This window comes from Variovorax sp. GW821-FHT09B01, from assembly GCF_059418345.1.
Window position 1 is genome coordinate 1 of record NZ_JBWKPQ010000014.1, and the last position, 112,502, is coordinate 112,502.

The following is a 112,502-nucleotide window of genomic DNA, read 5'->3' on the forward strand; positions in this document are numbered from 1 at the left end:
AGGGGGACGGTGAGTGCGAGGCGCTCGAGGATGAGGTCGAGCACGGGGGAGCTGTAGGCGTAGGAGTCGCCGAGGTCACCGGTGAGCAGGCCCGCGATCCAGTGCCAGTAGCGGGTCCAGGCGGGCTGGTCGAGGCCGAGCTTGGTGGCCAGGGCTGCGACGGCTTCGGGGGCGGCGTCCGGGCCCATGAGCATCTGCGCGGCGTTGCCGGGCAGGATCTCCAGGACCAGGAAGACGATGATGGAGGCGCCGATCAGCGTGCCGATCAGCGTGGCAAGGCGCTTGATTAGGAAGAGGCTCATCTCTGGGGGTTCATCGCTTTGCGTGGTGGTTCTTGTCCGGGGCGCGTGCACAGGACAGCGGGTGCTTCCCTCCGCGAATGTCCCCCGCCTTCGGCTCCTCCTTTATTTCGCTGCGGGAAGCACCCACTGCCCTGTGCACGGGAGGCGCAGCGGTGGTGCCGGCCGATCAACCGCTGCGCGTCTGGCGCACGTCGGCGGGGTACTCCCCGCAGCGAAATAAAGGAGGAGGCCGCAGGCCGGGGGACATTCGCGGAGGGGAGTACCCCGTCGGCGCGAGCCCGCCCCGATCCACGCACCCCATCCAAGGCACGATGAATCGGACAGCGGAAGCACAAGCTCATGCCGAGATGCACTCGGCGATCGCACGCCCCACGTCGACGGTGTTGGCGGTGCCACCCATGTCGCGGGTACGCGGACCCTCGCTGAGCACGGTCTCGATGGCCGAGAGCACGGCGGCCGAGGCTTCGGCGTAGACCGGGTTGTCGCCGCCGAGGTGGTCGAGCATCAGCGCGGCCGACCAGATCTGGCCGATGGGGTTGGCGATGCCCTTGCCCGCGATGTCGGGGGCCGAGCCGTGCACGGGTTCGAACAGCGAGGGGAACTTGCGCTCGGGGTTGAGGTTGCCCGAGGGCGCGATGCCGATGGTGCCGGTGCAGGCCGGGCCCAGGTCCGACAGGATGTCGCCGAACAGGTTGGAGGCCACCACCACGTCGAACCAGTCCGGGTGCTGCACGAAGTGCGCGCACAGGATGTCGATGTGGTACTTGCTCGTCGCCACGTCGGGGTAGCGCTTCGCGATCTCGGCCAGGCGCTCGTCCCAGTAGGGCATCGTGATCGAGATCCCGTTCGACTTGGTCGCGGCCACCAGGTTCTTGCGCTTGCGGCGGCTCGCCAGCTGGAATGCGTAGTCGATGATCCGGTCCACGCCCGTGCGCGTGAACACCGCTTCCTGGATCGCCATCTCGCGCGGCGTGCCCTCGAACAGGCGGCCGCCGACCGAGGTGTATTCGCCCTCGGTGTTCTCGCGCACCACCAGGAAGTCGATGTCGCCGGGCTGGCGGTGCGCCAGCGGGCCGGGCACGCCGGGCATCAGGCGCACCGGGCGCAGGTTCACGTACTGGTCGAACTCGCGGCGGATCTTGATCAACAGGCCCCACACCGCGATGTGGTCGGGCACCTTGTCGGGCGCGCCCACCGCGCCGAAGTAGATCGCGTCGTGGCCCTGGATCTTGTCGTCCCAGTCGGCCGGCATCATCAGGCCGGTGCGCACGTAGTGGTCCGAGCCCCAGTCGAAGTGGTCGAACGAGAAATCGATGCCGAAGCGGCGGCCCACGGCGTCCAGCACGCGAAGGCCCTCGGGCATCACCTCGACGCCGATGCCGTCGCCGGGAATGACGGCGATCCTGTGTTTTGCTTGCATTTGATCCAGTACCCGGTTGATGAGGGACGGCGCGGGGCGCCCGTCATGCGGGGCGTGCGCCTGCCGCGTCGGAGTCTAGGACTGGATCGGTGGGGCGGGATCGGGAATGGCACGTACGCCGGCTTGCCAATATTGGAAGGGGCTGCGGCGGGTCTTTCCAGGGTAATCGGCAAGGGATCGGGTGCGTTGCAGCGCTTGGCCTTCCAAAAATTAGAAGGATGGAGGCCGCATCGGCGCTCTCGGGACACGGGCGCGACACGCGCGCGTGCCAGCGCCACGCGCCCGTGCTCCCGCCGCGTGCCCACGCAAAAGCAGGCGCGTCGCGCGGCGCGGGTTCGGGAGGCGAGAGGGAAGCGGATCAGCCGGCTGCGACGGTGCAGCGGTCGCGTCGAACGCGAGGGGAACTGGGAGAAAGAGAGAGGCGGGGAGCGGGAGGGAGGGAAACGGAAAACGAAAAGGCGCGGAACCGTCGAATCTCAGTTGCTGCTGCTGCTGCTCTTGTCGAGCTCGGTGACTTGCAGCGACAGATCGAACAGCTTGGACTTGCTGGCGTAGTAGCGATCGAGGCGCCATTCCTTGAGGATGTCCATCGCCAGCTGGAAGCTCTTGTAGTCGAGGCTGTAGAGCGTGACGAGTTCGAAGCTGTGTTCGGATTCGAGGGCCAGCACGAGCTGGGCGAGGATCTTGGCCGATTCGTTGGCCGGGTCCGTTTCGATGAATCGGCGAGCGACCTTGATGGCATTCATGGGTGAAAAGTTTCTCGGTAAGGCAGGAGCCGAGAACTATAGCTAGCAGCCCCCAAGGCTTTTATGACAATTCCGTGACATTGCGGGGCATCGAATTGCAGGCCTGCAGAGCCTCGCCAAGAGGGAAAACACCCGGATTTCGGGGCTTCGGGGCGGTTTTTCGCATGAAAAAGGCGCCCCGAAGGGCGCCTCGTGGCGGATGCCGATGGCGATCAGCGGATCGGCTGCGGTGCCGGGTAGGGCATCGGCGCGGCCGGATAGGCGGCCGGCGGCACCATCACGGGCTCGGGCGCGCGCATCGCCGGGGCCACCGGGTACGGCGCGGGGGCCGGCATCACGACCGTGGTGACCGACTCGCGGATCACGCCGCCGCCCATCACGCTGCCGTCGACCGCGGCGCGGGTGTTGCCTTCGCCGCCGAGCACGCGGGCTTCGCAGTCGGCGCGGTCGCCCGGCGGTTGCAAGGCACAGCGCTGCAGCGCATTGCGGCGGTAGTCGGGCGCGGCGGTGAGGCCGCCGCGCGCCGCTTCCTGGCGCGCCGCGCCGGCTTCGCGGATACAGGCCGCGCGGTCCTGCTGGTTGTGGCCGCAGACGGCCAGTTCGCGTTCGTAGGTGGCTTCGCCGCGGCGCGATTGCGCGCTGGCGCTGCCGGCGCTGGCCAGGGCGCCGAGTGCCACGAGGGCGGCGATGGCGCCGCGGGTGAGGAGAAGACGCTGGTTCATGGTGGGCTCCTTGAGATCAGCCGATGAAGAGGACGAGGGATCAGCGCGCCGGTGCCGGCTGCGCGGGCAGCGGTGTCACGGTCTCGCGGATCACGCCGCCGCCCATCACGCTGCCTTCGGTGGTGGTGCGGCCGGCGCCCGCGCTGCCGCGGATGCGCGCTTCGCAGTCGGCGCGATCGGCGGCCGGTTGTTCGCGGCAGCGCGCGAGCGCATTGGCGTCGTAGCCGCCGGGGCCGGCGCTCGTGAGGCCGTTGCGGCCGGCTTCCTGGCGTGCCGCGCCGGCTTCTCGCAGGCAGGCCGCGCGGTCCTGCTGCACGCCGTCGCAGGTGGCGCGCTCCTTCTGCATGCGCGCCTCGGAACCGGGGGCCTGGGCCTGCGCGCCGAGCGCGACCAGGCCGGCCGCGAGCGCGAGGATGCGAAGGGAACGCAGTGGCCGCATCGGGCGGCGGGTCGGGATCGTTCCCGGGTGGACTGTTGGGGTCATCGTGCCTCCTGAAAGGACGCGACTTCCTCGAGAGCGAGGCAGTGCGCGACTGGAGGGCCAGTGTCCGGCCGCGCATGGCGCGCGGCCTGTGGGACGGCACAGACAGCGGACCCGGCGGGACGCGCCCCTGCGTGTGGGACGAATCCCGCAGCTGCGGGACCCGGCCCGTGGGCTCAGCCTTCGGCGATGCGCTTCGCGAGGTGAGCGAGCGCTTCGTCGACCTGGTCGACCAGGATCAGCGAGAGGTCGCCGGGCTGCAGCCGGGCCAGCGCGGCGTCGATGGCGATGAACTCGCCGCGGATCTCGTCGATCTGGCGCGTGCGGGTCGCGCCCTGCAGGCCCTGGCGCAGCAGGCCCATCACCTCGCCGTCGGCGCGGCCGCGCTGGGCCGCGTCCTGATAGAGGATCACGTCGTCGAAGGCCTGGCCCAGGATCGCGGTCTGGTCGCGGATGTCGGAATCGCGCCGGTCGCCCGCGCCGCTGATGACCACCGAGCGCTTCTTCGCGGGCATGGTGTCCACGGCCGAGACCAGCGCGCGCATGGCGTCGGTGTTGTGGCCGTAGTCGGCGATCACGGTGGCGCCGCGGTAGTCCATCACGTTGAAGCGGCCGGGCACGCCGGCGGCGTCGTTGAGGAAGCTCGCGAGGCCGCTGCGGATGGTGTCCCAGTCCAGGCCCACGGCCCAGGCCGCGGCCACGGCGGCCATCACGTTGTCGACCTGGAAGCCGATGCTGCCGCCGCGCGTGATCGGCACGTCGCGCAGCGAGATGCGTTCGCGCCACGAGCCCTCGGCCGCCACGACCGTGTCCTGGTCAACGTAGACGGTGCGCTTGCCCTGCGCGCGGTGCGTGGCCATCACCGGATGCTGGCGGTCGGCCGCGAAGAAGATCACCTCGCCCGGGCAGTTGGTGGCCATCGCGGCGACGTTGGGGTCGGCCGCGTTGAGCACGGCGTAGCCGCCGGGCGCCACGTTGCGCACCACCACGCGCTTGAGCACCGCGAGGTCCTCGACAGTGGTGATGTAGTTCAGGCCCAGGTGGTCGCCGCTGCCGATGTTGGTGACCACGGCCACCGAGCAGCGGTCGAAGCCCAGGCCCTCGCGCAGCACGCCGCCGCGCGCGACCTCGAACACGGCCGCGTCCACGTCGGGATGCAGCAGCACGTTGCGCGCGCTCTTCGGGCCGCTGCAGTCGCCGCTGTCGGTCTGGCGGCCGTCGACGTACACGCCGTCGGTGTTGGTCATGCCGGTGCGCAGGCCGCTGGAGGCGACGATGTGGTTGATCAGCCGCGTGGTGGTGGTCTTGCCATTGGTGCCGGTGACCGCGATCACCGGGATGCGGCCGTCGTCGCCATGGGCGAACAGCGCGTCGACCACCGCCTCGCCGACCGCGCGGCCGCGGCCGAACGAGGGCGAGATGTGCATGCGCAGGCCGGGCGCGGCATTGACCTCGACGATGCCGCCGTGCTGCTCCTCGAGCGGGCGCAGCACGCTCTCGCAGACCACGTCGACGCCGCAGATGTGCAGGCCGACCATCTGCGCCGCGTCGACCGCGCGCGCCGCCACCTCGGGATGCACGGTGTCGGTCACGTCGGTGGCGGTGCCGCCGGTCGAGAGGTTGGCGTTGTTGCGCAGCACCACGCGCTGGCCCAGCGCGGGCACGCTGTCGGGCGTGAGGCCTTGCGCCTCGAGCCGGCCGACGGCGATGTCGTCGAGGCGGATCTTGGTCAGCGAGGTGGCATGGCCCTCGCCGCGGCGCGGATCGAGGTTGACCGTGTCGACCAGCTGGCGCACGGTGGCGCTGCCGTCGCCGATCACGTGCGGCGGATCGCGCCGCGAGGCGGCCACCAGGCGGTCGCCCACCACCAGCAGGCGGAAGTCGAAGCCCGGCAGGAATTTCTCGACCATCACCTCGCCGTGGGCATCGGCGGCCGTGTAGGCCGCATCGAGCTGTTCGCGCGTCGTGATGTTGACGGTCACGCCCTTGCCCTGGTTGCCGTCCTGCGGCTTCACCACCACGGGCAGGCCGATCTCCTGCGCGGCGGCCCAGGCATCGTCCATGTCGGCCACCGGGCGGCCCAGCGGCACCGGCACGCCGGCGGCGTTGAGCAGCTGCTTGGTGAGTTCCTTGTCCTGCGCGATCGATTCGGCCACGCCGCTGGTGCTGTCGACCTCGGCGGCCTGGATGCGGCGCTGCTTCGAGCCCCAGCCGAACTGCACCAGGCTGCCGCTGGTGAGGCGGCGGTAGGGGATGCCGCGCGCCACGGCGGCGTCGACGATGGAGCCGGTGCTCGGGCCCAGGCGTTCTGACTCGTCGAGGTCGCGCAGCTCGGTGATGGCGGCGGTGGCGTCGAAGGCGGTGCCGTTCTGCGCCGCGGCGATCAGCGCCTCGGCCAGCTCGAGCGCGCGGCGGCCGACGGCCTCCTCGGTGTATTGCACGACCACCTGGTAGACGCCTTCTTCCAGCGTGGGCGAGGTGTGGCCGAAGTTGACCGCGCAGCCGGCCTGGGCCTGCAGCGCCACGGCCGCGTTCTCCAGCACGTGGGCCAGCGCCAGCGGCTGGCCCAGCACCATCGGGTGCAGCTCGCCGATGGTCGGGAAGGCCGCGCGCAGGCGGTCCTCGAAGCCGGCCAGCCGGCCGATGGCGTTCTCGTCGCCTTCGCAGGCAACGACCGCCTCGATGGCGGTGTGGCGGCTCCAGAGGTTGGGGCCGCGAAGGGCGCGGGTGCGGGTGACTTTCATGGGGCGGCGCGGTTCTTCTGGGGTATCGGCGGGTGCCCCGCGAGAACGCGGGGGACCGGATGGATCAAGCGAGCTGGAGTTGGGGCGAGGGCTGGCTCTGCGAGAGCTGCAGCGAGGCCAGTGCCGCCTGCAGGTCGGCTTCGAAGGCTTCGATGCCCGCGCCGATGAGGTTGAGCGGAATGCCCAGCGCCCAGGCCGCGGCCACGGCGGCCAGCAGGCTCTCGAGGCTGACGCCGGCATGGGTGGCGCGCCACACGGTGAGGCGGCCCAGGCCCGGCAGGAACGATTCGCTGGTGCCGTTGGCCAGCACCACGCGGTCCTGGCGGATCAGCACCGCCTTGCCGCCGGCGGCCTGGTGGGCCGTCAGCGACGCGGCCTGCGCGTCCACGCTGTAGAGGATCACGGCGCCGTCGCACAGCGGCGCCAGGCCGGCCACGCGTTCGTCGTCGGCGTTGAGCACCGCGGTGCCCTCGGGCAGCACCACGTCGACCTGGGTGCGCAGCACCTTGACCATGTGGTCGCTCTCGCGGATGTCGAAGTCGCCGAGCTGCTCGAAGCCGCCGAGGTCGGTCACGATGCCGACCTCGCAGCGGTCGTAGGGCAGGCCGTCCTGCAGGATGGTGCGCGCGCCGTTCTCGATCACCACGGCCTGCACCTGGCGGTTCATCAGCAGGCGGTGGCCGGCTTCCCAGTTGGCGCTGTCGCGCGCATCGACGCGGCGGCGCTCGAGGAACAGGCCGTCGCGGCAGGCCAGGCCGGTGTGGCGGCCGCCAAGGCCGACCAGCCAGGCCACCAGGCGGGCGATCACCGCGTTGTCGCGCGAACCGGCCACGCCCACCACGGGGATGCGGCCTTGCGAGTCGTCGGGGAACAGGTGGTCGCAGATCGCGCGGCCCACCGGGCGCGGCGAGCCGACGGCCGGCTTCAGGTGCATCAGCAGGCCGGGGCCGGCGTTCACCTCGACGATGGCGCCGCCCTGCGGGCCGAGCGGCTTGGAGATGTCCTCGCAGACCAGGTCGATGCCGGCGATGTCCAGGCCGACCACGCGCGCGGCCAGCTCGACCATGTGCGCGACCTCGGGATGGACGCTGTCGGTGCAGTCGATCGCGACGTTGCCGTTGCGCTGGATCAGCACGCGGCGGCCGGCTTCGGGCACCGATTCGGGCACCAGACCCTGGCGGCGCAGGTCCGACAGGATCGCGCCGTCGCGCGCGCCGAGGAACGACAGCGGGAAGTCCTCGGTGTCGCCGCGGCGCGGATCGCTGTTGATCTGCAGGTCGATGAGTTCGCTGCAGTCGGACTTGCCGTCGCCCGTGACCCAGACGGTCTCGCCGCGCGCGGCCGCCACCATGCGGCCGCCGACCACCAGCACGCGGTGTTCCTCGCCGCGGATGTAGCGCTCGACCAGCACTTCGCTGCCGTGGCGCTCGGCCACGGAGAAGGCGGCCTCGATGTCCTCGCGCTTGGTCAGGTCGAGGATCACGCCGCGGCCGTGGTTGCCGTCGGAGGGCTTGACCACCACCGGCACGCCCATCTCCTCGGCCACTTCCCAGGCCTCGGCCGGGCTGGCGACGGCATGGCCGCCGGGCACCGGGATGCCGCAGCCCGCGAGCAGCGACTTGGTCAGCACCTTGTCGCTGGCGATCGATTCGCCGATGGCGCTGGTGTAGTCGGTCTCGGCGGTCCAGATGCGCTGCTGGTTGGCGCCGTAGCCCATCTGGACCAGGTTGCCGCTGTTCAGGCGCATGTAGGGGATGTCGCGGTCGATCGCGGCATTCACGATCGCCTCGGTGCTCGGGCCGAGGTAGCAGTCGTCGACCTTCGACTTGATCGCCTCGATCGCGGCCTGCACGTCGGCCGGGCCGATGGGGTCGTCGTTGATCGCGGCCATCATGATGCGGTGGCCCTCGGCCAGCGCCACCCGCGCCACCTGCTCGTCACGCGAGCGGAACACCATGCGGTAGGTGCCCGAGACCGAGGTCTCGCGGGTCTGGCCGAAACCGGTGGCCATGCCGGCCAGGTTCAAGAGCTCGATCACCACGTGCTCGAGCACGTGGCCAGACCAGGTGCCTTCGCGCAGCCGCTGGATGAAGCCGCCGCGCTCGCCGACGCCGCAGTGGTGCTCGATCAGCGCCGGCAGCAGGGTCGTCAGCCGGTCGCCGAAGCCTTCGATCTTGTTGGAGGGGAATTCCTCGAGCCGGCCGAGGTCCAGCCAGACTTCGAGCACCGGGCGGTAGGTCCAGATGCTCGGGCCGCGCAAATAGTTGATGCGCAGCAGGCGAATGTCGTCGAAACGGGTCATGCAAACGTTCGATGTGCTTTGGCCGAGCACCGCGGCGCCTTCAAGCGCGCCCATGGCGATCGGTCAGAATCGGCGCCCCGCGAAGGGCGTCATGGCGCGGTCCCAGCGGGCCGCGACGGGCAAGAGTCAAAGAAACACAATGCAACATCACGATCCAGTCGGCACCCAGGAGGGCGAAAACGAAGCGGTTTCAGAGGCTCTGAAAAGCCGGCTCGCAGTCGCGGAAAACGTTCTGGCAACACTGTCGGTTGACCTCGATGAAGAACTTCGTTTCAGTTTTGGCCTGGTGGCGCTCACCGACCAGCGGCTGCTGGCGCTGGAGCCCGGCGGCAAAGGCGTCTGGCGTGAGTGGTCGCTCGCCGACCCGGCGCTGGCGCTGCAGCTGAGCGACCAGTCGGGGGTCGGCCTGCTCGACCTGGTGGGCGGCGAGGGCCGGCTGGCGCGCTGGCGCTACACCCTGGCCAGCCAGGTCGCCGCGTTGCGCCTGCTGCGGCTGTTCGGCCAGCGTGCCAGCCATGCCGGGGGTGTCGCGCGCGCGACACCCGAGGCCGAGGCCGACGAGGTCGACATCGAGCTCCAGACCCCGCCCTCGACCTGGGTGCTGCTGCGGCTGGGCCGCTTCGCCCGGCCCTACCGCAAGCAGCTGATCGCCGGCTTCTTCCTCACCGTGCTGTCCACGGCCGCCACCCTGGTGCCGCCGTACCTCACGATCCCGCTGATGGACGACATCCTGATCCCGTTCCAGAACGGGCAGAAGATCGATCCGATGCGCGTGGGCCTCTACCTGAGCGGCCTGCTCGGCGCGGCGCTGGTCGGCTGGGGCCTGGGCTGGGCGCGCACCTACCTGCTGGCGCTGGTGTCCGAGCGCATCGGCGCCGACCTGCGCACCACCACCTACGAGCACCTGCTGACCCTGCCGCTCGACTACTTCGGCGGCAAGCGCACCGGCGACCTGATGGCACGCATCGGCTCCGAAACCGACCGCATCAACGTCTTCCTGTCGCTGCATGCGCTCGATTTCGCCAACGACGTGCTGATGATCGTCATGACGGCGGCGATCCTGATCTCGATCAATCCGCTGCTGGCCGTGGTCACGCTGGTGCCGCTGCCCTTCATCGCCTGGATGATCCACGTGGTGCGCGACCGCCTGCGCACCGGCTTCGAGAAGATTGACCGCGTCTGGTCCGAGGTCACCAACGTGCTGGCCGACACCATTCCCGGCATCCGCGTGGTCAAGGCCTTCGCGCAGGAGCGCCGCGAGGCCGAGCGCTTCCGCGCCGCCAATGCCTACAACCTGCAGGTCAACGACAAGCTCAACCGCACCTGGTCGGTGTTCACGCCCACCGTGTCGCTGCTGACCGAGATCGGCCTGCTGGTGGTCTGGGGCTTCGGCATCTGGCAGGTGGCGCGCGGCAGCATCACGGTGGGCGTGCTGACCGCCTTCATCGCCTACATCGGCCGCTTCTACACGCGCATGGACTCGATGAGCCGCATCGTCTCGGTGACGCAGAAGGCCGCGGCCGGCGCCAAGCGCATCTTCGACATCCTCGACCACGTGAGCAACGTGCCCGAACCCGCGAACCCGGTGAAGGTGGAGCGGGTGCAGGGCGCGATCGCCATGCGCGGGCTGGGCTTCCGCTACGGCTCGCGCGCCGTCATCCACGACCTCGACCTGCGCATCGAGCCCGGCGAGATGATCGGCCTGGTGGGCCACAGCGGCTCGGGCAAGAGTACGCTGGTCAACCTGATCTGCCGCTTCTACGACGCCACCGAAGGCGCGATCGAGGTCGACGGCACCGACATCCGCCGCTTCGCCGTGGCCGACTACCGGCGCCACGTCGGGCTGGTGCTGCAGGAGCCCTTCCTGTTCTTCGGCACCATCGCGCAGAACATCGCCTACGGCAAGCCCGACGCCACGCGCGAGGAGATCGTGGCCGCGGCCCGCGCCGCCCATGCGCACGACTTCATCCTGCGCCTGCCGCACGGCTACGACTCGCTGGTGGGCGAGCGCGGCCAGGGCCTGTCGGGCGGCGAGCGCCAGCGCATCAGCATCGCGCGCGCGCTGCTGATCGACCCGCGCATCCTGATCCTCGACGAGGCCACCTCGGCGGTCGACACCGAGACCGAGAAGGAGATCCAGAAGGCGCTCGACAACCTCGTGCAGGGCCGCACCACGATCGCGATCGCGCACCGGCTCTCGACCCTGCGCAAGGCCGACCGCCTGGTGGTGATGGACCGCGGCGAGATCGTCGAGGTCGGCCCGCACGACGCACTCATGGCCAAGCAGGGCGCCTACTGGCGCCTCTACCAGGCGCAGCTGCGCCAGGGCGACGACGACGCCAGCGAAGGCGCGGCCAACGAGCGCGTGGGCGCGCAGGGCATCCCGGTGAGCCATGCGGCGCATCCGGCGGGAGACGCATGATGGAAACGACGACGATCACCCCGCCCGGCTTCGGGCTCGAGCGCGATGCCTTCGGCCGGCTGGTGCTGACCGATGCCCAGGGCCAGCGGCACGTGGGCGTCGCGCCGGTGCGGGCCTTTCCGCTCAGCGCGCCGGGCGAGGGCATCTCGCTGGTCGGCGGCGAGGGCCGCGAGCTGGTCTGGATCGACCGCGTCGATCAGCTGCCGCCCGCGGCGCGCGCGCTGCTCGAGGAAGAACTCGCGGTGCGCGACTTCGCGCCCACGCTGCTCAAGCTGCATGCCGTGTCGAGCTTCGGCGTGCCCAGCACCTGGACCGTGAGCACCGACCGCGGCGACACCCGCTTCGTGCTCAAGGCCGAGGAGGACATCCGCCGGCTCGAGCACGGCGCGCTGCTGATCGCGAGCGCGCACGGGGTGCAGTTCCGCATCGCCGACCTGAAGGCGCTCGACCGCGCGTCGCGCAAGTTGCTCGAGCGTTTTCTCTAGGTCAGCGAGAGCCCATCCAGCGCAGCGCCGCCCCGCCCGCCGTCGCCGCCACGCCGCTCGCGAAGGTGCCCCAGGCCATGTCGAGCAGCGACAGGCCCAGCGGCCAGCCCTTCATGATCGAGAGGTTGGTGAGGTCGTAGGTGGCGTAGGCGAACAGGCCGAGCAGGGCGCCCAGCAGCGCGGTGCGCGCGAGGCTCGCGGCCTCGGCGCCGGGCAGCACCGCGAAGAACACCAGGCCCACCGGGTACAGCAGGTAGAACAGCGCCGCGAAGCCCAGCTTCGGCTCGGAGGCCATCAGGTGGCCCAGCCCCTGCTGGTAGAGGTTCTTGGCGATCACGCCGAGCCAGAGCGAATCGATCAGCGCCATCACCAGGAAGGTGGCGGCCCAGGCGGCGAGGTGTTTGGTGGTCATGGCGGCGGTGCGGATGGGTGGGGTGTCGCGGCCATCGTAGCGAGGCCCGGGGGCCGCGGGTAGCGCCGGCGGCGCGGGCTGCGAAAATCGCGCGTTCGGACTACAGCTCCGTCGTTCCCGCGCACCGATGCGCCTTGCCATCCATTCCTCGAGCCCACCATGCCCCTGCACACCACCGCCCTCGTCCTGTTCTCCGGCGGGCAGGACTCCACCACCTGCCTGGCCGACGCCCTCTCGAAGTACCAGCGCGTCGAGACCCTGGGCTTCGACTACGGCCAGCGCCACCGCGTCGAGCTCGACGTGCGCGCCGGCATCCTGGCCTCGCTGCGCGCGCGCTTTCCCGACTGGGCGCCGCGCCTGGGCCAGGACCACGTGCTCACGCTGGCGGCACTGGCGCAGCTCGGCGGCTCCTCGCTGACCGAGGAGGTCGCCTTCGAGATGCAGGCCGACGGCCTGCCCAACACCTTCGTGCCGGGACGCAACCTGCTGTTCCTCACGCTGGCCGGCGCGCTGGCCTACCGGCGCGGGCTGCAGGTGATCGTCACCGGCGTCTGCGAGACCGACTTCTCGGGCTACCCCGACTGCCGCGACGACACCATGAAGGCGATGCAGCTCGCGCTGTCGCTGGGGCTGGAGCGCCGGCTGGTGATCGACACGCCGCTGATGTGGATCGACAAGGCCGAGACCTGGCAGCTCGCGCACCGCCTCGGCGGCCAGCCGCTGGTCGACCTGATCGTGGAGGAGACCCACACCTGCTACCTGGGCGATCGCACGCACCGGCAGGCCTGGGGGTACGGATGCGGCGAGTGCCCGGCCTGCGAGCTGCGCGCCCGGGGCTGGGCGCGCTATGCCGAGCCGGCCGAACCCGGCACCACCTCCACGCGGTAGCGCGCGGGCGCGCCCTCGGCCTCGGGGACCAGCGTCCAGCGCTGGGTGTGGAACTCGCCGACCGCGGCGCGGTGCGCGATCGAGACCATCGCGCCGCCTTTCTCGCGCACCATCCCGGCCAGCCGCTGGTAGAGCGTGCGCTCGGCCGGCGCGTCGAGCGCGCTGCTGATCTCGTCGGCGAAGATCCAGCGCGGCTTCTTGAGCAGCACGCGCGCGATCGCGAGCCGCTGCTGCTCGCCGCCCGAGAGCTTCTGGCCCCAGGCGTCGCTGTCGTCGAGGCGCGCCACGAGGTCGGGCAGCAGCGCATCGGCCAGGGCCTGGCGCAACTGGTCGTCGCTGAAATCCGTCGATGGGTTGGGATAGGTCAGGGCATCGCGCAGCTTGCCGTCGGGCACGTAGGGACGCTGGGGCATGAAGGCCACGTCCTCGGGCACCTCGAGCCGGCCCTTCGAGAACGGCCAGATGCCCGCGAAGGCGCGGAACAGCGTCGACTTGCCGCTGCCCGAGGGGCCTTGCACCAGCACGCTGTCGCCGGGCTGCACCGACAGGGCGGCGCCGCTGAGCAGCGGCGTGCCGTTGGGCAGCGCGACCGACAGGTCCTGCGTGCTCAGCGCCGCGGCCGGCGCGCGCTCCAGCGTTTCGGGGCGCGCGGCATGCGCGGTCATGCCCTCGTCGAAGCTCGAGAGGCGGTCCGCGGTGGCGCGCCAGACGGCCAGGCTGTCGTAGTTGTCGACGAACCAGCTCAGCGACTCCTGCACCTTGCCGAAGGCCGAGCCGATCTGCATCAGGTGGCCGAGCTGGAAGGCGCCGCCGAAGTACTGCTGCCCCGCGACCAGGAACGGGAAGATCACGGCCGCCTGGCCGAAGAAGGAGGTGAAGGTGACGAGGTTCTTCTGCTGCTTGATCAGCAGCAGATAGTTGCGCAGCACGTTGCCGAAGCGCGTGTCGAGCTGGGCGCGCTCGACCTTCTCGCCGTGGTCCAGCGCCACCGCTTCGCTGTATTCGCGCACGCGCATCAGGTGGTGCCGGAAGTCGGCCTCGTAGCGCTGCTGGCGGAAGTTGATCCCGATCAGCGGGCGGCCGATGAAGTGGGTGATCGCGGTGCCGACGATGGAATAGGCGAGCGCGATCCAGACCATCGCGCCCACCACCTGGTAGGTGGTGCCGCTGAAGGTGAACGAGAAGTTGCCCGACAGGCCCCAGAGCAGGCCGATGAAGCTCATCAGCGTGACGACCGCGTTCAGCAGGCCCATCGACAGCGACATGGTGGCGCTGGTGAACATCTGCACGTCTTCCTGGATCCGCTGGTCAGGGTTGTCGGGCGCCTGGCCTTCCTTGCCGGCGTAGCGCGCCAGCTCGAGGTGGTAGAAGGTCCGGTCGGCCATCCAGCGCGACATGTATTCGCGCGTCATCCAGGTGCGCCAGCGCAGCTGCAGCAGCTGCGTCACGTAGAACTTGAGCACCTGCACCGCGATGTTGAAGAAGGCGATCCAGCCGAACACGCCGACCTCGCGCCAGAAGCTCGCCGCATCCTTGTTCTGCAGCGCATCGTAGAAGCGCCCATACCACTGGTTGCCGAGCACCGCCACGTACACGTAGCCCAGGTTGAGCGCGACGATGGTCGCGAACATGAGCCGCGCCTTCCATTTCTCGTCGGACCGGAAGTAGGGCGCCGCGAGCTTGAAGACGCGGCGCAGCACCTGCAGGAAGGTCTGGGCGCGTTCGTTGACGGTGGGGGACATGCTGGCTTTCCTCGCTGGCGCGGGCGCGCCGGTCATCGTGAGGAGGCCATAGTAGACAAATGTTTCTTAAACCGGGCTGAAACATGCCGGTACGGCATGCGACCGGCCTGCGCCGCCCTCAGTAGGTATCCAGCATCACGCGCGCCGCGGTCGCCAGGAAATGCGAGAGCGGCGGCGTCTTCAGGTCTTCGACCTTCGCTTCCTCGTCCCACAGCCGCAGCCGGATCGCATCGCCTGACCACGGATGGTCGGCGAAGCGCCGCGCGGCCGCGTCGTTCATCGGCCCGCCCTGCAGTTGCAGGCTGCGCACCGAATCGGGCGAGAGCCGCGCGAAGTAGTCGGGCCGGGTCGCGCAGAGGTAGCGCTTGGCATCCACGTGCAGCCGGATCGGTTCGCGCACCTCGAGGCCGAAGGCGCCGCGCAGCAGCGGCAGCGCGATGTACTGGTGGCGGTCGTCGATGCCGAGCTCGGTCGGCGAGCGCTCGAGCGTCTGGTGCTCGGTGATCAGCATGTGGCCCAGGTCGTGCAGCAGCGCGGCCGTGACCAGTGCGTCGCCGGCCCCGGCCTGCTCGGCCAGCCAGGCGCATTGCAGCGCATGCTCGGCCTGCGACACCGGCTCGCCCGCATAGGCGACGCCGCCGCGTTCGGAAAAAAGGCGGGCGATCTCGGCGAGGTCGAGTGTCATTGTTCTGAAACGAAGCGCGGGCGACAGCACACCGAAGTTCGCGGATCTCGATGACAAGGCCGTGACCGCCCGTGCGAGCCCGGTCGCGGGAAGGGTTTTGGCATGCCTCAACGCATGCGTTTGACAAATCCCTGTCACACGCCGCTGCCAGCATCGCCGCGTCCACGGCAGGCCTGCGCCACCGTGTTGCGTTTTCGTTTTTCTCCCGTTTTTCGCTCCAATTCTTTCCCGAGGGATCTCACCATGCTGCGTCGTTGTCTTCGCTGGGCCGCCGTGCCCGCCCTGCTTTCGCTGGCCTTCGCCGCCACCGCCCAGGGCCGCACCGAGCTGCTGGTCTACACCGCGCTCGAAGCCGACCAGGTGCAGGCCTACAAGGCCGCGTTCGAGAAGGAGAACCCGAGCATCGAGCTGAAGTTCGTGCGCGACTCCACCGGCATCGTCACCGCCAAGCTGCTGGCCGAGAAGGCCAACCCGCAGGCCGACGTGGTGTGGGGCCTGGCCGCCACCTCGCTGATGCTGCTCGACAAGGAAGGCATGCTGCAGCCCTACGCGCCCAAGGGCCTCGACGCGGTGAAGCCCACCATGCGCGATCCGGCCAATCCGCCCAAGTGGGTGGGCATGGACGTGTGGTCCTCGGCCATCTGCTTCAACACCGCCGAAGCGACCAAGAAGAACCTGCCCAAGCCCACGAGCTGGGCCGATCTGACGAACCCGGTCTACAAGGGCCAGATCACGATGCCCAACCCGGCCGCCTCGGGCACCGGCTACCTGATGGTCTCGGGATGGATCCAGATGATGGGCGAGGACAAGGCCTGGAAGTACATGGACGCGCTGCACCAGAACATCGGCATCTACAGCCAGTCGGGCAGCAAGCCCTGCCGCCAGGCCGGCGCTGGCGAGTTCGCGCTCGGCATGTCCTTCGAATACCGCGCCAACAAGACCAAGCGCGACGGCGCGCCGATCGACATCGTGCTGCCCAAGGAAGGCCTGGGCTGGGACATGGAAGCCACCGGCATCATCAAGACCAGCAAGAAGCAGGACGCCGCCAAGGCACTGGCCGACTGGGCCGTGACGAAGCAGGCCAACGAGCTCTATGCGAAGAACTTCGCGGTGCTGGCGCTGCCGGGCATCCAGGAAAAACTGGAATTCGTGCCGGGCGACGTGGAGAAGCTGCTGGCCAAGAACGACTTCACCTGGGCCGCCGCGAACCGCGACCGCATCCTGGCCGAGTGGTCCAAGCGCTACGAATCGAAGTCCGAGAAGAAGCCGATGTGAGGGGCTGACGGCTCTTCGCATTCCTCTTTCCTTTTTTCTTCTTCTCTTCCAGCAGGCAGCCGCGCATGACGACGAGCTTTCTTTCCCTCCGCGGCATCGGCAAGTCCTTCGGCGCGACGCGCGTGCTCGACGGCATCGACCTCGACATCGAACCGGGCGAGTTCGTTTGCCTGCTCGGCCCCTCGGGCTGCGGCAAGACGACCTTGCTGCGCATCGTCTGCGGCATCGAGCGCGCGGACCACGGGCAGATCCTGCTCGGCGGCCAGGACATCGCGGGCCTGCCGCCGGCGGCGCGCGGCTTCGGGGTGGTGTTCCAGTCGTATGCGCTGTTCCCCAACCTGACGGCGGCGCAGAACATCGCCTACGGCCTGCATCCGACGGGCGCGCTGGCGCGCGAGATGGCCAAGCGTTCGCGCGAGATGCTCGACCTGGTGGGCCTGGCGGCGCATGCCGACAAGTACCCGGTACAACTCTCGGGCGGCCAGCAGCAGCGCGTGGCGCTGGCCCGCGCGCTCGCGCCCAATCCGCGCCTGCTGCTGCTCGACGAGCCGCTGTCGGCGCTCGACGCGCAGGTGCGCGCCAGCCTGCGCACCGAGATCCGCGCGCTGCAGAAGCGCCTGGGCATCGTCACCATCATGGTCACGCACGACCAGGAAGAGGCACTCTCGATGGCCGACCGCGTGGTGCTGATGCACGACGGCCGCATCGAGCAGGCCGGCACGCCCGACGAGCTCTACCGCCAGCCGCGCACGCGTTTCGTGGCGGGCTTCGTCGGCCGCATGAACATGCTGCCGGCCACGGTGCTGGCCGACGGCAAGGTGCGCGTGCGCGACGCCGAGCTGTTCTGCGCCCCCGGCAACCTCAGCGTGGGTTCGCAGGCCACCGTGGGCATCCGTCCCGAGCACGTGGTGGTGAAGCGCTTCGGTGCCGAGCTCGGCGCCAACAGCTTCGCGGCGCGCCTGCTCGACACCGAGTTCTTCGGCAACCGCACCGCCGCGCGCCTGGCCTGCGAGCCGCTGGGCATCGAGATCGAGGCCGAGCTGCCGGCCGATGCGCAAGGCCATGGCGGCGAGCCGCTGGTGCCTAGCAGCATGGTGCATATCCAGTTGCCCTTGCATGCGTTGTCGGTGCTGGCGCATTGAATGACGCCTTGCGCTCTGGCTCTCGATAGGGTCCGCTCGGGGCGGACTCACGCCGACGGGGTACTCCCCTCCGCGAATGTCCCCCGCCCTTCGGGCTCCTCCTTTATTTCGCTGCGGGGAGTACCCCATCGACGTGAGCCTGGGACGCGGCGGCTGAATCGGCCGGCACCACTGCAGCGCCTCCGTGCACAGGGCAGTGGGTGCTTCCCGCAGCGAAATAAAGGAGGAGCCGAAGGCGGGGGACATTCGCGGAGGGAAGTACCCGCTGTCCTGTGCACGCGCCCCGGACAATCAAAATGAGCAGCACCCAAGAAGCCATTGCAGTAATCCCCGCAGCGCCGATACGCGCCAACGCCGTAGACCGCGAACGCTGGCTCACCGGCGCCGCAGTACTGCTCGTCGTCGCATTGCTGCTGGTCATCGTCGCCTTCCCGGTCAGCGCACTCGTGGGCCAGAGCTTCTTCGACCGCGAGGGCGGCTTCGTGGGCCTGGCCAACTTCGCGCGCTACCTCGACAACCCCGCCCTGGTCCAGTCCGCCTTCAACAGCCTCTGGCTGGCCGCGATCAGCGCCGTGATCTGCACCGCCATCGCCTACGTCTACGCGTATGGCCTCACGCTCTCGTGCATGCCGGCCAAGGGCGTGCTGCGCGCCGTTGCGCTGATACCGTTGCTCGCGCCCTCGCTGCTGCCCGCCATCAGCCTGGTCTACCTGTTCGGCAACCAGGGCCTGTTCAAGGGCCTGCTCGGTGGGGCGTCCATCTACGGTCCGCTGGGCATCGTGCTGGGCTCGGTGTTCTGGACCCTGCCGCATGCGCTGCTGATCCTCACCACCGCGATGGCGACCTCCGACGGCCGCCTCTACGAAGCCGCGCAGACGCTCGGTGCTTCGCGCTGGCGCATGTTCCGCACCGTCACCTTGCCGTCCACGCGCTACGGGCTGATCGTGGCCGCGATGGTGGTGTTCGTGCTGGTGATCACCGACTTCGGCGTGCCCAAGGTGGTGGGCGGCCAGACCGGCGTGCTCGCGACCGACATCTACAAGCAGGTGGTCGGGCAGCAGAACTTCCAGATGGGCGCGGTGGTGGGCTTCGTGCTGCTGATCCCGGCCGTGCTGTCCTTCCTGGTCGAACGCCATGTGCGTCGCAAGCAGGCCGCGGCGCTGTCGGCGCGCGCCACGCCCTACCAGCCCGAGCCCGTGCGCACGCGCGACCGCGCGCTGCTCGTGTTCTGCGCGCTCACGGCTTGCGCCATCCTCGTGATGATCGGCATGGCCGTGTTCGCCTCGCTCGCCACCTACTGGCCCTACCAGCTCGCGCCCTCGCTGAAGAACTACGACTTCAGCAACATGGACGGCGGCGGCTGGGGCAGCTACTTCAACTCGCTGCGGCTCGCGGTCTGCGCCGCCGTGGCGGGCGCGCTCCTCACCTTCGTGTCGGCCTACCTGGTCGAGAAGCCGCGCCACTTCGGCCTGCTGCGCGAACTGCTGAACCTGCTGGCCAACCTGCCGCTCGCGGTGCCGGGCCTGGTGCTCGGCGTGGGCTACATCTTCTTCTTCATCTCGCCCTCGAACCCGCTGCGCGCCATCTACGGCAGCATGACCATCCTCGTGGTCTGCACCGTGGCCCACTTCTTCTCGGTCGCGCACCTCACCTCGCTGACCGCGTTGCGCCAGCTCGACCGCGAGTACGAGCTGGTCTCCGAATCGATGGGCATCCCGTTCTGGCGCACCCTGTGGCGCGTGCACCTGCCGGTCGCGCTGCCCACGGTGCTCAACGTCGGCGGCTATTTCTTCGTCAACGCGATGACCACCGTCTCGGCCGTCGTGTTCCTCTATTCGCCGCAGACCACGCTGGCCGCCATCGCCGTGCTCAACATGGACGATGCCGGCGACGTGGCGCCCGCCGCGGCCATGGCCTCGCTGATCATGCTCACGGCCGCCGCCGGCCGCGGCCTGTTCGCGCTGGCCGGCCACTGGGCGCTCGCGCGCACCCAAGCCTGGAGACACCGTTGACCGCCGCTCCCAACTCTTCCTCCTTCGACGTCATCGTCGTCGGCGCCGGCATCGTCGGCCTCGCGCACGCCTACACCGCCGCCAGGCGCGGCCTGCGGGTCTGCGTGGTCGAACGCGACGCCGCCTGCATCGGCGCCTCGATCCGCAACTTCGGCTTCATCACCGTGACCGGCCAGGCGCCGGGCGACAGCTGGCGCCGCGCCATGCATTCGCGCGACGTGTGGCAGGAGATCGCGCCGCAGGCCGACATCGACATCGTGCATCGCCACCTGTGGCTCGCGGCCTACCGGCCCGAGGCGCATGCGGTGCTCGAGGCCTTCATGCGCACGCCCATGGGCGAGGCCTGCCAGCTCATCGACGCCGCCGAGGCCCAGGCCAAGGCGCCCGCGCTGCACCTGGCCGAGGCGCGTTCGGTGCTGTTCAGCCCGCACGAGCTGCGCGTGGAATCGCGCACCGCGATCGCCCGGCTCGCCACCTGGCTGGCGCGCGCGCACGGCGTGAGCTTCCGCTTCGGCGAGGCGGTGCTCGAAGTGCAGACGCCGCGCGTGCGCACCTCGCGCGGCGAGCTGCATGCCGAGCGCGTGGTGGTCTGCACCAACAGCGAACTGCATGGCCTGTTCGCCGATCGCATCGCGGCCCACGACCTCACCCTGTGCCGGCTGCAGATGCTGCGCGTGCAGCCCGAGGCCGGCTTCCGGCTGCCGGGCGCGGTGATGATGGACCTGAGCCTGGTGCGCTACGAGGGCTACAGCACGCTGCCCGAGGCGGCCGCGCTGCGCGAGCGCCTGCAGCAGGAAGAGGCCGCTTCGCTCGCGCACGGCATCCACCTGATCGTGGTGCAGAGCGCCGACGGCTCGCTGGTGGTCGGCGATTCGCACCACTACGCCGCCGCGCCCGAGCCCTTCGCGCTGGAGGAGGTCGACCGCCTGATCCTGCGCCACCTGCGCAGCACGCTCGACCTCGAGAGCGCGCAGATCATCGAGCGCTGGAACGGCGTCTATCCCTCCTCGAAGACCACGCCCTGCGTGATCGACGCGCCCGACGACGCGACCCGCGTGGTGCTGGTCACCAGCGGCACCGGCGCCAGCACCGGCTTCGGCATCGCGCACGACGTGTTCGCCGGCTGGTGACATCCCATTTCTCCTGAACCAAACTTCGCCATGTCCGATCTGCATTCCCCGAAACTCCAGGCCGTCGTCTTCGACTGGGCCGGCACCATCCTCGACTTCGGCTCCTGCGCGCCCATGGGCGCCTTCGTGAAGCTGTTCGAGCAGTTCGGCATCGAGATCACCATCGCCGAGGCGCGCGGCCCGATGGGCATGGCCAAGTGGGACCACATCAAGGCGCTGGGCTCGCAGCCGCGCATCGCCGCGCAGTGGGAGGCGAAGCATGGCCATGCCTTCAACGATGCCGACGTCGACCGGCTCTACGAGGTGTTCACGCCGATGAATGCCGCGAGCGCGCGCGACCATGCCGACTTCATCCCGGGCGCGCTCGACGCCGTGGCCGCCGCGCGTGCGCGCGGCCTGAAGATCGGCTCGACCACCGGCTACAACCGCCCGATCATGGAGGTGGTCACGGCCATCGCCGCGCAGGGCGGCTATGTGCCCGACAACCTCGTGTGCGCGGGCGACCTCGCGGCCGGCCGGCCTTCGCCGTTGATGATGTACCGCTGCTTCGCCGACCTCGGCGTGTGGCCGGCCCACGCCGTGGTGAAGGTCGACGACACCGGCGTGGGCCTCGAGGAAGGCCTGAACGCCGGCACCTGGGCCGTGGGCCTCGCGGTCAGCGGCAACGTGATGGGGCTGACCCTGGCCGAATGGCAGGCGCTCGGCGCCGACGAGCAGCAGGCACGCCGCGAGCAGGCCACCGAGCAGCTGAAGGCGGCCGGCGCCCACTATGTGATCGACAGCGTGGCCGAGCTCATGCCGGTGCTCGACGACATCGAGCGCCGCCTCGCGGCCGGCGAGCGGCCCGCGCGCTGAGTTTTTTTTTTCTCCCTCCCCCGCTGGGGGAGGGCCGGGGTGGGGGGCACGCAGCCTCCGCACGATGCGCCGCTTGCCCCCATCCCCACCTTCCCCCAGAGGGGGAAGGAGCAAGACGACATCCCAATCGGCGCAGCGTCCGACTTGACCGCACCCCCAGCGGTCCTAGCATGCCTCGCATGCGACACCTCCTCCTCGCACTCTGCTGCTGCCTCGGCCTGATGGCCGCCGGCTGCGACGACAAGCCCAGGCCGGGCGGTCCGATGCCCAAGGCCTCGGCCGCGCAGCCGCTCGTCGCGCCGTCGCTGACCTGACGCGCACCGGCGCATGGCGGCGCCGCCGACGCGCGGCGCGGGGCGCTCGTGCGCCGGCGCGGCTTGCCTTGTATGCTCGACCTCGCCGTCTTCCCGACGGACGCATGCAAGACAAGAAAGAGAACGATGACGGAGACGCTCGCCGCACGCCACCCCTCCCACCAGCCCGATTCGCGCTACGCCATGGTGCGGCTCGGCCTCACGCTGCTGATCATGACCGTCGGCAGCAGCGGCATGTACGTGGTGTCGGTGATGCTGCCCTCGGTGCAGGCCGAGTTCGGCATCGACCGCGCGCAGGCCTCGCTGCCCTACACGCTGCTGATGCTGGGCTTCGGCATCGGCGGCGTTCTCATGGGCAAGCTGGCCGACCGCTTCGGCATGATGTGGCCGCTGCTCGGCGGCGCGGTCTGCCTCGGGCTCGGCTACGTCGCCTCGGGCCTCGCGGGCGGCATCGTCTCCTTCACCATCGCCCAGACCCTGCTGGTCGGCCTGCTCGGCAGCTCGGTGGCCTTCGCGCCGCTGGTGGCCGACACCTCGCTGTGGTTCGTCAAGCGGCGCGGCATCGCGGTGGCGATCTGCGCCAGCGGCAACTACGTGGCGGGCGCGGTGTGGCCGCCGATCGTGCAGCACTTCATCGAGACCGTGGGCTGGCGCCAGACCTACATCGGCATGGGCCTGTTCTGCAGCGTCACGATGGTGGCGCTGGCCTTCTTCTTCCGCGCGCGTGCGCCGGCCGCGGTGGCCACGCCGCCCGTGGCGGGCCCCGGTGGCGCCGCGGTGCGCAACCTCGCGCGGCCCTTCGGCTTCAGCGCCGGCACGGCGCAGGGCCTGCTGTGCGTGGCGGGCGTGGCCTGCTGCGTGGCGATGGCGATGCCGCAGGTGCACATCGTGGCCTACTGCAGCGACCTCGGCTTCGGCGCCGCGCGCGGCGCGCAGATGCTCTCGCTGATGCTGGCCTTCGGCGTGGTGAGTCGGCTGGTGTCGGGCGCCATCTGCGACCGCATCGGCGGGCTGCGCACGCTGCTGCTCGGCGGCGCGCTGCAGTGCGTGGCGCTGCTGCTGTTCCTGCCCTTCGACGGGCTGGTGCCGCTGTACGTGGTGTCGGCGCTGTTCGGCCTGTTCCAGGGCGGCATCGTGCCCTCGTACGCGATCATCGTGCGCGAGCACTTCCCGGCCTCCGAGGCGGGCGCGCGCGTGGGCACGGTGCTGATGTTCACGCTGTTCGGCATGGCGCTCGGCGGCTGGATGTCGGGCAAGGTGTTCGACCTCACGGGCAGCTACCACGCGGCCTTCCTCAACGGGATCGCCTGGAACCTCGTCAACGTCTCGATCGCGGCCTTCCTGCTCTACCGCGTCATGGGGCGCGGCCGCCGCGTCGCGCCGGCCTGAGCCAGCGCCCGGGCGGCTGGAGGCGGCAGAGTATATTCAAGCCACAATCCCACCGAGCCGACCCCCGATGCCCGCCTCCAAGCCCACCGCCCGCCGACCCGAGGTCCGTCCGCGCGCGCGCCGTGCCGCCCATGCGGAACCGGCGTTGCGCGACGAGGGGCAGGGCACGCGCGCCGACACGCTGACCGACCAGGTCTACCAGCGGCTGCGCCAATCGCTGATGACCGGCGCGCTGCTGCCCGAGCAGGTGCTGACCGTGCGCGGCGTGGCCGAGAGCCAGGGCGTGAGCCTGACGCCGGTGCGCGAGGCGGTGCAGCGGCTGGTGGTGGAGCACGGGCTCGAGGTGGTCAACGGCCGCACCATCCGCGTGCCGCGCCTCGACGTCGAGACCTACCGCGAGATCCTCAAGATCCGCATGGAGCTCGAATGCCTGGCCGCCAAGGAGGCCGCGCCGCGCATCTCGAACGACGAGATCGAGCGCCTCGACGGCGTGGTGCAGGCGCACCTGGCGGCCATCCAGGCCGGCGACGCCCATCGCACCTTGCTCGAGAACACCGAATTCCATCTCTCGATATATCGAGCCTCGGGCCAGGCCATCCTGATCCGCATCATCGAGAGCCTGTGGTTGCGCGTCGGCCCCACGCTCAACCTGCTGTTCCCGCAGTACTGCGGCAGTCTCACGGGCCACGAGACGCATCTGACCGCGATGGACGCGCTGCGCCGGCGCGACGGCGACGCGCTCGGGCAGGCGATGCGCGACGACCTGACGCACGGCTCGCGCTACCTGATCCGCCTGCTCAAGCCCTGAAAAAGCGGCTGGCGCGGGTTTTTGCGTAGACAGAATATATTCTGATCGCCTAAAGTGCGGCCCAAGGCCTCGTTGCCGGGGCTCCAGTTCCTTCGTCTGTTCGAAGAAAGGCCGTCGCATGAAGTTGAATCTCTCCCGCCGCGAGTTCCACCTGGCCAGCGCCCACATGCTGCTGGCCTCTTCCGCCGGCTCGCTGCTGCTCGGGGCCTCGGGCCCGGCCGCCGCGCAGGCGCGCTCGGTCAAGCTCGGCACCTTCGGCGCCATCGATGCGCAGAACTACATCCGCGCGAAGAACATGGCGGCCAAGACCTTCGGCGCCGGCACCAGCGCCGACTTCGTGACCGTGCGCGCGGGCTCCGAGGTGATCGCGGCCATGGCCGGCGGCAGCCTCGACATGTGCAACATCGGCTCCAGCCCGATGATGGTCGGCTATGCCAACGGGCTGAAGGCCTCGATGGTCTACGTCTACAAGAACATCGTCGACAGCGAATGCCTGGTGGTGCAGGGCAACTCGGGCATCACCACGGTGGCGGGGCTCAAGGGCAAGAAGATCGGCCTGCCGTTCAACACCTCGGTGCACTTCGCGGCGGTGGCGGCGCTCAAGACCGCGGGCATCGGCCTGGCGGACGTGCAGCTCATCAACATGCGCGCCGACCAGATCGCCTCGGCCTGGCAGCGCCGCGAGATCGATGCCAGCTACATCTGGGTGCCGGTGCTGCCGCGCCTGACCGACGACGGCGGCAAGATCATCTTCAAGACCGGCGACCTCAACAAGAACAACCTGCTGATCTTCGACGGCCTGCTGGTGCGCGACGAGTTCAAGCAGAAGTCGCCCGACCTGGTGCTGGCCTTCCTCAAGGACTACGAGCAGATCGCGCGCACCTTCAAGCAGGAACCGAAGGAAGTGGTCGAGACCATGACCAAGTTCCTCAACGTCGACGAGGCCGCGGTGATGCGCTCGCTCAACACCTTCTACCCGGTGCCCGCGCGCGAGCAGCTGCAGAGCCACTGGATGGGCAAGCCCGGCGAGAAGGACACGGGCGTGCTCAAGACCTTGCAGACGCAGGCGCAGTTCCTCCTGGAGTCGGCGCAGATCTCGGCCATGCCGAAGGACCTGAGCGGGCTCGTCGATTCGAGCTTCGTCGCCAAGATGGCCGCCTGAGGCCATGGGACTGCCACCGCAGCAGGCGGGCACGCCCAAGGTCCGTTTCGAGGAAGTCTCCAAGCGCTTCGGCGATGGCCCCGACGCGGTGCAGGCGCTGGAGCCGATCACGCTCGACATCGCCGAGGGCGCCTTCACCTGCCTGCTCGGCCCCTCGGGCTGCGGCAAGAGCACGCTGCTGAACATCCTCGCGGGCTTCGAGCAGCCCACGGCCGGTCGCGTGCTGATGGACGGCCAGCCGGTGCGCGGCCCCGATCCGCGCCGCGGCGTGGTGTTCCAGCAGGGCGCGCTGTTCACCTGGATGCGCGTGATCGACAACGTGGCCTTCGGGCCGCTGGCCACGGGCAAGTCGGCCGCCGAAGCCACGCGCATCGCTTCGCAGTACCTCGAGATGGTCGGCCTCTCGAGCTTTGCCAGGCGCTATCCCTACGAGCTCTCGGGCGGCATGCAGCAGCGCGTGGGCATTGCGCGCGCGCTCGCCAATTCGCCCGAGATCCTGCTGATGGACGAGCCCTTCGCCGCGCTCGACGCGCAGACGCGCGAGCTGCTGCAGGAGGAGATCAAGCGCATCTGGCACGAGACGCGCAAGACCGTGCTGTGGATCACCCACAGCATCGACGAGGCGCTGTTCCTCGCGACCGAGATCGTCGTGATGTCGGCACGCCCGGGCCGCATCAAGGCGAAGTTTCATCCCGGCTTCGCGCAGAGCGACGATCCGGCCGTGGTCGCGAGCGCCGAGTTCGCGCGCATGAAGGCCGAGATCTTCGGCCTGCTGCGCGAGGAGGCGCTGGCCGCGCAGCACCAGGAGGCGCAGCGATGAGCGCCGCACCGAACCGGCCGAACGGCGCCCGCGGCCGCGCGCGCTGGATCAACCTCGGCTCCTTCGCCGCGCTGTTCGTGCTGTGGCTGCTGATCACCGTGCCGATCGTGGGCGACCAGCCGCTGGTCGCGCCGCTGTTCCTGCCTTCGCCGATGTCGGTATGGAACACCTTCCTCCAGCTCATGCAGAACGGCTACCAGGGCAAGACGCTCGCGCACCACCTGGGCATCAGCCTGTTCCGCTTCGGCGTGGCCTTCGGGCTCACGGTGCTGGTGGCGGTGCCGCTGGGGCTGTGGATGGGCATGAACGAGACCGTGAAGGCGCTGCTCGATCCGCCGATCGAGATCACGCGGCCGATGCCCAAGCTCGCGCTGCTGCCGCTCTTGATCATCTGGTTCGGCATCGGCGAGGTCTCGAAGATCGTGATCATCGTGCTCGCGCTGTTCCCGATCCTCTCGATCAGCGCCATGCAGGCGGTGCGCGCGGTGGGCCGGCGCAAGGTGCAGGCCGCGATGGCGCTCGGCGCCTCGCGCACCATGATCTTCCGGCGCGTGATCTTCCCGGCCAGCCTGCCGGGCATCTTCACCGGCATCCGCGTGAGCATCGGCCTGGGCGTGACCATGCTGGTGGGCGCCGAGATGATCGCCACCAACGCGGGCATCGCCTACATGGCGATGTCGGCCTCCGACTTCCTGCTCACCAACGTCGTGATCGTCGGCGCGCTGATCATGGCGATCCTCGGCTACCTGCTCGACCTGCTGGCGCGGGCGCTCGAAAACAAGGTCGTCCACTGGGGCGGCAAGGAAGGATGAAGCGACCATGGCACTGACACTCCCCGAGCAAGGCGCGTCCTGGCCCGAGCTGCAGCGGCGGCTCGAGGAAGCCGGCCGCGGCGACGCCGACTGGCGCAACGGCCGCGTGCCGATGTTCATCCACTATGCGGGCGAGGACGTGCTCGAGGTGGCCAAGAAGGCCTACCTGATGTACTTCTCCGAGAACGGCCTGGGCCCGCGCGCCTTCGCGAGCCTCGCGACCTTCGAGCGCGAGGTGGTGGAGATGGGCCTTTCGCTGCTGCATGGCGGTGCCGAGTCGCGCGGCGCCATGACCACCGGCGGCACCGAGAGCATCTTCCTCGCGGTCAAGTGCGCGCGCGACCGCGCGCTGGCGCGGCGCCCCGGCATGGCCAAGCCCGAGATCCTGATGCCGCGGAGCGCGCACCCGGCCTTCGACAAGGCCGCGCACTTCCTCGGCCTGGTGCCGGTGCGCACGCCGCTGGCGGCCGACTTCCGCGCCGACCCGGCGGCGATGCGCGCCGCCTTCACGCCCGACACCGCGATGGTGGTGGGCTCGGCGCCGGCCTTTCCGCACGGCGTGGTCGATCCCATTCCCGAGATCGCGGCACTGGCGCGCGAGCACGGCTGCTGGATGCATGTCGATGCCTGCGTGGGCGGCTACTTCGCGCCGTTCGCGCGCGAGCTCGGCGCCGACATTCCCGACTTCGATTTCGCGGTCGAGGGCGTGACCTCGATCTCGGCCGACCTGCACAAGTACGGCTACACCGCCAAGGGCGCCTCGACCCTGTTCTTCGCCGATCCCGAGGCCTTCGCGCTGATGGGCTACTACTTCGACGACTGGCCGCGCGGCCAGTACTTCACCCACACGCTGGTGGGCACGCGCGCGGGCGGCGCCATCGCCGCGGCCTGGGCGGTGATGAACTACCTGGGCCATGCGGGCTATCTGCGCGTGACCGAGCGCGTGCTCGCGACGCGGCGCGCGATGCAGCAAGGCCTCGATGCGCTGGGCCTGCCCACGCTGGGCCGGCCCGAGTTGTCGATCTTCGCCTTCGGCTCGCCCGAACGCGACATGGGCGCCATCGGTCGCGGCCTCGGCGCACGCGGCTGGACCGTGGGCTACGTGAAGAACCCCGACGGCATCCACCACATGCTGAACCTCACGCACGAGCCGGTGGTGGGGCAGTACCTGAGCGACGTGGCGGCGGTGCTGGAGGATCCGGCGACCTTGGCGAGCGGCGCGGCGAGCGCGGTGAAGGCGGAGTACTGAGCCGCCCCCGATTCAGATGTTCGTGCTCGAGGGAATCCGGCTCGGCAGCAGGTGCTCGTAAGGCCGCGAGCGCGTGGTGTTGCGCTGCCTGATCGTCGCCTCGATGTTCGCCAGTGCCGCGCGGAAGCGCTCGAGCGGCCCGCCCTGGCCCGCGATCGCGGGATCGATCAGCACCGGCAGGTGCGGAAAGGCGTTGTCCTTGTACTCGCCGAGCGGCCGGTAGTAGACGCCGCCGAGGATGTGGAACAGCAGGATCTGCTCCTGCGCCGCGAGCCGCGCGGGCAGCATCTGCGACCAGGTGGCCTCCGACTGGCCGGCCGTCGAGGCGGGCGCCGGCGTGCCGGACATGCCCGCGCTGAAGGGCGCATAGGTCATCACCGAGAGCTGCGGGAAGTTCACGGCCGCATGCTGCGCGCTGGTGTTGAAGACGATGGCCGTGATCACGTCGGCCAGCCTGGCGCGCGTGGAAATGACGGGCAGCCCCTTCACCTTGCCGTGGGTCGAGAGGTCGATGGCCCAGGCCTGCAGCTCGTGGTCGCCGCTCACGTCGGTGTCGCTGAGGTAGTAGGTCGCGACGTAGTCGCCTACCCATTGCGCGATCGCGTTCCACAGCAGCAGCGCGTCGTCGCGGTACGGGTATTCGGGCAGCTCGTTCGGGTTGTCGACGCCGCGCGCGCGCAGTTCGTCGGGCAGCATCAGGTTGGCCTGGAAGTCGTAGGCCAGGCGGTCGCGGCCGCACTCGCGCTGCAGGGTCTCGATCGGCGCCGCGAGGATGCCGTCGCCCGTGGTCAGCGGCGCCATGATGATCAGCGTGGCCGCCTCGTTGATGAACATCGCGCCTTCGAGGTGCGGCGACAGCAGGCGGCTCAGCGGATGCGCGGTCGCGAGCTGGCGCTGCGTGGCCATCGCGAAGGCCTCCGACATCAGGTGCGTGCGGCCCAGGTGCACGAACATCTCGTGGTAGTTGAAGTCGGCCACCTGCACCGTGGTCTTGGCCGACTGCCAGGCCCAGTAGGCCTCGGCGTTCGAGGCGTCGTCCACGCGCAGGAAGATCGGATGCTGCGCCGGGTTCTGGCCGCACTGGATGGCCACGGGCACCAACGAACGGCCCGCCTTGGGCCGCGCGAACAGCGCGATCGGCATGAAGACATAGGCGGTGCCGGTCAGCGGCTTGGTCACCGGGCCCGTGGGCGCCATGTCGCCCAGGCCCTCGTAGTCGAGCAGGTAGAGGCGGCCCTCGGCGGCCGCGTCGGCGAGGCTGTCGGCGTTGCCCATGGCCTGCCGGTACTGCGCGTCGGTCAGCGGGAACTTCGAGGGCAGCACGCTGGCCTTGCGGATCAGCATCGGGTTCGGGCCAGCCACGCGCATCCAGGCGAACAGCGCGTTGTCGCGGAAGACCTGCGCGATCGACGGCTTCTCGATGGTCGCGAACAGCGCGTCGTACTGCGCCACGGTGCGCGGCCCGCCGAGCAGGCCCTGGGTCATCAGGTCGTGGTGCACCTGTCGCAACTGCGTGGCGATGTCGCCCGCGGTGCCGGTCAGCGTGCCCAGCAAGGCGAGTGCCGCGGCCGGCAGCGTGAGCAGGCCGGCGTTCTGCGACAGCAGCTGCGCGAAGCTGGCCTGAAGGCTCGAAAGCCGCGTGCGCAGGTTGTCGAGCGTCTGCAGGCTGCCGCTGGCGAGCGGGCTGGTGGCGAAGGAGGCCGCGAAGTTCACGGCCGCCTCGAGTGCGCGCGACAAGGTCAGCAACTGGTGCTCGAGCGCCGGCAGTTCGGCGGGCGGCACGACCGTGCCCATCGGCACTCCCGCGAGGTTGAGGTGCGATTCGGTCCAGAGGTAGGTGGCCTGCCGGCTCACCAGTTCGAGCCGGCGCAAGGTGGCGCTGATCGGATCGATCTTCTGCGGCAAGGTGGGCCTGGGCACCGGCAGCGCGGCCGAGGCGGTGGATGGCGCGCCGGCCAGCAGGCTGCCGAATCCGGCCGCGGTGCCGGCCGCGGCCGCGCCCTTGAGGAGTTCTCTGCGTTTCATCGCTGGTGTTCCCTGTTGTTGTCGTGCATCTGGAACATCGGCCGATGGTTCTCGCCCTGGCCGACAAAATCGAACGCTCGTTCTATTCGAGCCAGCGGATTCTGCGGACGAGGCATGACGCCCGCAATGCGGGTAGCTGCCTAGGGCGAAGGTTCGCATCCGGCGTTGCGAAAGCGCACGCCGGTCAGGTGGGAATCAGCGTCGTCAGGCCGTGTGCGGATGCCGCGCGCGCTCGTACAGCGTGCGCGCGAGCTCGCGGTGCCGCGCGAGCAGCGGCGGCAGCTCGAGATCGACGAAGCGGCCCTCGCGGATGCGCACCTGGCCGTCGATGATGCTGAGCGCGGCCGAGGCCGGCGTGCAGAACACCAGCGCCGCCACCGGGTCGTGCCACGCGCCCGCGTGCGACACGCCGCGCAGGTCGAAGCCCACGACGTCGGCCGACATGCCGGGCGCGAGCGCGCCGATGTCGTCGCGGCCCAGCACGCGCGCGCCGCCCAGGGTCGCGATCTCGAGCGCCTCGCGCGCCGTCATCGCGGCCGGGCCATGGCCCACGCGCTGCAGCAGCATGGCCTGGCGCGCCTCGCCGAGCAGGTGGGCGCCGTCGTTCGAGGCGCTGCCGTCCACGCCCAGGCCCACCGGCACGCCGGCGCGGCGCATGGCGCCGATGGGCGCGATGCCCGAGGCCAGCCGCATGTTCGAGCACGGGCAGTGGGCCACGCCGGTGCCTGTGCGACCGAAGAGGGCGATGCCCGCTTCGTCGAGCTTCACGCAGTGCGCATGCCAGACGTCGTGGCCGACCCAGCCCAGGTCCTCGGCGTACTCGGCCGGCGTCATGCCGAACTTCTCGCGCGAGTAGGCGACGTCGTTGTCGTTCTCGGCCAGGTGCGTGTGCAGCGACACGCCGCGCTCGCGCGCGAGCAGCGCCGAGTCGCGCATGAGCTCGCGCGAGACCGAGAACGGCGAGCAGGGTGCGAGCACGATGCGCCGCATCGAATGGCGCGAGGCGTCGTGCCAGCGATCGATCAGCCGCTCGCTGTCGCGCAGGATCGCGGCCTCGCTCTCCACCACCTCGTCGGGCGGCAGGCCGCCGGCGCTGCGGCCCACGCTCATGCTGCCGCGCGCGGCATGGAAGCGCATGCCCATCGTGGCGGCAGCCTCGATCGAATCGTCGAGCCGCGCGCCGTTGGGGAACAGGTAGAGATGGTCGCTGGTGGTGGTGCAGCCCGAGAGCATCAGCTCGGCCATCGCGGTCTGGGTCGACACGCGGATCATCTCGGGCGTGAGCCGCGCCCACAGCAGGTAGAGGTTGGTGAGCCAGCCGAACAGCTCGGCGTCCTGCGCCTCGGGCACCGCGCGCGTGAGGCTCTGGTACATGTGGTGGTGGGTGTTCACCAGGCCCGGCATCAGCACGTGGCCGTGCAGGTCGATGGCCTCGGCGGCGCCGCTGCGCAGCGCCTCGAGGTAGACCGGCGGCAGCTCGGCCGTGGCACCGACCCAGGCGATGGCCGGCCCGTCGATCACCAGCGCGCCGTCGGCGATCTCGCGCCGCGCGGCGTCCATGGTGACGAGCACGTCGGCGTGGCGCAGCACGCGCAACGGCCGGGGCGAGGAAGCGGTGGAGGCGGTGGAGGGGCTCATGTCATTCGGTTCCGTGCGAGGTGCGTGCCGCCAGTGTGAAGGAACGCTCCCTCGACTGCACGCCGTTGTAGAAGAGATTGAGCAGCACCGCGGCGACGGTGCCGAGCACGATGCCGCTGTGCGTCAGCGGATGGGTCCAGGCCGGGAAGTGCTGGAAGAAGTTCGGCGACAGCGTGGGAATCAGGCCGAGGCCGACGGAGATCGCGATCACGTAGAGCGCGTGGCGCTCGCGCGCGTAGTCGATGCTGCCGAGGATGCGGATGCCGGTGGCCGCGACCATGCCGAACATCACGATGCCCGCGCCGCCGAGCACGAAGGAGGGTACGGAGGCCACCACGTGCGCGACCTTGGGGAACAGCGCGAGCGCGATCAGCAGCACGCCGCCGCCGGCCGCCACGTAGCGCGAGCGCACGCCCGTGACCGTGACCAGCCCCACGTTCTGCGAGAACGAGGTGTAGGGGAAGGTGTTGAACACGCCGCCGATCACCGTGCCCAGGCCGTCGGCGCGCAGGCCGCGCGAGAGCGCGTCGGTGTCGACCTTGCGGCCCGTGATCTCGCCGAGCGCGAGGAACATGCCGGTCGATTCGACCAGGGTGATCAGCATCACGATGCACATCGAGGCGATGGCCGTGAGCTCGAAGCGCGGCAGGCCGAAGTGGAAGGGCGTGGTCAGGGCCATCCAACTCGCTTCCTCGAGGCCGTCGAACTGCATGCGGCCGAGCGCCAGCGACAGCAGCACGCCGAAGACGATGCCCAGCAGCACCGCGATGTTGGCGATGAGGCCCTTGCCGAAGCGCGTGATCGCGATGATCGCCGCCAGCACCGCCGCGGCGATGGCGAGGTTCACCGGCTCGCCGTAGGCCGGGTTGGCCACCGCATGCGCCACGCCCTCGATGCTGCGCGTCGAGGTGGGCTGCCCGCCCGCGGCCCAGTGGATCGCCACCACCATCAGCGAGACGCCGATCAGCGTGATGACCGTGCCCGTCACCAGCGGCGGGAACACGCCGAGCACGCGCCCCATCAGCGGCGCGAGCACGATGCCGAACAGCCCCGCCACGATGGTGGCGCCGTAGATCGCGGGCAGGCCCAGCGAGGGATCGATGCCGATGGCGATCATCGGGCCGACGGCCGCGAAGGTCACGCCCATCATCACGGGCATGCGGATGCCGAAGCGCCAGAAGCCGATGGCCTGCACCAGCGTGGCGATGCCGGCCGCCAGCAGGTCGGCATTGATGAGGAAGGCGATGTCGGCCTTTGAGAGGCCGAGCGCGCCGCCCACGATCAGGGGCACCGCCACCGTGCCCGCGTACATCACGAGCACGTGCTGCAGGCTCAGCGCGCCGCAGCGCATGAGGGGAAGCTTCTGGTCGACCCCTTCGCCGTCTCCTGCGGGGGTCTTTTTGTCGTTCGAAAACATGGGACTTTTCCTTCCGGCCGATGACCGGCGCGGCAGTCTAGGAGCCGGGCCTTCGAACGCGCAAAGTCAATAAATGGCGCGCCCCGTGCACAAAAAGTGGACGGCCCCCGGCGCCCTGTTCAGGGCGCGAGCAGCTCGTCGAGGCAGGCCGTCACATGGTTCGCGAACAGCTCGGCCGCGGGGCTCGGTGCCTGCGCGGCGCGGGTCTCGAGCGTGAGCGTCTGGGCCGGCAGGGTGGCGTCGCGCAGCGGCACGAAGACCAGCGAGCCGTCGTGCATCTCCTCGGCCACGTCGAGCCGGTTGAGCAGCGTGATGCCCTCGCCCTCGCGCACCAGGCGGCGCATCAGCGCGGTGGAGGTGGTCTCGATGACCGGCGAGGCGCGCAGGCCCGAACGCTCGAAGGCGGCGTCGATGATCGGCCGGATCGACAGCGAGGGCGCGGGCAGCAGCAGCGGATGGCCCACGCACTCGGCCAGCACGGTGCTCGCATGGGCCGTGAGCGCATGGCCGGGCGGCACCACCGCGCCGATCGGCCATTCGCTCGCGAACAGCGTGCGAAAACCCGCCGTGGCTGGCACGTCGTAGGCCAGCGCGAGGTCGGCGTCGCCTTCGCGCACGCCGTGCAGCACGGCCGCGATCGGCAGGCCCAGCAGCTTGAGCTGGATGCCGGGATGGGCCGCGCGAAAGCGCCGCACCACGCCCGGCAGGAAGGCGTCGGCGAGCCCGGCGGTGGTGGCCAGCGTGACCTCGCCCTGGCGCAGCCCGCGCATGGCCTCGATGCGCTGGCGCACGCCGTCGAACTCGCGCAGCGTGCCGCGCGCATGCGCCAGCACCAGCTCGCCCACCGGCGTGAGCTTGAGCGTGTTGTGGATGCGCTCGAACAGCGGCGCGCCCAGCTCCTCCTCGAGGTTGAGGATCTGCCGGTTGATCGCGGTCGGCACCACGTGCAGCTGCGCGGCCGCCTTGCGGATCGAACCCGCGCGAACCACCTCGACGAAGTACCGGACCACCTTGGCGTGCATGACATCTCCCGCGCCACCGTGGGCGCGGGGGGATCATGCATGCGGGGTCAGAGGTCGGGCAAGCCCAGCGCGGGATCGCTGACCGAATGCTTGCCGGTCTCGACGCGGCCGGCGAAGCGGCGGTAGTAGGCCGGATCGGCATCGCAGGTGACAGCGAAGTCGTACCACTGGCCGCTGGCCGCGAGCTCCCAGTGCAGCTCGGCCTTGGCGCCGCCCGCGACGGTCGCGGTCCACGGGCCGTCGTCGCGGTAGGCCTTGGCGCGCACGCTGAACTTCGCCGCGGCCTGGCCGCCGTTCATCATCTCGAGGTAGACGTTGCCGTTGGCGATGTCGTAGCACACGCGCAGCTCGGGCACGGCCGCGCCGCCGGCGCGCAATGCGCTGAGGTCGCCCTGGAAATGGCGGTGGTAGCCGTTGGGGCCGAGCACCCAGAGGTCGTAGCGGCCGGCGTTGTCGGCGGTCGCGTTCCAGCGGTCGTCGAGCGACTTGCCGGCTTCGACCATGTAGCGGCGCGGCAGGCGGTCGAGGTTGAGGCGGTCGTAGACATGGAACACGGCGGCCGCGTTGCCGGTGTTGGCGAACAGCAGCTGCAGCGTGCCGCCGGCCGCGTCGGCCCTGGCGCTGGTGTGCAGCTCGTAGGGCAGCGCGCGCGAGGGCCGCGTGCCCGTGGCCTGGCGCGGCAGCAGGCCGTTGGCCGGCGGCGTGACCTGCGGCAGCGCCTGCTGCGCGGCGCGCAGCTGGTCGGCCTCGGCCTTGGTGCGGCGGCCCGCGAGCGTGGGCAGCGCCTCGCCGTTGGGATTGGCGAAGTTGAAGGCGCTCGTGAGGTCGCCGTTGACCGCGCGGCGGAACGGGCCGATGTTGCTTTCCTTCACGCCGAAGCGGGCCTCGACGAAGCGCAGCACCGAGGTGTGGTCGAAGGTCTGCGAGTTGACCCAGCCGCCTCGGCTCCAGGGCGAGATCACGTACATCGGCACGCGCATGCCGGGGCCGTAGACGTTGCCGTCGGGCGTGGGCTGCGACTGCGTCATGCCCGGCGGCTTGGGATGGTTGAAGTACTCGAAGCTCAGGTCCGCGTCGGACATCGTGGTCTTGCCCGCGAAGGCCTTCACCGAGGGATCGGCCGATGCGATGGGCGAGGGCGCCGAGGCCGAGGGCACGTGGTCGAAGTAGCCGTCGTTCTCGTCGAAGTTCACGAACAGCACGGTCTTGCTCCAGACCTCGGGCACGGCGGTGAGCGCCTCCAGCACCTGCTGGATGTACCACGCGCCCTGCACCGGGCTCGAGGGACCGGGGTGCTCGGAGTAGACGTCGGGCGGGATCACCCACGACACCGCCGGCAGCCGGCCGGCCTTCACGTCGGCGCGGAAGGCATCCATGATCGCGCCCGCGTCGAAGGCCGCCTGGTGGGCCACCGGCAGCGTGTTGGCCGTGCCCTTGTAGAGCGGGTTGCCGGCGTCGTCGCCGGGCGCGTAGGCCGGCGATGCGCCCTGCGGCAGCGAGGTGCTGACCGGCTTGGACGAGGCCTCGTTGGCCTTGCGGAAGTTCTTGAAGCCCAGCAGCGGATTGCAGCCGTAGTTGTTCGGGATGTTCTGGTAGACCATCCAGCTCACGCCCGCGTCCTGCAGGCGCTCGGCATAGGTCTTCCATTCGTAGCCCTCGGTCGAGGGACCGGTCGAGCTCCAGGCATTGACGTTGTTCACGTAGGCCACGTTGCCGCCCGTGGGGCCGTTGGTGCCGGTCCAGTGGAACGAGCGGTTGGCGTGCGTGCCGGTGTGCATCGCGCAGTGGTAGTCGTCGCAGATCGTGAAGGCGTTGGCCAGCGCGAACTGGAACGGCAGCTCGGCCTCGGCGAGGTAGCCCATCGACTGCACGTAGGGCGCGGTGCTGCTGACCTTCTTGTAGCGCGGCCACTGGTAGAGGCGGCCGCCGTCCCAGGCGTTGTGCGAGTCGACCCAGGTGTGCGGCGTGCTGCTCACGCGCTGCGCATTGCCTTTGCTGCCGTCGAGGTGATAGGGCAGCACCACCTTGCCGTTCTCGTCGAGCTGCTGCCACACGTTGAGCCCGTTGGGCAGCGGGATCGGGAAGCGGTCGCCGAAGCCGCGCACGCCCTGCAGCGTGCCGAAGTAGTGGTCGAACGAACGGTTCTCCTGCATCAGGATCACGATGTGCTCGACGTCCTGGATGGTGCCGGTCTTGTTGTTGGCGGGAATCGCGAGCGCGCGGCGGATGGCCGGCGGAAAGGCCGAGAGCGCGAGCGCGGCGGCGCCGGTGGTGGCGGTGCCGGTGAGGAATTTGCGGCGTGAGGTCATGGTCTTGTCGTGTTGTTTTTCGGGCCGTTGTATCAGGGCGCGCAGCGCATCACAGGCTGCGTGATGGCGGGCGGGTTCTGCGTGCCGCCGTCGCCCGGGTTGCCCGTGCCGGGCAGTCCGCCGAAGCCGCCGCCGCTGCCGCCACCGCAGGCGGCGAGGGTGCAGGCCAGGATCAGCGCCGGCAGCAGCCGTGCGCGCGAGAAGAAGAGATGCATGGGAAATCCTCGCAGGTGTGTTTTCTTGTGAAGAGGCGACGAGGAGCGCGCCGCCACTGCCACGGTAGGAAGCGGCAATGACAGTCGAGTGAAGAACGAGGCCCAGGTGTAAGCGCGCGTTGCGCCTGCGCGCACGATGAATACCAAAGCCGGACAGGCAGCGCGCGAAGGGCTCGCGCGTACCGTGTCCGGCTTGGTGGGAAGGCTGCGGGAGTGAAGCTGGAGCGTGTCGCGTGTCGACTACCCGGAGGTGCGTTGCCTCAAGTCACCGTGAACGTCACCGGTCCCGCGAGAGCCTCGTACCCATCGTTGGCCAACAGCCATGCCTTGTAGGTGCCCGCGGCAAGAGCGGCCGTCTTCAGCGTCACCTGGCCACTGGATCGGGGCGCGTACTCGTAGATGCTGTACGTGCGATAGCCGGCCTGGGTCGGCACCGTGCTCGAAGAGGGAAAGAGACCGATCCAGTTGGTGGCGCTCAGGCTTGCATCCGGCACGCTGTAGCTGAAGTCGATCGTGCTTCCCGCGGGGATGCTGGGCTTCAAGGCCGCCAGTGTCGCGGGCACGACGGGCGGTGGCGGATCGGCGGGAATGACCGGCGGCGGTGGCAGGTCGAGCTTCGGATCGGACTTGCTCGGCTGGCCGGTCTCGACATGCCCCGCGAAGCGCCGCAGGAAGCCGTCGCCGGTGTCGGCCGTGATGGACAGGTCGTACCAGCCGTCGCTCGTGGCCAAGTCCCAGGTGTCCTCGACGCTGGCACCGGCGCTCAGGCTGAAGTCGCGAGCCGCGGCGCTGCCATAGCCGTTGGTCACGCTGAGCCGGCATGGCGTATCGCCCGTGTTCCGGAGCGTCAGCACGATGTTGCGACGGGTCAGTTCGTAGCAGGCGGCAACTTCCGGATTGGCATGCCCCACGCTGGTGGCCGTCGATACATTGCCCTTGAACTGGCGCAGGAAGCCATTGGCGCCGTGGACGCTGAAGTCGTAGTTGCCCTGCGTGAGCGCCACGGCGCTCCAGTAGTCGGAGAGCTTCTTGCCCGCTTCGACGGTGTAGACCCACGGGCCGTCGGTGCGATTGCCGGCATAGACATGGAACACCGCGGCCACGCCACCGGTGTTGCCGAAGTCGAGCCAGTACCTGCCGGCCGCGCTGTCGGTCCTGCCATGCACGAACAGTTCGTAGGGGATGGCGCGGGCGGGTCGCTGGCCGGGTTCTTGCCTCGGCAGCGTCTGCACGGTGGGCACCTGCGACTGATAGCTGCCGGGGTTCGTCGTGGGCGGTATGTAGCCCGCGGTGGAGGTCAGCGCGGGAATGACCGGATCGGGATGGGCGAAATCGAAAGCCGTGTTCAGGTCGCCGCAGACCGCGCGGCGCCAGGGCGAGATGTTCGGTTCCTGCACGCCGAACCGGGCTTCGATGAAGCGCACGATCGACGTGTGGTCGAACACCTGCGAATTGACCCAGCCGCCCTTGGACCAGGGAGAGATCACGAGCATCGGGACACGCACGCCCAGGCCGAAAGGCTGGCCGTCGGTGTGGTACTCGTTCTTGGTGCTGACCGTGGATTGGCCCTGATCCGCCGAGGACGGCGCGAAGGGCGGCGGCATGTGGTCGAACGAACCGTCGTTCTCGTCGTAGGTCACGAGCAGCACGGTCTTGCTCCAGACCTCCGCGTTCGAGGTCAGCGTCTGCAGCACTTGGTCGATGTACCAGGCGCCGCCGTTCGACGGCCAGTCGGGGTGCTCGGTATAGGCTTCGGGCGCGGCGATCCACGACACCTTCGGCAGCGTGTTGTTGGCGACGTCGCTCTTGAGCTGGTCGAAGAGCGTTCCGCTGACCGCGATGTTGGTGCCGGTCCGGGCTTTCTCGTAGAGCGCATCACCGGGCCTGGCGGCGCGGTACTGCTTGAAGTACAGCAGCGAGTTGTCGCCGTAGTTGCCGATGAAGCCGTCGTCGCCCACCCAGCCCCAGTTGCCCTGTGCGTTCAGTCCCTTGCCGATGTCCTGGTAGATCTTCCAGGAGATGCCTGCGGCCTCGAGCCGCTCGGGATAGGTCGTCCAGCTGTAGTTGCCGGTTTCGCCGTTCGAGATGTCGGGCCCGCCGGTGGCGCCGTTGGTGCCGTCGTTGCCGCAGCAGCCGCTGAACATGTAGTAGCGATTGGGATCGGTGGGACCCAGCAGCGAGCAGTGGTAGCCGTCGCAGATCGTGAAGGCGTCGGCCAGCGCGAAATGGAAGGGGATGTCCTCACGCGTCATGTAGGCCATCGTGCGGCTGCCCTTGGCCGTCACCCAGCCGTCGTTGCGGCCCTTGTTCCAGGCGTTGTGCCCGTCGGTCCAGCCGTGGGGCAGGCCCGAGACGTATTTCGAGCCGAGGTTGCCGGCATCCGGGTGGTAAGGCAGCACGTAGCCGCTGCCCCGGGGCTGGTACCAGACGGGCTTGCCGTTGGGCAGCGCGATCGGCCTCGGGTCGCCGAAACCGCGCACGCCCTGGAGCGTGCCGAAGTACTGGTCGAACGAGCGGTTCTCCTGCATCAGGATCACGATGTGCTCGACGTCCTGGATCGTGCCCGTCTTGTTGTTGGCGGGAATGGCGAGAGCGCGGCGAATGCTTGGCGGAAAGGCCGAGAGCGCGAGCGCGGCGGCGCCGGTGGTGGCGGCACCGGTGAGGAAGTTGCGGCGGGAGTTCATCGCGTGCGTTGTCCTCAGAGATCGGCCATGCCCAGGGCGGGATCGCTCACGCCATGCTTGCCGGTTTCGACGCGGCCCGCGAAGCGGCGCTGCCAACTCGCATCGGCATCGCAGCTCACGACGAAGTCGTACCAGGCGCCGCTGGCGGCGAGGTCCCAGTGCAGCTCGGCCTTGGCGCCGCCCGCGACGCTCGCGCTCCACGGACCGTCGTCGCGGTAGGCCTTGGCGCGCACCGTGAACTTCGCGGCGGCCTGTCCGGCGTTGAGCATCTCGAGGTAGACGTTGCCGTTGGCGATGTCGTAGCACACGCGCACCTCGGGGATGGCGGCGCCGCCCGCGCGCAGCCGGTTGAGGTCGCCCTTGAAGTGGCGGTGATAGCCGTTCGGTCCGAGCACCCAGAGGTCGTAGGCGCCGCTGTCGTCGCTCATCGCGTTCCAGGCATCGTCGAGCTGCTTGCCCGGCTCCACCATGAAGCGGCGCGGCAGGCGATCGAGGTGCAGCCGGTCGTAGACATGGAAGACGGCGGCGGCCTTGCCGGTGTTGGCGAAGACGAGCTGGATCGTCCCGCCGACGGCATTGGCGCGTGCGCTGGTGTGCAGCTCGTAGGGCAAGGCACGCGAGGGTCGCGTGCCGGTGGCCTGGCGTGGCAGTTGAGGATTGAGCGGCAGGGGAACCTTCGGGCGCTTGGTCGTGCCATCAGCCTCGAACTCCTGCGACTTGCTCAGCTGGTTGGCCTCGTCCAGGCTCTTGCGTCCCGCGAGCGTGGGCAAGGTCTCGCCGTTCGGGTTGGCGAAGTTGAACGCGCTCGTGAGGTCGCCGCACACCGCGCGCCGGAACGGGCTGATGTTGGGCTCCTGCACGCCGAAGCGCGTCTCGATGAAGCGCAGCACCGAGGTATGGTCGAAGGCTTGCGAATTGACCCAGCCGCCGCGGCTCCAGGGCGAGACCACGTACATGGGAACGCGCTTGCCCGGTCCGAAGACCCGGCCATCCGGGGGGTACTTGGCCTGTTTGGCGGTGCCGGGAGGCGCCGGGTAGTTGTGATATTCGAATGCGAGCTGTGCGTCGCTCAGCGTGGTCTTGCCGGCGGGCTTCTTGTTCGCGTCGATCGACGGCGCGGCTGGCGACGGATAGTGGTCGAAGAAGCCGTCGTTCTCGTCGAAGTTGATGAACAGCACGGTCTTGCTCCACACCTCGGGCACGGCGGTGAGCGCATCCAGCACCTCCTGGATGTACCAGGCGCCCTGCACGGGGCTGGAGGGGCCGGGGTGCTCGGAGTAGGTGGCAGGCGCGACGATCCACGACACCTGCGGCAGCCTGCCGCTCTTCACGTCGTTGCGGAAGGTGTTCAGGTACTCGTTCACGCCGGTGCCGGGCATGGTGTTGGCGATGCCCTTGTACAGCGGGTTGCCGACGTCGTCGCTGGCCGGGTCGTAGGCGGGCACGGTGCCGCTGCTGTTGATCGGCTTGCCCGATGCCTCGCTGGCCTGGCGGTACTGCTTGAAGCCGGTGAGCGGGTTGTCGCCGAAGTTGTCGCGCATGTTTTCGTACACGATCCAGCGCACGCCCGCCGCCTGCAGGCGCTCGGGGTAGGTCTTCCACTGGTAGCCGCTGGTCGAGGGTGGCGTGTAGCTGTCATCCCATTCGTTGGTGACCGTGGCCACGCCGGCGCCGGTGGGGCCGTTGGTGCCGCTCCAGACGAACATGCGGTTCGAATTGGTGCCCGCGTGCATGCTGCAGTGGTAGCCGTCGCACAGGGTGAAGGCATTGGCCAGCGCCATCTGGTAGGGCACTTCCGCTTCCTTGTAGTAGCCCATGGAGAGCGAGCCCTTGTAGCGCGGCCACTGGTCGTTGCGGCCGCCGTCCCAGGCGTTCTGGCCGTCGGACCAGTCGTGCGGGGTCTGGCCCGAGCGCAGCGCGTTGCCCTTGGTCTGGTCGAGGTGGTAGGGCAGCACGAGGTTGCCCTTGTCGTCGGCTTGCTGCCAGACGTTCTTGCCGTCCGGCAGCGGAATCGTGAAGCGATCGCCGAAGCCGCGCACGCCCATCAGCGTGCCGAAGTAGTGGTCGAACGAGCGGTTCTCCTGCATCAGGATCACGACGTGCTCGACATCCTGGATCGTGCCGGTCTTGTTGTTGGCGGGAATCGCGAGGGCGCGGCGGATGCTCGGCGGAAAGGCCGAGAGCGCGAGCGCGGCGGCGCCGGTGGTGGCGGCGCCGGTGAGGAAATGGCGGCGGGAGTTGGTGGTCATCGCGTGGGCGTCCTGGGGTGCTTCGACAAGGCCGCGTTCACGGTGCACAGCGCTTCACGGGCTCGGTGACGGGCGGCGTGCCACCGCCGGGATTGCCCGCGCCCGGAAGGCCGCCGAAGAAGCCGCCGCCATCGCTTCCGCCACCGCAGGCGGAAAGCAGGCAGGCCAGCAGGGCGGCTGGCACGAGACGCAGCAGGTGATGGGAAAGCGTGGGGTTCATGGTCGATCCTCTCTGGGGTGGTGGTGTGCGTGGCGACGCCTTGAGCCGGCCCGTCCGGAGCGCTCGCGGTGTCGATGAAAAAAGCGATCTCGCCGCGCCGACATCGCGCGGAAGTTTGGCGTTCTTGAACTTACGTATTCAGTTGTAGCCAGGCGCCGCGTGCGAGGCGCAACAGGCCCTGTGCCAAGTGGCGAGGGCCTTGAAAGCAGGCGTTGAGACAGCGACGAAGATTAGGGAGAGCCCGTGACTTTGCGGTGAATCGGGCGTGACAACGGCGAGGCATGCGCATGACATCGCGCTCGCCATGGCTGCGAAAGAACGGAGAGGGAGGCGGTCGATGCGTTCGACCGCGAGGTGGGCGCCGGGGCGGCGCCGGTGGTCAGCGCGAACGCGGCTTCGGGGGCTTGGCCGCGGCCTTGGCGGCGCGCTTTTTCGCCGGCGCCTTCACGGCCTTCTTCACGGCTTCGACCGCGGGCACCGAGACCTCGTTGCTGATCCCGCTCGACACATGCCCCGCCGGCACATGCCGTGCCGCCGCATCGACATGGCCGGTCTGGTCGTCGAAGAAGAAGTCGGGCTCGAATTCGCGCAGGAACTCGCCCTTGGGCAGGCCGCCGAGGAACATGGCCTCGTCGACCCGGATGTTCCAGTTCATCAGCGTGCGGATGGCGCGCTCGTGCGCGGGCGCGCTGCGCGCCGTGACCAGCGCGGTGCGGATGCGCATCTGCGCATTGCCCGCCATCTGCAGCCGGTGCAGCGCGGCCAGCAGCGGCTTGAACGGGCCGCCGGGCAGCGGCAGGTCGACCTTGCTCGCCTCGTGCGCCTGGAAGGCATCGAGGCCCTCGGCCTGGAACACGCGCTCGGCCTCGTCGCTGAACAGCACGGCGTCGCCGTCGAAGGCGATGCGCACCTCGTTGGGCCAGGCATCGCCGGCCTTCACCGATTCGACCAGCACGCGCGCGGCCGGGAAGCCGGCGCCCAGCGCCTCGCGCACGTCCTGCGCGTTGACCGACAGGAACAGGTGCGCGCGCAGCGCGCGCAAATAGCCGAAGGGCGGGCGGCCCTGGGTGAACACGCCGCGCTGCAGCTTGATGTCGGCCGCGGCGCTGGAGCGGAAGATGCGCATGCCCGAGACCGGGTCGTTGCGCGAGAGGATCACGACCTCGACACGCTGCACGCCGTCGTCGTTGAAGCGCAGCAGCTTGCGGATCAGCGAATAGGCGATGCCGGGCGCGGCCGGCACGTCGAGCCGGTCGAGCTGCAGCTTCATGTAGCCCGTGTCGTCGCCCGACTCGAAGATCTTGTTCTCTTCTTCGAGGTTGAACAGGGCGCGCGAGGAGATCGCGACCACGAGCTTGTCTTCGAGGGTGACGGGCATGGCGTGCGGTTGTGCGGTCAGGAGTCGGCGCGGCCGTCGTCGGCTGCGTCGAACGAGAAGTAGAGCGTATCCGACCAGTGGCCCAGGCCGAGCTCGCGGATCGGTGTCTCGACCACCTGCTGCGCGGGCGGCAGCAGGCGCTGCCAGAAACTTTTCGGGCGCGGCGCGAGCGCGGCGAGCGTGCGCTCGATCTCGGCATCGAGGTCGGCCAGGCCCTGGCGCAGCTTCTCGACCTCGCTGGCCACGGGCGCGTCGCCCATGCTCAGCACCTCGGCCGGCTCGAGCACGAACCACTCGTCGGGCCGCGTGTGTTCGGCCAGGAAGCGCAGTGCGTCCTCGCGCATCGGCGAGATCGCGGGATGGTCGATGCGCGCGAGGAAGGCGGCGACGCGCGCGATGCCCGGGCCGCAACGCCCGGCCAGCGCGAGCGGCTCGGGCTCGTCCCAGATCGCCGAGCGGCAGGGCCGGGTCTCGCACGACACCAGCAGGCGGAACACCAGCGGCACGTCGTACGCGTATTCGGAGATGCCGCGCAGCGCGGACGGGCGAGCGCCTGCGTCCGGCAGGGCGGCGCTGGCGTAGAGGTAGCTTCGATTGGCCATCGGCGTGTTCCTTGCCCGCGGCCGAACCGCGGGCGCTACTTCACGAACTGGTTGAGCTGGATGATCGGCAGCATCACGGCCAGCACGATCAGCATCACCACGCCACCCATCGCCACGATCAGCAGCGGCTCGAGGATGGTCGCCAGGTGCATGGCGCGGCGCTGCACTTCGGCGCCGAGCTGGTTGGAGGCGCGCTGCAGCATCAGCGGCAGCGTGCCGGTCTGTTCGCCGAGCCGCGCGAACATCGATACCAGGCCCGGAAAGCGCTTCTTCTGCGCCAGCGCCGAGGCCAGCGGCGCGCCCTCGCGCACCAGCACCAGCGCGTCGAGCGCGTCGGCGCGCATGGCGCGGTTGCTCAGGGTCTCGGCGGCGGCCTGCAGCGCGCGCAGGATCGGCACGCCGGCGGTGGCCAGCATGGCGAGCGTGCTCGCGAAGCGCGCCGCGTTGTAGCCGCGCGCGAGCTTGCCCACCAGCGGCAGCTTGAGCCAGGCGGCATCGAACTTGAGGCGGAAGGCCTCCTGCGCCAGCGCCAGCCGCGCGCCGACGGCGGACAGCAGCACGATGCCGAGCATCCACCAGCCGTAGTTGCGCACCGCGGCGCTGAGGCCCAGCATCACGGTGGTGAGGAAGGGCAGCGAGCGCTTTGTGCCCGCGAACACCTGGGCCACCTGCGGCACCACGTAGCTCACGAGGAAGATCACGATCACGATCGCCACCAGCGTGACGATGGCCGGATAGAGCGCCGCGCCGACCAGCTTCTGCTGCAGCGCCTGGCGTTCCTCGAGGTCGTCGGCCAGGCGGTCGAGCACCAGGCCGAGGTTGCCGCTCTGCTCGCCGGCGCCGATCACGGCGGTGTAGATCGGCGAGAACTCGCGCGAGTGCGCCGACAGCGCGCGCGCGAACGGCGAGCCGGCGTTGACCTCGGCGCGCAGCGAGGCCACGAGGTTGCGTTGCTGTTCCGATTCGGCCTCGTCGGTGAGCGCCGTGAGCGCGCGCTCGAGCGGCAGGCCCGAGGAGACCAGGCCCGCGAGCTGGCGCGTCCAGACCGCGAGGCCGGTGGAATTGAAGACCCGCTTGCCGCCGCCGAGCCAGCGCGAGAGGCCGCTGCGCTGGCCGGTGCCGTTGACGTGGTCGCTGCCGACCGGCTTGACCGACAGCGGGATCAGCGCCTGGGCGCGCAGCATGCTGCGCGCGCTGCGCGCGGTGTCGGCCTCCAGCACGCCTTCGCGCGACTGGCCGGCGGCATCGATGGCTTCGAAGGAATAGGCGGGCATGGCGGAACCGGTGCTGCGCTAGTCGCGCGTGACGCGCAGCAGCTCGGCGCGCGAGGTGATGCCGGCCTGCACCAGCCGCTCGCCGTCCTCGCGCATCAGGCGCAGGCCGCCGCGCGCGCCGGCCTTGAGCAGTTCGCTCTCGGCCGCCTTGCTGTGGATCAGGCCCTGGATGGTCTCGTCGGCCACCAGCAGCTCGAAGATGCCGGTGCGGCCCTGGTAGCCGGTCTGGCCGCAGGCCTCGCAGCCGGCGCCGCCGCAGCTGGTGCAGACCTTGCGCACCAGCCGCTGCGCGAGCACGCCCAGCAGCGAGGAGCTCAGCAGGAAGGGCTCGACGCCCATGTCGGTGAGACGCGTGACCGCGCTGACCGAGTCGTTGGTGTGCAGCGTGGCCAGCACCAGGTGGCCGGTGAGCGAGGCCTGGATCGCGATCTGCGCGGTCTCGAAGTCGCGGATTTCGCCGATCATGATCACGTCCGGGTCCTGCCGCAGGATGGCGCGCAGGGCCTTGGCGAAGGTGAGCTCGATCTTGGCGTTGATCTGGGTCTGGCCCACGCCCGGCAGCTCGTACTCGATCGGGTCTTCCACCGTCATGATGTTGCTGCGGCTCGCATCGAGCCGGGCCAGCGCGGCATACAGCGTGGTGGTCTTGCCCGAGCCGGTGGGGCCGGTCACGAGGATGATGCCGTGCGGCTGCGTGATCAGCTTCTCGAAGCGCTCCAGCGTGTCGCCCAGCATGCCCACCGATTCGAGCGTGAGCTTCGACTCGCTCTTGTCGAGCAGCCGCAGCACGGCGCGTTCGCCGTGCGCGCTCGGCAGGGTCGACACCCGCACGTCGACCGCGCGCGTGCCGATGCGCAGCGAGATGCGCCCGTCCTGCGGCAGCCGCTTCTCGGAGATGTCGAGGTCGGCCATGATCTTCAGGCGCGAGATCAGCGCGGCATGCAGCGCGCGGTTGGGCTGCACCACCTCGCGCAGCGTGCCGTCGATGCGAAAGCGCACCGACGACGTGCGCTCGTAGGGCTCGATGTGGATGTCGCTGGCGCCGTCGCGCGCGGCCTGCGTGAGCAGCGCGTTGAGCATGCGGATGATGGGCGCGTCGCCCGCGCTCTCCAAGAGGTCCTCGACCGCCGGCAGCTCCTGCATCATGCGCGAGAGGTCGGCATCGCTCTGCACCTCGCTGACCACCGCGGCGGCGCTCGATTCGCCCTGCGCGTAGGCGGCGCTGATGCGCTGCGCGAGCGGGCCGTCGGCCAGCACCTCGAAGGCCCGCACGCCGTACTTGCGCGCGACCTCGCCGACGGCGCTGCGCGCGGGGTGGCTCGACATCCACAGCGTGTAGCGGCCGTCGTCGGCCTCTTCGAGCAGCAGTTGCTGGCTGCGGGCGAAGGCGTAGGGCAGGGGATAGCGCATGGGGCGGGTCGGCGGGGCGTGGTCGGTGCGGGTTTCGAACGGGGCGGGCGTGCGGCCTTCGGGCCTCAGGGCATTTCGCGCTGCGTGGCCGGGTCGGCGGTGGGGGGCAGGGCGCCGCGCAACGGGCTGGCCGGCAGCTTGCGGTTGTCGGGCGCGGGGATCGGCGGCGGGATGAGCTGCGTGCCTTCCTCGCGCAGGCTGCCCGAGGGCGCGCGGGGCGCGCGCGTCAGCGGCGTGTCGGGCAGGATCGGCGCGGCATCGACCTTGTTGAGCATCGGGTTGCCGGTGTCGGGCTGGGCCTGGACCTGCAGCGCGCGGATCTGGTCGTAACGATCGAAGGCGAAGGCCTCGGTGGAGGCGGCATCGCGCATCACGACCGGGCGCAGGAACATCATCAGGTTGTTCTTCTCGCGCGAGCGGGTCTCGTTCTTGAACAGATTGCCCACGACCGGGATGTCGCCGGCCAGCGGCACCTTCTCGATCTTGTTGCCGTAGTTGTCGGACAGCAGGCCGCCCAGCATGACGAGGCCGCCGTCTTCCACCAGCACGCTCGATTCGAGCGAGCGCTTGTTGGTGGTGGGGCCGTTCGGGTCAGTCTGGCTGCCGGGCAGCACGGTCGAGATCTCCTGGAAGATCGTCATCTTCACCGTGCCGTTCTCGTTGATGGTCGGGCGCACGCGCAGCGTGAGGCCGACGTCCTTGCGTTCGACGGTGGTGAAGGGGTTGAGGCCGCCGGTGGTGGGGTTCGAGTAGGAGCCGGTCGGGAAGGGCACGTTCTGGCCGATCACGATCTTGGCTTCCTCGTTGTCCAGCGTCAGCAGGTTCGGCGTGGACAGCACGTTGGTGTCGTTGTCGCTGGCGAAGAAGTTGGCGATGGCGCCCAGCACGTAGTGGCCGCCGATCTTGCCGCCGATGCCGATGTTGAAGCCCTGCGGCAGCGAGATGCCCTGCGGGTTTCGCGTGGCGATCGCCGTCGTGAGCGCCAGCAGGTTGGTGCCGGTCAGGCTCGAGTTGGTGCCGAGCACCGCGTTGTTGCCGAGCGCGCTCTGCCATTGCACGCCGAACTGCGCGGCCTTGGTCGCGTTCACTTCGACGACCAGCGCCTCGATCATGACCTGGGCACGGCGGCCGTCGAGCTTGTCGATCACGGCGCGCATCTGGCGGTACTGCGGCTCGGGCGCGGTGATGATCAGCGAGTTGGTCGACGGGTCGGCCTGGATCTGGCCGCCGGTGGAGGGCTGGTTGGCGTTGTTCAGCGGCGCGCTCGCCTGCGGGGAACTGCCGCCCTGCGAGTTGCTGTTGCCGAAGTTGACCGGCATCGCCGCCGACAGGTTGGGTTGCGACTGCGCCGCGGCCGCGCCGGCGGCACCGCCGGCCGCGCCGGGCTGGCCCTGGTTGTTGGTCTGCGCCGCCGCCATGGCCGCGCGCAGCGTGGCCGCGAGCCGCACCGCGTCGGCGTTCTTCAGGTAGACCACGTAGATGTTGCCGGCCGCGCCATTGCTGCTGTCGATGGCGGGGCGGTCGAGCTTGTCGACCAGCGTGCGCACCAGCGCCGCGCGCGCCGGATTGGCCGCGCGCAGGATCAGCGCGTTGCTGCGCGGATCGGCCATCAGCGTGGTGCGGAACGAGGCATCGGTGCCGCCGCCGGCCGCGGCCGCGCCGGGCTGGCCGGTGGCGCCGCCGCCGTCGACCAGGCGCTGGATCAGCGGCACCATGTCGGTGGCGATCGAGTGCTTGAGCGGGATCACGTCGATGTCGGAGGCGTTGGGCACGTCGAGCGCCGCGATGATGCGCGAAAGGCGGCGCATGTTCTCGGCGTAGTCGGTGATCACGAGCGAGTTGTTGCCCGGGTTCACGTTGATGGTGTTGTTCGGCGGGATCAGCGGGCGCAGCACCGGCAGCAGGTTGTTCGGCGACTCGTAGTTGAGGCGGAAGATCTGCGTGATGATCTGGTTGCCCGCCACCGAGGCGGTGCCGCCCGTGGTGGTGGTGACGGTGCTGGTCTGCAGCTTGGCGTCGGCCTCGGGCACGATCTTGTAGAGGCCGTCGGCCTCGACCACCGCGAAGCCCTGCAGCCGCAGCGCGGAGGCGAACTGGTTGAAGGCGGCCGAGGGCGGGATCGCGCGGTCGGTCACGAGGTTCATCGTGCCCTTCACGCGCGGATCGACCACCACGTCGCGTCCCGTGACCACCGCCATGGTGCGCGCCACGGCCTCGATGTCGGCGTTGGCGAAGTTCAGCGTGATCGGCTCGCCGCGGCGCGGCGCTTCGCCCTGCGCGAAGGCGGGCACGAGCGCGAGCGGCGCGGCCTGCAGGAAGGTGGCGGCGATCAGCAGCCGGACCGCATGCGCGACCAGGCCACGGGAGGCGCGGGGGAAGGAGGACAGGGGCGTCGTCATGGTCAGGTCAACCCAGGGTGATGATCGAGCGCGCGTTGTCGCGCCGCCCGATGATGTTCAACAAGTTGGAGAGAGCGTCTTCGCTGCCCGGCGCGGCACTGGCCTCGCCGTTGAAGCGGAATGCGGTGCCGTTCCAGCTGCCGCTGCCGTTGAGCTCGAGGCTGCCCTGGCGCGTGCTCAGCAGCAGCGAGGGGCGGTTGCCACCCTCGAGCGCGAGGCGGTAGCTGCCCATCGGCCGCAGGGTCGAGAGGCTGGAGGAAACGTCGGTGGCGTCGAGCGTGGCCTGGCCCGCGATGCGCAGCACCGGGCCGTCGGTGCGCAGCGAGAAGGCGCGCGTCGAGAGGTCGAGCGTGCCTTCGAGCTTGAGCGTGTTCCAGGGCGCGCCGAGGCCGCTGAGCATGGTGGCGGGCCAGCGCGAGCGGCCGTCGCCCCAGTCGATCTGCACGCCGCCGGCGCGCGGGCCGGCGCGCAGCTCGAGCGGCTGGGCGGCGCAGCAGGGCAGGTCGAGCGAAGCCGACACGCCGCCCCAGCTCGGCCGCAGGCGCCAGTTGAGCGTGCCGGGCAGCGAGACGGCTTCGCCGCCGCCCGCGCCGCTCGCGAACACCACGGCCGCGGCGCCGTTCCAGACCGTGCCGCGCGGATTGACCAGCAGCAGGCGGCCGTCGCTCCAGCTCGAGAGGCCGGCCGCGAGCCAGCGCGCGGGCGAGAACAGCACCAGCGCGAGCAGCGCGCCGACGACGATGCCGAGCACCGCCCAGCGCCAGCCGCGGCGCGGCTTGGGGGAAGACAGCGGGGCGCGCGTCACCATGGCCGGGTGCACCGGTGGAGGGGGCGGCTCATCGCGCGGCCGGCAGCGTCATGACCAGGGTGCCCTCCCAGCGGATCTGCGGCGGCTCGGAGGCCTTGTCGCGCGCGGCGGCCTGCGCCGCGCCGGTGCCCAGGGTCGGTGGCGGGGTGGCGGCGACCGCGCGCGTGAGGTGCGCTTCGCGCGGCACCGCGTGGGCATTGCCGCGCGCCTGCGCGAGCCATTGCGCGAGCGCATCGGCGGCGGTGGGGCGCAGCGTGACGGTGGCGACGTCGCCGGAGCCGCCGCCACCGGTCATCAGCTGGCCGCTGGCGCCGATGCCCTGGCGCACCGAGGTCTCGAGCGCGCGCAGCGCGTCGTCGCGCGCCAGCCGCGGCTGCGACTGCAGCGCCTTGGCGCGGTTCTGCAGGGTGGCCATCTGCTGCAGCTGCGCGTCGAGCTTGGCATGCTCGGCCGGCGCGGCCCAGAGGGTGCGCAGCGCGGGCGCGAGCGCGATCCACCACAGCAGGGCCAGCGCCACCAGCGAGACGGCGGTGATCACCATGCGGCGCTCGCGCATCGCGAGGACGGCCCAGCGGGCCTTGAGTTCTTCGGTGAATTTCATCGGGTGGCCTCGGCCTGTACCAGCAGCAGATCGCCTTCGGTGCGCACGCCGTAGCCGCGCGGCGCCATCGCGGACGTGAGCTGCGAGACCTCGGAGGGCTGCAGCCCGAGGCCGCGCAGCCGCAACTGGCCGGCCACGTAGTCGATGGCGCTCGGCACGCGGCCCGGCGGCAGGTTGCCGGCGAGCGCGCCGAGCATGGGTTCGAAGTCGCCGCTGGCCACGTCGCCCACGGCGAGCTGCAGCGCGGCGACTTCGCGCTGCATCTGCAGCGGCGCGTCGACCACCAGCTTGACGGTGGGGAAGGTCTGCGTGAGCACGCCCTTGACGGCTTCGCGCTTGGCCTCGAGCGCGCTGCGCTCCTTCCAGGCCCAGGCGTTGAGGCCGATCAGCTGCGTGAGCACCAGCACCACCGCGCCCCAGCGCGCGGCGCGCCATTCGGGCGCGTAGCGCAGGGTCTGAACCACGGAGGCGAATTTCTTGCCGGCGCGCGCGCGGCCCGTGACCGCGAGGTCGAACTGCGCGAGCTCCCAGCGCGAGCGCGCGGCCTGGAGCCAGCGCTGCGGCGCCTGCACGATCGGCACGCGCTGCTCGAGCAGCCGCTCGGCCGCCGCGGCCACGGCCGGTTCGGCCGAGATCACGGCGGTGTCGGCCGGCAGGCCGGCCGAGAGCGCGAGGCCGGCGCCCGCGAGCGGCAGCGAGACCACGCCGTCGGCATCGCAGACGGTGAGCTGCGGGGCTTCGGGCTCGCCGGTGATCAGCAACTGCGGCGGGCCGTCGGCCGGCTGCGGCGCGAACTCGGGAACGATGCGGGTGACGCGCCGGCCGCTGGCCTCGAGCGCCTGCACCACCGAGCGCAGCCAGATGCGGTTGCAGGCCGCGACCCACACCGGATCGCCGGCGCGCGCCTCGGGTTCGAGCGCGAAGTGCAGCGCCTCGGGGTCGTCGAGCAGGTGTTCCTCGAGCAGGCCGTCGAGCACGGCGCGCAGCTTGGAGGCGCTGCCCATGCTGCCCTTGGGCAGCGTGACGCGGTGCCACGAGAGCGCGGTCGACGGCACGCCGAGCGTGACCTCGCTGCCCGAGGGCAGCAGCGCGAGCAGTGCGCGGCCATGGTCGCGCAGCACGATGCCGTCGTCGCCGGCCTGGGCCCAGTCGTACTCGCCCGCGGCGTCGGCCGGAGGCAGGGGAGCGATGAGCAGCAGCGGGGTCATGGGGGTGTGGGGAAAAGCCGGTGATTGTAGGTGGGCGTCTTACAAAGGCGCACTACGTTTTTCATAGCGTACCTGACAGATATGACGGGCGTTGGAAGGCTTTTATGCTCGGAAAAATGTAACGGGCCTCAGGGTTTGACCGAGGTGTAGGTGGCGCCGGTGCCACGCGTGCGCCAGATGGTCTTGACGGTGACGCCGTCGCGCTGCAGCAGCGAACGCTCGTCGACCCAGGTGCGGTCGATGCGCAGGCGGCCGTAGACCTCGAAGAATTGCGTGCCGACGCTGTGCTGCTCGGCGTTGAACAGGATGCCGTCGGGCAGGCCGGCATTGGCGGCCGCGATGTCCTTGAAATACGAGCGCGTGCGCCGCTCCACGAGCTGGCGGGCGTCGGCGATGGTGAGCCGCGGCAGGCTGGCGGCGAGGACTTCGGCGCTGGCCGTGTTGACGTTGATCGGCGTGCGGATCGGCAGCACCGTGACGTAGGGCTCGAGCGCCGCCGCGGTCGAGGGCGAGAGGCCGAGCCACACGAGCTGCGACACCTCCTGCGGCATCAGCGGCGCGCTGGCGCCGTCGTCGGCCGGCGCGCCGGCGGAGGCATCGGTGGTGGTGCCCAGCGTGCGCGCCAGCGAGGCGGTCATCGCATTGAGCTCCGCGCCCGGCAGGTTCAGCAGCCCGAACAGCTTGGTGAAGGCGGCGAGCGCCGCCGGCACCGGCTTGCCGGCATTCACCAGCGTCAGCACGTTGAGCTTGGACTGCGCATCGACGATGCGCCCCGAGAGGAAGGCATCGGGCAGGCCTTCGAGCTGGTCGCTCGAGACGTTCTTGTCGGCCGCCAGGAAGCTGGTGAGCCGCGCTTCCTCGAGCGGCACGGCCCAGGGCTCGGCCAGGTTGTCGGAGCCGCCGGCGCGGCCGTCCTCGCGCAGGATCAGGCGCGACCAGTCGAGCGCGCCGACCAGCACCCAGGCCGCCTGCACGCGCGCGCGCTCGGCCGATTCGACCTCGGACGCGCGCCACTGCTGCCACAGCGCGGCGGCGGCGAAGGTGGCGACCAGCGTCACGGTGAGCATGGCGGCCAGCAGCGCGGCGCCGGCCTGCCGATGGCGGTGGTGATGGCGTGGCGTCATGAGCGTTGCGATCCCACGGTGGGCCGCACCCAGTCGCGCGTGAGCGTGCCCGAGAGGCCGTCGCCCGGCGGCAGGGTGAGCACCAGCCGCACGCCGTCGGGCATGCTGACGATCGAGCCGATCGGGGCCTGCGGATTGGCTGGCGTGGCCTGCAGCTCGCCAGCAGGCACCCAGACGTCGTTGCGGAAGTAGTAGAGCTGCCAGTTCTGCACCGGGATCAGCACCGTGTCGCTGAAGCCGTTGGGGCCGCCGTAGCTGCCCTGCGCACCGCCGTTCTCCTGCGCCCACGAGGCGGCCTGGGTCCAGGCCTGCTGCCAGGCGCCGCGGGTGCTGAAGGGCGGCGATTGCCAGCGGCGCCAGCGCACGCCGTCGGGGCCGGCACGCAGCGTCCAGGCCACCACCAGCACGCTGGGGTTGGCGGCGTCGCCGCCGCTGCGCGTGAGGCGCAGCACGCGGCCGTCCCAGTCGATCGGGCGGGTCTGCGCGAGCGCGACCACCGCGTCGAGGTCGGCGCTCCATTGCGCCAGCGTGGTCTGCAGCGTGAGCACCGCGTCGGCGCGCAGCTGGTTCTGCGTGGTGGCGCGCGACATGCCGTCGAGCCCGCGCCAGCTGACCAGCGCGAGCAGCGCCATCACGGCGAGCGCGACCAGCAGCTCGATCAGCGTGAAGCCGCGCGCGGGCCGGGCGCGGAAAGGCGTGCGGTCCATCAGTAGCGCCCCACCACCGTCGACAGGCGCAGGATCGGCGCATCGACCGTGTCGCGCACCTGCACGTCGATGCGGTTGAAGTTGGGGTTCAGCGTGGGGGAGACAGTGGTCGTCACGTTGAAGCTCGTGCCGGCCTGGGCACAGATGGAGCCCGAGATGCCCACGCCCGGCATCTGGCGCGCGAGCCGGGCCTTGGCCAGTTCGTTCTCGGCGCACAGGTCGGCCAGCAGCAGGTCGGACTGGCGCTGCGCGTTGCGCGTGAGCGCCATCGTCGCCTCGGAGCCCGCGGCCAGCGCGAGCGCGACGATGCCGAGTGCGATCAGCACCTCGATCAGCGTGAAGCCGCGACGGCGCCGCGCGGCGGCCGCGGCGCGGGGGGCGCGCTGCCTCATGGATTGCTGACCGAGAAGGGACGCAGGCCGTCGGTCGCGATGCGCAGGGTGCGCGCGGGCGGGCCGTCGGAGGACAGCAGCACCTGCTGGGGCGCGATGATCGGATCGGGGCCGAGCAGCAGCGTCGCGACCGGAATGCCGTTGGCGAAGAAGGCCTGCGCCGTCATGCCCTGCGAGGCCCAGCCATTGGGCAGCGTGCCGGGCGGCAGGCCGTCGAACACGAAGCTGCCGCCCTCGACCAGGCGCCAGCGCACCGCGATGCCGCTGGCGCGCGACTGGGCGCGGGCCGATTCGAGCAGCGCGGCGAGGCGGTCGGCTTCGCGGTCGAGCCGGGCCTGGCCGCTGTCGCGCATCGCGAAGCTCACGCCGGCCGTCGCGATCGCGATGATCGCGATCACCACGATCAGTTCGATCAGCGTGAAGCCGGCAGCCTGGCGGCCGCCCCGGCTATTGCCAGCTGCCGATGTCGGCATTCTTGCCCTCGCCGCCGGCCTGGCCATCGGCGCCGAGCGAGAGCACGTCGATTTCGCCCTTGATGCCCGGGTTCATGTACTGGTAGGGATGACCCCAGGGGTCGTTCGGGAGCTTTTCGACGTAGGGCTTCCAGTTGGGCGCGGCCGGGCCGGTGGTCGGGCGCACCAGCAGCGCCTGCAGGCCCTGCTCGCCCGTGGGATAGCGCTGGTTGTCGAGGCGGTAGAGCTTGAGGGCCTGCATCAGGTTGTTGATGTCGGTCTTGGCCGCCGTCACACGGGCGTCATCGGCCCGTTCGATCACGTTCGGCACGATCAGCGCGGCCAGCACGCCGATGATGACGAGCACCACCATCAGCTCGATCAGCGTGAAGCCGCGCTGGGCGGAACGGGTGGCGGCGCGAAGGAGTTTGGTCATGGATTTCGGTGACATGGTTCGGAAAGCGCGCTGCATGATAATCCGCGGCCATGACAAGTCCCTATACCGCCGCGCGCTGGCATGCGCCCCTCGCAACCACAGGCCTGTGGGCGCTCGCGGCCGGCGCGGCCGTGTTCTGGGGGCTGCGGCTGGCTTCGCCGGTGCAGACCGTGGCGGCGGCCGCTGCCGCCGGACGGCCCGCCGCGGCCGCCGACACCGACGCGGTGGCGCGGATCTTCGGCGTGCTGCCGGCCTCGAGCAATGCGCCGGTGGCGCCCGAGGCGGCCAGCCGCTTCGCGCTCGCAGGCGTGGTGGCCGACCCCTCGAGCCAGGGCGCGGCGCTGATCGCCGTCGACGGCAAGCCGCCCCGGCCCTTCCGCGTGGGGGCGCGCGTCGGCGAAGGCTATGTGCTGCAGTCGGTCGGGCTGCGCTCGGCGACGCTGGGCACGCGGATGGACGCGCCGGCCGCCTTCACCTTGCAACTGCCGGTGAAGGCGCCGATCAACGTGAGCGTGCCGCCGCCGATCGGTACGGCGCCCGTGATGCAGGCGCCGGCGAATGTCGGGGGCCTGCCCGCGACCATGCCTGCGATGGCGCCCGCCGCCAGCGTGCTGCAGCCGGACGGGGGCGCGCCAATGCCGCAGCCCGGGCAGGGCGGGGCGACTGCGCAGTAGCCTTCGCGCCGTCGCGCGTTCGGCAGGAAGAAAAAAACCGGCATCGCGCCGGTTTTCTTTTTTGGAGGGGCGCCGCCGTGGCGCCTTAGGGCCTTCGGATCAGGCCTGGAGGAACAGGCGGTACGCGGGGTTCGCGGTTTCTTCCACGTAGGGATAGCCCAGCGTCTCGAGGAAGGCATCGAAGGCCTCGCCGTCGCCGGCGGGCACCTGCAGACCGACCAGGATGCGGCCGTAATCCGCACCCTGGTTGCGGTAGTGGAACAGGCTGATGTTCCAGTTCGGCCGCATCAGGCTCAGGAACTTGAGCAGCGCGCCGGGGCGCTCGGGGAAGATGAAGCGCAGCAGGCGCTCGTCGTGCGCGAGGCCGGTGCGTCCGCCCACCAGGTGGCGCAGATGCTCCTTGGCGAGCTCGTCGTGCGTGAGGTCGAGCGCGTCGAAGCCGTGCTCGCCGAAGGCCTTGGCGATGACCGCCGACTCGCCGCGCGTCGAGGTCGTGAGGCCGACGAAGACATGGGCCTGGGCCGCGTCGCTGATGCGGTAGTTGAACTCGGTCACGTTGCGCAATCCGCCGCCCGGCGAGGCCGCGTTCGTGTCGGCGTCGCCGATCGGCATCTGGCCGACCAGCTCGCACAGGCGCCGGAAGCTGCCGCGCTCCTCGGGGATCGTGACCGCGAACAGCGCTTCGCGCTCCTCGCCGACTTCCGCGCGTTCGGCCACGAAGCGCAGGCGGTCGAAGTTCATGTTCGCGCCGCTGAGGATCGCCGCGTAGGTCTCGCCATGCCGGCCATGCTGCGCGGCGTACTGCTTGATCGCCGCCACCGCCAGCGCGCCCGAGGGCTCGACGATGCTGCGCGTGTCGACGAACACGTCCTTGATCGCGGCGCAGACCGCGTCGGTGTCGACCAGAACGTAGTCGTCGACGAGGTCGCTCGCGACGCGGAAGGTTTCCTCGCCCACCAGCTTGACCGCGGTGCCGTCGGCGAACAGGCCCACGTCGGTGAGCGTCACGCGCTCGCGCGCCGCGACCGATCGCATCATCGCGTCGGAGTCGTTCATCTGCACGCCGATCACCTTGATCTCGGGACGCACGGCCTTGATGTAGTTGGCCACGCCCGAGATCAGGCCGCCGCCGCCGATCGCGACGAAGACCGCGTCGAGCCGGCCCTGGTGCTGCCGCAGGATCTCCATCGCGATCGTGCCCTGGCCCGCGATCACCTCGGGATCGTCGAAGGGATGGACGAAGGTCAGCTTCTGTTCGGCCTGCAGTTCGAGCGCGCGCGTGTAGGCATCGGAATAGCTGTCGCCATGCAGCACGACCTCGCCGCCGAAGCCGCGCACCGCATCGATCTTGAGCTTGGGCGTGGTCACCGGCATCACCACCACCGCACGCGCGCCGAGCTTGCGCGCGCCGAGCGCCACGCCTTGCGCATGGTTGCCCGCCGATGCGCAGATCACGCCGTTCGCGAGTTGCTCGGCGCTCAGGTGCGCCATCTTGTTGTACGCCCCGCGCAATTTGAAGCTGAAGACGGGCTGCTGATCCTCGCGCTTGAGCAGCACGGTGTTGCCCAGACGCTCGCTGAGTGCGCGCGCTTTTTCGAGGGCCGATTCGACCGCCACGTCGTACACGCGGGCGTTGAGAATTTTTCGGAGATAGTCAGCAGGTGTCAGTGCCGACGGAGGTGCATGGCGCACGATTGTTCCTGGGGAGAATTTTGTTAACAACGAATGATAAGAGGCATCGGGATTGCATACGGGAGACGACATGGACACAAATGTCATAACTCTCTTTCCCAACGCGCCTGCCGCCAATGATTCCGGTTTTTTTGGACGCACCTATCCCGCAGTCCAACCGGCCGCCGAAAAGTTCAAAGACGGACAGAATCTGTTATCAATTTCTGTCAGTGATCTTTCCGAAAAGTTGATGCGCGCCGAGGCGGCGCGCGTTCAACGTGGGGAGATCGGACGCCCCACCTGGCAGGTGATGGGCAACAGATTGCGCGCGCATGTCCTTCCATTGCTGGGGGACTTGCCCGCGCAGGCCTTCACCACGCGCGATGCGCAACGGCTCATCGATCGGCTCGGCGACGAGGGCTTCACGAGCACGACGATCGCGCAGTACCTCGTGCTGCTGCGCAAGGTCGTGATGCATGGCGTGCACATCGGCGTGCTGCGCGAAGCGCCGCTGTTTCCGAAGGTGAAGGTGCGCAGCCGGCCGCGCGGCAGCTTCAGCGTGGCCGAGTACCGCGCGCTGATCGCCGCGGCGCGCAGGCTGCGTGGACGGCCGCATCCCGTGCTCGATGCACTGGCGCCCGGCGAGCGCTTCTGGATCGCGCGCGAACTGCTGGTGATGCCCGACGAGATGCCGTGGCTGATCCGCTGGATGGTCAACACCTTCGTGCGGCCGAGCGACATCAAGCTCATGAAGCACAAGCACATCGAGGTCGTGCGCGCGAAGCATGTCTACTTGCGCATGAATCTGCCGGAGACGAAGCGCCACAGCCAGCCCATCGTGAGCCTGCAGCCCGCGGTGCGCGTCTACGAGCGCCTGGTCGAGCACCGTGCGCGGCACGGCTTCGATGGCGCGGACGACTATATCTTCCTGCCGCAGCTCAAGAACCGCGAGCACGCGCTCGCGGTGCTCAACTTCCTCTTTCACTGGGTGCTCGAGGTCGAAGGCATCGAGAAAGGGCCGCTGGGGCAGGACCGCACGCTCTATTGCCTGCGCCATACCGCCATCACGTTGCGTTTGCTCTATGGCCAGGGCATCGACATGCTGACCTTGGCGCGCAATGCGCGCACGAGCGTCAACATGGTCGAGCGCTTCTATGCGTCGGTGCTCAATGGGGAGATGAATGTGGGGCTGCTGCAAAGCAGGCGGGGGCGAACGGTGTGAGAGTGCTCTAGAAGCCTGGGCGGCAAGGCGTTCTTGCTTGAAGCCGCTCGTCTCCAATGCTTGAAGTAGGCGCCGAAAGAGGGGCGTCGGAAAGAGCGCCGAGAGAACACGCGGCACATACGACCAAAAAGCCGCCCGGTATGAACCGGGCGGCTTTGGAGCGGAAGGATTCGATCTGGCGAGAGCCAGCATCGGAATCGGCTTCTCTCAGATCAGCTTAGAACGCGTGGCGGATGCCGATGTCGTAGCCCGTGGCGCTCTTGGGTGCGTAGAGCTGGTTGGCGATCGTGCCGTAGCCAGGCGAGCCGCCGGTGGTGACGCCCATGATGCCGGCGTTGTTCTGGCCGTTCTTGATGCTGATGCGCGACAGCGTGGCGTACAGAGCCGTACGCTTCGACAGGTTGTGCACGTAGCCCACAGCGAACTGGCTGGCGCGAGCGCTGCCGTCGTTGTAGAAGTTGAACGGAACCAGCGCGTCATCGGGCTTGTACTTGACTTGCGAGTACGAGGCGCGGATCAGGCCAGGGCCGACGGGAACCGTCGCACCGATCAGGGTGCCGGTGTACTTGTCCGACAGGCCTTGGGTGTAGATGAACGGCACGCCCATCAGCGTGAGCGACTGGTTGCGATTGAACGAGTCCTTCACCTGCGACAGTTCACCGAACAGCTTGACGGGGCCGAAGTCGTACGAAACGCCCAGGTTGAAGGTCTTGAGACGATCCTTGCCGGTAGTGGTCAGATCGGTCAGGCTGTCCTTGGTGTCGACGCCGTAGGCGGCGGCGACGTCCAGGGGACCGTTGGCGTAGCCGAAGCGACCACCGACGTAGCGACCCTTCTTGCTCGGGCTGCCATCGAGTTCATTGGACTTCGGGTTTTCATGCAGCGCGTACTGGATCTGGCCGTAGAAGCCGCCGAGGTTCGGGGGCAGGAAATAGCCGATCGAGTTGCTGGCGCGGACGTAGTTGTCGTTGTCTGCTGCGTTGTTCGAGGTGACGCCGTGCGCCTTGGTCAGACCGGCGCTCACGCGGTTGATCATGTTGGTGCCGACGCCGTTCGTGCCGAAGGGGTCGAACACGGTGTCGTTCCAGAACGTGGCGGTGTAGTCGCGGCCCAGACGGACTTCACCAAAGCCACCCGACAGGCTCACGGTGGAGCGGCGTGCGAAAGATGCAATGCCGGTCTTGCCGTCGTCATTGGAGATCGGAGCCTCGAGCCAGAAGCTGGCCGCCAGGCCGCCACCGAGGTCTTCCGTGCCACGGAAGCCGATGCGACTGGAGTTGTAGCCCGAGTTCGACAGCGCGGTCTGGCTGCGCTTCAGCGAGCCGGGGACGAGCGGGATAGCGAAGGGGTCGACGGCGTACAGATTGCTCTTCGTCGAATAGTTGCTGACTGCGGCATCGACCACACCGAACAACGTGACGGAAGACTGGGCCGAGGCAACACCGGCAACAGCCAGGGCAGCCAGAGCAGCTGCCCTTCGAGGCGGTTGGCTAGAGTGGCCCGCGCCTCGGATGACTAGAGTGGGGGGAGCCGCCAAGAAAAAAGCCCCAAGCCTTGCGGCTCGGGGCTAAATCCACCAATTGGAAGGGTGGAGGAGACAACTTGCACGCACCGGGGTGCGCAATGAAATAAAGTATATCGGTTGTTTGTTGCGATGCAACAAGCGAGTGATGCTTTTCCCACACAGATAACGATGTCGGGTGTGATTTTTGCCAGACATCCGGAACCGGAGTTCAGAAAAAGATGGAATGCACTGTAAGTTGGACCGGCAATGCGGGTGCGCGCTCGTCCATGGGATTCGTGGCCGAGACGGGCAGCGGCCACGTCCTGATGATGGACGGTGCGCCCGACGCGGCGAAACCCGAGAACGGCGGCCAGAACCTGGCGGCGCGCCCCATGGAAACGGTGCTGGCCGGCACCGGCGGCTGCACGGCCTACGACGTGGTGCTGATCCTCAAGCGCGGCCGCCACCAGGTCGAGCGCTGCAGCGTCAAGCTGACCAGCGAGCGGGCCGAAAAGGATCCCAAGGTGTTCACCAAGATCCACATGCACTTCACGGTGGCCGGCAAGGGAATTCCGGCCTCCGCGGTGGAGCGAGCGATTGCTCTCAGCCACGAGACCTACTGCTCCGCCAGCATCATGCTGGCCAAGACCGCCGAGATCACGACCAGCTTCGACCTGATCGAAGCCTGATCCTTTCCGGGGTCAGATCCGGTGCGCCACGGTCGTCATCACCCGTGAGGCGACGCGCATCAGGGCCTTGGCGGGCGGCGGCAGCTCCGCGGCACCCGCCGCCACGGCATTCTCGGCATGTCGGGCCTCGTCGGCCTTCATCTGTTCGACCACGGCGCGCGAGGCGCTGTCCGCTGCCGGCAGCCGGTCCAGGTGACTGTCGAGGTGTGCTTCGACCTGGCGCTCGGTTTCCGCCACGAAGCCCAGGCTCAGCGGGTCGCCGAGCCGTCCGGCGACCAGTCCCAGGCCGAAGGCACCCGCGTACCAGAGCGGATTGAGTACCGAAGGCCGCGCGCCGAGCGCGTCCAGGCGCTCGCGCGTCCAGGCCAGGTGGTCCGTTTCCTCGTGTGCCGCCTCGAGCAACTGCGCGCGCAGCACGGGATCGCGCGCCACGGCGGCCTGCGCCGTATAGAGCGCTTGCGCGCAGACTTCCCCGACATGGTTGACGCGCATCAGCGCACCGGCTTCCCGTCGCTCCACATCGCTCAATTCCCCCGGCGCCTGGCTCGAGACGGGGGTGGCGCGGGTGGCATGCGGACGGGCAAAGAGCGTCCGAAGCGCGGAATCGGCGGCGGTCAGCAGGGGGTCGAGCGAAGTCGTCATGAAGGGATTGGAACGCAACTTGCCAAAGCACCGATCCCGGCAAGTTTGTTTCATATCGTGAGATCAAAAGACCCTAAGCCCTCTGTTGCATCACTGCAACGAAACGCGGCGGGGGTAGGAGATTTCGGCTGAATTGTTTTGCCCTGTCGCAGCGGCTCTGGTGCAATAGCGACAACTTCCCAAAAGGAGGTTGGCCCGGGGTCCGGTGGGAGCACAGAAGTGCCAGTCACGGTGAGCCCTTCGCGCCGGAGCCCTATGTTTAACCTTGGAGAAACTTGCAATGAAAAAATCTCTAGTTGCTCTGGCTGCCCTGGCTGTTGCCGGTGTTGCCTCGGCTCAATCGTCCGTGACGCTGTTCGGCGTGGTTGACGCTGCAGTCAGCGGCTATTCGACCAAGAGCAATCTGATCGTCGCCAACCCGTTCGCGATCCCCCCGTTCGGCGTTCCCGGCTCGCTGAAGCGCAGCCAGACCGCCCTGTCGAACTCGGGCTACAACTCCAGCCGCATCGGCTTCCGTGGTACGGAAGACCTCGGTGGTGGCCTGGCAGCCAGCTTCTGGCTCGAAGCCCCGATCACGAACGACGACGGCAAGGGTGGTATCTCCAACTTCGCTCGCCGCTCGACCGTGAGCCTGTCGGGTGGTTTCGGTGAAATTCGTCTGGGTCGTGACTACACCGCCACGTTCTGGAACGACACCGTGTTCGACCCCTTCGGCACCAACGGCGTGGGCTCCAGCGCGATCTTCCGTACCAACGTGAACCTGGCTTCGGTCCACGGTGGCGCACCGAACGGTGCAGCCGGCTCGGACAGCTATGTCCGTACCAGCAACGCGATCGCCTACTTCCTGCCCCCGAACCTGGGCGGTTTCTACGGTCAGTTCCAGTACGCTCTGCATGAGAACGTCAAGTCGGACGAAGTCCTGAACAGCCCGAGCAAGCGCGGTCGTTACGTCGGCGGCCGCTTCGGCTACGCCAACGGTCCCCTGGACGTCGCTGCTGCCTACGGCATCGACACCAAGGACGGCGCTCCTCTGCCTGGCCTGGCTTCGGGCTACTCGAAGGACCAGCTGAAGACCTTCAACCTGGGCGCTTCGTACGACTTCGGTCCGGTCAAGCTGTTCGGCGAAATCTCGCAAGTCAAGGATGCGTATGACCGCAACCAGTCGCTGACGCTGCTGGGCCTGCCGTTCATCTACACCCAAGGCCTGTCGGACAAGTACAACGGCGTTCTGCTCGGCGCGACGGTCCCCGTCGGTCCTGGCCTGATCCGCGCTTCGTACTCGCAAGTCAAGTTCAAGCCTGACAGCGCTCTGGTTCCGCTGAACTTCTACAACGACGGCAGCGCTCGCGCCAGCCAGTTCGCTGTGGGCTACGTGCACAACCTGTCGAAGCGTACGGCTCTGTACGCTACGCTGTCGCGCATCAGCATCAAGAACGGTCAGAACAACAGCATCATGGGCATCACCACCGGTGGCTCGCCTGGCTACGGCACGATCGCTGGCCAAACGTACGCTCCGAAGAGCGCTACCGGCTACGACTTCGGTATCCGTCACGCTTTCTAATTTGACGCTGGCGCAAGCCAGCTTCGAATCGAAAGATCAAGAAGCCGCTCGACGCAAGTCGAGCGGCTTTTTTTCATGGGCTTTCCATCGGCATCGGGCCCGTCGAGTTACCCTCGCGCCGCTCTCGAAAGAGCACACGCACCAAGCGCGTGCACCCCGGGGGAACCCCCGTGCGGGCACGCAGTTTGCACTGCTAGCATGCCTGCTCTTTTTCAGAACTGAATGATTGCCTTCGTACTGCGCCGCCTGATCCAGGCCGTGATCGTGATGGTCGCGGTCGCGTTCATTGCCTTCCTTCTCTTCCAATACGTGGGTGACCCGGTCGTGTTCCTGCTGGGCCAGGACGCCCGGCCCGAGCAGATCCGCGAAATGCGCTCCGCGCTGGGGCTCGACCGTCCCTTCTTCGTGCAGTTCTGGCATTTCCTGGTGAATGCCGCGCAGGGCGAATTCGGCCTGAGCCTGCGCCAGGGCGCCAAGGTCTCGCGCCTGATCGGCGAGCGCTTCCCGGCCACGCTCGAGCTGGCCCTGGTCGCCGCGCTGCTCGCGCTGCTGGTCGGCATCCCGATGGGCGTGTACACCGCGCTGCGCCGCGGCACCTTCATGAGCCAGGTCTTCATGACCGTCTCGCTGCTCGGCGTGTCGCTGCCCACCTTCCTGATCGGCATCCTGCTGATCCTGGTCTTCGCCGTCACGCTGGGCTGGTTCCCGAGCTTCGGCCGCGGCGACACCGTGCAGCTCGGCTGGTGGTCCACCGGCCTGCTCAAGTCCGACGGCTGGATGCACATCGTGCTGCCGGCGATCACGCTCGCGATCTTCCAGCTCACGCTGATCATGCGGCTGGTGCGCGCCGAGATGCTCGAGGTGCTGCGCACCGACTACATCAAGTTCGCGCGCGCACGCGGCCTGTCGAACCGGGCCATCCATTTCGGCCACGCGCTCAAGAACACGCTGGTGCCCGTGATGACCATCACCGGCCTGCAGCTCGGTGGCCTCATCGCTTTCGCGATCATCACCGAATCGGTGTTCCAGTGGCCCGGCATGGGCCTGCTGTTCATCCAGGCCGTGACCTTCGCCGACATCCCCGTGATGGCCGCCTACCTGTGCCTGATCGCGCTGATCTTCGTCACCATCAACCTCATCGTGGACCTGCTGTATTTCGTGGTCGATCCGCGGCTGCGCATCGGCAAGGCGGGAGGACACTGACATGAGCGCCACCTCGAAGACGAGCGCAACGCGGCCCGCACCCGCGCCGCCTCCCGCGCCCGCCGCGCGCCTGCAGGCCAACGGCCGCGCCTTCGCCCACATCGCGAGCTTTTATCCGGAGATCGAGGCCTTCCGGCGCGACCTGCATGCGCATCCCGAGCTCGGCTTCGAGGAGGTCTACACCTCGGGCCGCGTGCGCGAGGCGCTGCGCGCCTGCGGCGTCGACGAGATCCACGAGGGCATCGGCAAGACCGGCCTGGTCGGCGTGATCCGCGGCCGCTCCACCGCCAGCGGCCGCATGATCGGCCTGCGCGCCGACATGGATGCGCTGCCGATGCGCGAGGACAACGACTTCGGCTGGCGCTCCGCCACCGAGGGCCTGATGCACGGCTGCGGCCACGACGGCCACACGGCCATGCTCGTGGGCGCGGCACGCTACCTGGCCGAAACGCGCAACTTCGACGGCACCGCGGTGCTGATCTTCCAGCCCGGCGAGGAAGGCTACGCCGGCGCGCGCGTGATGATCGAGGACGGCCTGTTCGACCGCTTCCCGGTGCAGTCGGTCTATGCCATGCACAACTGGCCCGCGATGCCGGCCGGCACCGTCGGCATCAACCGTGGCGCGATGATGGCCGCGGCCGACCGCATCACGATCGAGATCAAGGGAAAGGGCGGCCATGGCGCGCATGCCTACCTCACGGTCGATCCGGTGATCGTCGCCGCCCACGTCATCACGGCCGCGCAGACCATCGTGTCGCGCAACGTGCGGCCCATCGACGCCGCCGTCGTCAGCATCTGCGCGATGCAGGCCGGCGACCTCGGCGCGATGAGCGTGGTGCCCGGCGAGGCCACGTTGGTCGGCACCGTGCGCACCTTCAGCGCGCGCGTGCAGGCGCAGGTCGAGCAGCGCCTGGGCGAGCTGTGCACTTCGATCGCCGCGGGCTTCGGCGCCACCGCCAGCATCAAGTACGAGCGCATCTACCCGGCCACCATCAACACCACGCCCGAGGCCATGTTCGCGGCCGACGTGGCCGAGTCGCTGGTCGGCGCCTCCAACGTCGACCGCAACATGGAGCCCAGCATGGGCGCCGAGGACTTCTCCTTCATGCTGCAGAAGAAGGCCGGTGCCTACCTGCGCATCGGCCAGGACGCGCGCCGCGGCGCCTTCCTGCACAACAGCCGCTACGACTTCAACGATGAGATCCTGCCGCTTGGCGCCGCGTTGCACGCCGGCCTGATCGAGCAGGGCATGCCGCTCGCCGCGACCCGCGGCGGGCAGCCCGAGAGAGCTGCCGCCACCGCGGCGCCTTGATTGTTTTGATCCCAACCCGAGGAGTGTTTCCCATGAGTCTCAGAAGAAATGTGGCCGCGGCCGCGGTCGTGTGCGCCCTGGGCGCCGTCAGCATGGTCGCCGGCGCGCAGACCATCCGCATCGCCAACCAGGGCGACGCGCTGTCGCTCGATCCGCACTCGCTCAACGAATCGCTGCAGCTCAGCGTGACGGCGAACGTCTACGAAACCCTCGTGGGCCGCAACAAGGACCTGAGCCTCGCGCCGCTCTTGGCCACCAGCTGGAAACAGACCTCGCCCGACGTCTGGCGCTTCGAGTTGCGCAAGGGCGTGGTGTTCCACGACGGCACGCCGTTCACCGCCGATGACGTGGTGTTCAGCTTCGCGCGTGCGCAGGGCGACGGCTCCGACATGAAGGCCACGCTCAGCGAGATCAAGGCCGTGCGCAAGGTCGGCGAGCTCGCCGTCGAGATCGAGACCAATGGCCCGTTCCCGATCCTGCCCGACGTGATCTCGCTGACGATGATCATGAGCAAGAAGTGGTGCGAGGAGAACCAGGCCACCAAGCCGGTCGACCGCCGCAAGGGCATCGAGAACACCGCCTCGTTCAAGGCCAACGGCACCGGCCCGTTCCGCGTGCGCGAACGCCAGCCGAACGTGCGCACCGTGTTCACGCGCAACGGCACCTACTGGGGCAAGATCGAAGGCAACGCGCAGGAGATCGTCTTCACGCCGATCGCCAACCCCGCCACCCGCGTGGCCGCGCTGGTCTCGGGCGAGGTCGACGTGATGGAGCCGGTGCCCGTGCAGGACATCGCGCGCATCAACGCCGCGCCCAACGCGCGCGTCATCACCGGCCCCGAGCTGCGCACCATCTTCCTGGGCATGGACCAGAAGCGCGACGAGCTGCAGTACTCGAACATCAAGGGCAAGAACCCGTTCAAGGACAAGCGCGTTCGCCAGGCCTTCTACCAGGCCATCGACATCGCCGGCATCCAGCGCACCGTGATGCGCGGCGCCTCGCGGCCCACCGGCCTGCTGGTCGGCCCCGGCATCAACGGCTGGACCGCCGAGCAGGACAAGCGCCTGCCCTTCGACGTCGAGGCCGCCAAGAAGCTGCTGACCGAAGCCGGCTATCCGAACGGCTTCGAGGTCTCGCTCAACTGCCCGAACGACCGCTACGTCAACGACGGCCAGATCTGCCAGAGCGTGGCCGCCAATCTCGCGAAGATCGGCGTTAAGATCAACCTCGTGGCCGAGACCAAGGGCACCTACTTCCCGAAGATCCTGCGTCGCGACACCAGCTTCTACATGCTGGGCTGGACCCCGACCACCTACGACTCGCACAACGCGCTGAGCTCGCTGACCTCCTGCCCCGACGACAAGGGCACGGGCCAGTTCAACCTGGGCGCCTACTGCAATCCCAAGCTCGACGAGGTCACGAAGAAGATCCAGTCCGAGAGCGACAAGGCCAAGCGCAACGAGCTGATCAAGGAAGCCTTCAAGATCCATGCGGACGACGTCGGCACGCTGCCGCTGCACCAGCAGTCGCTGGCCTGGGGCGTGAGCAAGAAGGTCGAGCTGGTGCAACTGGCCGACAACTTCATGTATTTCAAGTGGATGAGCGTCAAGCCCTGATCGGGCTTCCCGCAGCCCCCGTGGCCTGACCCCATGGGCCCGCTTCTTGCGGGCCCATTCCTTTTGCTTCCACGATGAAAAAAACCATAGCCCGCTGGTTCGACAGCGATGTCGGCTACAGCTTCCGCACCTCGCCGGTGGCGATCGTCGCGGCGCTGATCGCGCTGACCTGCCTGTTCTGCGCGGCCTTCGCCGGCTGGGTGTCGCCGCACAACCCCTTCGACCTCGCATCGCTCGAACTCGGCGATGCGCGCCTGCCGCCGGCCTGGACCACCGATGGTTCGGCCAAGTACCTGCTGGGCACCGACGACCAGGGCCGCGACATCCTCTCGGCCGTGATCTACGGCGCGCGCATCTCGCTGATCGTCGGCGTGGTGTCGGTGGTGCTGTCGGTCTTCGTCGGCGTCGTGCTGGGCCTCTTGGCCGGCTTCTTCGGCGGCTGGCTCGACACCTTCCTCATGCGGCTGTGCGACGTGATGCTCTCGTTCCCGCCGATCCTGGTCGCGCTGCTGATCGCCGGCGTGGGCCGCGCGCTGTTCCCGCATGCCAACGATTCGCTGGCCTTCGGCGTGCTCATCATCTCCATCTCGCTGACCGGCTGGGTGCAGTACGCGCGCACCGTGCGCGGCTCCACGCTGGTGGAGCGCAGCAAGGAGTACGTGCAGGCCGCGCGCGTCACCGGCGTCGCGCCGATCCGCATCATGCTGCGCCACGTGCTGCCCAACGTGCTCGGGCCGGTGATGGTGCTGGCCACGATCCAGGTCGCGACCGCGATCATCACCGAGGCCACGCTGTCCTTCCTCGGCGTCGGCGTGCCGCCGACCTCGCCCTCGCTGGGCACGCTCATCAGCATCGGCAACCAGTACCTGTTCTCGGGCGAATGGTGGATCACCGTGTTCCCCGGCGCGATGCTGGTGCTGATCGCGCTCAGCGTGAACCTGCTGGGCGACTGGCTGCGCGATGCGCTCAACCCGCGGCTGCGCTGAAGAAGCGGGAGACACGCCATGACACTGCTCCAGGTCAAGAACCTCGTCGTCGAATTTCCGAACCGCCGCGGCACGCTGCGCGCGCTCGACGACATCTCCTTCGACATCGCGCCCGGCGAGATCCTCGGCGTGGTCGGCGAATCGGGTGCCGGCAAGTCGCTCACGGGCGCCTCGATCATCGGCCTGCTCGAGCCGCCGGGCCGCGTGGCCGGCGGCCAGATCCTGCTCGAGGGCCAGCGCATCGACAACCTCGGCTTCGATGCCATGCGCCCGATCCGCGGCCGCAAGATCGGCGCGATCTTCCAGGACCCGCTGACCTCGCTGAACCCGCTCTACACGGTGGGCCGGCAGCTCATCGAGACCATTCGCACCCACCTGCCGGTGACCGAATCGGAAGCGCGCAAGCGCGCCATCGGCCTGCTGCAGGACACCGGCATTCCCGCCGCCGAGCAGCGCATCGACCACTTCCCGCACCAGTTCTCGGGCGGCATGCGCCAGCGCGTGGTGATCGCGCTCGCGCTCGCGGCCGAGCCCAAGCTGATCGTGGCCGACGAACCGACCACCGCGCTCGACGTGTCGATCCAGGCGCAGATCATCCAGTTGCTCAAGCGCATCTGCAAGGACCGCGGCGCGGCCGTGATGCTGATCACGCACGACATGGGCGTGATCGCCGAGACCTGCGACCGCGTGGCCGTGATGTATGCGGGCCGCATCGCCGAGATCGGCCCGGTGCATGAGGTCATCCACCAGGCGGCGCATCCCTACACCGCGGGCCTGATGGCTTCCATCCCCGACATGGCGAGCGACCGCGAGCGCCTGAACCAGATCGACGGCGCGATGCCGCGGCTCAATGCGATCCCCAAGGGCTGCGCCTACAACCCGCGCTGCCCGCGCACCTTCGCGCGCTGCCTCGAGGAGCGGCCCGAGCTGATGCACGCGGGCGCCACGCGTGCCGCCTGCTGGCTGCACGACGCGACCGATCCGCACACCGGCCAGGCCGAGATCGCGGCGAAGCATCACGATGCGCTCGTGGCCGGCGAACGCGCCACGCCCGAGGCGGCCGAACCGATCGTGGAGGTGACGCGATGAGCGCCGTGATCGAACCCGGCAAGGCCACCGGCGGCGAGCCGCTCGTGGTGGCCCACGACCTCGCGCGCACCTTCGACGTCTCGCCGCCCTGGCTCAACCGCGTGCTCGAGCGCAAGCCGCGCGTGCTGCTGCATGCGGTGGACGGCGTGAGCTTCTCGATCGAGCGCGGCAAGACGCTCGCGCTGGTCGGCGAATCGGGCTGCGGCAAGAGCACGGTCGCGCGCCTGCTCGTGGGCCTGTACGCGCCCACGCGCGGCGGGCTGCAGTTCGACGGCCAGGACGCGCACGCGGCCTTCAAGACCGCCGAGGGCCGCAAGCTGCGCCGCCGCATCCAGATGATCTTCCAGGACCCCTACGCGAGCCTCAACCCGCGCTGGATCGTCGAGGACATCATCGGCGAGCCGCTGCGCGAGCACGGCATCCTCAGCGACAAGGCCCAGCTGCGCGAGCGCGTGGGCCAGCTTTTGCAATCGGTGGGCCTGTCGCCGCTGGACATGAGCAAGTACCCGCACCAGTTCTCGGGCGGCCAGCGCCAGCGCATCTCGATCGCGCGCGCGCTGGCCACGCAGCCCGAGTTCCTGGTGTGCGACGAGCCCACCTCGGCGCTCGACGTGAGCGTGCAGGCGCAGGTGCTCAACATCATGAAGGACCTGCAGCGCGAGCAGGGCCTGACCTACCTGTTCATCTCGCACAACCTCGCGGTGGTGCGCCACGTGGCCGACCAGGTGGGCGTGATGTACCTGGGGCGGCTGGTGGAGGTGGCGGACAAGCAGAAGCTGTTCGCGACGCCGCAGCATCCGTACACGCGCATGCTGCTCGACGCGATCCCGCAGATGAAGCACACGGGGCGCGCGCGCACGCCGGTGCAGGGCGAGGTGCCGAATCCGCTCAATCCGCCCGCGGGCTGCGCCTTCCATCCGCGCTGCCCGCATGCCAATGCGCGCTGCTCGGCCGAGCGGCCGAAGCTCCAGAGCATTCGTGGCGTGCAGGTGGCCTGCCATGCGGCGGAGGAGGGGCGGATCTGAAGATCGGGTCGGGCGCACGAAGATGTGCGCAAAGGCACAGCCGGGCGCGCCGCATCGCGGCACAGTGGCGCGGCTTCTTCCGCACTGCGCCATGCCCCTTCCGATGACCCCTCTTCCTTCCGACGCCGGCGCGCTGCGCGCGCTCGGCCGCCGTGGCTTCCTCATGGGCTCGGCGCTCGGCGCGACCACCGTGTTGGGCACGCTGGCCTCGGTCTCTCAAGCGGTGTCGGCCGCCGGCGGTACGCCCGTGCGGCGCATGCCGGTGATCTTCATCGGCCATGGGTCGCCGATGAATGCGCTGGCCGACAACGCCTTCACGCGCCGGCTCGTCGCCTGGGGCTGCGAACTGCCGCGGCCCACGGCCATCCTCAGCGTCTCGGCGCACTGGCTCAGCAGCGGCGCGACCGGCGTCGGCGTGCAGGCCCGGCCCCGGACCATTCACGACTTCGGCGGCTTTCCGCAGGCGCTGCACGACATCGACTACCCGGCACCCGGCCATCCCGCGCTCGCGCGCGAGGCGGCCGCGGCGGTGAAGCAGTCACCGGTGGTCGCCACCGAGCAATGGGGCCTGGACCACGGCACCTGGACCGTGCTCAGGCATCTCTATCCGAAGGCCGACGTGCCGGTGTTCCAGCTCAGCATCGACTACGACAAGCCCGCGGCCTTCCACTACGCGGTGGGGCGCGACCTCGCCGCGCTGCGCGACAAGGGCGTGCTGGTGATGGGCAGCGGCAACGTGGTGCACAACCTGCGCGCCACCGACCGCGGCACGCCCGACGGCCCGGCGGCGAGCCGGCCCTGGGCCCAGTCCTTCGACGATGCGGTGAAGGCCGCGCTGGCCGGCCGCGACGACCGCGCGCTGATCGGCTATGAAAGGCTCGCGGGCGCATCGACCGCGGTGGCCACGCCCGATCACTACTTTCCGTTTCTCTACGCACTCGGCGCCGCGGGGGCGGGCGAGCGCGCGAAGACGGTCTACGAGGGCTTCCAGTCGGGCACGCTCGGCATGCGCTGCGTGCAGTTCGGCTGAGCTACTGCTCCTCGCCCCACGAGAACCCGTCGCGCGCGATCATCGCGCTCGATGCGCTCGGACCCCAGGTGCCGGCCGCATAGGGGCGCGGTCCGCCGTCGCTGGCCCAGCTGTCGATCAGCGGTTCGACCCAGCGCCATGCCTCCTCCTGCTCGTCGCTGCGCACGAACAGGTTGAGCCGGCCGTCGATCACGTCGAGCAGCAGCCGTTCGTAGGCACCCACGCGCTCGGAACCGAAGCGCTTGTCGAAGTCGAGGTCGAGCTGCACCGGCGCGAGCTGCGGCGCGCTGTCCTGGCGGCCGTTGCTGCGGCGGTTGTCCTGCGCCTGCGCGAGCATGTGCAGCTCGAGCCCGTCCTTGGGCTGCAGGTTGATCACGAACTTGTTCGCGCTGCCGGACGGTGCGCGGAAGATCGCGTGCGGCGTCGGGCGGAAGTTGACCTCGATGCGCGCATCGCGCGAGGCCAGCCGCTTGCCGGTGCGGATGTAGAAGGGCACGCCGGCCCAGCGCCAGTTGGCGATCTCGGTGCGCAGCGCGACGAAGGTCTCGGTGCGGCTCTCGCGGTCGACGCCGGGTTCGTCGCGGTAGCCCGGCACGCGCTCGCCGTAGGCCGTGCCGGCCGTGTACTGGCCGCGCACCGTGTGCAGGCCCAGCGTCTCGGGCGTCCAGGGCTTGAGGGCGCGCAGCACCTTGAGCTTCTCGTCGCGGATCGCATCGGCGTGCGAGTTGATCGGCGGCTCCATGCCGATGGCGCACAGCAGCTGCAGCGCATGGTTCTGCACCATGTCGCGCAGAGCGCCGGTCTGGTCGTAGAAGGCGCCGCGCTTTTCCACGCCCAGGTCCTCGGCGATGGTGATCTGGATGTTGGCGATGTGCTCGCGGCGCCAGATGGGTTCGAACAGCGCGTTGCCGAAGCGCATCGCGAACAGGTTCTGCACCGAGGGCTTGCCGAGGTAGTGGTCGATGCGGAAGACCTGCTTCTCCTCGAGCACCTTGCCCACCGCGGCGTTGATCGCGCGGTTGGAGGCCAGGTCGTGGCCCAGCGGCTTCTCGAGCACGATGCGGGTGCGCGCGCCGTTGAGGCCGGCGGCCGCGATCTGCTCGACCACCTGCGTGAACAGGCCCGGCGCGGTGGCGACATACATCACGACCGTGTCGGCATCGCGCTGCTTGAGCAGGTCGGACAGGCGCGCATAGTCGTCGGGCTTCGACAGGTCCATGCGCAGGTAGTGCAGCATCGAGGCGAACTTCTCGAACTCCTCGGGCGAGGGCCGCTTGGCGCCTTCGACGGCATTGAAGCGCGACTGGATCAGCTCGCGGTACTGGTCGTCCGACAGGTTGTCCCGCGCCACGCCGACGATGCGCCCGTCCTTCGGCAGGCTCCCGTGCCGGAAGGCCTGGAACAGAGCGGGCATCAGCTTGCGCCATGCGAGATCGCCGGTGCCGCCGAACAGAACGAGATCGAAGCTCATGGGGAACACTTTCCTTGGGTCTGGGGGCGAGCAGGCAATGTGCCGGCCCGCCAATCGCGATGGTACTTGTACCAATTCCTCGCACTTGTACTAAAGCTACGCTGAACCCATGGCCGGGAGGCCTTTTTTTATTGAACGAAGCGGAGAACTCCATGAAGAAGCTTTTTGTTGCGGCGGCGCTGCTGGGTGGATCGGCGATGGCATCGGCCCAGGGCACGGTCAACGTGATCTGCTCGGTGCAGGCCGAGTGGTGCAGCGTGATCTCGACCGTGTATGCGCGCACCACCGGCACCCGCATCAACATGGCGCTCAAGGGCTCGGGCGAGGCGCTGGCCCAGCTCATCGCCGAGAAGGACAACCCCAAGACCGATGTCTGGTTCGGCGGCACCGGCGACCCGCACCTGCAGGCGGCCGAGCAGGGCCTGACGCTCGAGTACAAGTCGCCCTCGCTGTCGCAGCTGCATCCCTGGGCCCAGCAGCAGGCGAAGCAGTCGGGCTACAGGACCGTGGGCATCTACTCGGGCCCGCTGGGCTTCGGCTACAACCCCGAGCTGCTGGCCAAGAAGAAGCTGCCCGTGCCCAGGACCTGGGCCGACCTGCTCAAGCCCGAGTACAAGGGCGACATCCAGGTGGCCAACCCCGCCTCGAGCGGCACGGCCTACACCATGATCGCCACGCTGGTGCAGCTCATGGGCGAGGACAAGGCCTTCGACTACCTCAAGGCGCTGCACAGGAACGTCGGCCAGTACACGCGCTCGGGCACCGGCCCGATCAAGGCCGTGGCGCGCGGCGAGACCGCGGTGTCGATCAGCTTCGTGCACGACGGCCCGGGCGAGAAGATGCAGGGCTTCCCGGTCGAGACCATCACGCCGAGCGACGGCACCGGCGCCGAGATCGGCTCCATGAGCATCATCAAGGGCGCGCGCAACCTCGAAGCGGCGAAGAAGTTCTACGAATGGGCGCTCACGCCGGCCGCGCAGGAGCTCGGCGCCGCCAACAAGCAGTTCCAGCTGCCGAGCAATGCCGCCGCCAAGCTCGATCCGCGCATCCCCGACTTCAAGAAGATCAAGTTCATCGACTACGACTACGCCAAGTACGGCGCCAGTGCCGAGCGCCGCCGCCTGATCGCGCGCTGGGAGAAGGACGTCAACTCGCTGCCGCGCTAAGTGGAAGCGCGTTCCATCGGGGCCTCGCCGCGCGCGGCGGCCCCGCGCAATCCGGCGTCTGAGGCCGCGGCGCGGCGCACCCAGCGCTGGATCCGCGCCTGGGTGCTGCTGGGCCTCGCGGCCTACCTGCTGCTGCCCTGGTATGCGATCCAGGATGCGACCTGGTACGAGGCCGTTCCGCAGGTCTTCGGCGGCGCCGAGGGCGCCAATGGCCTGATGCAGGCCGCCACGCAGGGGCGCGTCTGGCTGTTCGTCGGGCTGGCGGGGCTGCTGGTCTGCGCCGTCGGCGCCTGGCTGCCGCCGGGCCGCGCGCAGGGCCGCTGGTTGTTGGCCGGCGGCGCGGGCGGTGCCCTCGGGCTCGCGCTCGCGGGCTTCGCGATCGGCGCGCGCGGCTGGGCCTTCGCGGCGCTGGAGGCGCGCTTCGGCGAGCTCGGGGTCAACCAGTTCGGCATCGGCGCCGGCGGCTTCGTGGCGCTCTGTGCGCTGGTGCTGCTCGCGGCCTTCGGCATCGCGCGGCTCGGCCGCTTCAAGGGCGACCTGTTCGTGGCCGCCTCGGTGCTCGGCTGCGGCGTGCTGATGGCGCTGTTCATCGCCTACCCCGTGAGCCGCGCGCTGTCGGGTGCCTTCCTCGACGAGGACGGCCGCGTGTCGATGGCCGCTTTCCTCGCGCGCGTCTTCACCGAACGCATCTGGGGCCTGGGCTGCCTCGCGGGCGGGGTGCGCTGCGGCGTGGCCTGGAACACGCTGGTGCTGGCGCTGCTGACGGCCGCGGGCACCACCTTCCTCGGCACGCTGATGGCGCTGATGGCCGAGCGCGGCAGCCGGCGCGGGCAGGGCGCGCTGCGGGTGCTGGCGCTGCTGCCGATCATCACGCCGCCCTTCGTGGTGGGCCTCGGCCTGATCCTGCTGTTCGGCCGCGCGGGCATCGTCAACCAGGGGCTCGAGAGCCTGTTCGGCATCGAGCCCACGCGCTGGTTCTACGGCATGCCCGGCGTGCTGGTGGCGCAGCTGTTCGCCTTCACGCCGATCGCCTTCATGATCATGCGCGGCGTGGTGCAGGGCATCGCGCCCAGCCTCGAGGAGGCCGCGCAGATGCTGCGCGCCGACCGGCGCCGTGCCTTCTTCACCATCACGCTGCCGCTGCTCAAGCCCGGGCTGGCCAATGCCTTCCTGGTGGGCTTCATCGAGAGCATCGCCGACTTCGGCAACCCGGTGGTGGTGGGCGGCCAGTTCTCGGTGCTGTCGACCGACATCTTCTTCGCCATCGTCGGCGCGCAGTACGACCAGGGTCGCGCGGCCTCGCTGGCCTGGGTGCTGACCTTGTTCGCGCTCGGCGTGTTCGCGCTGCAGCGCGGCCTGCTCGGCAGGCAGAACTACACCACCGTCAGCGGCAAGGGCGACGCCGGCATCCCGATGGCGCTGCCCGACGGCGTGCGCCGCACCATCCACTGCATCGCGCTGCCATGGATCGCCTTCACGGCCGTGGTCTACCTGTTCGCCTTCGCGGGCGGCTTCGTGCAGACCTGGGGGCGCGACTACAGCTTCACCTTGCAGCATTTCAAGACCGCGTTCGCGCTCGAGTGGGGCCAGTTCGGGCTGGTGTGGGCCGGCACGGCCTGGAACTCGCTGCTGACCACGCTCAAGCTGGCCGGCATCTCGGCGCCGATCACCGCGGCGCTGGGCCTGCTGATCGCCTGGCTGCTGGCGCGCAACGAGTTCAAGGGGCAGGGCGCCTTCGAGTTCGGCGCGCTGCTGGCCTTCGCGATCCCGGGCACGGTGCTCGGCGTGAGCTACATCCTGGCCTTCAACGTGCCGCCGTTCGAGCTCACGGGCACCGGGCTGATCATCGTGCTGTGCTTCATGTTCCGCAACCTGCCGGTGGGCGTGCGCGCGGGCACCGCGGCCTTCAAACAGCTCGACCGCTCGCTCGACGAGGCCTCGCTGATGCTGCGTGCCTCGACCTCGCAGACGCTGTTCAAGGTGGTGCTGCCGCTGCTCAAGCCGGCGCTGGTGGCGGCGCTGGTCTACAGCTTCGTGCGCGCGATGACGACCGTGAGCGCGGTGATCTTCCTGGTCACGGCCGAGAACGAACTGGCCACCACCTACATCATCGGCCGCGTCGGCAACGGCGACTACGGCATCGCGCTGGCCTACTGCACGGTGCTGATGATCCTGATGTCGCTCGCGATCGCGCTGGTGCAATGGGTGGTGGGCGAACGCAGGCTGGGACGGCGCGGCACGGCGCCGGGGCACCAGGGGCATCACAAGATGGAGGGGCTGGCATGAACACGGGCATCGAATTTCGCGACGTCACCAAGCGCTATGGCGCCGACCGCAGCGCGCCGCTGGCGGTCAAGGGCATCAGCTTCGAGGTGCCCGAGGGCACGCTGACCACCATCCTCGGCCCCTCGGGCTGCGGCAAGACCACCACCCTGCGCATGATCGCGGGGCTCGAGTCGCCGACCTCGGGCGCGATCTTCATGGGCGGGCGCGACGTCACCACGCTCGGGCCGGCCGAGCGCAACGTCAGCATGATGTTCCAGAGCTATGCGCTGTTCCCGCACATGGACGTGATCGGCAACGTGGGCTATGGCCTGCGCATGAGCGGCGTGAAGAAGGACGAGGCCACGGCGCGTGCGCGCGAGGCGCTGCGCGGCGTGGGCCTGGTGGGCTTCGACCAGCGGCTGCCGAGCGAGCTCTCGGGCGGCCAGCAGCAGCGCGTGGCGCTGGCGCGCGCGCTGGTGCTCGAGCCCGCGGTGCTGCTGTTCGACGAGCCGCTGTCGAACCTCGACGCGCGACTGCGGCGCGAGATGCGCGAGGAGATCCGCTCGCTGCAGCAGCGGCTCAAGCTCACGGTGGCCTACGTCACGCACGACCAGAGCGAGGCGCTGGCCGTGAGCGACCAGATCATCGTGATGGACCACGGCGTGATCGCCCAGCGCGGCACGCCCGAGCAGCTCTACGGCCGGCCCGAGAGCGAGTTCGTCGCGGGCTTCATGGGCGAGGCGATGGTGTTCCCGGGCGTGGCCGGCGCCGATGGCGACGTCACGCTGGGGCCGCTGCGGCTGCGGCCGCGCCATGCGGTGGCACCGGGCGCGGTCAAGGTGGCGGTGCGGCCCGAGGCCTGGCGCATCGGCGAGGCCTCGGCGGCCGACACCGGCCTGCCGGCCACGCTGCGGAAGGTGGCCTACCTCGGCAGCTTCTACGAGTACGGCTTCGACACGCCGCTGGGCGCGGTCTTCGTGGTCTCGACCGACCTGTCGAACCCGCTGGCCGCGGGTGCGCAGACCCGGCTCTCCCTGGGGACGCACGGCGTCAGCGTGGTGTAGCGCGCGCATGGAACAATGGCGCCATGAACGTGGTTTTCGATCTTGGCGCCGTGCTTTTCACCTGGGAGCCCACACGGCTGGTCCAGGCCCATCTGGCGGAGCATGCCCCTACTGAATCCGCCGCCGCGGCCCTGGGCCGCGCGCTTTTCCATCACGACGACTGGACCAGCTTCGACTGCGGCACCCGCACGCTCGAGGAAGCCGTCGCGCGCATGGCGGCCCGGCTCTCGCTGCCGGCCGACCGGCTGCTGGCCATGCTCGACGGACTCGGCGAACGGCTGGCGCCGATCGATGTCACGGTGGCGCTGCTCGAGGATCTGTTCGAGCGCCGCGAGGCCGGCGAGCCGCTGAAGCTCTACTACCTCTCGAACATGCCCGCGCCCTATGCGCGCGCGATCCTGGCGCGCCACGGCTTCATGCGGCGTTTCGACGGTGGCGTGTTCTCGGGCGACGTGAAGTTCCTGAAGCCCCATCGCGAGATCTACGAACTGCTCGCGGTGCGCCATGCGCTGGCGGCGGAGCAGACGGTGTTCATCGACGATTCGGCGCCCAACGTGGAAGCCGCGCGCGCCTTCGGCTGGCACGCGATCCACTGCACCGCGCCGGCCACGCTCGCGACCCAGCTCTCGCGCTACCTGCCGGTGCGCTCGACCTTGTCGATGTCGAAGCCCAGGCTTCCCGCGTAGTCGAGTTCGGCCTGCAGCGTTGCGTCGTCCAGGCAGGGGGCGCGCGACAGCACCCACAGGTACTCGCGGCTCGGCGTGCCGACCAGCGCCACCTGGTAGTCGCGGTCCAGCTTCAGGATCCAGTAGTCGCCCCACACCACCGGCAGCCAGGCCAGCCACGAGGGCGCGAAGCGCACCTCAAGCCGGCCCGCGCCGGGCTGGCCCGCCACCGGCACCACGCGCGCGGTGCCCAGCGATTCCTCGAAATTGCCGTCGGCGCGTTCGCAGCGGTTGAGCACCTCGATCGTGCCGTCGGGCCGCGGCGTGTAATTGGCCGTGACCGGGCCGGCGCAGGATTTCTGGAAGCGGTTGGGCAGCCGCGCCTGTTCGTGCCAGAGGCCGGCATAGCGGTGCAGGTCCACGGGCGCCACCACCTGCAGCGGCGCGCGCATCAGCGGGGCGCCGTCGGCCGGGCCGGCCAACTTGACGCGCGAGCGGCGCGCGGCATCCAGCGCGAGCCAGGCCGCCGCGCCGCCGATCACGAAGGCCGTGGCCAGGGTGCCGATGGCGGCACTGGTGCGGCGGTCGTCGAAGGAGGCGAGGTCGGTGGAGGCTGCGGGAGGAAGTCTGCGCTGCATGTAGGGGGCTCCTGGGTCGGGACGGCGAATCCGACGATTCGCGAAGGAAAGGATTCTTCAGCCTAGACGCGCCCGCGGGCCGGCGCCGTCAGCCGTGGACCACAGCGCCTGTAGGGCGGCATGGGGCCGAAACCCTGCTGGCCGCATGTTGTTCGCGCCGTCATGGAACAGGGTGCCAAGCCGTGCTACGGTGCGCATGAAAGCATCGGCCCGCATGCAACAGCGTGCAGGCCCCGTCGCCATCACCGCAACATAATCATTGCCATGAACCAACTCGATGCAATCCGTCAATGGACCACCGTGGTCGCCGACACCGGCGACTTCAAGCAGCTCAGCGCCTCCAAGCCGCAGGACGCGACCACCAATCCGTCGCTGATCCTCAAGGCGGTGCAGAAGCCCGAGTACCGTCCGCTGCTCGACGAGGGCGTGAAGAAGCATGCGGGCAAGCCGCTCGACGAGGTCATCGACCGCCTGCTGGTGCGCTTCGGCACCGAGATCCTCTCGATCATCCCGGGCCGCGTTTCGACCGAGGTCGATGCGCGCCTGTCCTTCGACACCGCCGCCACCGTGGCCCGCGGCGAGCGCATCACGGCGCTCTACAAGGCCGAGGGCATCGACACCGAGAAGCGCCTGCTGATCAAGGTTGCCTCCACCTGGGAAGGCATCGAGGCCGCGCGCCAGCTCGAGCAGAAAGGCATCCGCACCAATCTCACGCTGCTGTTCTCGTTCGCGCAGGCCGTGGCCTGCGGCGCGGCCGGCGTGCAGCTGATCTCGCCCTTCGTCGGCCGCATCTACGACTGGTACAAGAAGTCCGCGGGCGCCAAGTGGGACGAGACCGCCAACGCCGGCGCCAACGACCCGGGCGTGAAGTCGGTGCGCCAGATCTTCGAGTACTACAAGGCCAACGGCATCAAGACCGAGGTGATGGGCGCGAGCTTCCGCAACGTGGGCCAGATCCAGGCGCTCGCCGGCTGCGACCTGCTGACCATCAGCCCCGAGCTACTGGCCGAACTGGCCGCGAGCAACGAGCCGCTCGAGCACGCGCTCGATGCCAAGGCCGCCGCCCAGGGCAAGGCCGAGAAGATCGCCTACGACGAAGCCGGCTTCCGCTTCGCGCTCAACGAGGACGCGATGGCCACCGAGAAGCTCGCCGAGGGCATCCGCGCCTTCGCGGCCGATGCGATCAAGCTCGAGAAGCTGATGCAGGAAAGCGGCCGCTGATCATGGCGACCCCGCTTCGCTGCGACCGCGCACCGGCCTGGGCGCAGCTGCAGTCCTACTTCGAGACCGCGGGCCGCCAGTTCGATCTGCGCCATGCCTTCGTCGACGACGCCGGCCGCTTCGCGCACTTCAGCCAGGAGGCGCCGTACCTGTTCGCCGACCTGTCGAAGAACCTGATCGATGCGCGCGTGGAAGCGCTGCTGTTCGCGCTCGCGCGCGAGTGCGGCCTCGAGGCGCACCGCGACGCGATGTTCGCGGGCGAGCACATCAACAACACGGAAGACCGCGCGGTGCTGCACACGCTGCTGCGCGCGCCGGCCGATGCCAAGGTCGGCAAGACCGCGCCGCAATTGCGCGAGGTGCACGAAACGCTCGACGCCATGCTCGCCTACGCCGAGAAGGTGCGCGGCGACCACACCATCACCGACGTGGTCAACATCGGCATCGGCGGTTCCGACCTCGGCCCGCAGATGGCGGTGCTCGCGCTCGCGGAATTCGCGGCGCCGGGCAAGCACTTTCATTTCGTCTCGAACGTCGACGGCCACGAGCTCGACGGCGTGCTCGAGGGCCTCGCGCCCGAGCACACGCTGTTCCTGATCGCCTCGAAGACCTTCACGACGGCCGAGACGATGACCAACGCGCAGTCCGCCAGGCGCTGGTACGAGCAGTCGGGCGGCAACGACATCGCGGGCCACTTCGCGGCGCTCACCACCAACGTGGAAGCGGCCAACCAGTTCGGCATCGAGACCACCTTCGGCTTCTGGGACTGGGTGGGCGGGCGCTATTCGCTGTGGTCGGCCATCGGCCTGCCGATCGCGCTGGCCATCGGCGCCGAGGGCTTCCGCCGGCTGCTCGCGGGCGCGCATGCGATGGACGAGCACTTCCGCACCGCGCCGCTGGCGCAGAACCTGCCGATCCGCCTCGGCCTGCTCGATGTCTGGTATCGCAACTTCCACCGCTTCACGAGTCGCAGCATCGCGCCCTATCACAGCGCATTGAAGCGGCTGCCGGCCTATCTGCAGCAGCTCGAGATGGAGAGCAACGGCAAGCAGGTCGACGCGACCGGTGCGGCGCTGCCGCCGGGCCTGGGCACCTCGCCCGTGCTGTGGGGCGAGCCGGGCACCAACGGCCAGCATGCCTACTTCCAGATGCTGCACCAGGGCACCGACGTGATCCCGCTGGAGTTCCTCGCGGTGCGCGATGCCTCGCACGACCTCGAGGGCCACCACCCGAAGCTGCTGGCCAACGCGCTCGCGCAGGCGCAGGCGCTGATGGTGGGCAAGCTCGACGCGGGCGGCCACAAGAACTTCCCGGGCAACCGGCCCAGCAGCTTCTTCGTGTTCGAGAAGCTCACGCCCGAGGCGCTCGGCGCCTTCATCGCGCTGTACGAGCACCGCGTGTTCACCAGCGGCGCGCTGTGGGGCATCAACAGCTTCGACCAGTGGGGCGTGGAGCTTGGCAAGGTGCTCGCGCGGGACATCGAGCCGCGGCTCGCCTCGGGCGACGTCACGGGCCTCGATGCCTCGACCGCGGGCCTGCTGCAGCGGCTGAGCCCGCCCGCGCAGTGAGCGCTTGGCCATTCGAAGTACGCCATTCGTTGCCATTGCCGTTGAAGAAGGCGCCGATATGATGGCCCCGGGAAATTTCCCGGGGACCTCAAGAGGAGCCGATCAAATGGATTTTCAAACAGCGGTCAAGACCTGCTTTCAGAAGTACACGGATTTCAGTGGGCGCGCCTCGCGCTCCGAGTTCTGGTGGTTCATATTGGCCGAGGTGGTCGTTCTGATCGTCGCCAGCTTCATCCACCAGATCGTCTACTTGGTCGCCGCGCTCGGCTTCCTGCTGCCCGTGCTGGCCGTGGGCTCGCGCCGCCTGCACGACATCGGCAAGAGCGGCTGGTTCCAGCTGCTGATGATCATTCCGCTGATCAACCTGGTGCTGATCTATTTCTTCGTCCAGCCCAGCCAGCCCGAGTCCAACGCCTACGGCCAGCCGCAAGGCGCCTGAAGACCACGGACACCCGCAGAACAACGATTCGACAGGGCCGCGCATGCGGCCCTTTTTTCTGCCCGGGCGCTTCCTCAGGCCTCGGCCGTCGCCGCGGGCGCGCGCACCGGCGCACCGCTGGCCATGCGCAGGCACAGGTCGAAGGCCTGCTGCAGGCCCTCGATCTGCGCGATGCCCTGGCCCGCGATGTCGAAGGCGCTGCCGCTGGCCGAGGTGGCCACGGGCACAGGCAAGCCGCCGTGCAGGGTCACGCCCTGCTCGAAGCCCATGAGCTTCATCGCGATCTGGCCCTGGTCGTGGTACATCGAGACCACCGCGTCGACGTCGCCGCGCCGCGCGCCGATGAACACCGTGTCGGGCGAGAACGGGCCACGCGCGTCGTAGCCCTCGGCGCGCAACTTCTCGATGGCCGGGCCGATGATCTCGATCTCCTCCATGCCGATCGAGCCGCCGTCGCCGGCATGCGGGTTGAGCCCCGAGACCGCGATGCGCGGCTGCGCTACGCCCGACTGGCGCAGTGCCGCGGCGATGATCTTCACCGCGTCGCGCACGCCTTCGCCCGTGATGTGGCTCGCCACGTCCTTGAGCGGAATGTGCGAGGTCACGCGCGAGGTCCACAGCGCGCCCGTGAGATTGAACTCGCAGACGAAGCCCGGCACCGCGAAGCGCGCCTGCATGTAGCGCAGCTCGTCCTCGTGCACCAGGCCGCCCAGGCGCAGCGAATGCTTGTTGAGCGGCGCGAACAGGATCGCGTCGACCTGGCCGCGGCGCACGGCCGCGGTCGCGAGCTCGAGCGCCTGGAATGAGGCGCGGCCCGAGGCCTCGTTCGATTCGCCGAGCACCGGCTCCGCGCCCTCCATCCAGTCGCAGGCCAGCAGCGAGGGCCGGCCGTCCTCGAAGCGCAGCGTGTCGAGGCTCTCGGCCGCGAGCGGATCGAGCCTGGCGCCGGCGATGCGCTCGCCGGCGGCCAGCACCACCGGGTCGGCGATCAGCAGCACGCGCGCGGCGTCGAGGTTGCGCTGGCGCGCGAGCAGCTTGACCGCCATCTCGGGGCCGACCCCGCTGGGGTCGCCGAGCAGCACGGCGATGCGGGGCTTGGCGGAGGTCACGGTCGGAATCTTCGAAGGAGTGGACATGGCGATCGTCGGTGGAGAAAAAGCGGGGGACGGCCTCATTCGGCCTTGATGTTGGCGGCGCGCACGAGCTGGCCGTAGTGCTCGAACTCCTGCCGGTTCATGGCGGCGAAGGGTTCGCCGATCAGGCTGCCGGGCTCGCCGCCCAGGGCCTTGATGCGGGCCTGCACATCGGGCAGCTGCAGGCTGCGCGCGAGCTCGGCGCTCAGGCGCTCGACGGCCGGGCGCGGCGTGCCGGCCGTCACGTAGAGGCCGTACCAGGTCGAGACGTCGGCGCCCTTGACGCCCTGTTCGGCCAGCGTGGGCACGTCGGGCAGTTCGGGCGAGCGCTGCGGCGCGCTCACGGCCAGCGCGCGGAACTTGCCGGCCTTGATCTGGCCCATGGCCGAGGAGGTGCTGTCGAACATCATCTCGACCTCGCCCGAGATGATGTCGATGTGCGCCTGCGAGCTGCCCTTGTAGGGCACGTGCACCGACTTCATGCCGGTGGCCAGGTTGAAGGCCTCGCCGCCCACGTGCTGCGTGCTGCCGATGCCCGAGGAGGCGTACTTGAAGCCGCCGGGCCGGGCCGCCATCGCGGCCAGCAGGTCCTTCACCGACCTGTAGGGCGAGCTGGCCGACACCACCAGCACGTTGGGCATCACGGCCACCAGGCCCAGCGGCTGCAGGTCCTTGAGCGGGTCGTACTTGAGCTTGAGGATGTGCGGCGCCACCGCCTGCGCGGTGTTGGTGGCCAGGAGCAGCGTGGCGCCATCGGCCGGCGCGCGCGCCGTGAGCTCGCCCGCGATGGTGTTGGAGGCGCCGGGCCGGTTCTCGACCACCACCGGCTGCTTGAGCGCGGGCGAGAGCTTGTCGGCCAGCACGCGCGCCAGGATGTCGGTGCCGCCGCCCGGCGAGGCGCCGACCATGATGCGCAGCGGCTTGTCGGGGTAGGCGGGCGCGGTCTGGGCTGAGGCGAGGCCGGTGGCCAGCGCGAACGCGGTGGCGAAGAAGGCGGCGCGTCGGTGCCGGAAGGCCAGGGAAAAGAGGCGCATCGGGGTTGTCTCCTGCTTGTTGGTCTTGAGCGCCATTGCTTTCCATGCATGGCGAAGCCGCAGGGTAGGCCGTTCGCTCCTCGCGATCCAATCGAAATTGCTGCGGGCTTCATATACTTTTGGTGATGACCGTCCAGAAAACCTCGCCCGATGCCTCGCTGATGCTGCAGGTGCGACCGCGCCAGCTGCTGCTGCTGGTGCGCCTCGACGCCCACCGCCACCTGGGCCGCGCGGCCGAGGCCATGAACATCAGCCAGCCCGCGGCCACCAAGCTGCTGCAGCAGCTCGAGGATTCGCTCGGCGAGAAGCTGTTCGAGCGGCTGGCGCGCGGCATGGAACCCACCGCCTACGGCGAGATCCTGGTGCGCTACGCCCACCGCGTGGTCAGCGACTTCGGCAGCGCGCGCGAGGAGATGCTGGCGCTGCGCTCCGGCCTCAGCGGCGCGCTGCGCGTGGGCAGCGTGCCCGGCGCCGTGCCCGAGCTGCTGGCGCCGGCGCTGGTCGAATACCGTCGGCGCCATCCGCAGGTGGCGGTGTCGGTGGTGGTCGAGACCAGCGACGTGATGCAGGCCCAGCTCGAGCAGGGCGACGTCGACCTGGTGCTGGGCCGGCTCACCGACGGGCACGACGAATCGCGCTACGCCAGCGTGCCGCTGCTCGGCGAATCGCAGGTGGTGGTGGTGCGCAGCGGCCATCCGGCCTTCGAGCGCGAGGGCCTCACGCTGGCCGACCTGGCGGCCTGGCAATGGGTGCTGCAGCCGCCGGGCTCGCCGCAGCGCGGGCGCTTCGAGGCCGCCATGCGCGAGGCCGGCGTGCAGGCGCGGCTCGACATCCTCGAGACCGCCTCGCCGATCGCCATCACCGCGCTGCTCGAGAGCTCCGACATGGCGGCTGTCATGCCCGCCTCGCAGGCCCGGCACTACGCGCGGCTGGGCCTGCTGCGGGTGGTGCCGATCGAGCTGCCGGTGCGCGTGCCGCCGATCTGCCTGGTCACGCGCGAGGGGCGGGCGCTCTCGCCCGCGGCGGCCCAGTTCCGCCGGCAGCTGCTGGGCACCGGCTGAACGCTTTGGATTGCCTCTGGCACATGCTGTATTGCGTTGACTAGGGAATTCACTAGCCAATCGGTGCATGAAAGTACCGTCGTTGACATTCGAAGTACCAAAACCGCAAGCATGTTTATCCAGAATCCGGGCACGGCGACCCGAGGGGGCGTCGCTCACCCTCTAGGAGACAACATGCAGCGTTTTCTGAAAGCGGGCCTCGTCCTCGCACTCGCCGGCACCGGGCTCGTCGCCCAGGCTGCCACCGAACTCGTGATCGCGACCGTCAACAACGGCCACATGATCGAGATGCAGAAGCTCACGCCCTTCTTCGAGAAGGCCAATCCCGACATCAAGCTCAAGTGGGTCACGCTGGAAGAGGGCACGCTGCGCCAGCGCGTGACCACCGACATCGCCACCAAGGGCGGCCAGTTCGACGTGATGACCATCGGCCTGTACGAAGCGCCGATCTGGTCGAAGAAGGGTTGGCTGCAGCCCATCGCCACCGACGCCGCCTACGACGCCGACGACCTGCTGCCCGCGATCCGCGACGGCCTGTCGTACCAGGGCAAGCTCTACGCCGCGCCGTTCTACGGCGAGAGCTCGATGCTCATGTACCGCAAGGACCTGGCCGACAAGGTCGGCTTCCAGATGCCCGAGCAGCCGACCTGGAACCAGGTGAAGGAACTGGCCGGCAAGATCCACGACCCGAAGGCCGGCGTCTACGGCATGTGCCTGCGCGGCAAGCCGGGCTGGGGCGACAACATGGCCTTCCTGACCACGCTGGTCAACACCAACGGCGGCCAGTGGTTCGACATGCAGTGGAAGCCGCAGATCGACACCAAGCCCTGGAAGGACGCGATCGGCTTCTACGTCGACCTGATGAAGGCCTACGGCCCGCCGGGCGCCTCGGCCAACAGCTTCAACGAGAACCTCGCGCTGTTCAACGAAGGCAAGTGCGGCATGTGGGTCGACGCGACCATCGCCGCCTCGTTCATCAGCGATCCCAAGCAGTCGAAGGTGGCCGACAAGGTGGCCTTCGCGCAGGCACCCGTTGCTGTCACGCCCAAGGGCGCCAACTGGCTGTGGACCTGGAACCTGGCGATCCCCGCCAGCTCGACCAAGGCCGCCGCCGCCCAGACCTTCGTGAAGTGGGCCACCTCGAAGGACTACGTCAACCTCGTCGCCAAGGAGCACGGCTGGGGCGCGGTGCCCACCGGCACGCGCAAGTCGACCTACGCGAACCCCGAGTTCCAGAAGGTCGCGAAGTTCGCTGCCGCCGAGAAGAAGGCCATCGACGGCGCCAACCTCAGCGACAGCACGCTGCCGAAGTCTCCCTACGTCGGCGTGCAGTACGCGGCCATCCCCGAGTTCCAGGCCATCGGCGTGGCGGTGGGCCAGCAGATGAGCGCGGCACTCGCGGGCAAGGTCACGGTCGACCAGGCGCTGAAGACTTCGCAGACCACGGCCGAGCGTGAGATGAAGAAGGCCGGCTACTACAAGTAAGCCTCGTGGCTTGCTCCCTCCCCTCCGGGGGAGGGCCGGGGTGGGAGCACGCACGGCGCATCGTCCGTTGCCGCGCTCGATCGCAGCAGCCCCCATCCCCACCTTCCCCAGAGGGGGAAGGAGCCAGACAGAAGAGAGAAGGGACCACCCATGAAAAGACTCCTGCCCCGCGCACTCATGGCGCCGGCCGTGCTCACGCTCTTCCTCTGGATGATCGTGCCGCTCGCGATGACGTTGTACTTCTCGTTCGTGAACTACAACCTCATGCAGCCCGGCGACCATCCCTTCGCGGGCCTCGCCAACTTCGAGTACTTCGTCACCGACCCGGACTTCTGGCCCGCGACCTGGAACACGCTGCTGCTGATCGGCAGCGTGATCGGCATCACCGTGGTGCTTGGCGTGCTGCTCGCGCTGCTGGTCAACGAACCCTTCCCGGGCCGCGGCATCGTGCGCGTGCTCTTGATCTCGCCCTTCTTCGTCATGCCCGCGGTCAACGCGCTGCTGTGGAAGCACATGATGATGAACCCGATCTACGGCATCCTGGCCGATGTGTGGCGCGCCTTCGGCGCCCAGCCGATCGACTGGCTCACCGACGTGCCCCTGCTGTCGGTGATCATCATGGTGGCCTGGCAATGGCTGCCGTTCGCCTGCCTGATCTTCATCACCTCGCTGCAGTCGCTCGACCGCGAGCAGATGGAGGCCGCGCGCATGGACGGCGCGAGCGCGTTCCAGCGCTTCTTCTATCTCACCGTGCCGCACCTCGCGCGCCCGATGGCGGTGGTGATCATGATCGAGATGATCTTCCTGCTGAGCGTGTTCGCCGAGATCGCCATCACCACCAACGGCGGCCCGGGCAACGAGAGCACGAACATGACCTACATGATCTTCAAGCAGTCGCTCATGAACTTCGACGTGGGCGTGGCCTCGGCCGGCGCGCTGTTCGCGGTGGTGCTGGCCAACATCGTGGCCGTGTTCCTGATCCGCATCATCGGCAAGAACCTGGATTAGTCATGTTGCACACCCCCAGTCTTCGCGCACTTCGTATCGCTTCGCCAACCCCCTTGCAGGGGGCAACACCAACGGCCCGGCAAAGCCGGTTCCGTGGTGTTCCTGGAATGGGCCGTGTCTTGCCCACCGCACGATGGAGTAGCTGAACCATGCAACAACAAGCTCCCAGCAACTTCCTGCCGCAACTGCTGCGCACCGTCGGTGCCTGGGCCGTCGCGCTGCTGCTGTTCTTCCCGCTCGGCTGGCTGTTCCTCACGGCCTTCAAGACCGAGCTGCAGGCGATCCACGTGCCGCCGCTGTTCATCTTCGAGCCCACGCTCGACAACTTCGGCGAGGTGCAGCGGCGCAGCGACTACCTGCTGTACGCGCGCAACTCGCTGATCACCAGCCTGGGCTCGACCATCCTCGGCCTGTTGATCGCGGCGCCGGCCGCGTACTCGATGGCCTTCTTCCGCACCAAGAAGACGCGCGACATCCTGATGTGGATGCTCTCGACCAAGATGATGCCGGCCGTGGGCGCGCTGGTGCCGATCTACGTGCTCGCGCAGACCGCGGGCCTCTTGGATTCGCTGAGCGCGCTGACCATCGTGTTCACGCTGTCGAACCTGCCGATCATGGTCTGGATGCTCTACAGCGCCTACAAGGACATCCCGAACGAGATCCTCGAGGCCGCGCGCATGGACGGCGCGAGCCTGTGGACCGAGTTCCGCCATGTCGTGCTGCCGCTGTCGGTCGGCGGCCTCGCCTCCACCGGCCTGCTGTGCCTGGTGTTGAGCTGGAACGAGGCCTTCTGGGCGCTCAACCTCACCTCCGCCAAGGCCGGCACGCTGGCCACGCTGATCGCCTCGTACTCGAGCCCCGAGGGCCTGTTCTGGGCCAAGTTGTCGGCGGCCTCGCTGATGGCCATCGCGCCCATCGTCGTGTTCGGCTGGTTCAGCCAGAAGCAACTGGTGCAAGGCCTGACCTTCGGCGCCGTCAAGTAAAGAAAGGGAGACACCCCATGGCCTACCTCCAACTGAAGAACATCAAGAAGAGCTTCGGCGAAGTCGACATCATCAAGGGCGTCGACCTCGAGATCCAGAAAGGCGAGTTCATCGTCTTCGTCGGTCCCTCGGGCTGCGGCAAGTCGACCCTGCTGCGGCTGATCGCGGGGCTCGAGCCCATCAGCAGCGGCAACCTGCTGCTCGACGGCAAGGACATCACCTGGGCCCCCTCGGGCAAGCGCGACCTCGCGATGGTGTTCCAGAGCTATGCGCTCTATCCGCACATGAGCGTGTACGACAACATGTCCTTCGCGCTCAAGCTCGCGGGCACGAGCAAGTCCGAGATCAAGACCAAGGTCGAGCATGCGGCGAAGACGCTGAACCTCACGCAGTACCTCGATCGCCTGCCTAAGGACCTCTCGGGCGGTCAGCGCCAGCGCGTGGCCATCGGCCGTGCCATCGTGCGCGCGCCCAAGGTGTTCCTGTTCGACGAGCCGCTGTCCAACCTCGACGCGGCGCTGCGCGGCAACACGCGGGTGGAAATCCACAAGCTGCACCGCGCACTCGGCGCGACCACCATCTACGTCACGCACGACCAGGTCGAGGCCATGACCCTGGCCGACCGCGTGGTGGTGCTCAAGGACGGGCTGATCGAGCAGGTCGGCACGCCGCTCGAGCTCTACGACCGCCCGGCCAACCAGTTCGTCGCGCAGTTCATCGGCATGCCCTCGATGAACATGGTGGCGGCCAGCGCCATCCCGAGCTTCTCGGCCGCGACCGGCGGCCGGCTGCCGAGCGACGGCTTCCTCGGCGTGCGGCCCGAGGGCCTGCGCGTGCATCCGAAGGCCGGCGCGCCGGTGTCGGACGTGCAGGGCCGCGTCGAGCTGATCGAGGCGCTGGGTGCCGACACGCTGATCCACGTCGACGTGGGCGGCGTGCCGCTGGTGGCGCGCCAGAACGACCGCACGCCGCTGCAGGCCGGCGACGACGTGGCGGTCGAGCTCGATCCCTCGGTGCTGCACCTGTTCACGCGCGACGGGCGCGCTGTCGCGGCCTGAACCTCTTCTCTCGTTTCATTCCTCTTCCGGGACATTCTTCGTGACTCTCGCAGCAGCGCCCCTTCCACCCGCTCCCTCGGAGTTCACGGTGCTCCACCTCGGCCTCGGGTCCTTCCACCGGGCGCACCAGGCGGTCTACCTGCAGCGGCTGATCGACGCGGGCGACACGCGCTGGTCGATCTCGGGCGCCAACATCCGGCCCGACATGGCCGAGGTCGTCGAGGCGCTGCGCGCCCAGGGCGGCCGCTACACGCTCGAGACCGTCTCGCCCGCGGGCGAGTACCGCTACGAGCAGATCGAGGCCATCCGCGAGGTGCTGCCCTACGAGCCCTCGCTCGCCGGCCCGATCGCGCGCGGCGCCGCGCCGTCCACGCGCATCGTCTCCTTCACCGTCACCGAGGCCGGCTACTACCTCGACACCAAGGGCCGGCTCGACCTGTCCTTTGCCGACCTCGCCACCGACATCGCGCGTGCCGCCAAGGGCGAGGCGGGCGGCGAGGGCGTGACCATCTACGGCGCCGTCTGCGCGATCCTGCGCGCGCGCAAGGCCGCCGACGCAGGGCCGCTCACGCTGCTGAACTGCGACAACCTGCGCCACAACGGCGAGCGCTTCCGCGCCGGCCTGCTCGAGTTCATCGAGCGCGCGGGTGATGCCGAACTGCTGGCCTGGACGCAGGCCAACACGCGTTGCCCCAATGCCATGGTCGACCGCATCACGCCGCGCCCGCCGCCCGAGCTGCGCGCGCGCGTGAAGGCCGCCACCGGTCGCGACGACGCGGCCGCGATCACCGGCGAGAGCTTCATCCAGTGGGTCATCGAGGACGACTTCGCGGCCGGCCGCCCCGACTGGGCGCGTGTGGGTGTCGAACTGGTCGACTCGGTGCAGCCCTACGAGGAAGCCAAGATCCGCATCCTCAATGCCACCCACAGCTGCATCGCCTGGGCCGGCACGCTGGTGGGCCTCGGCTTCATCCACGAGGGCACGCACGACGCCGCCATCCGCAAGATGGCCTTCGACTACGTGAGCGACGACGTCATTCCCTGCCTGAGCCCGAGCCCGATCGACCTCGCGGCCTACCGCGACGTGGTGCTCGACCGCTTCGGCAACCCCGCCATCCGCGACACCAACCAGCGCGTGGCCGCCGACGGCTTCTCGAAGATCCCCGGCTTCATCGCACCGACCGTGCGCGAGCGGCTGGCCGCGGGCCAGCCCATCGACAGCGTGGCGATGCTGCCCGCGCTGTTCCTGGCCTTCCTGCAGCGCTGGCACCGCGGCACCTTGCCCTATGCCTACCAGGACCAGGGCATGGACGAAGCCGTGGCGCATGCCATCTGCGACGCGGCCGACCCGGTCGCCGCGCTGTGCGCGGACGCGGGCCTGTGGGGCCCGATCGCGGGCGATGCGCGGCTGGTCGATGCGGTGCGCCGCGCGAGCGGACGTGTCGCGAGTTTCATCTGCGACAAGGCATGAGCACCCGGCTGCAGGACCGCCATGTGCTGCTGACCGGTGCAGGTGGCGGCATCGGCCTGGCGGTCGCCGAAGCCTGCATCGCCGAGGGCGCGCGCTGCAGCGTGGTCGATCGCGCGGCCGCGCCTTCCGAGGCGGTGCGCGCGCTGCAGCAGCGCCATCCCGATCGCCTGGCCTACATCGCGGCCGACGTGACCGACATGCAGGCCATCGCGCGCCTGCTGGTCGAGGCACAGGTGGCCTTCGGGCCGATCCACGTGCTGTTCAACAACGCCGCCGTGTTCGATCTCGCGCCGCTGCTCGACAGCGACGAGGCCTCGTTCGACCGCCTGTTCGCCGTCAACGTGAAGGGCATGTTCTTCGTCATGCAGGCCGTGCTGCGCCACATGGTCGAGGCCGGCACCCGCGGCGCCTCGGTCATCAACATGGCCTCGCAGGCGGGGCGACGCGGCGAGGCGCTGGTGTCGCACTACTGCGCGACCAAGGCGGCCGTGATCAGCTACACCCAGAGCGCGGCGCTCGCGATGGCGCCGCATGGCATCCGCGTCAACGGCATCGCGCCCGGCGTGGTCGACACGCCGATGTGGGACCAGGTCGACAGCCTGTTCGCCAGGGCCGAGGGACTGGCCCTCGGCGAGAAGAAGCGGCGCGTGGGGCTCGAGGTGCCGCTGGGCCGCATGGGCCTGCCGGGCGACATCGCGGGCGCGGCCGTGTTCCTGGCCAGCGACGAGGCGCGCTACATCACGGCGCAGACCTTGAACGTCGATGGCGGCAACGTCATGGGCTGAGATGGCGATGCATGCCGCAGCGAAGTCAGGAAAGTATCGGAGCGCTTGCCTTCCTTGCGGTGAAGCGCGGGCCGCCCGGTGAGAAGATAGCCGACCTCCGCCGCACGCGATCCATGAACGACGATTTCCATCTCTACCTCGACAGCGCCGACCTCGCGGCGCTGCGGGCCTGCCTGCCGCACCCGGTCGTCCATGGCGTGACGACCAACCCGACCTTGCTCCAGCGCGCCGGTGTCGGCCGCGCCGACGTGCCCGGCCTGCTGCAGCGCTGCATCGAACTGGGCGCGCGCCAGGTGCAGGCGCAGGTGTACTCGAGCGAGGTCGACGGCATGCTCGAGGACGCGCAGGCGCTGCTGCCGAAGTTCGACGCCGGTCAGCTCGTCATCAAGATTCCCGCCACGCGCCAGGGCCTGGTGGCCGGCGCGCGGCTGATCGCGCAGGGCGTGCCCGTGACCTGGACCGCCGTCTACGCACCGGAGCAGGCCCACTTCGCGGCGCAGCTCGGCGCGGCCTATGCGGCGCCTTACCTCGGGCGGCTCGAGGATGCGGGCCAGGACGGCCTCGCGCTGATCGCGCGCATGCAGTCGCTGGTCGCGCGGCGGCCCGCGGCGGGCACGCGGCTGCTGGTGGCGAGCATCCGCTCGCGCGAGGCCTACCTGTCGCTGCTCGCGCTGGGCGTCGGCGCCATCACGATCCCGCCGCGCCTGTTCGCCGAACTGCTCGATCATCCCGCCACGCTTGCCGCCGAACGCGGCTTCCTGGACGACGCCCGCGCCCTGAACTGACCGAAGAAAATCCTGTCCTCACCATGCGCATTGCACTCACGGGCGAAGCCCTGATCGATTTCACCGCCAGCGAGGCCGGCACGCTGGCCTTCCTCGGCCACGAGGGCGGTTCGCCGCTCAACACGGCCGTGGCCTGCGCGCGGCTGGGCCAGCACACCGGCTTCTTCACGCAGCTGTCGACCGACCTGTTCGGCGAGCGGCTGATGGCCTTCCTCGAACGCAACGGCGTCGACACCGGCTTCATCCTGCGCAGCAGCGCGCCCTCGACTCTGGCCTTCGTCGAGCGCACGCCGCAGACCAACCGCTATGCCTTCTACACGCACGGCAGCGCCGACGCGACCTGGGCGCCCGAGCCGCTGCCGCAGCTGCCGGCCGACTGCCGCTTCCTGCACTTCGGCTCGATCTCGCTGCTGCAGGAGCCGGCCGCGACGCGCATCGCCGACCTGGTGAGCGCCAACGCGGGCCGCTGCGTGATCGTGTTCGATCCCAATGTGCGGCCCAGCCTGATCCCCGACCTCGCGGCCTACCGAGCGCGCGTGGCCAACTGGTTCGCGATGGCCGACCTGGTCAAGCTCAGCGACGAGGATGCCGCGCTGCTCGCGCCGGATCGCCCGGTCGATGCGCTGGCCGCCGAGATCCTGGCCGCGGGCGCGCGCGCCGTCATCGTCACGCGCGGCGGCGAGGGCGCCACGCTGTGGCGCGCGGGCAAGGCGCCGCTGTCGGTGGCCGCGCCGCGCGTGCAGGTGGTCGACACCATCGGCGCCGGCGACACCTTCACGGCCGGCCTGTCGGTCGCGCTGCTCGACCAGGGCGTGGAGCACCGCGACCAGCTCGCGGCGCTTGGCGACGACGGCTGGCGCGCGGTGATGCGCTTCGCCGCCACCGCCGCGGCCCTGAACTGCACCCGCGAGGGTGCCGATCCACCGGTGCTGGCGGCCGTGCAGGCGGCGCTGGCGCAGGGAGACAATCGCTAGTCGTTCTGGCATGCAGCCATGACCACCACCACCCGCAAGCGTTCGATTCCCCGCCAGCGCCAGCCCGAGCTGGAGCGCGACTTCGCGCGCTCGCCCTCGCTGGGCTACGAGGCGCCCGAGGAGACCGGCCTGGTGCGATGCCTGGCGCACGGCTTCCCGAGCCCGCTGGTGCGCTGGCACTTCCACGAGGACTACGAGCTGCACCTGATCACCGAGACCTCGGGCAAGGCCTTCATCGGCGACTGGATCGGGCCGTTCCAGCCCGGCCACCTGGTGCTGTGCGGCCCGCGGCTGCCGCACAACTGGATCTCGCTCGACGTGCCCGAGGGCGGTGCCGCCGGGCGCGACCGCGTGATCCAGTTCCGGCACGAGCCGATCGAGCAGGCCGCGGCCCAGATTCCCGAGCTGCGCGAGGTCATGCAACTGCTCGAGCGCGCGCGCCACGGCATCGAGTTCTTCGGCCTCTCGCAGCAGGCGCAGCAGCACTGGGACGACATCAAGGCCGCGCGCGGCGTGCGCCGGCTCGGGCTGTTCCTGGGCTTCCTGGCCGACCTCGCGCAGTGCACCGACTACCGGCTGCTGTCGAGCGTGCAGATGCAGGGCGCGCAGGGCGCCGATGGCGACGCGCAGGTCGACCAGATCAACGGCATCGTCAACCGCATCACCAACAACATGACCGAGCAGCTCTCGATGGCCGACCTGGCCGCCGAGCTCGGCATGAGCGAGAGCCGCTTCAGCCGCTTCTTCCGGCGCTCCACCGGCAACAGCTTCACCGACTTCGTCAACCGCGTGCGCATCAACAGCGCCTGCCACCTGCTGATGCAGACCGACCACTACGTGACCGACATCTGCTACCAGGTCGGCTTCAACAACGTGGCGAACTTCAACCGGCGCTTTCTCGAGATCAAGGGCATGACGCCCAGCGAGTTCCGCCGCCAGGCCGACACCCGCTTCGGCAACGGCATGGCCTGAACGCCGCCTTTCATCCAAACCCACCGGGAGCTTCTCTTGTATCTGGGACTCGACCTCGGCACGTCCGAGCTCAAGGCGCTGCTGCTCGCCGACGATCACCGCATCGTCGGCGTGGCGCGCGCATCGCTGACCGTGGACCGGCCGCATCCGCTGTGGTCCGAACAATCGCCCGCGCAATGGTGGCAGGCGCTCGAGCAGGTGATGGCGCAGCTGCGCGCCGACCAGCCGGCGGCGCTCGCGCAGGTGCGCGCCATCGGGCTGTCGGGCCAGATGCACGGCGCCACGCTGCTCGACGCGGCCGGCGAGGTGCTGCGCCCGGCCATCCTCTGGAACGACGGCCGCAGCGGCGCCCAGTGCGAGACGCTGACGCGCGCGGTGCCGCGGCTGGGCGAGATCGCGGGCAACCTCGCGATGCCGGGCTTCACCGCGCCCAAGCTGCTGTGGGTGCGCGAGCATGAGCCGGAAATCTTCGCGCGCGTGGCGCGCGTGCTGCTGCCCAAGGACTGGCTGCGCTTCATGCTGAGCGGCGAGGCGGTCGGCGAGATGTCCGATGCGGCCGGCACGCTGTGGCTCGACGTCGGTGCGCGCGACTGGTCCGACGAGCTGCTTGCGGCCACCGGCCTCACGCGTGCGCAGATGCCGCGGCTGGTGGAGGGCAGCGAGGTCTCGGCCACGCTCAAAGCCCAGCTCGCCGAACGCTGGGGCTTGGCTGCGGACGTGAAGATCGCCGGCGGCGCGGGCGACAACGCCGCCAGCGCGGTCGGCATGGGCATCGTGGAGCCCGGGCAGGGCTTCGTCTCGCTCGGCACCTCGGGCGTGATCTTCGTGGCCTCGAGCCGCTTCGAACCGAATCCCGCGCAGGCGGTGCATGCCTTCTGCCATGCGTTGCCGGGCCGCTGGCACCAGATGTCGGTGATGCTCTCGGCCGCGAGCGCCGTGAGCTGGGCCTCGCGGCACCTGGGCTTCGGCGACGAGGCCACGCTGCTGGCGGCGGCCGCGCGGCTCGACGACGCGGCGCGTGCGCGCGCGCCGATCTTCCTGCCCTACCTGTCGGGTGAACGCTCGCCGCACAACAACGCGAACGCGCAGGGCGTGCTGTTCGGACTCACGCAGGCGCATGGCGCCGACGACATCGCCTATGCGGTGGTCGAGGGCGTGAGCTTCGGCCTGCGCGACGGACTCGACACGCTGGCGCGGTCCGCGGGCGCGCTGGCGCTGGTGGGAGGCGGTGCGCGCAGCAGCTGGTGGGCGCAACTGCTGGCCGACATCCTCGAGGTGCCGCTGACGCTGGCCGAGGGCGGCGAGGCCGGCGGTGCGCTCGGCGCCGCGCGACTGGCCTGGCTGGCCGATGGCGGCGCGATCGCCGCGGTGTGCACCGCGCCCGCGGTGCGGCAGCGCTTCGATCCGAAGGCCGAGGTCGCGGCGGGGCACCGCGCGCGGCATGCGCGCTTTCGCAAGCTCTATCCGCTGCTGCGCGCGTCGTTCGAGGCCTGAGCGCCTGGTCTTTTCCCTCTCCCTCTGGGAGAGGGTCAGGGTGAGGGCACCGGGCCTCACCATGGCCCTGACGGTATCCGTCGCCCAGAGCCCTCACCCCGGCCCTCTCCCAGAGGGAGAGGGAGCCGGAGCGTTCAGTGCGCCGCGACGATCGCGATGCCCTTGATCTGCCCCGCGGCCTTGGTCGAGGCCGGCGCCGCATAGCGCTGCGGCCGCAGCCGGTGCAGCAGCTCGGCTTCGCGCGCACGCGCCAGCGCGAGGTTGCCGATCTTCACGTGGCCGTAGCCGCGAATCGTCATCGGCAGCGCGGCGATGTCGGCCAGCAGCTTCTGGTCGGCGGCCGCCATGTCCTGCGCCAGTTCGTCGAGCCGGGCCTCGAAATGGGCGATCAGCTCGCGTTCCAGCCGCCGCTCCTGCGTACGGCCGAAGGGATCGAAGGGCGTGTGGCGCAGCGCCTTGCCGTGCGCGAGCACGCGCATCGCCGGCAGCATCCAGGCGCCGAAGCGGATCTTGCGCGGTGCCTGGCCGTTCTTCGGCGGTGCGAGGAAGGGCGGCGCCATGTGGAACTCGAGCTTGATCTTCTCGCCCTCGAACTGCTCCATCAGGCTGCGCTGGAAGCTGCCGTCGGTGTACAGGCGCGCCACCTCGTACTCGTCCTTGTAGCTCATGAGCTTGAGCAGGCTGCGCGCCGCGTTGCGCGTGAAGGGCAGCGAGGCATCGCCGCCGAGCGCCGACTCGCGTTGCTGCAGCGCGCGGATGCGGGTCTCGAAGCGCCGCGCCCAGGCGGCGTTCTGGTAGCCCGAGAGATGCGCCACGCCGCGCGCGACGATGGCCTCGAGGTCATTGCCGTCGGCCGCGTTCGCGAGGTCCATCGCCGACGCGGGCTGCAGCGTGTCGCCCAGGCGCTTGAGCCCTTCGGGATCGGCCGCGGCCATGCGACCCAGCGCGAAGGCCAGGCGGTTGGCGGCGACCGCCACGCCGTTGAGCTCGATGGCGCGCATCAGCGCCTCGAAGCCCAGCGGCACCAGGCCGAGCTGCCAGGCGTAGCCCACGGCGAGGATGTTGGCGGCCAGCGTGTCGCCGATGAACTCCTCGGCCAGCGCCTGCGCGTCGAAGGTCTTCACCTGCTCCTCGCCGGCCGCGAACTGCAGCTTCTCGAGCAGCAGGTCGATGTGCAGCTCGGCGTCGGGATTGCGCAGCGACTCGGCGACCGGGATCTCGTGCAGGTTCGCGAGGATGCGCGTGCGGCCGTGGCGCACCGCCTGCAGCGCTTCGGGCGAGGCGCCGACGACGAGGTCGCAGGCCAGCACGGCATCGGCCTGCTGGGTGTCGATGCGGGCCTGGTTCAGGCGCTCGGGATGGCTCGCCATGCGCACGAAGCTCAGCACCGAGCCGCCCTTCTGCGCGAAGCCCATGAAGTCGAGCACGCTCGCGGCCTTGCCCTCGAGGTGCGCGGCCATCGCGACCAGCGCGCCCACGGTCACCACGCCGGTGCCGCCGACGCCGGTGACCAGCAGGTCGTAGGGCGCGTTGTCCCAGTCGTGGCCCGGGGGCTGCGGCAGCGCGGCGGCGCGTGCCAGCACGGCGTCCTTCTCGCGCTGCAGCGCGCCGGCCTTGCGGCGCAGCGAGGCACCGGTCACGCCCACGAAGCTCGGGCAGAAGCCCTGGGCACACGAATAGTCCTTGTTGCAGTGGGTCTGGTCGATCTGGCGCTTGCGGCCCAGCGGCGTCTCGTGCGGCACCACGGCCACGCAGTTGCTCTGCACCGTGCAGTCGCCGCAGCCTTCGCACACCGCCTGGTTGATGAACAGGCGCTTGGGCGGATCGGCCAGTTCGCCCTTCTTGCGCCGGCGGCGCTTCTCGGCGGCGCAGGTCTGCTCGTAGATCAACACGGTGACGCCCGCCACCTCGCGCAGTTCGCGCTGCACCGTGTCGAGCAGGCTGCGGTCGTGGAAGCCGGTGCCGGCCGGGAAGCGGTCCTTCTGGCCGTCGTACTTGCGGATGTCGTCGCTGACCACCACCACGCGCATCACGCCTTCCGATTCGACCTGGCGCGCGATCGCGTCGACGGTGATCACGCCGTCCACCGGCTGGCCGCCGGTCATCGCGACCGCGTCGTTGAACAGGATCTTGTAGGTCATGGTGGCCTTGGCCGCCACCGCCTGGCGGATCGCCAGGTAGCCCGAGTGGTAGTAGGTGCCGTCGCCGAGGTTCTGGAACACGTGCGGCACGCGCGTGAACTTGGAATGCGAGATCCAGTCCACGCCCTCGCCGCCCATCTGCACCAGGCCCGCGGTGCCGCGCTCCATCCAGCTGGCCATGAAGTGGCAGCCGATGCCGGCGCGCGCGGTCGAGCCCTCGGGCACCTTGGTGCTGGTGTTGTGCGGGCAGCCGGCGCAGAAGTAGGGCAGGCGCTTGACCGCATCGCTGGCGTTGGCCAGCAGGTCGGGCGGCGTGAAGTCGCGCACGCGCTCGGTCGGGCGGCCGATGCCGTCGGCGCCGCCGACGTGGCGCTCGAGCCATTCGGCCACGCGCTCGATCAGCCGCGAGGGCCGCAGTTCGCCGAGTGCCGAGATGAAGGGGCGGCCGTCGCGGTCGTGCTTGCCGACCAGCGCCGGGCGTGCGTCGGCCGGCGCGTTGTAGAACATGTCGCGCAGCTGGCTCTCGACGAAGGCGCCTTTCTCCTCGATCACCAGCACCTCGGCCAGGCCCGCGGTGAAGGCGCGCATGCGCGTCTGCTCGAGCGGGAAGCTCAGGCCCACCTTGTAGATGCGCACGCCGGCCGCGGCCAGGCGCTCCGTGGAGATCTCGAGGCGGCGCAGCACTTCCATCAGGTCGTAGTGGGCCTTGCCGCAGGTCACGATGCCGACCCGGGCCTCGGGGCTCTCGACCGCCACGCGGTCGATGCTGTTGACGCGCGCGAACGCGGCCACCGCCTCGTGCTTGTCGGCCAGCCGCGACTCGATGCGCAGCGAGGGCAGGTCGGGCCAGCGGTAGTGCAGGCCGTCGGCCGGCGCGCGGTGGCCGGTGGCCTCGCGCACGCCGTCGGCATCGAGCCAGGCGGCGCTGCGCGCGAGGATCAGGTCGAGGTCGACCGTGCTCGAGCTCTCCACCACCTCCGACAGCGCCGGCATGCCGACCCAGGTGCCCGAATAGCGCGAGAGCGCATAGCCATAGAGCCCGAACTCCACCAGCTCGGCCACGTTGGCCGGCTGCACCACCGGCATGCCCCAGGCCGCGAAGGCCTGGTCGGACTGGTGCGGCATCGACGAGGACACGCAGCCGTGGTCGTCGCCCGCCACCACCAGCACGCCGCCGTTGGGCGAGGCGCCGTAGGCATTGCCGTGCTTGATCGCGTCGCCTGCGCGGTCCACGCCCGGGCCCTTGCCGTACCACATGCCGAACACGGCCTCGACCTCGCGCTCGGGGTCGGACTCCACGCGCTGGGTGCCGAGCACCTGGGTGGCGGCCAGCTCCTCGTTGATGGCGGGCACGAAGCGCACGCCTTCCTGCTCGAAGCGGCTGCCGGCCTTCCAGATCGCCTGGTCGACCATGCCGAGCGGCGAGCCGCGGTAGCCGCTGACGAAGCCGCGGCTGTCGAGGCCGCGCGCGGCATCGCGCTGGCGCTGCATGCACAAGAGGCGCACCAGCGCCTGCGTGCCGGTGAGGAAGACCACGCCCGAGCTCGCCCAGAGGTTGTCGGCGAGCTGGTAGCCCGGACGGGCGAGGGTGGTCGTGGCGGCGGTTTCGGCGGCGCGGGTGGGGGCTGCGGCCGAAGAGAGGTCATGCGAATTCATTGCGAGATTGTTGTTCTCGCTCAGGAGGAATATTCTCTTGAATCACTACAGGGTGACCCTGGAATCAGGAATATCCATCTCGAAAATCGCCATGAACGACGAATTCATCCCTCTCGACCATCATTCGCTGCGCATCCTCGACGAACTGCAGCGCGACGCGCGCCAGACCGTGCAGCAGATCGCCGACGCGGTGGGACTGTCGCCCACGCCGTGCTGGCGCCGCATCAAGGACATGGAGGCCAGCGGCGTGATCCGCGGCTACACGGTGATCGTCGACCGCGAGAAGGTGGGACTGAACCTCGCGGCCGTGACGGAGGTGAACCTCGACCGCCACAGCGAGGCCAAGGTGCGCGACTTCGAGCGTGCCGTGGCCGCGAGCCCGCAGGTGGTGCGCTGCGCCTCGGCCACCGGGCCGGCCGACTACATCCTCACGGTGCTGGTGCCCGACATCAAGCACTACGAGCAGTTCCTGCACACCACGCTGTTCGAGCAGGCCGGCGTGACGCACGTGCGCTCGGCGATCGTGCTGCGCGAGGTCAAGGCCGATGCGCCGCTGCCGATCGACATGGCGTCGACCGCGGCGGGGCCGCGGCGCAGGGCGCGCGGCTGAAGCGGCGCGCCCAAAGAAAAAGGCCGGGGCGAACCCCGGCCTTCTGTCGTGTCTGAACGACCCGCCCGTCGAACGCCGAAGCGCTCGCCGGGCGAGAGGCAATTACATGCCCATGCCGCCCATGCCACCCATGCCGCCCATGTCGGGCATGCCGCCGCCGGCAGGAGCGTCGTCCTTCGGAGCGTCAGCCACCATGGCTTCGGTCGTCAGCAGCAGCGAGGCCACCGAAGCGGCGTTCTGCAGCGCGGTGCGGGTCACCTTGGTCGGGTCCAGGATGCCCAGCTCGAGCATGTCGCCGTACGAGTCGTTGGCGGCATTGAAGCCGTAGTTGCCCTTGCCGGCCAGCACCGCGTTCACCACCACCGAGGCTTCGCCGCCGGCGTTGTTCACGATTTCGCGCAGGGGGGCTTCGATGGCCTTCAGGACCAGCTTGATGCCGGCGTCCTGGTCGGCGTTGTCGCCCTTCACGCGGTCGCCCACGGCTTGCTTGGCACGCAGCAGGGCCACGCCACCACCGGCAACCACGCCTTCTTCCACTGCAGCGCGGGTGGCGTGCAGGGCGTCTTCGACGCGAGCCTTCTTTTCCTTCATTTCGACTTCGGTGGCAGCGCCGACCTTGATCACTGCAACGCCGCCGGCCAGCTTGGCCACGCGCTCTTGCAGCTTTTCACGGTCGTAGTCGCTGGTCGCTTCCTCGATCTGCACGCGCACTTGCTTCACGCGGGCTTCGATGTCGGCAGCAGCGCCCGAACCGTCGATGATGATGGTGTTTTCCTTGCCCACTTCGATGCGCTTGGCCTGGCCCAGGTCGGCCAGCGTCACCTTCTCGAGGGTCAGGCCGACTTCTTCGGCGATGACCTTGCCGCCCGTCAGGATGGCGATGTCTTCGAGCATGGCCTTGCGGCGGTCGCCGAAGCCAGGCGCCTTGACGGCCACGACCTTCAGGATGCCGCGGATCGTGTTCACGACCAGCGTCGCCAGGGCTTCGCCCTCGACTTCTTCGGCAATGATCAGCAGCGGACGACCGGCCTTGGCGACTTGTTCCAGCGTGGGGAGCAGGTCACGGATGTTGCTGATCTTCTTGTCGAACAGCAGCACGAAGGGGTTGTCGAGCAGCGCCGATTGCTTCTCGGGGTTGTTGATGAAGTAGGGCGACAGGTAGCCGCGGTCGAACTGCATGCCTTCGACGACGTCCAGTTCGCTGTCCAGCGACTTGCCGTCTTCGACGGTGATCACGCCTTCCTTGCCGACCTTGTCCATCGCGTCGGCGATGAGCTTGCCGATGGTTTCGTCGCTGTTGGCCGAGATCGAGCCGACTTGAGCGATTTCCTTCGACGTGGTGGTGGGCTTCGAAGCCTTCTTCAGCTCTTCGACCAGGGCCGTCACGGCCTTGTCGATGCCGCGCTTCAGGTCCATCGGGTTGATGCCGGCGGCCACGTACTTGAAGCCTTCGCGCACGATGGCTTGTGCCAGCACGGTCGCGGTGGTGGTGCCGTCACCGGCGTTGTCCGAAGTCTTGGAAGCCACTTCCTTCACGAGCTGGGCGCCCATGTTCTGCAGCTTGTCCTTGAGTTCGATTTCCTTGGCGACCGACACACCGTCCTTGGTCACGGTGGGGGCGCCGAACGAGCGCTCGAGCACCACGTTGCGGCCCTTGGGGCCCAGGGTCACTTTGACCGCGTTGGCCAGGATGTTCACACCCTCGACCATGCGTGCGCGGGCTTCTCCGCCGAAGACGACGTCTTTTGCTGCCATGTTTGTTTACTCCGAATGGGATGGGTGGATTACTTCTCGACGACCGCGAACAGGTCGTCTTCCTTCATGACGAGCAGCTCGTCGCCATCGACCTTGACGGTCTGGCCGCTGTACTTGCCGAACAGGACGCGGTCGCCGACCTTCACGGTCAGGGCCGACAGGTCGCCCTTGTCATTGCGCTTGCCCGGGCCCACGGCCAGGACTTCACCCTGATCGGGCTTCTCGGCGGCGGCGTCGGGGATGACGATGCCCGAGGCAGTCTTGGTTTCGCTGTCGATACGCTTGACGATCACGCGATCGGCCAAAGGACGAAGTTTCATTGCATCTCCTGGATAAGAAACTGGGTGGTGGTTTTTTGGGCGCCCATCCTGCAGGACCGGTTGCCCGTCGACTGGAGGCGAGGCTTGTTAGCACTCAACCACAGCGAGTGCTAATCATAAGGGCAATCGCCGGGGTTTCAAGCGCCGGGGCGGGTTGCGCGGGAAGTCGGTTGCCACGATTCAATATTTCAACGATGATTGAAATATGGAAGAAGAAGCCGTCATCCGCGCCCTCATGGCCCTCGCACAGAGCGTGCGCCTGCGTGTGTTTCGCGCGCTGGTCGTGGCCGGCCCGCAGGGCATGACGCCCGGCGCGCTGACCGAAACGCTGGGCGTTCCGGCCACGGGCCTGTCGTTCCATCTCAAGGAGCTGGGCCGCGCGGGCCTGGTGTCGCAGGAGCGGCAAGGGCGCCACCTGATCTACCGCGCCTCGTTCGACCAGATGAACGGGCTGCTGGCCTATCTGAGCGAGAACTGCTGCCAGGGGCAGCCCTGCGAAGTCGATGCGCAAGGCGCGTCCTGCGACTGCTGACGGTCGGCGCCGCATCGTTTCCTCGCCCCATGCTCACCGCCGTTCTCATCTTTCTCGCGACCCTGGTGCTCGTCATCTGGCAGCCGCGCGGCCTCGGCATCGGATGGAGCGCCGCGCTGGGCGCGCTGGTGGCCCTGGCCCTCGGCGTGGTGCATCTGCCCGACGTCGTGCGGGTCTGGCAGATCGTCTGGAATGCCACCGGGACCTTCGTCGCCGTGATCGTCATCAGCCTGCTGCTCGACGAGGCCGGCTTCTTCGAATGGGCCGCGCTGCACGTCGCGCGCTGGGGCGGCGGCAGCGGCGGCCGGCTGTTCGCCTTCATCGTGCTGCTCGGCGCGGCCGTCTCGGCGCTGTTCGCCAACGACGGCGCCGCGCTGATCCTCACGCCGATCGTGATGGCCATGCTGGTGGCGCTGGGCTTCACGCCGGCCACCACCCTGGCCTTCGTGATGGCAGCCGGCTTCATCGCCGACACCGCGAGCCTGCCGCTGATCGTGTCGAACCTCGTCAACATCGTCTCGGCCGACTTCTTCGGGATCGGCTTCAACGCCTATGCGGCGGTGATGGTGCCGGTCAACCTTGCCGCGGTGGTCGCTAGCCTGCTGGCCTTGCTGCTCTACTTTCGCCGCGACATCCCCGCGCGCTACGACGCCAGCCGCTTGAAGCGCCCGGCCGATGCCATCCGCGACCCGGCCACCTTTCGCGCGGGCTGGGTCGTGCTGGTGCTGCTGCTCGTCGGCTTCTTCGGCCTCGAGCCATTGGGCGTGCCGGTCAGCGCCGTGGCGGCCGTTGGCGCGCTGCTGCTGTTGGCCGTGGCGGCCCGCGGCGAGGTCATCGCCACGCGCAAGGTGCTGCGCGGCGCGCCCTGGCAGATCGTCGTGTTCTCGCTGGGCATGTACCTGGTGGTCTACGGCCTGCGCAATGCCGGCCTGACCGACCAGATCTCGACGCTGCTCGACGTGTTCGCGCAAGGCGGCATCTGGGGCGCGGCGCTGGGCACGGGCTTCCTGGCGGCCGCGCTGTCTTCCGTCATGAACAACATGCCGACGGTGCTGGTCGGCGCGCTCTCCATCGATGCCTCGGGCGCCACCGGCGTGGTGAAGGAGGCAATGGTCTACGCCAACGTCATCGGCTGCGATCTGGGCCCGAAGATCACGCCGATCGGCAGCCTCGCCACCTTGCTGTGGCTGCACGTGCTCGCGAAGAAGGGCACCACCATCGGCTGGGGCTACTACTTCAAGGTGGGCGTCGTCATGACGGTGCCCGTGCTCGCCCTGACCCTCGCCGCGCTCGCACTGCGCCTGAGCTTCGGCTGATCTGCTTTCTCACCAGCGACATCCCTCCCTTCCATGAGCGACATCACGATCTATCACAACCCCGACTGCGGCACCTCGCGCAACGTGCTCGCGCTGATCCGCAACAGCGGTGAGGAGCCGACCGTCATCGAGTACCTCAAGCATCCGCCAAATCGCGCAACGCTCGAGCAACTGGTCGCCGACATGGGCATCGGCGTGCGCGACCTGCTGCGCCAGAAGGGCACGCCCCACGACGAGCTCGGGCTGGCCGACGCGAAGTGGACCGATGCGGAACTGATCGGCTTCATGCTCGCGCACCCGATCCTCATCAACCGCCCGATCGTCGTCACGCCGTTGGGCACGCGCCTGTGCCGGCCATCGGAGGCCGTGCTCGACCTGCTGCCGCACGCCCAGCGCGGCGCGTTCTCGAAGGAAGACGGCGAGCCCGTCATCGATGCGAAAGGCCAGCGTGTCGCCAAGCCCTGACCTGCCGAACCTGGATGCGGAGGCCTTCCGGCTGCCGGAGCCACGGCACCTGTGGCCCGCCGAGCGCTCGACGCATGCGCCGCGCATCCTGCTGCTCTATGGCTCGGTCCGCGAGCGTTCGTACAGCCGCCTGCTGACCGAAGAGGCCGAGCGGCTGCTGCGCGCGCTGGGCGCGCAGACCCGCGTCTTCGATCCGCGCGGCCTGCCGCTGCCCGACAGCGAACCCGAGGAGCATCCGAAGGTGCAGGAGCTGCGTGCGCTCGCGCAGTGGTCCGAAGGCATGGTCTGGTGTTCGCCGGAGCGCCATGGCGCGATGACCGGCATCATGAAGGCGCAGCTCGACTGGATACCGCTGTCGGTCGGTTCCGTGCGGCCGACCCAGGGCAAGACGCTGGCCGTGATGGAGGTGTCGGGCGGCTCGCAGTCCTTCAATGCGGTGAACCAGCTGCGCGTGCTCGGACGCTGGATGCGCATGATCACCATCCCGAACCAGTCCTCGGTCGCCAAGGCCTACCTCGAGTTCGACGAAGCCGGGCGCATGAAGCCCTCGCCGTACTACGAACGCGTGGTCGACGTCATGGAGGAGCTGGTCAAGTTCACGCTGCTGACGCGCGACTGCGCCGGCCATCTGGTCGACCGCTACAGCGAGCGGCGCGAGAGTGCCGAGGCCCTGTCGCGGCGCGTGAACCTGCGAAGCATCTAGGAGTCTGCGCGGCAGAAGCCGCATCGGCTGCAACGCGCGAGAAAACGGTCCATCGCGGCGATCCCGCCTGCGCCCATAGCCCAGCTATGGGCTTGTCGGTATCACCACGCTGTCCTCGTTTTTCGCGCGTTTCGCTTCGATGCCTTCTGCCGCGCAGACTCCTAACGCCGTGCCTTGCCGGGCGCGGTCCAGCCCGACGGCAGGGCCGGCGCGCCCGCGACCAGCGCATCCCAGAGATGGCGCGACGCGTTCGTGTGATGGCGCGTGCGCGAACGTACGAGGCAGGCCTTGCGCTGCAGTTCGACGCAGTCGATCGGCACCGCGTCGTGCACCGCCAGGCTCGATGCGGCCGCGGCGTTGAGGATCGCGACCATGCCGCTCTCGCGTGCGGCGGCCACCAGGTCTTCGAGCGCATCCGATTCGAGCCGGACCTGCGGCTTGAGGCCCTGCGAGGCAAAGGCCGCGTCGAGCTCGCGGCGCATCATGTATTCGCTCGGCAGCAGCGCGAGCCTGCAGGGCGCGAGCTGCGCCAGCGTGAGCCGCCGCGCGCGCCGCGGCAGGGCGCCGACGGCGACGGCCCGCTCGACGAAGCACTGCGCGATCTCGAGGTCGGCATGGGGATGCGGATCGAAGCTCACCGCGAACTCGAAGTCGCCGCGCAGCACGCCTTCCTCGAGCGCGTGCGCGGTGCGCCGCCGCAGCGCGACGGACAGCGCGGGCCAGCGCGCCTGTGCCGCGCGCATCACCGGCACCACCCAGCAGGCGCCGTAGGACTGCACAAGTCCCACGCGCACCAGGCCCGAGATGGTGTCGGCCCGCTCGGGCACCTCGCGCAAGGCCGACTGCAGTTCGAGCAGGCTGCCCGCGATGCGGCGTTCGAGTTCATGCCCCGACAGCGTGGGGACCGCGCGGCCGCCGGTGCGGTCGAACAGCGGCACGCCCAGCACCTGCTCGAGCAGCGCGATCTGTTCCGACAACGCGGGCTGCGAGATCGAGCATTCGCGCGCCGCCTCGTTGAAGCTGGGCGCGCGCATCGCGGCGCTGAAGTAGCGCAGCTGCCGCAGCGAAACGAGCTCGAGGGGATCGCGTGCGCGCTGGGCGCGGCTGCTGGGGCGTGCGGTCATGGCGATCGGATTATCCGATGGGGTGTGCCGAAAAATGCGATTTGCCGTGGCCGGCGCATGCTCTGAAACTGCTTCCCAAGACGAGACATCAGGAAGCACCGATTCATGCAGCGACGAAATTTCCTCCAGGCCGGCGCGGCCCTTGCGATCCCCGGCCTTGCCGGCGCATCGCACGCACAGGCCTTTCCCAGCAAGCCGATCCGCATCGTCTGCCCGTACCCGGCCGGCGCCACCACCGACGCGATCTCGCGCCTGATGGCGCATGCGCTGCAGACGGAGAGCGGCGCCACGGTGCTCGTGGACAACCGCGGCGGCGCGGGCGGCAACATCGGCACCGAAGCCGTGGCGCGCGGCGAGGCCGACGGCCACACGCTGCTGCTCGCGGCGCTCGGCCCGATGGCGGCGAATGCCGCGCTCTATCCCAGGCTCAACTACGACCCGGCCAAGGACTTCGCGCCGCTGGCCTGGGCCGCGTCGGTGCCGCTGGTGATGGTGGCGCATCCCTCGTTCCCCGCGCCGAACCTGCGCGCGGCGCTCGAGGTGCTGCGCAAGGCGCCGGGCCGCTACTCCTACGCCTCGGCGGGCAACGGAACGCCGCAGCACCTGGCGGCCGAACTCTTCAAGCGCGAGGCGCAGGTGTCGATCCTGCACGTGCCGTACCGCGGCTCGGCGCCGGCGCTCAACGATCTGATGGGCGGCACCGTGCAACTGCTGTTCGAGGCCACGCCGGCGGTGCTGCAGCACATCGTATCGGGCCGGCTCAAGGCGCTTGCCGTGACCAGCCCCGCGCGCATCCCCGCGCTGCCCGAGGTCCCGACGCTCAAGGAGAGCGGCGTCGATGCGCAGATCGGCGGCTGGTACGGCTTCGTCGCGCCCGCGGCCACGCCGAGCGAACGCCAGGCCTGGTTGGTCGATCACATGCGCCGCGCGCTGGCGCAGAAGAACACGCGCGACAAGCTCGCGGAACTGGGATCGATCGCCGTCGACAGCTCGCCGCAGGCCTTCGCGCGGATGATGGCCGGCGAGCGCATCCGCTGGCAGCAACTGATCCGCGAGGCCGGCATCAAGCTGGATTGAGGTCGCGCGCCATGCCCCACATCGTTGTCGAGGCATCGCCTCCTCTGCTCGCGGCCATCGATTGGCCGCAGACCCTGCGGACGCTGCACCGCGCGCTCGCGGACAGCGGATCCGCCGCGCTCGGCGATCTGAAGTCGCGCGTGCAACCCATCGTGGCCGAACTCTGCGGCGACGAGCCCGGCGCGCAGCAACTGATCGCCACGCTGGTGCTCACGAATCCGCGCGCGAGCGAGGTGAGCCAGCGGATGGCCGACACCGCGTTCACGGTGCTGTCCCGCGCGGTCGAGGCGCTGTCGCCCGACCAATGGGTGCAGTGCTGCGTGTTCCTGCGCGAACACCCCAAGGCGAACTACTGGAAGCAGCAGTGGAACCCGCCGTCGAACCCCCACCATCCATGAAAGGGATCCTCCAGATGAACGCCAACCTCTCCATCGGCAGCCTCGAGCGCCGCAACATCCTGCGCGGCGGTGCGGGCACGGTGGCGGCTGCCGCGCTGTCCGGCCTCGCGGCCGGTGAAGCGCGGGCCCAGGCGCGGCCGCAGGCCACCGCCACGGCCGGCACCGGCCGCCACTGGCCGAACGGCGCGCGGCTCGTGATCTCGGTGTCGATGCAGTTCGAGTCGGGCGCGCAGAGCGAGCACGACAACGGCTCGCCGTTTCCGCCGATGGATGCGAAGTACCCGGACCTGCCGGCGCGCACCTGGTTCGAATACGGCGTGCGCGAAGGCATCCCGCGGCTGCTCGACCTGTGGGACCGGCATGGCGTGAAGGTGACTTCGCACATGACCGGCCAGGCCGTGGAGCGCAACCCGCAGCTCGCGCGCGAGATCGTGCAGCGCGGCCACGAAGCCGCCGCGCATGGCCAGACCTGGACCCCGCACTGGGACATCTCGCCCGAACAGGAGCGCGCCTCCTACCAGGCCAACATCGATGCGCTGGTCAAGGCCACCGGCACCCGTCCCGCGGGCTACAACGCGTTCTGGCTGCGCGGCACGCCACGCACGCTCGGCATCCTGCAGGAACTGGGCTTCACGTACCACATCGACGACCTCTCGGCCGACGAGCCGATGACGACGCAGGTCAACGGCAAGCCCTTCGCGGTCGTGCCCTACACGCTGCGCATGAACGACATCGCCCGCTTCGGCGCGGAGGGTCCGCTCACGGCCGCGGCCTTCGGCCAGGAGCTCAAGGACGAGTTCGACCAGCTCTATGCCGAGGCGACCGGCCGCCGGCGGATGATGTCGATCTCCACCCACGACCGCATCGGCGGCACGCCCGCGCGCGTGAAGGCGCTGGGCGAGTTCCTGGCCTATGCGAACAAGCACCCGGGCGTGGCCTTCGAGCGCAAGGACCGGATCGCGCAGTGGGCGCTGTCGATGTCGGGCGTGCCGAGCCGCACCTATTGAGCGGGAGCCTCGGCTCAGGGACTGAAGAGGAGCAGCCCGAAGATCGCGAACAGCGCCAGGTGCATCCAGCCCTGGACCGCCGAGGTCTTCTGGCCGTTGAAGCTCAGCATGCCCAGCGCCACGGTGGCGATGTAGAGCACCGTCTCCATGTTCGAGATGCCCATGATCACCTGCTTGCCGGTCACGAGGCCGATCACGAGCACGGCCGGCACCGTCAGTCCCACGGTGGAGACGAAGGCACCGAGGCACAGGTTGATGGCGCGCTGCATCTCGTTGTTCATCGCGGCCTTCACGGCCGTGATGGACTCGGGCGTGAACACGATGATGGCGATCAGGACGCCGCCCAGGGCGGTGGGCGCGCCCGCCGCCGCGATGCCGTAGTCGGTGACCACCGCGAGATGGTGGGCGAGCAGCACGATCGGCAGGATCAGCGCGATCAGCAGGGCCGAGCGCAGCACGAGGAACTTCGTGTCCGTCCGCGCGGGCTGGGGCAGCAGGCCGACGGCATGGCGGGCCAGGTCGGCATCGAGGCCCGGTGCGGGCTCCATGTAGAGCTTGCGATGGCTTCGCATCTGCAGGCCGAGGAAGGCCGCGTAGACCACGGCCGTGACCGCCGTGATGCCGATGGCCTGGAAGGTCGTGAACTCGCCCGCGCCGCTCAGGTACTTCGGCAGCACCAGCGCGATGCTGGCCAGCAGCACCACCATCGACAGGTACGACGCGGTGCCCTGCGCGTTGTAGCCCTGATGGCCGTTGCGGCCGTAGCCCGCGATCAGGCACAAGCCCATCACGAGGTTCATGATGATCATCATGACGGCGAAGATCGAGTCGCGGCCGATGGTGGGGAAGTCGCCCGGCCCCAGCAGCACGGAGGCGATCAGCACCACCTCGATCAGCACGATCGACAGCGTGAGGATCAGGGTGCCGTAGGGCTCGCCCAGCGCATGCGCGAGATGGTCGGCCTCCTTCACCACGCCGAAGGACGCGGCCAGGATCGTGACGAACAGCGCCGCGAACGCGATGCCCGCCGTGACCGGTGTCATCGAGGGGCCGAGCCAGCCGGCGCCGAAGACGGTGAATGCGCCGACGACGGCCCAGGCGGCGATCAGCAGCAGCCAGGTCGACGGCGGAACGGAAGGTTGGAGGGCAGCGCCCGGAGGCGGCAGTTTGCGAGGAGTGACCATGGTTGAACTTCAGCAGAAGCGCAGGGTCGTCCCCGAACGGTGATCGCGTCTTGGAGTCGTCCCCAAAGGCGAGCGCGGCAGGCGCGCTGGAGGCACTCTATCACAGGCAACACCGGGTGAAAGGCGCACCGTCCGCGGCCCAACGCCATCAAGTTGCGTTGCCGAGCGCAGGCTGCACCAGGGTGGCCATGAGGCCGTCCAGGCTCTTCTCGACGCGTTCCATGTCGAGCTTCGGCTCGCGCACCGCGCGAATCAACAGGCCCTCGACGAAGCATTCGAGCGTGAGGACGCGGATCCCGATCTCCTGCTCGCCCAAGGCCGCGCCGGACTTGCCGAGGAGATCGCTCAGCCAGGCCGCCAGCGATGTCCTGGCTTCTCCGTCCACCTTGGTGATCTGCTGCGCGATCGCTTCGTTGCGCGTGCTCTCGGCGCTCATCTCGAGGATCAGCGTGGCGCTCGGCACGTCGGGATCGCCCGCCAGCCAGCGGCGCAGGTATTCGCAGATGCGCGTGGTCACGACCTTCGGCGGCAGGCCCACCAGGTTCACCCCGTTGCCGGTGCTGATCTGCTGGTGCATGAGCGCGAGAACGATCTCTTCCTTGCTCGCGAAGTAGCGATAGATCAGCCCCGGGCTCATCTGCGCCGCTTCGCTGATGCGGGCGATGGTGCCCGCATGCAGCCCGTCCTCGATGAAGCACTCCCTGGCGGCCTTCAGGATCCTCTGTCGCTGCGACTCCGCCCGCAGTTCGCTCTTGGGGGACGAGCGCTTGGTCGTGCTATTCACTCGGGAATTCCTTGAGGGTGGTGTTGCATGAGGGGGTGGCGTCGACGTTCATGAAAGTCTTGAAAGTATAAACATTCATTCATGTTGTGAGGGGTGCCGGTCGCTGGCAAGGGGAATCGGCGCCATTCCCGGCACCGGACCGAGCCATCTTTCACGAAGAGGGACGTTGCCGACAATTTGATGACGCAGAAGCAAAGTATCGAGAACTAGTTCCGGTTTTCGCGTGAATGTTGTTGCTTTCCCCTAGGAATCAGGCGGACTGGGCCCTCCAGAAAGAGCCAGTAGGTTAACCTAAGAAAAAATGAATATTCACTCTCTTCAATGCAACAGATTCTGTCTGTTCAGCATGCGTCGAAAGGATTCAAGTGGTACAGGAAACAGGGATGAAGCAAGCGGGCGGTGCGCGCGATGAAAGTTCATCGCGCAACCGCATTCTTTCGGTGGCGGCCACGTGCTTCGCGCAGCGCGGCATCCGGGCCGTATCGATGGTCTGCATCTGCGATGCGGCCGAAACGAGTCCTGACGAGATTCGTCGCCACTTCGAGACCAAGGACGACATCGTGCTGGCCTTGCTCGACCGTCTGCAGGGGCTGGGGCTCGGCAGCCTGACGGAGCTCACCCCCGAGGCCGTGGCGGCCTTCGTTTGCGACCGGATGCGCTGCTGGCGCGCCACCGGCGCGGCGAACGCGGCATTCATGCTGGAAGCGGTCGCGGAGGGCGCACGCCGGGCGCGCGTGGCCGGCGCCAACGCGCAGGCCGTGATGCATGAACGCCAGGCGCTCGTCGCCTTGTTGCAGGCCCGCTTGCGCCAGACCAACCGCTCCTTGCCCGAGGCGGAGATTCGCGGCCGGGTGTTTGCGTTGCAATGCTTCGTCGAAGGCGTGGTGCTGCGCGCGTCGCGCGAGCCTGACATGGACCTCGATGTGGTCCGCGAAAGCGTCCGGCGCTTCGTGGCCGAGCTGGTCCCGAGCTCCGAATCGGCGGCGCCGGCGCCTGGAGCGTACGCATGAGCCCGACCACGAACGCCGGGCTCTCGAACCCGGGATCCATCTCCTCGCTGGCGCTGGTCTTCGGCGACGACCGCAACCGAGGTGCGTTGCGCGATGCGCTCGATTCGCAAGGGTTCGCCTCGGCGGCCTTCGATTCGGTGCAGAACCTGTGGGATTCGCTGTCCTCGGGCCGCCGCTACGACGCGCTGATCGCCTGTGCCGACAAGGCGTGGAGCCCGCGGCGCTGGGTCAACCTGCGCAGCATGGTGAAGCTGCCGATCCTCGTGGTCGTCTCGCGCGATGCCCTGGAGCTCGCGTCCACCTTCGACGACGAATCGATCAACGGCGAACGGATCGAGTTCGCCACGGCGCCGGTGGACGGTGCCGAGCTGGCCATGCGCCTGCGGCTGCTGCACTCGCGCAGGAACGGCACCAACGCGCCGCCGGTCGAGGAAGACCTGATCTGGGGCAGCTTCCATTTCAAGCGGCAGGCGCGCGTGGTGCTGGTCGATGGCGTGGAAGTCCGCCTGCAGCCACGCGAGTTCGAGGTGGCGCTGATCCTGTTCCAGAACCTCGGCAAGGTCATCG

At 69.2% G+C, this 112,502-nt stretch carries 97 protein-coding genes and 2 pseudogenes (1 of these 99 running past the window's edge); 54 read left to right on the top strand and 45 right to left on the bottom strand.

Annotated elements, in window-relative coordinates; genetic code table 11:
* From AC07RV_RS29725 to AC07RV_RS29755, 7 genes and pseudogenes are all read right to left on the bottom strand, one after another.
* Positions 1–302, bottom strand: a pseudogene (locus AC07RV_RS29725) (ABC transporter permease); the annotation flags it as partial.
* 337 nt (positions 303–639) lie between these two features.
* Positions 640–1,722 carry a tartrate dehydrogenase gene (locus tag AC07RV_RS29730; protein ID WP_093355354.1) on the bottom strand — a complete coding sequence of 361 codons (1,083 nt, stop codon included), beginning with the start codon at positions 1,720–1,722 and terminating at the stop codon, positions 640–642.
* A 476-nt stretch (positions 1,723–2,198) separates the two neighbouring features.
* Positions 2,199–2,468 (bottom strand): hypothetical protein, encoded by a 270-nt coding sequence (locus AC07RV_RS29735; RefSeq protein WP_093355358.1) that lies wholly within the window; start codon positions 2,466–2,468, stop codon positions 2,199–2,201.
* 212 nt (positions 2,469–2,680) lie between these two features.
* Complete coding sequence (locus tag AC07RV_RS29740; RefSeq protein WP_296780589.1) at positions 2,681–3,190, bottom strand: hypothetical protein; 510 nt, start codon at positions 3,188–3,190, stop codon at positions 2,681–2,683.
* A gap of 40 nt (positions 3,191–3,230) precedes the next feature.
* Entirely contained in the window at positions 3,231–3,629 is a 399-nt protein-coding gene (locus tag AC07RV_RS29745) for a hypothetical protein (protein ID WP_093355364.1), read from the bottom strand.
* Between the two features lie 218 nt (positions 3,630–3,847).
* Entirely contained in the window at positions 3,848–6,415 is a 2,568-nt protein-coding gene (cphA, locus tag AC07RV_RS29750) for a cyanophycin synthetase (RefSeq protein ID WP_296780592.1), read from the bottom strand.
* A 64-nt stretch (positions 6,416–6,479) separates the two neighbouring features.
* Complete coding sequence (locus tag AC07RV_RS29755) at positions 6,480–8,717, bottom strand: cyanophycin synthetase (protein ID WP_296780594.1); 2,238 nt, start codon at positions 8,715–8,717, stop codon at positions 6,480–6,482.
* A 139-nt stretch (positions 8,718–8,856) separates the two neighbouring features.
* On the opposite strand from AC07RV_RS29755, the gene AC07RV_RS29760 reads away from it, so the two are divergent.
* Both AC07RV_RS29760 and AC07RV_RS29765 read left to right on the top strand, forming a co-directional pair.
* Positions 8,857–11,139 carry a cyanophycin metabolism-associated ABC transporter gene (locus AC07RV_RS29760; RefSeq protein WP_296780596.1) on the top strand — a complete coding sequence of 761 codons (2,283 nt, stop codon included), beginning with the start codon at positions 8,857–8,859 and terminating at the stop codon, positions 11,137–11,139.
* On the top strand, positions 11,139–11,624 hold the full coding sequence (locus AC07RV_RS29765; protein WP_093355377.1) for a cyanophycin metabolism-associated DUF1854 family protein: 486 nt from the start codon (positions 11,139–11,141) through the stop codon (positions 11,622–11,624). Before AC07RV_RS29760 ends, AC07RV_RS29765 begins: the two co-directional genes overlap by 1 nt.
* A gap of 1 nt (position 11,625) precedes the next feature.
* On the opposite strand, the gene AC07RV_RS29770 is transcribed toward AC07RV_RS29765, so the two are convergent.
* A complete protein-coding gene (locus AC07RV_RS29770; RefSeq protein ID WP_296780600.1) occupies positions 11,626–12,036 on the bottom strand; it encodes a DUF2177 family protein in 411 nt (136 codons plus the stop codon).
* A 159-nt stretch (positions 12,037–12,195) separates the two neighbouring features.
* Between AC07RV_RS29770 and queC the strand changes: the two genes are divergently transcribed.
* On the top strand, positions 12,196–12,924 hold the full coding sequence (gene queC / locus AC07RV_RS29775; RefSeq protein ID WP_296780602.1) for a 7-cyano-7-deazaguanine synthase QueC: 729 nt from the start codon (positions 12,196–12,198) through the stop codon (positions 12,922–12,924).
* Here queC and AC07RV_RS29780 read toward each other — a convergent pair.
* Positions 12,882–14,666, bottom strand: coding sequence for an ABC transporter ATP-binding protein/permease (locus AC07RV_RS29780; RefSeq protein WP_296780604.1), 1,785 nt, complete (start codon positions 14,664–14,666; stop codon positions 12,882–12,884). The two genes, queC and AC07RV_RS29780, sit on opposite strands and share 43 nt — an antisense overlap.
* 118 nt (positions 14,667–14,784) lie before the next feature.
* Positions 14,785–15,351 (bottom strand): phosphonate degradation HD-domain oxygenase, encoded by a 567-nt coding sequence (locus AC07RV_RS29785; RefSeq protein WP_296780607.1) that lies wholly within the window; start codon positions 15,349–15,351, stop codon positions 14,785–14,787.
* 243 nt (positions 15,352–15,594) lie between these two features.
* On the opposite strand from AC07RV_RS29785, the gene AC07RV_RS29790 reads away from it, so the two are divergent.
* The 12 genes from AC07RV_RS29790 to AC07RV_RS29845 all read left to right on the top strand — a co-directional run bounded on the left by AC07RV_RS29790 (position 15,595) and on the right by AC07RV_RS29845 (position 28,319).
* Complete coding sequence (locus tag AC07RV_RS29790) at positions 15,595–16,626, top strand: putative 2-aminoethylphosphonate ABC transporter substrate-binding protein (RefSeq protein WP_208512515.1); 1,032 nt, start codon at positions 15,595–15,597, stop codon at positions 16,624–16,626.
* 65 nt (positions 16,627–16,691) lie between these two features.
* Positions 16,692–17,768: an ABC transporter ATP-binding protein gene (locus AC07RV_RS29795; protein ID WP_093355393.1), complete on the top strand. Its 1,077-nt coding sequence runs from the start codon at positions 16,692–16,694 to the stop codon at positions 17,766–17,768.
* Between the two features lie 296 nt (positions 17,769–18,064).
* A complete protein-coding gene (locus tag AC07RV_RS29800; protein ID WP_296780614.1) occupies positions 18,065–19,780 on the top strand; it encodes a putative 2-aminoethylphosphonate ABC transporter permease subunit in 1,716 nt (571 codons plus the stop codon).
* On the top strand, positions 19,777–20,910 hold the full coding sequence (locus AC07RV_RS29805; protein WP_296780616.1) for a TIGR03364 family FAD-dependent oxidoreductase: 1,134 nt from the start codon (positions 19,777–19,779) through the stop codon (positions 20,908–20,910). Before AC07RV_RS29800 ends, AC07RV_RS29805 begins: the two co-directional genes overlap by 4 nt.
* Before the next feature lie 30 nt (positions 20,911–20,940).
* Entirely contained in the window at positions 20,941–21,765 is an 825-nt protein-coding gene (gene phnX / locus AC07RV_RS29810; RefSeq protein ID WP_296780619.1) for a phosphonoacetaldehyde hydrolase, read from the top strand.
* Between the two features lie 179 nt (positions 21,766–21,944).
* Positions 21,945–22,079: a hypothetical protein gene (locus AC07RV_RS29815; RefSeq protein ID WP_296780622.1), complete on the top strand. Its 135-nt coding sequence runs from the start codon at positions 21,945–21,947 to the stop codon at positions 22,077–22,079.
* A 126-nt stretch (positions 22,080–22,205) separates the two neighbouring features.
* Entirely contained in the window at positions 22,206–23,468 is a 1,263-nt protein-coding gene (locus AC07RV_RS29820; protein ID WP_208512520.1) for an MFS transporter, read from the top strand.
* A 67-nt stretch (positions 23,469–23,535) separates the two neighbouring features.
* The gene (locus tag AC07RV_RS29825) at positions 23,536–24,276 is read left to right on the top strand and encodes a GntR family transcriptional regulator (RefSeq protein ID WP_296780626.1); all 741 of its coding nucleotides are present in this window, start codon (positions 23,536–23,538) and stop codon (positions 24,274–24,276) included.
* Between the two features lie 118 nt (positions 24,277–24,394).
* Positions 24,395–25,438, top strand: coding sequence for a taurine ABC transporter substrate-binding protein (locus tag AC07RV_RS29830; RefSeq protein ID WP_296780629.1), 1,044 nt, complete (start codon positions 24,395–24,397; stop codon positions 25,436–25,438).
* 4 nt (positions 25,439–25,442) lie between these two features.
* On the top strand, positions 25,443–26,258 hold the full coding sequence (locus AC07RV_RS29835) for an ABC transporter ATP-binding protein (protein WP_296780632.1): 816 nt from the start codon (positions 25,443–25,445) through the stop codon (positions 26,256–26,258).
* Positions 26,255–27,070: an ABC transporter permease gene (locus tag AC07RV_RS29840; RefSeq protein ID WP_296780635.1), complete on the top strand. Its 816-nt coding sequence runs from the start codon at positions 26,255–26,257 to the stop codon at positions 27,068–27,070. The genes AC07RV_RS29835 and AC07RV_RS29840 overlap by 4 nt, the downstream gene beginning before the upstream one ends.
* Before the next feature lie 7 nt (positions 27,071–27,077).
* Positions 27,078–28,319, top strand: coding sequence for a pyridoxal phosphate-dependent decarboxylase family protein (locus tag AC07RV_RS29845; protein ID WP_296780639.1), 1,242 nt, complete (start codon positions 27,078–27,080; stop codon positions 28,317–28,319).
* Positions 28,320–28,331: 12 nt separating this feature from the next.
* Here AC07RV_RS29845 and AC07RV_RS29850 read toward each other — a convergent pair whose 3' ends face one another.
* The 22 genes and pseudogenes from AC07RV_RS29850 to gspG all read right to left on the bottom strand — a co-directional run bounded on the left by AC07RV_RS29850 (position 28,332) and on the right by gspG (position 54,889).
* On the bottom strand, positions 28,332–30,344 hold the full coding sequence (locus AC07RV_RS29850; protein ID WP_296780644.1) for a lipoxygenase family protein: 2,013 nt from the start codon (positions 30,342–30,344) through the stop codon (positions 28,332–28,334).
* A gap of 204 nt (positions 30,345–30,548) precedes the next feature.
* Positions 30,549–31,982 (bottom strand): 8-oxoguanine deaminase, encoded by a 1,434-nt coding sequence (locus AC07RV_RS29855; protein WP_296780647.1) that lies wholly within the window; start codon positions 31,980–31,982, stop codon positions 30,549–30,551.
* A gap of 1 nt (position 31,983) precedes the next feature.
* Complete coding sequence (locus AC07RV_RS29860; RefSeq protein WP_296780650.1) at positions 31,984–33,399, bottom strand: nucleobase:cation symporter-2 family protein; 1,416 nt, start codon at positions 33,397–33,399, stop codon at positions 31,984–31,986.
* Between the two features lie 119 nt (positions 33,400–33,518).
* Positions 33,519–34,421: a LysR substrate-binding domain-containing protein gene (locus tag AC07RV_RS29865; protein WP_057593776.1), complete on the bottom strand. Its 903-nt coding sequence runs from the start codon at positions 34,419–34,421 to the stop codon at positions 33,519–33,521.
* Between the two features lie 47 nt (positions 34,422–34,468).
* Positions 34,469–36,730 carry a phosphocholine-specific phospholipase C gene (locus tag AC07RV_RS29870; RefSeq protein WP_296780655.1) on the bottom strand — a complete coding sequence of 754 codons (2,262 nt, stop codon included), beginning with the start codon at positions 36,728–36,730 and terminating at the stop codon, positions 34,469–34,471.
* A 32-nt stretch (positions 36,731–36,762) separates the two neighbouring features.
* Entirely contained in the window at positions 36,763–36,945 is a 183-nt protein-coding gene (locus tag AC07RV_RS29875; RefSeq protein WP_296780658.1) for a hypothetical protein, read from the bottom strand.
* 617 nt (positions 36,946–37,562) lie between these two features.
* Positions 37,563–39,629, bottom strand: a pseudogene (locus tag AC07RV_RS29880) (phosphocholine-specific phospholipase C); the annotation flags it as partial.
* Positions 39,630–39,643: 14 nt separating this feature from the next.
* Positions 39,644–41,878: a phosphocholine-specific phospholipase C gene (locus AC07RV_RS29885; RefSeq protein WP_296780663.1), complete on the bottom strand. Its 2,235-nt coding sequence runs from the start codon at positions 41,876–41,878 to the stop codon at positions 39,644–39,646.
* A gap of 37 nt (positions 41,879–41,915) precedes the next feature.
* Positions 41,916–42,098, bottom strand: coding sequence for a hypothetical protein (locus AC07RV_RS29890; protein ID WP_093355435.1), 183 nt, complete (start codon positions 42,096–42,098; stop codon positions 41,916–41,918).
* A 379-nt stretch (positions 42,099–42,477) separates the two neighbouring features.
* Positions 42,478–43,476 (bottom strand): 5'-nucleotidase, encoded by a 999-nt coding sequence (locus tag AC07RV_RS29895; protein WP_256223081.1) that lies wholly within the window; start codon positions 43,474–43,476, stop codon positions 42,478–42,480.
* Between the two features lie 17 nt (positions 43,477–43,493).
* Complete coding sequence (locus AC07RV_RS29900; protein WP_296780669.1) at positions 43,494–44,078, bottom strand: DUF7822 domain-containing protein; 585 nt, start codon at positions 44,076–44,078, stop codon at positions 43,494–43,496.
* A gap of 35 nt (positions 44,079–44,113) precedes the next feature.
* Positions 44,114–45,352: a type II secretion system inner membrane protein GspF gene (gene gspF, locus AC07RV_RS29905; RefSeq protein WP_093355440.1), complete on the bottom strand. Its 1,239-nt coding sequence runs from the start codon at positions 45,350–45,352 to the stop codon at positions 44,114–44,116.
* A gap of 18 nt (positions 45,353–45,370) precedes the next feature.
* A complete protein-coding gene (locus AC07RV_RS29910; protein WP_208512537.1) occupies positions 45,371–46,762 on the bottom strand; it encodes a GspE/PulE family protein in 1,392 nt (463 codons plus the stop codon).
* A 65-nt stretch (positions 46,763–46,827) separates the two neighbouring features.
* Complete coding sequence (gspD, locus tag AC07RV_RS29915) at positions 46,828–49,161, bottom strand: type II secretion system secretin GspD (protein WP_296780675.1); 2,334 nt, start codon at positions 49,159–49,161, stop codon at positions 46,828–46,830.
* Between the two features lie 7 nt (positions 49,162–49,168).
* A complete protein-coding gene (gspN, locus tag AC07RV_RS29920) occupies positions 49,169–49,969 on the bottom strand; it encodes a type II secretion system protein N (protein WP_296780679.1) in 801 nt (266 codons plus the stop codon).
* Positions 49,970–49,997: 28 nt separating this feature from the next.
* Positions 49,998–50,570: a type II secretion system protein M gene (locus AC07RV_RS29925; RefSeq protein ID WP_296780681.1), complete on the bottom strand. Its 573-nt coding sequence runs from the start codon at positions 50,568–50,570 to the stop codon at positions 49,998–50,000.
* Complete coding sequence (gene gspL / locus AC07RV_RS29930) at positions 50,567–51,778, bottom strand: type II secretion system protein GspL (protein WP_296780684.1); 1,212 nt, start codon at positions 51,776–51,778, stop codon at positions 50,567–50,569. The genes AC07RV_RS29925 and gspL overlap by 4 nt, the downstream gene beginning before the upstream one ends.
* A 128-nt stretch (positions 51,779–51,906) precedes the next feature.
* Positions 51,907–52,902, bottom strand: coding sequence for a type II secretion system minor pseudopilin GspK (gspK, locus tag AC07RV_RS29935; protein ID WP_296780686.1), 996 nt, complete (start codon positions 52,900–52,902; stop codon positions 51,907–51,909).
* Positions 52,899–53,609, bottom strand: coding sequence for a PulJ/GspJ family protein (locus AC07RV_RS29940; protein ID WP_093355455.1), 711 nt, complete (start codon positions 53,607–53,609; stop codon positions 52,899–52,901). The genes gspK and AC07RV_RS29940 overlap by 4 nt, the downstream gene beginning before the upstream one ends.
* Positions 53,609–54,001: a type II secretion system minor pseudopilin GspI gene (gspI, locus tag AC07RV_RS29945; protein ID WP_093355458.1), complete on the bottom strand. Its 393-nt coding sequence runs from the start codon at positions 53,999–54,001 to the stop codon at positions 53,609–53,611. Before gspI ends, AC07RV_RS29940 begins: the two co-directional genes overlap by 1 nt.
* Positions 53,998–54,474, bottom strand: a complete 477-nt coding sequence (locus AC07RV_RS29950; protein WP_093355460.1) for a prepilin-type N-terminal cleavage/methylation domain-containing protein — start codon at positions 54,472–54,474, stop codon at positions 53,998–54,000. The genes gspI and AC07RV_RS29950 overlap by 4 nt, the downstream gene beginning before the upstream one ends.
* The gene (gene gspG, locus AC07RV_RS29955; RefSeq protein WP_093355462.1) at positions 54,449–54,889 is read right to left on the bottom strand and encodes a type II secretion system major pseudopilin GspG; all 441 of its coding nucleotides are present in this window, start codon (positions 54,887–54,889) and stop codon (positions 54,449–54,451) included. The genes AC07RV_RS29950 and gspG overlap by 26 nt, the downstream gene beginning before the upstream one ends.
* Positions 54,890–54,939: 50 nt before the next feature.
* Here gspG and AC07RV_RS29960 point away from each other — a divergent pair, with 50 nt between their 5' ends.
* Entirely contained in the window at positions 54,940–55,563 is a 624-nt protein-coding gene (locus AC07RV_RS29960; protein WP_296780694.1) for a type II secretion system protein N, read from the top strand.
* Positions 55,564–55,662: 99 nt separating this feature from the next.
* Here AC07RV_RS29960 and ilvA read toward each other — a convergent pair whose 3' ends face one another.
* Positions 55,663–57,255, bottom strand: coding sequence for a threonine ammonia-lyase, biosynthetic (gene ilvA, locus AC07RV_RS29965; protein ID WP_296780697.1), 1,593 nt, complete (start codon positions 57,253–57,255; stop codon positions 55,663–55,665).
* Positions 57,256–57,325: 70 nt separating this feature from the next.
* Here ilvA and AC07RV_RS29970 point away from each other — a divergent pair, with 70 nt between their 5' ends.
* The gene (locus AC07RV_RS29970; protein ID WP_296780719.1) at positions 57,326–58,456 is read left to right on the top strand and encodes a site-specific integrase; all 1,131 of its coding nucleotides are present in this window, start codon (positions 57,326–57,328) and stop codon (positions 58,454–58,456) included.
* Positions 58,457–58,673: 217 nt separating this feature from the next.
* Here the strand turns inward: AC07RV_RS29970 and AC07RV_RS29975 are convergent, their stop codons facing one another.
* On the bottom strand, positions 58,674–59,969 hold the full coding sequence (locus tag AC07RV_RS29975) for a porin (RefSeq protein ID WP_492714790.1): 1,296 nt from the start codon (positions 59,967–59,969) through the stop codon (positions 58,674–58,676).
* 230 nt (positions 59,970–60,199) lie between these two features.
* Between AC07RV_RS29975 and AC07RV_RS29980 the strand changes: the two genes are divergently transcribed.
* Positions 60,200–60,649, top strand: a complete 450-nt coding sequence (locus AC07RV_RS29980) for an OsmC family protein (protein WP_057594099.1) — start codon at positions 60,200–60,202, stop codon at positions 60,647–60,649.
* Between the two features lie 12 nt (positions 60,650–60,661).
* Here AC07RV_RS29980 and coq7 read toward each other — a convergent pair whose 3' ends face one another.
* The gene (gene coq7, locus AC07RV_RS29985; RefSeq protein ID WP_093355475.1) at positions 60,662–61,291 is read right to left on the bottom strand and encodes a 2-polyprenyl-3-methyl-6-methoxy-1,4-benzoquinone monooxygenase; all 630 of its coding nucleotides are present in this window, start codon (positions 61,289–61,291) and stop codon (positions 60,662–60,664) included.
* A gap of 280 nt (positions 61,292–61,571) precedes the next feature.
* Between coq7 and AC07RV_RS29990 the strand changes: the two genes are divergently transcribed.
* From AC07RV_RS29990 to ygiD, 8 genes are all read left to right on the top strand, one after another.
* Entirely contained in the window at positions 61,572–62,852 is a 1,281-nt protein-coding gene (locus AC07RV_RS29990; protein WP_296780701.1) for a porin, read from the top strand.
* A gap of 222 nt (positions 62,853–63,074) precedes the next feature.
* Positions 63,075–64,055 carry an ABC transporter permease gene (locus tag AC07RV_RS29995; protein ID WP_093355481.1) on the top strand — a complete coding sequence of 327 codons (981 nt, stop codon included), beginning with the start codon at positions 63,075–63,077 and terminating at the stop codon, positions 64,053–64,055.
* Between the two features lies 1 nt (position 64,056).
* Positions 64,057–65,367, top strand: a complete 1,311-nt coding sequence (locus AC07RV_RS30000) for a M20 aminoacylase family protein (protein WP_296780705.1) — start codon at positions 64,057–64,059, stop codon at positions 65,365–65,367.
* 32 nt (positions 65,368–65,399) lie between these two features.
* The gene (locus AC07RV_RS30005) at positions 65,400–66,983 is read left to right on the top strand and encodes an ABC transporter substrate-binding protein (RefSeq protein ID WP_093355484.1); all 1,584 of its coding nucleotides are present in this window, start codon (positions 65,400–65,402) and stop codon (positions 66,981–66,983) included.
* A gap of 74 nt (positions 66,984–67,057) precedes the next feature.
* On the top strand, positions 67,058–67,969 hold the full coding sequence (locus AC07RV_RS30010; RefSeq protein WP_093355487.1) for an ABC transporter permease: 912 nt from the start codon (positions 67,058–67,060) through the stop codon (positions 67,967–67,969).
* Between the two features lie 18 nt (positions 67,970–67,987).
* Positions 67,988–69,058, top strand: coding sequence for an ABC transporter ATP-binding protein (locus AC07RV_RS30015; RefSeq protein ID WP_296780711.1), 1,071 nt, complete (start codon positions 67,988–67,990; stop codon positions 69,056–69,058).
* Positions 69,055–70,083, top strand: a complete 1,029-nt coding sequence (locus AC07RV_RS30020; RefSeq protein WP_281077226.1) for an ABC transporter ATP-binding protein — start codon at positions 69,055–69,057, stop codon at positions 70,081–70,083. The genes AC07RV_RS30015 and AC07RV_RS30020 overlap by 4 nt, the downstream gene beginning before the upstream one ends.
* 91 nt (positions 70,084–70,174) lie before the next feature.
* Entirely contained in the window at positions 70,175–71,113 is a 939-nt protein-coding gene (ygiD, locus tag AC07RV_RS30025) for a 4,5-DOPA-extradiol-dioxygenase (protein ID WP_296783219.1), read from the top strand.
* A gap of 1 nt (position 71,114) precedes the next feature.
* Here the strand turns inward: ygiD and zwf are convergent, their stop codons facing one another.
* Positions 71,115–72,584, bottom strand: a complete 1,470-nt coding sequence (zwf, locus tag AC07RV_RS30030) for a glucose-6-phosphate dehydrogenase (protein WP_296783216.1) — start codon at positions 72,582–72,584, stop codon at positions 71,115–71,117.
* Between the two features lie 152 nt (positions 72,585–72,736).
* Between zwf and AC07RV_RS30035 the strand changes: the two genes are divergently transcribed.
* Genes AC07RV_RS30035 through AC07RV_RS30050 form a run of 4 tightly spaced genes read left to right on the top strand, consistent with a single transcriptional unit; the run spans position 72,737 to position 77,765 of the window.
* Positions 72,737–73,750 carry an ABC transporter substrate-binding protein gene (locus AC07RV_RS30035; protein ID WP_296783214.1) on the top strand — a complete coding sequence of 338 codons (1,014 nt, stop codon included), beginning with the start codon at positions 72,737–72,739 and terminating at the stop codon, positions 73,748–73,750.
* Positions 73,751–76,036 (top strand): ABC transporter permease, encoded by a 2,286-nt coding sequence (locus tag AC07RV_RS30040; RefSeq protein WP_296783212.1) that lies wholly within the window; start codon positions 73,751–73,753, stop codon positions 76,034–76,036. It begins immediately after the preceding gene.
* Entirely contained in the window at positions 76,033–77,079 is a 1,047-nt protein-coding gene (locus AC07RV_RS30045) for an ABC transporter ATP-binding protein (RefSeq protein ID WP_296783210.1), read from the top strand. Before AC07RV_RS30040 ends, AC07RV_RS30045 begins: the two co-directional genes overlap by 4 nt.
* 23 nt (positions 77,080–77,102) lie before the next feature.
* Positions 77,103–77,765, top strand: coding sequence for an HAD family hydrolase (locus AC07RV_RS30050; RefSeq protein WP_296783207.1), 663 nt, complete (start codon positions 77,103–77,105; stop codon positions 77,763–77,765).
* Here the strand turns inward: AC07RV_RS30050 and AC07RV_RS30055 are convergent.
* On the bottom strand, positions 77,711–78,382 hold the full coding sequence (locus AC07RV_RS30055; protein WP_296783204.1) for a lipocalin family protein: 672 nt from the start codon (positions 78,380–78,382) through the stop codon (positions 77,711–77,713). The genes AC07RV_RS30050 and AC07RV_RS30055 overlap by 55 nt on opposite strands.
* Before the next feature lie 264 nt (positions 78,383–78,646).
* Between AC07RV_RS30055 and tal the strand changes: the two genes are divergently transcribed.
* The 3 genes from tal to AC07RV_RS30070 all read left to right on the top strand — a co-directional run bounded on the left by tal (position 78,647) and on the right by AC07RV_RS30070 (position 81,610).
* A complete protein-coding gene (gene tal / locus AC07RV_RS30060) occupies positions 78,647–79,603 on the top strand; it encodes a transaldolase (protein WP_296783201.1) in 957 nt (318 codons plus the stop codon).
* A gap of 2 nt (positions 79,604–79,605) precedes the next feature.
* Entirely contained in the window at positions 79,606–81,171 is a 1,566-nt protein-coding gene (gene pgi / locus AC07RV_RS30065) for a glucose-6-phosphate isomerase (RefSeq protein ID WP_296783199.1), read from the top strand.
* Between the two features lie 106 nt (positions 81,172–81,277).
* Positions 81,278–81,610 carry a DUF805 domain-containing protein gene (locus tag AC07RV_RS30070; protein WP_093352153.1) on the top strand — a complete coding sequence of 111 codons (333 nt, stop codon included), beginning with the start codon at positions 81,278–81,280 and terminating at the stop codon, positions 81,608–81,610.
* A gap of 74 nt (positions 81,611–81,684) precedes the next feature.
* On the opposite strand, the gene AC07RV_RS30075 is transcribed toward AC07RV_RS30070, so the two are convergent.
* Both AC07RV_RS30075 and AC07RV_RS30080 read right to left on the bottom strand, forming a co-directional pair.
* Entirely contained in the window at positions 81,685–82,746 is a 1,062-nt protein-coding gene (locus AC07RV_RS30075) for a 4-hydroxythreonine-4-phosphate dehydrogenase PdxA (protein WP_296783195.1), read from the bottom strand.
* A gap of 35 nt (positions 82,747–82,781) precedes the next feature.
* A complete protein-coding gene (locus tag AC07RV_RS30080) occupies positions 82,782–83,777 on the bottom strand; it encodes a Bug family tripartite tricarboxylate transporter substrate binding protein (RefSeq protein ID WP_296783192.1) in 996 nt (331 codons plus the stop codon).
* A gap of 125 nt (positions 83,778–83,902) precedes the next feature.
* On the opposite strand from AC07RV_RS30080, the gene AC07RV_RS30085 reads away from it, so the two are divergent.
* From AC07RV_RS30085 to xylB, 11 genes are all read left to right on the top strand, one after another.
* On the top strand, positions 83,903–84,838 hold the full coding sequence (locus tag AC07RV_RS30085; protein WP_296783191.1) for a LysR family transcriptional regulator: 936 nt from the start codon (positions 83,903–83,905) through the stop codon (positions 84,836–84,838).
* Between the two features lie 174 nt (positions 84,839–85,012).
* A complete protein-coding gene (locus AC07RV_RS30090; RefSeq protein ID WP_296783187.1) occupies positions 85,013–86,323 on the top strand; it encodes an ABC transporter substrate-binding protein in 1,311 nt (436 codons plus the stop codon).
* 150 nt (positions 86,324–86,473) lie between these two features.
* Positions 86,474–87,331, top strand: a complete 858-nt coding sequence (locus AC07RV_RS30095; protein WP_093352146.1) for a carbohydrate ABC transporter permease — start codon at positions 86,474–86,476, stop codon at positions 87,329–87,331.
* A gap of 149 nt (positions 87,332–87,480) precedes the next feature.
* Positions 87,481–88,314, top strand: a complete 834-nt coding sequence (locus AC07RV_RS30100) for a carbohydrate ABC transporter permease (RefSeq protein WP_093352143.1) — start codon at positions 87,481–87,483, stop codon at positions 88,312–88,314.
* Positions 88,315–88,331: 17 nt separating this feature from the next.
* Positions 88,332–89,372: an ABC transporter ATP-binding protein gene (locus tag AC07RV_RS30105; RefSeq protein ID WP_203204562.1), complete on the top strand. Its 1,041-nt coding sequence runs from the start codon at positions 88,332–88,334 to the stop codon at positions 89,370–89,372.
* 88 nt (positions 89,373–89,460) lie between these two features.
* The gene (gene dalD, locus AC07RV_RS30110; protein ID WP_296783238.1) at positions 89,461–90,843 is read left to right on the top strand and encodes a D-arabinitol 4-dehydrogenase; all 1,383 of its coding nucleotides are present in this window, start codon (positions 89,461–89,463) and stop codon (positions 90,841–90,843) included.
* The gene (locus AC07RV_RS30115) at positions 90,840–91,628 is read left to right on the top strand and encodes an L-iditol 2-dehydrogenase (RefSeq protein WP_296783181.1); all 789 of its coding nucleotides are present in this window, start codon (positions 90,840–90,842) and stop codon (positions 91,626–91,628) included. The genes dalD and AC07RV_RS30115 overlap by 4 nt, the downstream gene beginning before the upstream one ends.
* A 113-nt stretch (positions 91,629–91,741) precedes the next feature.
* Positions 91,742–92,413, top strand: coding sequence for a transaldolase family protein (locus tag AC07RV_RS30120; protein ID WP_296783179.1), 672 nt, complete (start codon positions 91,742–91,744; stop codon positions 92,411–92,413).
* A gap of 23 nt (positions 92,414–92,436) precedes the next feature.
* Positions 92,437–93,387, top strand: a complete 951-nt coding sequence (locus AC07RV_RS30125) for a carbohydrate kinase family protein (protein ID WP_296783176.1) — start codon at positions 92,437–92,439, stop codon at positions 93,385–93,387.
* 18 nt (positions 93,388–93,405) lie between these two features.
* Complete coding sequence (locus AC07RV_RS30130) at positions 93,406–94,359, top strand: AraC family transcriptional regulator (protein ID WP_057594072.1); 954 nt, start codon at positions 93,406–93,408, stop codon at positions 94,357–94,359.
* Between the two features lie 36 nt (positions 94,360–94,395).
* Positions 94,396–95,853, top strand: a complete 1,458-nt coding sequence (gene xylB / locus AC07RV_RS30135) for a xylulokinase (RefSeq protein ID WP_296783174.1) — start codon at positions 94,396–94,398, stop codon at positions 95,851–95,853.
* 134 nt (positions 95,854–95,987) lie between these two features.
* Here the strand turns inward: xylB and AC07RV_RS30140 are convergent, their stop codons facing one another.
* Positions 95,988–99,650: an indolepyruvate ferredoxin oxidoreductase family protein gene (locus AC07RV_RS30140; protein ID WP_296783171.1), complete on the bottom strand. Its 3,663-nt coding sequence runs from the start codon at positions 99,648–99,650 to the stop codon at positions 95,988–95,990.
* Between the two features lie 91 nt (positions 99,651–99,741).
* Between AC07RV_RS30140 and AC07RV_RS30145 the strand changes: the two genes are divergently transcribed.
* Positions 99,742–100,260 carry an Lrp/AsnC family transcriptional regulator gene (locus AC07RV_RS30145; protein ID WP_057597712.1) on the top strand — a complete coding sequence of 173 codons (519 nt, stop codon included), beginning with the start codon at positions 99,742–99,744 and terminating at the stop codon, positions 100,258–100,260.
* A gap of 102 nt (positions 100,261–100,362) precedes the next feature.
* Here AC07RV_RS30145 and groL read toward each other — a convergent pair whose 3' ends face one another.
* Positions 100,363–102,015, bottom strand: coding sequence for a chaperonin GroEL (gene groL / locus AC07RV_RS30150; RefSeq protein ID WP_057597713.1), 1,653 nt, complete (start codon positions 102,013–102,015; stop codon positions 100,363–100,365).
* A 29-nt stretch (positions 102,016–102,044) separates the two neighbouring features.
* Complete coding sequence (locus AC07RV_RS30155) at positions 102,045–102,335, bottom strand: co-chaperone GroES (RefSeq protein ID WP_057597714.1); 291 nt, start codon at positions 102,333–102,335, stop codon at positions 102,045–102,047.
* 205 nt (positions 102,336–102,540) lie between these two features.
* Here AC07RV_RS30155 and AC07RV_RS30160 point away from each other — a divergent pair, with 205 nt between their 5' ends.
* The 4 genes from AC07RV_RS30160 to arsH are packed head-to-tail and all read left to right on the top strand — an operon-like array spanning position 102,541 to position 105,351.
* On the top strand, positions 102,541–102,867 hold the full coding sequence (locus AC07RV_RS30160) for an ArsR/SmtB family transcription factor (protein ID WP_093352126.1): 327 nt from the start codon (positions 102,541–102,543) through the stop codon (positions 102,865–102,867).
* Positions 102,868–102,896: 29 nt separating this feature from the next.
* Complete coding sequence (locus AC07RV_RS30165; protein ID WP_296783165.1) at positions 102,897–104,183, top strand: arsenic transporter; 1,287 nt, start codon at positions 102,897–102,899, stop codon at positions 104,181–104,183.
* Between the two features lie 33 nt (positions 104,184–104,216).
* Positions 104,217–104,648: an arsenate reductase (glutaredoxin) gene (gene arsC, locus AC07RV_RS30170; protein WP_296783163.1), complete on the top strand. Its 432-nt coding sequence runs from the start codon at positions 104,217–104,219 to the stop codon at positions 104,646–104,648.
* Positions 104,617–105,351, top strand: a complete 735-nt coding sequence (gene arsH, locus AC07RV_RS30175) for an arsenical resistance protein ArsH (RefSeq protein ID WP_296783161.1) — start codon at positions 104,617–104,619, stop codon at positions 105,349–105,351. Before arsC ends, arsH begins: the two co-directional genes overlap by 32 nt.
* A gap of 161 nt (positions 105,352–105,512) precedes the next feature.
* Here the strand turns inward: arsH and AC07RV_RS30180 are convergent, their stop codons facing one another.
* Positions 105,513–106,475 (bottom strand): LysR family transcriptional regulator, encoded by a 963-nt coding sequence (locus tag AC07RV_RS30180; RefSeq protein ID WP_296783158.1) that lies wholly within the window; start codon positions 106,473–106,475, stop codon positions 105,513–105,515.
* 105 nt (positions 106,476–106,580) lie between these two features.
* Between AC07RV_RS30180 and AC07RV_RS30185 the strand changes: the two genes are divergently transcribed.
* The 3 genes from AC07RV_RS30185 to AC07RV_RS30195 are packed head-to-tail and all read left to right on the top strand — an operon-like array spanning position 106,581 to position 108,957.
* Positions 106,581–107,552: a Bug family tripartite tricarboxylate transporter substrate binding protein gene (locus tag AC07RV_RS30185; RefSeq protein ID WP_296783156.1), complete on the top strand. Its 972-nt coding sequence runs from the start codon at positions 106,581–106,583 to the stop codon at positions 107,550–107,552.
* 11 nt (positions 107,553–107,563) lie between these two features.
* Positions 107,564–107,950, top strand: coding sequence for a 5-carboxymethyl-2-hydroxymuconate Delta-isomerase (locus tag AC07RV_RS30190; protein ID WP_296783153.1), 387 nt, complete (start codon positions 107,564–107,566; stop codon positions 107,948–107,950).
* Positions 107,947–108,957 (top strand): polysaccharide deacetylase family protein, encoded by a 1,011-nt coding sequence (locus AC07RV_RS30195; protein WP_296783151.1) that lies wholly within the window; start codon positions 107,947–107,949, stop codon positions 108,955–108,957. Before AC07RV_RS30190 ends, AC07RV_RS30195 begins: the two co-directional genes overlap by 4 nt.
* A gap of 14 nt (positions 108,958–108,971) precedes the next feature.
* Here the strand turns inward: AC07RV_RS30195 and AC07RV_RS30200 are convergent, their stop codons facing one another.
* Both AC07RV_RS30200 and AC07RV_RS30205 read right to left on the bottom strand, forming a co-directional pair.
* Positions 108,972–110,141: a calcium:cation antiporter gene (locus tag AC07RV_RS30200; RefSeq protein ID WP_296783150.1), complete on the bottom strand. Its 1,170-nt coding sequence runs from the start codon at positions 110,139–110,141 to the stop codon at positions 108,972–108,974.
* 148 nt (positions 110,142–110,289) lie between these two features.
* Positions 110,290–110,925, bottom strand: a complete 636-nt coding sequence (locus AC07RV_RS30205; protein WP_296783146.1) for a TetR/AcrR family transcriptional regulator — start codon at positions 110,923–110,925, stop codon at positions 110,290–110,292.
* A gap of 383 nt (positions 110,926–111,308) precedes the next feature.
* Between AC07RV_RS30205 and AC07RV_RS30210 the strand changes: the two genes are divergently transcribed.
* Both AC07RV_RS30210 and AC07RV_RS30215 read left to right on the top strand, forming a co-directional pair.
* Complete coding sequence (locus tag AC07RV_RS30210) at positions 111,309–111,935, top strand: TetR/AcrR family transcriptional regulator (RefSeq protein WP_296783143.1); 627 nt, start codon at positions 111,309–111,311, stop codon at positions 111,933–111,935.
* On the top strand, positions 111,932–112,502 hold the 5' portion of the coding sequence (locus tag AC07RV_RS30215; protein ID WP_093352100.1) for a winged helix-turn-helix transcriptional regulator. It continues 194 nt past the right edge of the window; 571 of the gene's 765 nt are visible here — the first part of the coding sequence; its start codon is at positions 111,932–111,934; its stop codon lies beyond the right edge, outside the window. The genes AC07RV_RS30210 and AC07RV_RS30215 overlap by 4 nt, the downstream gene beginning before the upstream one ends.

Excerpts from the sequence above, each read along its gene's own strand:
- AC07RV_RS30155 (WP_057597714.1), bottom strand. The coding sequence starts at position 102,335 with ATGAAACTTCGTCCTTTGGCCGATCGCGTGATCGTCAAGCGTATCGAC.
- AC07RV_RS29830 (WP_296780629.1), top strand. The coding sequence starts at position 24,395 with ATGAAGTTGAATCTCTCCCGCCGCGAGTTCCACCTGGCCAGCGCCCAC.
- AC07RV_RS30130 (WP_057594072.1), top strand. The coding sequence starts at position 93,406 with ATGACCACCACCACCCGCAAGCGTTCGATTCCCCGCCAGCGCCAGCCC.
- AC07RV_RS29925 (WP_296780681.1), bottom strand. The coding sequence starts at position 50,570 with ATGAAATTCACCGAAGAACTCAAGGCCCGCTGGGCCGTCCTCGCGATG.
- gspK (WP_296780686.1), bottom strand. The coding sequence starts at position 52,902 with ATGACGCCACGCCATCACCACCGCCATCGGCAGGCCGGCGCCGCGCTG.
- AC07RV_RS30100 (WP_093352143.1), top strand. The coding sequence starts at position 87,481 with ATGCAACAACAAGCTCCCAGCAACTTCCTGCCGCAACTGCTGCGCACC.
- AC07RV_RS30185 (WP_296783156.1), top strand. The coding sequence starts at position 106,581 with ATGCAGCGACGAAATTTCCTCCAGGCCGGCGCGGCCCTTGCGATCCCC.
- AC07RV_RS29950 (WP_093355460.1), bottom strand. The coding sequence starts at position 54,474 with ATGCCGACATCGGCAGCTGGCAATAGCCGGGGCGGCCGCCAGGCTGCC.
- AC07RV_RS29995 (WP_093355481.1), top strand. The coding sequence starts at position 63,075 with ATGATTGCCTTCGTACTGCGCCGCCTGATCCAGGCCGTGATCGTGATG.
- AC07RV_RS30070 (WP_093352153.1), top strand. The coding sequence starts at position 81,278 with ATGGATTTTCAAACAGCGGTCAAGACCTGCTTTCAGAAGTACACGGAT.
- queC (WP_296780602.1), top strand. The coding sequence starts at position 12,196 with ATGCCCCTGCACACCACCGCCCTCGTCCTGTTCTCCGGCGGGCAGGAC.
- AC07RV_RS29760 (WP_296780596.1), top strand. The coding sequence starts at position 8,857 with ATGCAACATCACGATCCAGTCGGCACCCAGGAGGGCGAAAACGAAGCG.
- AC07RV_RS29740 (WP_296780589.1), bottom strand. The coding sequence starts at position 3,190 with ATGAACCAGCGTCTTCTCCTCACCCGCGGCGCCATCGCCGCCCTCGTG.
- AC07RV_RS29765 (WP_093355377.1), top strand. The coding sequence starts at position 11,139 with ATGGAAACGACGACGATCACCCCGCCCGGCTTCGGGCTCGAGCGCGAT.
- AC07RV_RS29990 (WP_296780701.1), top strand. The coding sequence starts at position 61,572 with ATGAAAAAATCTCTAGTTGCTCTGGCTGCCCTGGCTGTTGCCGGTGTT.
- AC07RV_RS30080 (WP_296783192.1), bottom strand. The coding sequence starts at position 83,777 with ATGCGCCTCTTTTCCCTGGCCTTCCGGCACCGACGCGCCGCCTTCTTC.
- AC07RV_RS29790 (WP_208512515.1), top strand. The coding sequence starts at position 15,595 with ATGCTGCGTCGTTGTCTTCGCTGGGCCGCCGTGCCCGCCCTGCTTTCG.
- pgi (WP_296783199.1), top strand. The coding sequence starts at position 79,606 with ATGGCGACCCCGCTTCGCTGCGACCGCGCACCGGCCTGGGCGCAGCTG.
- zwf (WP_296783216.1), bottom strand. The coding sequence starts at position 72,584 with ATGAGCTTCGATCTCGTTCTGTTCGGCGGCACCGGCGATCTCGCATGG.
- gspF (WP_093355440.1), bottom strand. The coding sequence starts at position 45,352 with ATGCCCGCCTATTCCTTCGAAGCCATCGATGCCGCCGGCCAGTCGCGC.
- AC07RV_RS30180 (WP_296783158.1), bottom strand. The coding sequence starts at position 106,475 with ATGACCGCACGCCCCAGCAGCCGCGCCCAGCGCGCACGCGATCCCCTC.
- AC07RV_RS29815 (WP_296780622.1), top strand. The coding sequence starts at position 21,945 with ATGCGACACCTCCTCCTCGCACTCTGCTGCTGCCTCGGCCTGATGGCC.
- tal (WP_296783201.1), top strand. The coding sequence starts at position 78,647 with ATGAACCAACTCGATGCAATCCGTCAATGGACCACCGTGGTCGCCGAC.
- AC07RV_RS30125 (WP_296783176.1), top strand. The coding sequence starts at position 92,437 with ATGCGCATTGCACTCACGGGCGAAGCCCTGATCGATTTCACCGCCAGC.
- AC07RV_RS29785 (WP_296780607.1), bottom strand. The coding sequence starts at position 15,351 with ATGACACTCGACCTCGCCGAGATCGCCCGCCTTTTTTCCGAACGCGGC.
- AC07RV_RS30160 (WP_093352126.1), top strand. The coding sequence starts at position 102,541 with ATGGAAGAAGAAGCCGTCATCCGCGCCCTCATGGCCCTCGCACAGAGC.
- AC07RV_RS29855 (WP_296780647.1), bottom strand. The coding sequence starts at position 31,982 with ATGAGCCCCTCCACCGCCTCCACCGCTTCCTCGCCCCGGCCGTTGCGC.
- AC07RV_RS29980 (WP_057594099.1), top strand. The coding sequence starts at position 60,200 with ATGGAATGCACTGTAAGTTGGACCGGCAATGCGGGTGCGCGCTCGTCC.
- AC07RV_RS29840 (WP_296780635.1), top strand. The coding sequence starts at position 26,255 with ATGAGCGCCGCACCGAACCGGCCGAACGGCGCCCGCGGCCGCGCGCGC.
- AC07RV_RS30090 (WP_296783187.1), top strand. The coding sequence starts at position 85,013 with ATGCAGCGTTTTCTGAAAGCGGGCCTCGTCCTCGCACTCGCCGGCACC.
- AC07RV_RS29910 (WP_208512537.1), bottom strand. The coding sequence starts at position 46,762 with ATGCGCTATCCCCTGCCCTACGCCTTCGCCCGCAGCCAGCAACTGCTG.
- AC07RV_RS30085 (WP_296783191.1), top strand. The coding sequence starts at position 83,903 with ATGACCGTCCAGAAAACCTCGCCCGATGCCTCGCTGATGCTGCAGGTG.
- AC07RV_RS30200 (WP_296783150.1), bottom strand. The coding sequence starts at position 110,141 with ATGGTCACTCCTCGCAAACTGCCGCCTCCGGGCGCTGCCCTCCAACCT.
- AC07RV_RS29795 (WP_093355393.1), top strand. The coding sequence starts at position 16,692 with ATGACGACGAGCTTTCTTTCCCTCCGCGGCATCGGCAAGTCCTTCGGC.
- AC07RV_RS29875 (WP_296780658.1), bottom strand. The coding sequence starts at position 36,945 with ATGCATCTCTTCTTCTCGCGCGCACGGCTGCTGCCGGCGCTGATCCTG.
- gspL (WP_296780684.1), bottom strand. The coding sequence starts at position 51,778 with ATGACCCCGCTGCTGCTCATCGCTCCCCTGCCTCCGGCCGACGCCGCG.
- AC07RV_RS30050 (WP_296783207.1), top strand. The coding sequence starts at position 77,103 with ATGAACGTGGTTTTCGATCTTGGCGCCGTGCTTTTCACCTGGGAGCCC.
- AC07RV_RS30055 (WP_296783204.1), bottom strand. The coding sequence starts at position 78,382 with ATGCAGCGCAGACTTCCTCCCGCAGCCTCCACCGACCTCGCCTCCTTC.
- AC07RV_RS30015 (WP_296780711.1), top strand. The coding sequence starts at position 67,988 with ATGACACTGCTCCAGGTCAAGAACCTCGTCGTCGAATTTCCGAACCGC.
- AC07RV_RS29820 (WP_208512520.1), top strand. The coding sequence starts at position 22,206 with ATGACGGAGACGCTCGCCGCACGCCACCCCTCCCACCAGCCCGATTCG.
- AC07RV_RS29885 (WP_296780663.1), bottom strand. The coding sequence starts at position 41,878 with ATGACCACCAACTCCCGCCGCCATTTCCTCACCGGCGCCGCCACCACC.
- AC07RV_RS30165 (WP_296783165.1), top strand. The coding sequence starts at position 102,897 with ATGCTCACCGCCGTTCTCATCTTTCTCGCGACCCTGGTGCTCGTCATC.
- AC07RV_RS30020 (WP_281077226.1), top strand. The coding sequence starts at position 69,055 with ATGAGCGCCGTGATCGAACCCGGCAAGGCCACCGGCGGCGAGCCGCTC.
- AC07RV_RS30140 (WP_296783171.1), bottom strand. The coding sequence starts at position 99,650 with ATGAATTCGCATGACCTCTCTTCGGCCGCAGCCCCCACCCGCGCCGCC.
- AC07RV_RS29890 (WP_093355435.1), bottom strand. The coding sequence starts at position 42,098 with ATGAACCCCACGCTTTCCCATCACCTGCTGCGTCTCGTGCCAGCCGCC.
- AC07RV_RS30005 (WP_093355484.1), top strand. The coding sequence starts at position 65,400 with ATGAGTCTCAGAAGAAATGTGGCCGCGGCCGCGGTCGTGTGCGCCCTG.
- AC07RV_RS29960 (WP_296780694.1), top strand. The coding sequence starts at position 54,940 with ATGACAAGTCCCTATACCGCCGCGCGCTGGCATGCGCCCCTCGCAACC.
- AC07RV_RS30120 (WP_296783179.1), top strand. The coding sequence starts at position 91,742 with ATGAACGACGATTTCCATCTCTACCTCGACAGCGCCGACCTCGCGGCG.
- AC07RV_RS29870 (WP_296780655.1), bottom strand. The coding sequence starts at position 36,730 with ATGACCTCACGCCGCAAATTCCTCACCGGCACCGCCACCACCGGCGCC.
- AC07RV_RS29900 (WP_296780669.1), bottom strand. The coding sequence starts at position 44,078 with ATGGCCAATCGAAGCTACCTCTACGCCAGCGCCGCCCTGCCGGACGCA.
- AC07RV_RS29860 (WP_296780650.1), bottom strand. The coding sequence starts at position 33,399 with ATGTTTTCGAACGACAAAAAGACCCCCGCAGGAGACGGCGAAGGGGTC.
- AC07RV_RS29835 (WP_296780632.1), top strand. The coding sequence starts at position 25,443 with ATGGGACTGCCACCGCAGCAGGCGGGCACGCCCAAGGTCCGTTTCGAG.
- AC07RV_RS29825 (WP_296780626.1), top strand. The coding sequence starts at position 23,536 with ATGCCCGCCTCCAAGCCCACCGCCCGCCGACCCGAGGTCCGTCCGCGC.
- groL (WP_057597713.1), bottom strand. The coding sequence starts at position 102,015 with ATGGCAGCAAAAGACGTCGTCTTCGGCGGAGAAGCCCGCGCACGCATG.
- AC07RV_RS29895 (WP_256223081.1), bottom strand. The coding sequence starts at position 43,476 with ATGCCCGTCACCCTCGAAGACAAGCTCGTGGTCGCGATCTCCTCGCGC.
- AC07RV_RS30075 (WP_296783195.1), bottom strand. The coding sequence starts at position 82,746 with ATGTCCACTCCTTCGAAGATTCCGACCGTGACCTCCGCCAAGCCCCGC.
- AC07RV_RS30115 (WP_296783181.1), top strand. The coding sequence starts at position 90,840 with ATGAGCACCCGGCTGCAGGACCGCCATGTGCTGCTGACCGGTGCAGGT.
- AC07RV_RS30105 (WP_203204562.1), top strand. The coding sequence starts at position 88,332 with ATGGCCTACCTCCAACTGAAGAACATCAAGAAGAGCTTCGGCGAAGTC.
- AC07RV_RS29845 (WP_296780639.1), top strand. The coding sequence starts at position 27,078 with ATGGCACTGACACTCCCCGAGCAAGGCGCGTCCTGGCCCGAGCTGCAG.
- AC07RV_RS29770 (WP_296780600.1), bottom strand. The coding sequence starts at position 12,036 with ATGACCACCAAACACCTCGCCGCCTGGGCCGCCACCTTCCTGGTGATG.
- AC07RV_RS30045 (WP_296783210.1), top strand. The coding sequence starts at position 76,033 with ATGAACACGGGCATCGAATTTCGCGACGTCACCAAGCGCTATGGCGCC.
- AC07RV_RS30145 (WP_057597712.1), top strand. The coding sequence starts at position 99,742 with ATGAACGACGAATTCATCCCTCTCGACCATCATTCGCTGCGCATCCTC.
- AC07RV_RS30210 (WP_296783143.1), top strand. The coding sequence starts at position 111,309 with ATGAAGCAAGCGGGCGGTGCGCGCGATGAAAGTTCATCGCGCAACCGC.
- AC07RV_RS29755 (WP_296780594.1), bottom strand. The coding sequence starts at position 8,717 with ATGACCCGTTTCGACGACATTCGCCTGCTGCGCATCAACTATTTGCGC.
- coq7 (WP_093355475.1), bottom strand. The coding sequence starts at position 61,291 with ATGACGACTTCGCTCGACCCCCTGCTGACCGCCGCCGATTCCGCGCTT.
- AC07RV_RS29730 (WP_093355354.1), bottom strand. The coding sequence starts at position 1,722 with ATGCAAGCAAAACACAGGATCGCCGTCATTCCCGGCGACGGCATCGGC.
- AC07RV_RS29865 (WP_057593776.1), bottom strand. The coding sequence starts at position 34,421 with ATGCACGCCAAGGTGGTCCGGTACTTCGTCGAGGTGGTTCGCGCGGGT.
- AC07RV_RS30095 (WP_093352146.1), top strand. The coding sequence starts at position 86,474 with ATGAAAAGACTCCTGCCCCGCGCACTCATGGCGCCGGCCGTGCTCACG.
- gspI (WP_093355458.1), bottom strand. The coding sequence starts at position 54,001 with ATGAGGCAGCGCGCCCCCCGCGCCGCGGCCGCCGCGCGGCGCCGTCGC.
- AC07RV_RS29970 (WP_296780719.1), top strand. The coding sequence starts at position 57,326 with ATGGACACAAATGTCATAACTCTCTTTCCCAACGCGCCTGCCGCCAAT.
- AC07RV_RS29745 (WP_093355364.1), bottom strand. The coding sequence starts at position 3,629 with ATGCGGCCACTGCGTTCCCTTCGCATCCTCGCGCTCGCGGCCGGCCTG.
- AC07RV_RS30010 (WP_093355487.1), top strand. The coding sequence starts at position 67,058 with ATGAAAAAAACCATAGCCCGCTGGTTCGACAGCGATGTCGGCTACAGC.
- AC07RV_RS30190 (WP_296783153.1), top strand. The coding sequence starts at position 107,564 with ATGCCCCACATCGTTGTCGAGGCATCGCCTCCTCTGCTCGCGGCCATC.
- AC07RV_RS29780 (WP_296780604.1), bottom strand. The coding sequence starts at position 14,666 with ATGTCCCCCACCGTCAACGAACGCGCCCAGACCTTCCTGCAGGTGCTG.
- gspN (WP_296780679.1), bottom strand. The coding sequence starts at position 49,969 with ATGGTGACGCGCGCCCCGCTGTCTTCCCCCAAGCCGCGCCGCGGCTGG.
- gspD (WP_296780675.1), bottom strand. The coding sequence starts at position 49,161 with ATGACGACGCCCCTGTCCTCCTTCCCCCGCGCCTCCCGTGGCCTGGTC.
- ygiD (WP_296783219.1), top strand. The coding sequence starts at position 70,175 with ATGCCCCTTCCGATGACCCCTCTTCCTTCCGACGCCGGCGCGCTGCGC.
- AC07RV_RS30035 (WP_296783214.1), top strand. The coding sequence starts at position 72,737 with ATGAAGAAGCTTTTTGTTGCGGCGGCGCTGCTGGGTGGATCGGCGATG.
- cphA (WP_296780592.1), bottom strand. The coding sequence starts at position 6,415 with ATGAAAGTCACCCGCACCCGCGCCCTTCGCGGCCCCAACCTCTGGAGC.
- AC07RV_RS29800 (WP_296780614.1), top strand. The coding sequence starts at position 18,065 with ATGAGCAGCACCCAAGAAGCCATTGCAGTAATCCCCGCAGCGCCGATA.
- AC07RV_RS29850 (WP_296780644.1), bottom strand. The coding sequence starts at position 30,344 with ATGAAACGCAGAGAACTCCTCAAGGGCGCGGCCGCGGCCGGCACCGCG.
- AC07RV_RS29940 (WP_093355455.1), bottom strand. The coding sequence starts at position 53,609 with ATGGACCGCACGCCTTTCCGCGCCCGGCCCGCGCGCGGCTTCACGCTG.
- arsC (WP_296783163.1), top strand. The coding sequence starts at position 104,217 with ATGAGCGACATCACGATCTATCACAACCCCGACTGCGGCACCTCGCGC.
- AC07RV_RS30000 (WP_296780705.1), top strand. The coding sequence starts at position 64,057 with ATGAGCGCCACCTCGAAGACGAGCGCAACGCGGCCCGCACCCGCGCCG.
- AC07RV_RS30195 (WP_296783151.1), top strand. The coding sequence starts at position 107,947 with ATGAAAGGGATCCTCCAGATGAACGCCAACCTCTCCATCGGCAGCCTC.
- AC07RV_RS29735 (WP_093355358.1), bottom strand. The coding sequence starts at position 2,468 with ATGAATGCCATCAAGGTCGCTCGCCGATTCATCGAAACGGACCCGGCC.
- phnX (WP_296780619.1), top strand. The coding sequence starts at position 20,941 with ATGTCCGATCTGCATTCCCCGAAACTCCAGGCCGTCGTCTTCGACTGG.
- arsH (WP_296783161.1), top strand. The coding sequence starts at position 104,617 with ATGCGAAAGGCCAGCGTGTCGCCAAGCCCTGACCTGCCGAACCTGGAT.
- gspG (WP_093355462.1), bottom strand. The coding sequence starts at position 54,889 with ATGACCAAACTCCTTCGCGCCGCCACCCGTTCCGCCCAGCGCGGCTTC.